111 protein-coding genes, 3 tRNA genes and 1 pseudogene (1 of these 115 running past the window's edge) are annotated in these 112496 nt (G+C 55.3%); 48 read left to right on the top strand and 67 right to left on the bottom strand.

Annotated elements, in window-relative coordinates:
* The 3 genes from ggt to ABJL60_RS09665 form a co-directional block, all read left to right on the top strand.
* Positions 1-1168, top strand: the 3' portion of a protein-coding gene (gene ggt, locus ABJL60_RS09675; RefSeq protein WP_348376146.1) for a gamma-glutamyltransferase. It extends 611 nt beyond the left edge of the window; only the last 1168 of its 1779 coding nucleotides appear in the window; the start codon falls outside the window, past its left edge; its stop codon occupies positions 1166-1168.
* A gap of 12 nt (positions 1169-1180) precedes the next feature.
* Entirely contained in the window at positions 1181-2587 is a 1407-nt protein-coding gene (locus ABJL60_RS09670; RefSeq protein WP_348376145.1) for an FAD-linked oxidase C-terminal domain-containing protein, read from the top strand.
* 115 nt (positions 2588-2702) lie between these two features.
* Entirely contained in the window at positions 2703-5204 is a 2502-nt protein-coding gene (locus tag ABJL60_RS09665) for an FAD-dependent oxidoreductase (protein WP_348376144.1), read from the top strand.
* Here the strand turns inward: ABJL60_RS09665 and ABJL60_RS09660 are convergent, their stop codons facing one another.
* Genes ABJL60_RS09660 through ABJL60_RS09645 form a run of 4 tightly spaced genes read right to left on the bottom strand, consistent with a single transcriptional unit; the run spans position 5205 to position 8587 of the window.
* Complete coding sequence (locus ABJL60_RS09660; protein ID WP_348376143.1) at positions 5205-5972, bottom strand: GH25 family lysozyme; 768 nt, start codon at positions 5970-5972, stop codon at positions 5205-5207.
* 16 nt (positions 5973-5988) lie between these two features.
* Positions 5989-7053, bottom strand: a complete 1065-nt coding sequence (locus ABJL60_RS09655) for an FAD-dependent oxidoreductase (protein WP_348376142.1) — start codon at positions 7051-7053, stop codon at positions 5989-5991.
* A complete protein-coding gene (locus ABJL60_RS09650; protein ID WP_348376141.1) occupies positions 7050-7982 on the bottom strand; it encodes an aldo/keto reductase in 933 nt (310 codons plus the stop codon). The genes ABJL60_RS09655 and ABJL60_RS09650 overlap by 4 nt, the downstream gene beginning before the upstream one ends.
* On the bottom strand, positions 7979-8587 hold the full coding sequence (locus tag ABJL60_RS09645; RefSeq protein ID WP_348376140.1) for a glutathione S-transferase: 609 nt from the start codon (positions 8585-8587) through the stop codon (positions 7979-7981). The genes ABJL60_RS09650 and ABJL60_RS09645 overlap by 4 nt, the downstream gene beginning before the upstream one ends.
* Positions 8588-8772: 185 nt before the next feature.
* On the opposite strand from ABJL60_RS09645, the gene ABJL60_RS09640 reads away from it, so the two are divergent.
* The gene (locus tag ABJL60_RS09640) at positions 8773-9222 is read left to right on the top strand and encodes a hypothetical protein (protein ID WP_348376139.1); all 450 of its coding nucleotides are present in this window, start codon (positions 8773-8775) and stop codon (positions 9220-9222) included.
* A 58-nt stretch (positions 9223-9280) separates the two neighbouring features.
* On the opposite strand, the gene ABJL60_RS09635 is transcribed toward ABJL60_RS09640, so the two are convergent.
* The 12 genes from ABJL60_RS09635 to xdhA form a co-directional block, all read right to left on the bottom strand.
* Positions 9281-10126: a GNAT family N-acetyltransferase gene (locus tag ABJL60_RS09635; protein ID WP_348376138.1), complete on the bottom strand. Its 846-nt coding sequence runs from the start codon at positions 10124-10126 to the stop codon at positions 9281-9283.
* Between the two features lie 10 nt (positions 10127-10136).
* Positions 10137-10895 carry a polysaccharide deacetylase family protein gene (locus ABJL60_RS09630; RefSeq protein ID WP_348376137.1) on the bottom strand — a complete coding sequence of 253 codons (759 nt, stop codon included), beginning with the start codon at positions 10893-10895 and terminating at the stop codon, positions 10137-10139.
* Positions 10896-10971: 76 nt separating this feature from the next.
* Positions 10972-11532 (bottom strand): DUF4453 domain-containing protein, encoded by a 561-nt coding sequence (locus tag ABJL60_RS09625; protein ID WP_348376136.1) that lies wholly within the window; start codon positions 11530-11532, stop codon positions 10972-10974.
* A gap of 45 nt (positions 11533-11577) precedes the next feature.
* Positions 11578-13062 (bottom strand): inorganic phosphate transporter, encoded by a 1485-nt coding sequence (locus ABJL60_RS09620; RefSeq protein ID WP_348376135.1) that lies wholly within the window; start codon positions 13060-13062, stop codon positions 11578-11580.
* 81 nt (positions 13063-13143) lie between these two features.
* Entirely contained in the window at positions 13144-13557 is a 414-nt protein-coding gene (locus ABJL60_RS09615) for an NUDIX hydrolase (RefSeq protein WP_348288934.1), read from the bottom strand.
* 207 nt (positions 13558-13764) lie between these two features.
* A complete protein-coding gene (locus tag ABJL60_RS09610) occupies positions 13765-14838 on the bottom strand; it encodes a BMP family ABC transporter substrate-binding protein (protein ID WP_348288937.1) in 1074 nt (357 codons plus the stop codon).
* Between the two features lie 34 nt (positions 14839-14872).
* The gene (locus tag ABJL60_RS09605; RefSeq protein ID WP_348288940.1) at positions 14873-15793 is read right to left on the bottom strand and encodes an ABC transporter permease; all 921 of its coding nucleotides are present in this window, start codon (positions 15791-15793) and stop codon (positions 14873-14875) included.
* Complete coding sequence (locus ABJL60_RS09600) at positions 15793-16875, bottom strand: ABC transporter permease (RefSeq protein WP_348376134.1); 1083 nt, start codon at positions 16873-16875, stop codon at positions 15793-15795. The genes ABJL60_RS09605 and ABJL60_RS09600 overlap by 1 nt, the downstream gene beginning before the upstream one ends.
* A 57-nt stretch (positions 16876-16932) precedes the next feature.
* On the bottom strand, positions 16933-18450 hold the full coding sequence (locus ABJL60_RS09595) for an ABC transporter ATP-binding protein (RefSeq protein WP_348376133.1): 1518 nt from the start codon (positions 18448-18450) through the stop codon (positions 16933-16935).
* Positions 18447-19214 carry a xanthine dehydrogenase accessory protein XdhC gene (xdhC, locus tag ABJL60_RS09590; RefSeq protein ID WP_348288946.1) on the bottom strand — a complete coding sequence of 256 codons (768 nt, stop codon included), beginning with the start codon at positions 19212-19214 and terminating at the stop codon, positions 18447-18449. Before xdhC ends, ABJL60_RS09595 begins: the two co-directional genes overlap by 4 nt.
* The gene (xdhB, locus tag ABJL60_RS09585; RefSeq protein ID WP_348376132.1) at positions 19211-21502 is read right to left on the bottom strand and encodes a xanthine dehydrogenase molybdopterin binding subunit; all 2292 of its coding nucleotides are present in this window, start codon (positions 21500-21502) and stop codon (positions 19211-19213) included. The genes xdhC and xdhB overlap by 4 nt, the downstream gene beginning before the upstream one ends.
* Positions 21499-22884: a xanthine dehydrogenase small subunit gene (xdhA, locus tag ABJL60_RS09580; RefSeq protein ID WP_348376131.1), complete on the bottom strand. Its 1386-nt coding sequence runs from the start codon at positions 22882-22884 to the stop codon at positions 21499-21501. The genes xdhB and xdhA overlap by 4 nt, the downstream gene beginning before the upstream one ends.
* 175 nt (positions 22885-23059) lie before the next feature.
* On the opposite strand from xdhA, the gene dnaE reads away from it, so the two are divergent.
* On the top strand, positions 23060-26560 hold the full coding sequence (gene dnaE / locus ABJL60_RS09575; protein ID WP_348376130.1) for a DNA polymerase III subunit alpha: 3501 nt from the start codon (positions 23060-23062) through the stop codon (positions 26558-26560).
* Positions 26561-26652: 92 nt separating this feature from the next.
* Positions 26653-27897, top strand: a complete 1245-nt coding sequence (locus ABJL60_RS09570) for a hypothetical protein (protein WP_348376129.1) — start codon at positions 26653-26655, stop codon at positions 27895-27897.
* Positions 27898-27946: 49 nt separating this feature from the next.
* On the opposite strand, the gene ABJL60_RS09565 is transcribed toward ABJL60_RS09570, so the two are convergent.
* On the bottom strand, positions 27947-28141 hold the full coding sequence (locus ABJL60_RS09565) for a SlyX family protein (protein WP_108829273.1): 195 nt from the start codon (positions 28139-28141) through the stop codon (positions 27947-27949).
* A 140-nt stretch (positions 28142-28281) separates the two neighbouring features.
* Here ABJL60_RS09565 and hisS point away from each other — a divergent pair, with 140 nt between their 5' ends.
* Genes hisS through hisG form a run of 3 tightly spaced genes read left to right on the top strand, consistent with a single transcriptional unit; the run spans position 28282 to position 31554 of the window.
* Entirely contained in the window at positions 28282-29787 is a 1506-nt protein-coding gene (gene hisS / locus ABJL60_RS09560) for a histidine--tRNA ligase (RefSeq protein WP_348376264.1), read from the top strand.
* 7 nt (positions 29788-29794) lie between these two features.
* Positions 29795-30850, top strand: a complete 1056-nt coding sequence (locus ABJL60_RS09555) for an ATP phosphoribosyltransferase regulatory subunit (RefSeq protein ID WP_348376263.1) — start codon at positions 29795-29797, stop codon at positions 30848-30850.
* On the top strand, positions 30847-31554 hold the full coding sequence (gene hisG, locus ABJL60_RS09550; RefSeq protein WP_348376128.1) for an ATP phosphoribosyltransferase: 708 nt from the start codon (positions 30847-30849) through the stop codon (positions 31552-31554). The genes ABJL60_RS09555 and hisG overlap by 4 nt, the downstream gene beginning before the upstream one ends.
* 74 nt (positions 31555-31628) lie before the next feature.
* On the opposite strand, the gene ABJL60_RS09545 is transcribed toward hisG, so the two are convergent.
* The 5 genes from ABJL60_RS09545 to ABJL60_RS09525 form a co-directional block, all read right to left on the bottom strand.
* Positions 31629-34646: a hypothetical protein gene (locus ABJL60_RS09545; protein ID WP_348376127.1), complete on the bottom strand. Its 3018-nt coding sequence runs from the start codon at positions 34644-34646 to the stop codon at positions 31629-31631.
* Positions 34647-34719: 73 nt separating this feature from the next.
* On the bottom strand, positions 34720-36474 hold the full coding sequence (gene metG, locus ABJL60_RS09540) for a methionine--tRNA ligase (protein WP_348376262.1): 1755 nt from the start codon (positions 36472-36474) through the stop codon (positions 34720-34722).
* 54 nt (positions 36475-36528) lie between these two features.
* Positions 36529-37758: an MFS transporter gene (locus ABJL60_RS09535; RefSeq protein ID WP_348376126.1), complete on the bottom strand. Its 1230-nt coding sequence runs from the start codon at positions 37756-37758 to the stop codon at positions 36529-36531.
* 98 nt (positions 37759-37856) lie between these two features.
* Positions 37857-38459: a YceI family protein gene (locus ABJL60_RS09530; RefSeq protein ID WP_348376125.1), complete on the bottom strand. Its 603-nt coding sequence runs from the start codon at positions 38457-38459 to the stop codon at positions 37857-37859.
* A 102-nt stretch (positions 38460-38561) separates the two neighbouring features.
* The gene (locus ABJL60_RS09525; RefSeq protein WP_181364504.1) at positions 38562-39101 is read right to left on the bottom strand and encodes a hypothetical protein; all 540 of its coding nucleotides are present in this window, start codon (positions 39099-39101) and stop codon (positions 38562-38564) included.
* A gap of 193 nt (positions 39102-39294) precedes the next feature.
* On the opposite strand from ABJL60_RS09525, the gene ABJL60_RS09520 reads away from it, so the two are divergent.
* Positions 39295-40338, top strand: a complete 1044-nt coding sequence (locus ABJL60_RS09520; RefSeq protein WP_348376124.1) for an aldo/keto reductase — start codon at positions 39295-39297, stop codon at positions 40336-40338.
* A gap of 12 nt (positions 40339-40350) precedes the next feature.
* Here the strand turns inward: ABJL60_RS09520 and ABJL60_RS09515 are convergent, their stop codons facing one another.
* Positions 40351-41424: a GlxA family transcriptional regulator gene (locus ABJL60_RS09515; protein WP_348376123.1), complete on the bottom strand. Its 1074-nt coding sequence runs from the start codon at positions 41422-41424 to the stop codon at positions 40351-40353.
* Here ABJL60_RS09515 and ABJL60_RS09510 point away from each other — a divergent pair.
* From ABJL60_RS09510 to ABJL60_RS09495, 4 genes are read left to right on the top strand one after another with little or no spacing between them, the layout of a single operon-like run.
* The gene (locus ABJL60_RS09510) at positions 41393-42304 is read left to right on the top strand and encodes a 3-keto-5-aminohexanoate cleavage protein (RefSeq protein ID WP_348286684.1); all 912 of its coding nucleotides are present in this window, start codon (positions 41393-41395) and stop codon (positions 42302-42304) included. The two genes, ABJL60_RS09515 and ABJL60_RS09510, sit on opposite strands and share 32 nt — an antisense overlap.
* Positions 42301-42786, top strand: a complete 486-nt coding sequence (locus ABJL60_RS09505; RefSeq protein ID WP_348376122.1) for a lipocalin family protein — start codon at positions 42301-42303, stop codon at positions 42784-42786. Before ABJL60_RS09510 ends, ABJL60_RS09505 begins: the two co-directional genes overlap by 4 nt.
* The gene (locus tag ABJL60_RS09500; RefSeq protein ID WP_348376121.1) at positions 42783-44258 is read left to right on the top strand and encodes a carnitine 3-dehydrogenase; all 1476 of its coding nucleotides are present in this window, start codon (positions 42783-42785) and stop codon (positions 44256-44258) included. The genes ABJL60_RS09505 and ABJL60_RS09500 overlap by 4 nt, the downstream gene beginning before the upstream one ends.
* Entirely contained in the window at positions 44255-45004 is a 750-nt protein-coding gene (locus ABJL60_RS09495; RefSeq protein ID WP_348376120.1) for an SDR family oxidoreductase, read from the top strand. The genes ABJL60_RS09500 and ABJL60_RS09495 overlap by 4 nt, the downstream gene beginning before the upstream one ends.
* On the opposite strand, the gene ABJL60_RS09490 is transcribed toward ABJL60_RS09495, so the two are convergent.
* Positions 45001-45861, bottom strand: a complete 861-nt coding sequence (locus tag ABJL60_RS09490) for a transcriptional regulator (protein WP_348376261.1) — start codon at positions 45859-45861, stop codon at positions 45001-45003. The two genes, ABJL60_RS09495 and ABJL60_RS09490, sit on opposite strands and share 4 nt — an antisense overlap.
* 163 nt (positions 45862-46024) lie before the next feature.
* Here ABJL60_RS09490 and ABJL60_RS09485 point away from each other — a divergent pair, with 163 nt between their 5' ends.
* The 3 genes from ABJL60_RS09485 to ABJL60_RS09475 are packed head-to-tail and all read left to right on the top strand — an operon-like array spanning position 46025 to position 47818.
* A complete protein-coding gene (locus ABJL60_RS09485) occupies positions 46025-46204 on the top strand; it encodes a hypothetical protein (protein WP_348376268.1) in 180 nt (59 codons plus the stop codon).
* Positions 46134-46895, top strand: coding sequence for a fatty acid desaturase (locus tag ABJL60_RS09480; RefSeq protein WP_348376260.1), 762 nt, complete (start codon positions 46134-46136; stop codon positions 46893-46895). Before ABJL60_RS09485 ends, ABJL60_RS09480 begins: the two co-directional genes overlap by 71 nt.
* A gap of 20 nt (positions 46896-46915) precedes the next feature.
* Positions 46916-47818 (top strand): DMT family transporter, encoded by a 903-nt coding sequence (locus ABJL60_RS09475; protein ID WP_348376119.1) that lies wholly within the window; start codon positions 46916-46918, stop codon positions 47816-47818.
* A 5-nt stretch (positions 47819-47823) separates the two neighbouring features.
* On the opposite strand, the gene ABJL60_RS09470 is transcribed toward ABJL60_RS09475, so the two are convergent.
* Positions 47824-48519 (bottom strand): NUDIX hydrolase, encoded by a 696-nt coding sequence (locus tag ABJL60_RS09470; protein ID WP_348376118.1) that lies wholly within the window; start codon positions 48517-48519, stop codon positions 47824-47826.
* A gap of 48 nt (positions 48520-48567) precedes the next feature.
* Positions 48568-48981, bottom strand: a complete 414-nt coding sequence (locus ABJL60_RS09465) for a DUF983 domain-containing protein (protein WP_348286672.1) — start codon at positions 48979-48981, stop codon at positions 48568-48570.
* Positions 48982-49176: 195 nt separating this feature from the next.
* Between ABJL60_RS09465 and ABJL60_RS09460 the strand changes: the two genes are divergently transcribed.
* From ABJL60_RS09460 to ABJL60_RS09445, 4 genes are all read left to right on the top strand, one after another.
* Positions 49177-49620, top strand: coding sequence for a calcium-binding protein (locus ABJL60_RS09460; RefSeq protein WP_348376117.1), 444 nt, complete (start codon positions 49177-49179; stop codon positions 49618-49620).
* Positions 49621-49681: 61 nt separating this feature from the next.
* Entirely contained in the window at positions 49682-50272 is a 591-nt protein-coding gene (locus ABJL60_RS09455) for an RNA polymerase sigma factor (RefSeq protein ID WP_348376259.1), read from the top strand.
* Complete coding sequence (locus ABJL60_RS09450; protein ID WP_348376116.1) at positions 50259-50621, top strand: hypothetical protein; 363 nt, start codon at positions 50259-50261, stop codon at positions 50619-50621. Before ABJL60_RS09455 ends, ABJL60_RS09450 begins: the two co-directional genes overlap by 14 nt.
* 15 nt (positions 50622-50636) lie before the next feature.
* On the top strand, positions 50637-51125 hold the full coding sequence (locus ABJL60_RS09445; protein ID WP_348376115.1) for a periplasmic heavy metal sensor: 489 nt from the start codon (positions 50637-50639) through the stop codon (positions 51123-51125).
* An 11-nt stretch (positions 51126-51136) separates the two neighbouring features.
* Here ABJL60_RS09445 and ABJL60_RS09440 read toward each other — a convergent pair whose 3' ends face one another.
* Complete coding sequence (locus tag ABJL60_RS09440) at positions 51137-52543, bottom strand: diguanylate cyclase (protein ID WP_348376114.1); 1407 nt, start codon at positions 52541-52543, stop codon at positions 51137-51139.
* A 96-nt stretch (positions 52544-52639) separates the two neighbouring features.
* Here ABJL60_RS09440 and ABJL60_RS09435 point away from each other — a divergent pair, with 96 nt between their 5' ends.
* The 5 genes from ABJL60_RS09435 to ABJL60_RS09415 all read left to right on the top strand — a co-directional run bounded on the left by ABJL60_RS09435 (position 52640) and on the right by ABJL60_RS09415 (position 57018).
* Positions 52640-52924 (top strand): DUF3572 domain-containing protein, encoded by a 285-nt coding sequence (locus ABJL60_RS09435; RefSeq protein ID WP_348376113.1) that lies wholly within the window; start codon positions 52640-52642, stop codon positions 52922-52924.
* Positions 52925-52926: 2 nt separating this feature from the next.
* Positions 52927-53631, top strand: coding sequence for an HAD family hydrolase (locus ABJL60_RS09430; protein ID WP_348376112.1), 705 nt, complete (start codon positions 52927-52929; stop codon positions 53629-53631).
* A 98-nt stretch (positions 53632-53729) separates the two neighbouring features.
* Positions 53730-55289, top strand: a complete 1560-nt coding sequence (locus ABJL60_RS09425; protein ID WP_348376111.1) for a trimethylamine methyltransferase family protein — start codon at positions 53730-53732, stop codon at positions 55287-55289.
* Positions 55290-55378: 89 nt separating this feature from the next.
* A complete protein-coding gene (locus ABJL60_RS09420) occupies positions 55379-55966 on the top strand; it encodes a heme NO-binding domain-containing protein (RefSeq protein ID WP_348286656.1) in 588 nt (195 codons plus the stop codon).
* The gene (locus ABJL60_RS09415) at positions 55963-57018 is read left to right on the top strand and encodes a diguanylate cyclase (protein WP_348286654.1); all 1056 of its coding nucleotides are present in this window, start codon (positions 55963-55965) and stop codon (positions 57016-57018) included. Before ABJL60_RS09420 ends, ABJL60_RS09415 begins: the two co-directional genes overlap by 4 nt.
* 51 nt (positions 57019-57069) lie before the next feature.
* Here the strand turns inward: ABJL60_RS09415 and ABJL60_RS09410 are convergent.
* The 5 genes from ABJL60_RS09410 to ABJL60_RS09390 form a co-directional block, all read right to left on the bottom strand.
* Positions 57070-57144, bottom strand: a tRNA-Glu gene (locus ABJL60_RS09410).
* 76 nt (positions 57145-57220) lie between these two features.
* Positions 57221-58960: a single-stranded-DNA-specific exonuclease RecJ gene (gene recJ / locus ABJL60_RS09405; protein WP_348376110.1), complete on the bottom strand. Its 1740-nt coding sequence runs from the start codon at positions 58958-58960 to the stop codon at positions 57221-57223.
* Positions 58961-59024: 64 nt separating this feature from the next.
* The gene (gene glpX / locus ABJL60_RS09400) at positions 59025-59990 is read right to left on the bottom strand and encodes a class II fructose-bisphosphatase (protein ID WP_348376109.1); all 966 of its coding nucleotides are present in this window, start codon (positions 59988-59990) and stop codon (positions 59025-59027) included.
* A gap of 87 nt (positions 59991-60077) precedes the next feature.
* Positions 60078-61364, bottom strand: a complete 1287-nt coding sequence (locus tag ABJL60_RS09395) for a homoserine dehydrogenase (protein WP_348287302.1) — start codon at positions 61362-61364, stop codon at positions 60078-60080.
* Positions 61365-61439: 75 nt separating this feature from the next.
* The gene (locus ABJL60_RS09390; RefSeq protein WP_348287304.1) at positions 61440-61724 is read right to left on the bottom strand and encodes a hypothetical protein; all 285 of its coding nucleotides are present in this window, start codon (positions 61722-61724) and stop codon (positions 61440-61442) included.
* 94 nt (positions 61725-61818) lie between these two features.
* Here ABJL60_RS09390 and ABJL60_RS09385 point away from each other — a divergent pair, with 94 nt between their 5' ends.
* On the top strand, positions 61819-62403 hold the full coding sequence (locus tag ABJL60_RS09385; RefSeq protein WP_348287306.1) for a TetR/AcrR family transcriptional regulator: 585 nt from the start codon (positions 61819-61821) through the stop codon (positions 62401-62403).
* A gap of 71 nt (positions 62404-62474) precedes the next feature.
* On the opposite strand, the gene ABJL60_RS09380 is transcribed toward ABJL60_RS09385, so the two are convergent.
* The 3 genes from ABJL60_RS09380 to ABJL60_RS09370 form a co-directional block, all read right to left on the bottom strand.
* Positions 62475-63386, bottom strand: coding sequence for a pirin family protein (locus ABJL60_RS09380; RefSeq protein WP_348376108.1), 912 nt, complete (start codon positions 63384-63386; stop codon positions 62475-62477).
* Positions 63387-63731: 345 nt separating this feature from the next.
* On the bottom strand, positions 63732-64466 hold the full coding sequence (locus ABJL60_RS09375; protein WP_348376107.1) for a hypothetical protein: 735 nt from the start codon (positions 64464-64466) through the stop codon (positions 63732-63734).
* Positions 64463-65767 (bottom strand): hypothetical protein, encoded by a 1305-nt coding sequence (locus ABJL60_RS09370; protein WP_348376106.1) that lies wholly within the window; start codon positions 65765-65767, stop codon positions 64463-64465. The genes ABJL60_RS09375 and ABJL60_RS09370 overlap by 4 nt, the downstream gene beginning before the upstream one ends.
* A gap of 145 nt (positions 65768-65912) precedes the next feature.
* On the opposite strand from ABJL60_RS09370, the gene ABJL60_RS09365 reads away from it, so the two are divergent.
* Together ABJL60_RS09365 and ABJL60_RS09360 are read left to right on the top strand one after the other, a co-directional pair.
* The gene (locus ABJL60_RS09365; protein WP_348376105.1) at positions 65913-66344 is read left to right on the top strand and encodes an MmcB family DNA repair protein; all 432 of its coding nucleotides are present in this window, start codon (positions 65913-65915) and stop codon (positions 66342-66344) included.
* A gap of 117 nt (positions 66345-66461) precedes the next feature.
* Entirely contained in the window at positions 66462-67139 is a 678-nt protein-coding gene (locus ABJL60_RS09360) for an outer membrane beta-barrel protein (protein ID WP_348287315.1), read from the top strand.
* A gap of 132 nt (positions 67140-67271) precedes the next feature.
* On the opposite strand, the gene ABJL60_RS09355 is transcribed toward ABJL60_RS09360, so the two are convergent.
* On the bottom strand, positions 67272-67457 hold the full coding sequence (locus tag ABJL60_RS09355; protein WP_108830212.1) for a DUF6324 family protein: 186 nt from the start codon (positions 67455-67457) through the stop codon (positions 67272-67274).
* A 78-nt stretch (positions 67458-67535) separates the two neighbouring features.
* Between ABJL60_RS09355 and ABJL60_RS09350 the strand changes: the two genes are divergently transcribed.
* Positions 67536-68036 carry a GNAT family N-acetyltransferase gene (locus ABJL60_RS09350; protein ID WP_348376258.1) on the top strand — a complete coding sequence of 167 codons (501 nt, stop codon included), beginning with the start codon at positions 67536-67538 and terminating at the stop codon, positions 68034-68036.
* Between the two features lie 27 nt (positions 68037-68063).
* Positions 68064-68140, top strand: a tRNA-His gene (locus tag ABJL60_RS09345).
* 105 nt (positions 68141-68245) lie between these two features.
* Here ABJL60_RS09345 and ABJL60_RS09340 read toward each other — a convergent pair.
* The 10 genes from ABJL60_RS09340 to ABJL60_RS09295 form a co-directional block, all read right to left on the bottom strand.
* A complete protein-coding gene (locus ABJL60_RS09340; RefSeq protein WP_348287317.1) occupies positions 68246-69277 on the bottom strand; it encodes a fatty acid desaturase in 1032 nt (343 codons plus the stop codon).
* 199 nt (positions 69278-69476) lie between these two features.
* Positions 69477-71678: a 3-hydroxyacyl-CoA dehydrogenase NAD-binding domain-containing protein gene (locus tag ABJL60_RS09335; RefSeq protein WP_348376104.1), complete on the bottom strand. Its 2202-nt coding sequence runs from the start codon at positions 71676-71678 to the stop codon at positions 69477-69479.
* Positions 71675-72169 carry a hypothetical protein gene (locus tag ABJL60_RS09330; RefSeq protein ID WP_348287321.1) on the bottom strand — a complete coding sequence of 165 codons (495 nt, stop codon included), beginning with the start codon at positions 72167-72169 and terminating at the stop codon, positions 71675-71677. Before ABJL60_RS09330 ends, ABJL60_RS09335 begins: the two co-directional genes overlap by 4 nt.
* Before the next feature lie 20 nt (positions 72170-72189).
* A complete protein-coding gene (locus tag ABJL60_RS09325) occupies positions 72190-73401 on the bottom strand; it encodes an acetyl-CoA C-acetyltransferase (RefSeq protein WP_348287323.1) in 1212 nt (403 codons plus the stop codon).
* 90 nt (positions 73402-73491) lie between these two features.
* Positions 73492-74133 (bottom strand): glutathione S-transferase family protein, encoded by a 642-nt coding sequence (locus ABJL60_RS09320; RefSeq protein ID WP_348376103.1) that lies wholly within the window; start codon positions 74131-74133, stop codon positions 73492-73494.
* A gap of 307 nt (positions 74134-74440) precedes the next feature.
* A complete protein-coding gene (locus ABJL60_RS09315) occupies positions 74441-75589 on the bottom strand; it encodes an acyl-CoA dehydrogenase family protein (protein WP_348376257.1) in 1149 nt (382 codons plus the stop codon).
* A gap of 20 nt (positions 75590-75609) precedes the next feature.
* Positions 75610-75822: a hypothetical protein gene (locus tag ABJL60_RS09310; RefSeq protein WP_108829231.1), complete on the bottom strand. Its 213-nt coding sequence runs from the start codon at positions 75820-75822 to the stop codon at positions 75610-75612.
* A 48-nt stretch (positions 75823-75870) separates the two neighbouring features.
* Positions 75871-77652, bottom strand: coding sequence for an acyl-CoA dehydrogenase C-terminal domain-containing protein (locus ABJL60_RS09305; protein ID WP_348376102.1), 1782 nt, complete (start codon positions 77650-77652; stop codon positions 75871-75873).
* A gap of 39 nt (positions 77653-77691) precedes the next feature.
* Complete coding sequence (locus tag ABJL60_RS09300; protein ID WP_108830210.1) at positions 77692-78093, bottom strand: MerR family DNA-binding transcriptional regulator; 402 nt, start codon at positions 78091-78093, stop codon at positions 77692-77694.
* A 313-nt stretch (positions 78094-78406) separates the two neighbouring features.
* A complete protein-coding gene (locus ABJL60_RS09295) occupies positions 78407-79000 on the bottom strand; it encodes a TetR/AcrR family transcriptional regulator (protein WP_348376101.1) in 594 nt (197 codons plus the stop codon).
* A 66-nt stretch (positions 79001-79066) separates the two neighbouring features.
* Between ABJL60_RS09295 and ABJL60_RS09290 the strand changes: the two genes are divergently transcribed.
* Entirely contained in the window at positions 79067-79675 is a 609-nt protein-coding gene (locus ABJL60_RS09290) for an NAD(P)H-dependent oxidoreductase (protein WP_348376100.1), read from the top strand.
* Position 79676: 1 nt separating this feature from the next.
* Here ABJL60_RS09290 and ABJL60_RS09285 read toward each other — a convergent pair whose 3' ends face one another.
* A complete protein-coding gene (locus ABJL60_RS09285) occupies positions 79677-80054 on the bottom strand; it encodes a MerR family DNA-binding transcriptional regulator (protein ID WP_348287333.1) in 378 nt (125 codons plus the stop codon).
* A 109-nt stretch (positions 80055-80163) separates the two neighbouring features.
* Here ABJL60_RS09285 and ABJL60_RS09280 point away from each other — a divergent pair, with 109 nt between their 5' ends.
* Genes ABJL60_RS09280 through ABJL60_RS09270 form a run of 3 tightly spaced genes read left to right on the top strand, consistent with a single transcriptional unit; the run spans position 80164 to position 82422 of the window.
* The gene (locus ABJL60_RS09280; RefSeq protein WP_348287335.1) at positions 80164-80586 is read left to right on the top strand and encodes a PaaI family thioesterase; all 423 of its coding nucleotides are present in this window, start codon (positions 80164-80166) and stop codon (positions 80584-80586) included.
* 2 nt (positions 80587-80588) lie between these two features.
* Positions 80589-81098 (top strand): PaaI family thioesterase, encoded by a 510-nt coding sequence (locus ABJL60_RS09275; protein WP_348287336.1) that lies wholly within the window; start codon positions 80589-80591, stop codon positions 81096-81098.
* Entirely contained in the window at positions 81082-82422 is a 1341-nt protein-coding gene (locus tag ABJL60_RS09270) for an MATE family efflux transporter (RefSeq protein ID WP_348376099.1), read from the top strand. Before ABJL60_RS09275 ends, ABJL60_RS09270 begins: the two co-directional genes overlap by 17 nt.
* Before the next feature lie 54 nt (positions 82423-82476).
* Here ABJL60_RS09270 and ABJL60_RS09265 read toward each other — a convergent pair whose 3' ends face one another.
* From ABJL60_RS09265 to ABJL60_RS09255, 3 genes are read right to left on the bottom strand one after another with little or no spacing between them, the layout of a single operon-like run.
* On the bottom strand, positions 82477-83520 hold the full coding sequence (locus ABJL60_RS09265; protein WP_348376098.1) for a quinone-dependent dihydroorotate dehydrogenase: 1044 nt from the start codon (positions 83518-83520) through the stop codon (positions 82477-82479).
* On the bottom strand, positions 83517-83948 hold the full coding sequence (locus tag ABJL60_RS09260; RefSeq protein WP_348287341.1) for a DUF1330 domain-containing protein: 432 nt from the start codon (positions 83946-83948) through the stop codon (positions 83517-83519). The genes ABJL60_RS09265 and ABJL60_RS09260 overlap by 4 nt, the downstream gene beginning before the upstream one ends.
* 1 nt (position 83949) lies before the next feature.
* Positions 83950-84288: a DUF952 domain-containing protein gene (locus ABJL60_RS09255; RefSeq protein ID WP_348376097.1), complete on the bottom strand. Its 339-nt coding sequence runs from the start codon at positions 84286-84288 to the stop codon at positions 83950-83952.
* Between the two features lie 136 nt (positions 84289-84424).
* Here ABJL60_RS09255 and ABJL60_RS09250 point away from each other — a divergent pair, with 136 nt between their 5' ends.
* From ABJL60_RS09250 to ABJL60_RS09240, 3 genes are all read left to right on the top strand, one after another.
* Positions 84425-85984 carry a bifunctional metallophosphatase/5'-nucleotidase gene (locus ABJL60_RS09250; protein ID WP_348376096.1) on the top strand — a complete coding sequence of 520 codons (1560 nt, stop codon included), beginning with the start codon at positions 84425-84427 and terminating at the stop codon, positions 85982-85984.
* A 118-nt stretch (positions 85985-86102) separates the two neighbouring features.
* Entirely contained in the window at positions 86103-86630 is a 528-nt protein-coding gene (locus ABJL60_RS09245) for a GNAT family N-acetyltransferase (protein ID WP_348376095.1), read from the top strand.
* Between the two features lie 69 nt (positions 86631-86699).
* Complete coding sequence (locus tag ABJL60_RS09240) at positions 86700-87371, top strand: SOS response-associated peptidase (RefSeq protein ID WP_348376094.1); 672 nt, start codon at positions 86700-86702, stop codon at positions 87369-87371.
* A gap of 60 nt (positions 87372-87431) precedes the next feature.
* On the opposite strand, the gene ABJL60_RS09235 is transcribed toward ABJL60_RS09240, so the two are convergent.
* Together ABJL60_RS09235 and ABJL60_RS09230 are read right to left on the bottom strand one after the other, a co-directional pair.
* The gene (locus ABJL60_RS09235; RefSeq protein ID WP_348287351.1) at positions 87432-87779 is read right to left on the bottom strand and encodes a hypothetical protein; all 348 of its coding nucleotides are present in this window, start codon (positions 87777-87779) and stop codon (positions 87432-87434) included.
* 107 nt (positions 87780-87886) lie between these two features.
* Entirely contained in the window at positions 87887-88777 is an 891-nt protein-coding gene (locus ABJL60_RS09230) for a LysR substrate-binding domain-containing protein (RefSeq protein WP_348287353.1), read from the bottom strand.
* 101 nt (positions 88778-88878) lie between these two features.
* Here ABJL60_RS09230 and ABJL60_RS09225 point away from each other — a divergent pair, with 101 nt between their 5' ends.
* A complete protein-coding gene (locus ABJL60_RS09225) occupies positions 88879-90102 on the top strand; it encodes an acyl-CoA dehydrogenase (RefSeq protein WP_348287354.1) in 1224 nt (407 codons plus the stop codon).
* Between the two features lie 84 nt (positions 90103-90186).
* On the opposite strand, the gene ABJL60_RS09220 is transcribed toward ABJL60_RS09225, so the two are convergent.
* Both ABJL60_RS09220 and ABJL60_RS09215 read right to left on the bottom strand, forming a co-directional pair.
* A complete protein-coding gene (locus ABJL60_RS09220) occupies positions 90187-90780 on the bottom strand; it encodes a peptidase (RefSeq protein WP_348287395.1) in 594 nt (197 codons plus the stop codon).
* A complete protein-coding gene (locus ABJL60_RS09215) occupies positions 90780-91658 on the bottom strand; it encodes a phytanoyl-CoA dioxygenase family protein (RefSeq protein WP_348376093.1) in 879 nt (292 codons plus the stop codon). The genes ABJL60_RS09220 and ABJL60_RS09215 overlap by 1 nt, the downstream gene beginning before the upstream one ends.
* 169 nt (positions 91659-91827) lie before the next feature.
* Here ABJL60_RS09215 and ABJL60_RS09210 point away from each other — a divergent pair, with 169 nt between their 5' ends.
* The gene (locus ABJL60_RS09210; RefSeq protein WP_348376092.1) at positions 91828-94125 is read left to right on the top strand and encodes a xanthine dehydrogenase family protein molybdopterin-binding subunit; all 2298 of its coding nucleotides are present in this window, start codon (positions 91828-91830) and stop codon (positions 94123-94125) included.
* The gene (locus ABJL60_RS09205; RefSeq protein ID WP_348376091.1) at positions 94103-95173 is read left to right on the top strand and encodes a DUF2235 domain-containing protein; all 1071 of its coding nucleotides are present in this window, start codon (positions 94103-94105) and stop codon (positions 95171-95173) included. Before ABJL60_RS09210 ends, ABJL60_RS09205 begins: the two co-directional genes overlap by 23 nt.
* Here the strand turns inward: ABJL60_RS09205 and ABJL60_RS09200 are convergent.
* Entirely contained in the window at positions 95157-95648 is a 492-nt protein-coding gene (locus ABJL60_RS09200; protein WP_108829212.1) for a PaaI family thioesterase, read from the bottom strand. The two genes, ABJL60_RS09205 and ABJL60_RS09200, sit on opposite strands and share 17 nt — an antisense overlap.
* Before the next feature lie 61 nt (positions 95649-95709).
* A complete protein-coding gene (metF, locus tag ABJL60_RS09195; RefSeq protein WP_348376090.1) occupies positions 95710-96576 on the bottom strand; it encodes a methylenetetrahydrofolate reductase [NAD(P)H] in 867 nt (288 codons plus the stop codon).
* A 107-nt stretch (positions 96577-96683) separates the two neighbouring features.
* Here metF and ABJL60_RS09190 point away from each other — a divergent pair, with 107 nt between their 5' ends.
* Complete coding sequence (locus tag ABJL60_RS09190; RefSeq protein ID WP_348287364.1) at positions 96684-97589, top strand: LysR family transcriptional regulator; 906 nt, start codon at positions 96684-96686, stop codon at positions 97587-97589.
* Between the two features lie 58 nt (positions 97590-97647).
* Here ABJL60_RS09190 and ABJL60_RS09185 read toward each other — a convergent pair whose 3' ends face one another.
* The 3 genes from ABJL60_RS09185 to ABJL60_RS09175 form a co-directional block, all read right to left on the bottom strand.
* Positions 97648-98511, bottom strand: coding sequence for a sulfotransferase (locus ABJL60_RS09185; RefSeq protein WP_348376089.1), 864 nt, complete (start codon positions 98509-98511; stop codon positions 97648-97650).
* Positions 98512-98516: 5 nt separating this feature from the next.
* Entirely contained in the window at positions 98517-99476 is a 960-nt protein-coding gene (gene cysK, locus ABJL60_RS09180; RefSeq protein WP_348376088.1) for a cysteine synthase A, read from the bottom strand.
* Positions 99477-99567: 91 nt separating this feature from the next.
* The gene (locus tag ABJL60_RS09175) at positions 99568-100605 is read right to left on the bottom strand and encodes an NADP-dependent oxidoreductase (RefSeq protein ID WP_348376087.1); all 1038 of its coding nucleotides are present in this window, start codon (positions 100603-100605) and stop codon (positions 99568-99570) included.
* 157 nt (positions 100606-100762) lie between these two features.
* Between ABJL60_RS09175 and ABJL60_RS09170 the strand changes: the two genes are divergently transcribed.
* Positions 100763-101545 carry an inositol monophosphatase family protein gene (locus ABJL60_RS09170; protein WP_348287370.1) on the top strand — a complete coding sequence of 261 codons (783 nt, stop codon included), beginning with the start codon at positions 100763-100765 and terminating at the stop codon, positions 101543-101545.
* Here ABJL60_RS09170 and ABJL60_RS09165 read toward each other — a convergent pair.
* From ABJL60_RS09165 to putA, 4 genes are all read right to left on the bottom strand, one after another.
* Positions 101542-102066 carry a hypothetical protein gene (locus ABJL60_RS09165; RefSeq protein WP_348376086.1) on the bottom strand — a complete coding sequence of 175 codons (525 nt, stop codon included), beginning with the start codon at positions 102064-102066 and terminating at the stop codon, positions 101542-101544. The two genes, ABJL60_RS09170 and ABJL60_RS09165, sit on opposite strands and share 4 nt — an antisense overlap.
* 132 nt (positions 102067-102198) lie before the next feature.
* A complete protein-coding gene (locus ABJL60_RS09160) occupies positions 102199-102558 on the bottom strand; it encodes a GFA family protein (RefSeq protein WP_348376085.1) in 360 nt (119 codons plus the stop codon).
* Positions 102555-103286: a rhomboid family intramembrane serine protease gene (locus ABJL60_RS09155; protein ID WP_348376084.1), complete on the bottom strand. Its 732-nt coding sequence runs from the start codon at positions 103284-103286 to the stop codon at positions 102555-102557. The genes ABJL60_RS09160 and ABJL60_RS09155 overlap by 4 nt, the downstream gene beginning before the upstream one ends.
* A gap of 31 nt (positions 103287-103317) precedes the next feature.
* Positions 103318-106713 (bottom strand): bifunctional proline dehydrogenase/L-glutamate gamma-semialdehyde dehydrogenase PutA, encoded by a 3396-nt coding sequence (gene putA / locus ABJL60_RS09150; protein ID WP_348376083.1) that lies wholly within the window; start codon positions 106711-106713, stop codon positions 103318-103320.
* Positions 106714-106820: 107 nt separating this feature from the next.
* On the opposite strand from putA, the gene ABJL60_RS09145 reads away from it, so the two are divergent.
* From ABJL60_RS09145 to ABJL60_RS09125, 5 genes are all read left to right on the top strand, one after another.
* A complete protein-coding gene (locus ABJL60_RS09145; protein WP_348287378.1) occupies positions 106821-107297 on the top strand; it encodes an Lrp/AsnC ligand binding domain-containing protein in 477 nt (158 codons plus the stop codon).
* A gap of 30 nt (positions 107298-107327) precedes the next feature.
* Positions 107328-107882 carry a tetratricopeptide repeat protein gene (locus ABJL60_RS09140; protein ID WP_348287379.1) on the top strand — a complete coding sequence of 185 codons (555 nt, stop codon included), beginning with the start codon at positions 107328-107330 and terminating at the stop codon, positions 107880-107882.
* 48 nt (positions 107883-107930) lie between these two features.
* Positions 107931-108016 (top strand) — tRNA-Leu (locus ABJL60_RS09135).
* 207 nt (positions 108017-108223) lie between these two features.
* Positions 108224-108403 (top strand): AlpA family phage regulatory protein, encoded by a 180-nt coding sequence (locus ABJL60_RS09130; protein ID WP_348376082.1) that lies wholly within the window; start codon positions 108224-108226, stop codon positions 108401-108403.
* A 90-nt stretch (positions 108404-108493) separates the two neighbouring features.
* Positions 108494-109051, top strand: a complete 558-nt coding sequence (locus ABJL60_RS09125) for an A24 family peptidase (RefSeq protein WP_348376081.1) — start codon at positions 108494-108496, stop codon at positions 109049-109051.
* Here ABJL60_RS09125 and gspG read toward each other — a convergent pair whose 3' ends face one another.
* The 4 genes and pseudogenes from gspG to ABJL60_RS09105 form a co-directional block, all read right to left on the bottom strand.
* Entirely contained in the window at positions 109052-109501 is a 450-nt protein-coding gene (gene gspG / locus ABJL60_RS09120) for a type II secretion system major pseudopilin GspG (protein ID WP_348502155.1), read from the bottom strand.
* Complete coding sequence (locus tag ABJL60_RS09115) at positions 109485-109829, bottom strand: hypothetical protein (protein WP_348287387.1); 345 nt, start codon at positions 109827-109829, stop codon at positions 109485-109487. Before ABJL60_RS09115 ends, gspG begins: the two co-directional genes overlap by 17 nt.
* A complete protein-coding gene (locus tag ABJL60_RS09110) occupies positions 109820-112231 on the bottom strand; it encodes an RHS repeat-associated core domain-containing protein (protein WP_348422636.1) in 2412 nt (803 codons plus the stop codon). The genes ABJL60_RS09115 and ABJL60_RS09110 overlap by 10 nt, the downstream gene beginning before the upstream one ends.
* Positions 112232-112355: 124 nt before the next feature.
* Positions 112356-112496: pseudogene (locus ABJL60_RS09105) on the bottom strand (transposase); the annotation flags it as partial.

The following is a 112496-nucleotide window of genomic DNA, read 5'->3' as shown; positions in this document are numbered from 1 at the left end:
GGTTGAAAGCGATGCGGAACGGCTTTCCGTGCATCCCGAAACCAAAGCGTATTTCTTGCCGGGTGGTGTGGCGCTGCAATCTGGGGATACGTTGAAGAATGCCCCCTACGCGGCGACGTTGCAGGCGATGGCACAGAACGGCGCCAATGCGATTTATGGCGGTGAAATTGCCGCGGGTATTGTGGATGCCGTTCAGGGCGCAGCATCTCCGGGTGTTCTAAGTACGATCGATTTGGCCATCTACCAGACCAAAGCACGTCCAGCCGTTTGCGCGACATACCGTGGACTGGATGTGTGCGGGATGGGTCCGCCGTCTTCTGGTGCGCTGACCGTGGGGCAAATTCTGGGGATGCTGGACAGCTATGATCTAAGCGCGGGGCCTGGTGATCCGGATGTGCGCCGCCTGATGGGCGACGCGTCGCGATTGGCATTTGCGGACCGCGGACGCTACATGGCGGACAGCGATTATGTGCCGGTCCCGACAAAGGGGCTGGTCGATCCCGCCTATCTGGCAGAGCGGGCCGAATTGTTGACCGGTGATACGGCGCTAAAGGACGTGTCGGCCGGAACGCCTGCATTTGACCATGCGCTCAACTGGGCAGATGATGAGGCGATAGAGCTGCCCTCGACGTCGCATATTTCGATTGTGGACAGCTACGGCAGCGTGGCCTCTATGACCACGACCATCGAAAATGCCTTTGGCAGCCGTGTGATGACCAACGGGTTTTTGCTGAACAACGAATTGACGGACTTTTCCTTCCGCAGTCATCGCGATGGGGTGCCAATTGCCAACCGGATTGAGCCCGGAAAGCGGCCAAGATCCTCCATGGCCCCAACGATTGTGATGCAAAATGACAAGCCGGTACTGGCGATTGGCAGCCCGGGCGGCAGCCGGATCATCGGGTATGTGGCCGAAAGCATCATTGCTTATGTCGATTGGGGGATGGATGTGCAGCAAGCTGTATCAGTGCCCCATGCGGTCAATCGTTTTGGCAAATACGACGTTGAAGACGGCACAGATGCGACAGCACTGGAAGGGCCGCTGACGGCCATGGGCTTTGATGTGGGGGCGCGTGGCCTGAATTCGGGCTTGCATGCCATTGCGATTGGCGAGACGCTGCAAGGCGGCGCAGACCCCCGACGGGAAGGTATCGCGCTGGGAGAATAAAGGGAGGCCACAATGGCGAAAGTCACCGAACTGAAACGCAACGAAGACGGGATTGCCACGGTTTTGGGGGTTCTCAAGCAGCAGTTCGGCGACCGGTTTCAAACCGGTGACGCTATTTGTGAACAACACGGGCACACCACCACGTGGCTGAAAAACCAATCCCCTGACGGTGTGGTCTTCGCGTCCTCAAGGGAAGAAGTGCAATCCATTGTGGATATTTGCGCCACGCACAAAGTGCCGGTGATCCCGTACGGCACGGGCACATCGCTTGAAGGGCATGTGAACGCCCCGGCGGGCGGTATTTCGGTGGATGTCACACAGATGGACCAGATTTTGGCAGTACATTCTGACGATCTGTCATGTGTCGTGCAGCCGGGTGTCACGCGTGAACAGCTTAATACCCACCTGCGCGACCAGGGCTTGTTCTTTCCCATTGATCCGGGCGCCAACGCGTCATTGGGCGGCATGAGCGCGACCAACGCTAGCGGCACCAACGCGGTGCGGTATGGCACGATGAAAGACAATGTTCTGGCGATCGAAGCGGTGATGGCCAATGGCGAAGTGATCCGCACAGCGCAGCGCGCCAAAAAATCATCAGCAGGGTACGATCTGACGCGGCTTATGGTCGGGTCCGAAGGCACCTTGGGTCTTATCACCGAAATCACATTGAAATTGCAGGGTATCCCCGAGGCGATCAGTTCCGCCCGGTGTACCTTTCCCACGGTGGATGCAGCGTGCCAGACTGTGATGCAGGTTATTCAATTCGGGATTCCGGTGGCCCGCATCGAGTTGCTGGATGCTATTCAGGTGAAGGCGTGCAATGCGTATTCCAAATTGGATTTGCCCGAAGAACCTTTGTTGTTGCTTGAGTTCCATGGCTCCGAGGCCAGCGTGCTGGAACAGGCCGAGATGTTTGGCGAAATTGCGCAAGAACATGGGGGCGGGGGCTATACGTCCACGACATCCACGGAAGAACGAAACAAGCTTTGGCAGGCACGCCATGATGCCTATTGGGCGACATTGCAATTGCGCCCCGGTGCGGCGGGCATTTCTACCGATGTCTGTGTCCCGATTTCGCGTTTAGCGGACTGTGTGAACGCCGCGCGGGTGCGTCTGGACGAAGAAGGTTTTGTATCCCCGATTGTCGGCCACGTGGGGGACGGCAATTTTCACTGTCTGCTTTTGATAGATGAACAAAACGCCGATGAAATGGCCCGTGCGGGCGCATTTGTCAGTTGGTTGAACGAATTGGCAATTTCGATGGATGGCACCTGCACAGGCGAACACGGGATAGGGCAAGGCAAAATACCATATCTGGCAAAAGAGCTTGGGCAATCCACCGTTGATGTCATGGGGGCCATCAAAACGGCGTTGGACCCGCATGGCATCATGAATCCCGGCAAAGTGATTGCTGTTTGATCGCAGATGCATTGCAGGCAAAGGTCGGTTTTTTGACATGACTTGTCGGCTGTTTGGCACGGTTTTTCTGCGTGCGCCGTAAAAGGGTGCCAAGTTTACGCGGAGGGAATCGCAGATGAAAACGCAAGTGAAAGCATTGGTTGTAGGCGGTGGTGCGGTTGGCACCTCAATTGCGTACCATCTGGCCAAGGCGGGCTGGGATGATGTGATGTTACTGGAGCGTGACGAATTGACGTCAGGTTCAACATGGCACGCGGCAGGCCTGTTGCCTTTGTTCAATATGTCATTTGCGACAACCCACATCCACAAATATTCCGTCGATTTCTACAAGGCGTTGGAAGCCGAGACAGGTTTGAATGCGGGTTTTGCTGTTGTTGGCAACCTGCGCATGGCACAAACCGATGAACGCATGGACGAATACATGCTATATGCGTCCACGGCAGAAACCTGCGATGTGCCGTATGAATTCATGACGCCAGAGCAGATCAAGGCGAAGTGGCCGCTGATCCGTACCGAGGATTTAAAAGGCGCGATTTACCACGAAACCGACGGCTACATTAACCCGGCCGACGTGACCCAAGCCATGGCAAAAGGGGCACGCCAGCGTGGTGTGATGATTGAACGCAAATGGCAGGCCGATGCCTTCCATTGGAACGGCACCCATTGGGAAGTCACCGCAACGAAAATGGTTGAACAGGGCGGCAATCTTGTGCCGTCAGACGAGCAGATCGTGATCACCGCGGAACATGTTGTAACCGCATCAGGCAACCATGCGCAGCGCACTGCCAAGATGTTGGGCATCAAGATGCCTGCGATCCCGGTTGAGCACCAATTTATCGTTATGGATCAAGACCCTGCCTTGGTCGATTACCGTGCCCAAGGCAATCCGGAACACCCTGTTATCCGTGACGCCGACGCGCAATCCTATGTCCGCGAAGAACGCGGCGGATGGATTTTGGGCGTTTACGAAAAGAACGCGCCGGCCGTGTTCGAATATGGTGTTCCAGACAGCTTCCGCGCGGACCTGTTCCCACTTGATCTGGAGCGGATCGAAGAACAATACATGGCGATGATCCACCGGATGCCGTCTTGTGAAGAAAGCGGTCTGAAAGACGATTTCAACGGTCCGATTTGTTATACGCCTGACGGTAACCCGCTTGTGGGTCCGGCGCCGGGCATGCGCAACATGTGGTTGGCTGAAGGCTTTAGCTTTGGCATCACCGCGGCGGGTGGCACAGGCTATTACCTTGCGCAAATGATGGTCGATGGAGAGGCTGAAATCGACATGGCGTCACTGGACCCCAAGCGCTACGGCGACTGGATGACGACGGAATTTGCCGCGCGCAAAAACGAAGAATGCTACGATCACGTCTACATTGTGCATCACCCCGATGAAGAGCGTCCGGCGTGTCGCCCGTTGCGCACAGCCCCTGTATTTGATCGCCAAAAAGCGCTGGGCGCGCAGTTCGGGTTTGTGAACGGATGGGAACGCCCCAACTACTACGGTCCTTTGGATGCGCCCGATAACTTTGATCACGACGGTCGTTCGTTCCGCCGCGGTGCATGGTGGAACCATGCCGTGGAAGAGGCCAAAGCGATCCGCGAAGGCGTTGGCTTGATTGATGCGACTGCCTTTACCAAACACGTCGTAAAAGGCCCCGGTGCGACAGCATTTTTGGATTGGTTTACCTGCAACAAACTGCCATCCGTCGGGCGCATCAACTTGACCTATGCGCTGACATCTCATGGCACAACCCGCACGGAATACACCATCGTACGTATTGCGCAGGATGAATATTATCTTGTGTCTGCAGGCGCTTGGACCGCCTACGACAGCGACTATTTGCGCAAAGCCATCGAAGATAAAGCGCCCGAGTTTGGGTATATCGAATGCCACGATGTCACAACGCAGTGGGGTGTTTTTGCCATTGCAGGGCCAAAGTCGCGTGACGTTTTGAATGCGCTTGTGAAAGACGGTGACCCGTCCACAGTGCTGTCCAACAAGCGCTTCCCATGGCTGACGATGCGCAACATCGAATTGGGTATGTGCCCGGTCCGCGCCATCCGCGTGGCCTACACAGGCGAGCTTGGTTGGGAATTGCACCATCCAATTGAAATGCAAAACTACCTTTGGGATCAGATACTTGCCGCTGGCGAACCTCATGGCCTTAAGCTGGTGGGCGCACGGGCGCAAAACTGGTTGCGTCAGGAAAAATCCTATCGTGCCTTTGGCAACGAATTGGGCCGCGACGCGACACCAATGGAAGCCGATTTGCCGCGTTTTATTGATCTGAACAAAGAGTTCTACGGCAAGGATGCGCTTGTGAAAACAGGCGTGCGCAGCAAATGCGTCACCGTTCTGATCGATGGTCCAAGCGACGCTGATCCATGGGGGCGCGAAGCGTTGTATCATGGCGATACTCGCGTGGGGCGTCTGACCTCTGGTGGCTATTCTGTGGCATTCAACAAGCAGATTGGCATGGGATACGTGCCCGCGGACATCGCAGTGCCGGGCACCAAGCTTCAGATCAAAATGCAAGACCAGCTGTGGGATTGCGAGATCACGGAAGACAGCCCCTATGACCCCAAGAACGCGGTTATTCGCATCGACGGCTGATTATTGAACTGAGCGGCGTGCGCGCCACGCCGCCCAGTCCTCTGCACTGCCGTTAAAGGCGTTGATATCAACAGCGCCGGGCGTGCCTGGCAACGTGCCTGTGGCTGTGTATTGCCAAAAACGCCAAGGCTGGCCTGGAAAGGCTTCGCGTGGGGTTTTGGCCGTCGTCCGCAGCCAGAATTCTTCGCGTTTGATCGCACTTAGCCCGTTTTCTTTGTAAAATCGCGGTGTCGTGTAGATGATGGGGCGCTGTCCGTAATGGGCTTCGACGATGTCCATCCAAACCTTCATTTCGGCACGTACAGTTGCCCCGTCGGGGCGCCGTTTGCAGGTTGGTGAGAACGGGTTCCATTCCATGTCCAAGACAGGCGGCAGGCTGCCCTTGGTGCGCGGCACGTTTTGGATGAAAAAGCGGGCCTGCGTCGCGGGATCGGTGCAGAAATAGTAAAAATGATAGGCACCACGCGCCACGCCTGCACGGCCTGCGCCGCGCCAGTGGTCACGGAACTTTATGTCTTTCAAATCACCGCCTTCGGTGGCTTTCAGGAACACAAATTCGATCCCAACCGCCTTTGCCCGTGCCCAATCAACAGATTTTTGGAACCGTGCTGCATCCATCCCCCGCACAGCAAAAGTGGTTGGTTGTTTGCCTGAAAACCGCACCGGATCACTGTCACCGATAATCATCGGACCAACGCTTGTGCCACTTGGTGCACCGCAAGCCGCAACAAGAGCAAGAACAGCGGTGATTGCAAACTTTTTGAACATGAGAATTTTTAACCTTTTAAAACCGATGAGGAGAAAGTGCCGCGACCAATTCGGCGTCGACGTTAGACACACGACCCAGCATGACATCAGCTAGAAATTGGCTGGCGCCAGGAACCGTTTGAAACCCGTAGCCGCCTTGTCCGGCACACCAAACAAAACTGGGGTTCCCCGCGTCGCGCCCCAACACCAATGTTCGGTCAGGTGCGAATGTGCGTAGCCCGGCCCATGTGGTTTCGACGCGTGTGACTTCTTCTGTGACATGTTGCTGATAGCGGTCAATTCCCATCGCGATCACCATGTCATCGGCAAAGGCATCATGGGCCGAAGCCGCGTCTTCATCTGCGGGTGAAATCAATAGCTTACCTGCATCTGGTTTGGCGTACCATGTTTCACCAACACCAAAAAAAATGGGCCATTTCGAAACATCGTGTTCCCCCGGTGCAGGGACACGGGCGAAGGATCTACGATAAGGTGTCAACCCGATTGGGGAGATGCCCGACAGTTTTGCAATGTCGTCCGCCCATGCGCCGGCGGCGTTCACCAGCGTCGGCGCCTGCAAAACGCGGTCACTTGTGTGTACGGTCCAAAGCCCATCCGCAAACTCGGATCGCGTTACCGCAGCGCCGGTAATGACTTCACCACCGTTGCTGCGTGTTTGCTTGGCAAAATCCTGAATAAGGCGATCTGTATCAATGTCATAGGCGCCGGAATGATAAGCAGCACGGGTGATGGACGGCTTCAGGATTGGCACGATCTGACGCGCGTCTTCGACAGATATTTCGTTCGTGTTCAAATCATTCAGGTCTTTTTCAAAAGCGCGATCTTCCCCGTTTTGTGCAACCAACAAAAACCCGCGATCGCTTAAATACCCACCATCCTGAAAATAGCGTTCGCCCATGCGGCTGAGTGCGTTGACGGATGGGGCCCCGTAGTTTGGTTCATACAGGGCGGCGGATCGGCCAGATGCGTGATACCCAAGCGCGTTTTCCGTTTCCAGAACTGTGACATGTGCATGGTCTGACAGGCGGGCCGCAAGGGAAATGCCTGCAATGCCGCCGCCAATGATAATAATGTCTGTCATGCTTCCTCAAGCCGGTCTGTGGCGGGGGCAGGTGTGGGTGTCAGGGCGGAAATCTCTGCGTAAAGATCGGGGCTGAGCCGTGTCGTCATTGCATCAAGCGAAGGGGTCAACTGATCCACTGAACGTGCCGACACAATCGGTTTCGGTTGGCTTGCATGCGCAGCTGCCCATGCCACGGCCAGGGTCGCCGGTGCCATGCTTTCGCGTGCAGCGAGCCGGGCAAAGGCGGCAGCTGCATCGTGCATCCAAGGCTGGCCGTATCTTGCAGCGTACCTGTCATCTTCGGTCAACCGACCTGTCCCGCCTTGTGCATATTTTCCCGTCAGTAGGCCACCGCCCAATGGGGAATAGGGCACAATTTCAATGGCTTGGTCGATGCACATTGGCATGATCTCTACCTCGGCCTGCCGTTTGACGAGGGAATACATCGGCTGAATGACATCAATACCCATATCAAGCTTTGCGCAAACAGCCTGAGCCTTCATCACTTGCCATGCCGCAAAATTGGACACGCCGATGTATCTTATGGCTTTGGCCTGCTTCAGTTCGGCCAAGGTTTCAAAGGTTTCGGCCAGATCGGTGCCATCATCAAAGCGGTGCAAATACAAAAGATCGACCATATCAAGTTGCAAACGCTGACGTGAAATGTCGAAGTGTTTAAGGATATTTGCCTTTGTCGATCCGCCAACATAGGCGGCTTTCGTTGCGATGACCAAACGGTCCCGATGCGGTTTGATCATGTCACCTAAAAAGGTTTCTGATGCCCCGTCGGTGTAAACATAGGCCGTGTCAAAATGCGTGATTCCAGCCGCCAAAGCCGCTTCAAACATTGCATGTGATGCGGCTTTGTCGGCTTTCCCACCGAATTGCATGGTCCCGAAGGTCAGCTTTGACGCTGTTGTTCCGTCAGAGGCGATCAAAGCAGTCACTTGGCACCGCGCTCTAGTGCCTTTTGATAGGCAGGGCGGGCGTGGATGCGTTCAACAAAGGCTTTCAGCCTTGGGAAGTCATCACCGCGCCCCTGCATGAGTGCGATTTCGGCAGGGAAGCTCAGCATGATGTCGACCGCAGACAAATCATCAAGGACATAATGCCCGCCATTGCGCAGCATATCGTTCATGTACCCGTAATGCGCGTCCAGCTGTTCCTGAATGCGTGGATGCAATGGCGCACCAGCATCACCCAGACGGCCGACATACAAGTTCAGCAAAATCGGGGTCATCGCCGAGCCTTCCGCAAAATGCATCAACTCCAAGTGTTGGACATAGGCATCGGTGCCCGCCTTCGGGATCATATGCGGCGCATGCGTGGCGCATAGCATCTCAACGATGGCCCCGCTTTCGGTGATAAGGCGTCCGTCCATTTCGATCATTGGCGACTTGCCCAAGGGATGCAGCGCCGTCAATTCCGGTGGCGCCAGATTTGTGGTGGCATCGCGTGCGTAGTGTTTGATGTCATAGGTGACGCCAAGTTCCTCCAACAACCAAAGGATACGGTGAGAGCGGGACTTGTTCAGGTGATGCAATGTTATCATGCCGGAACACTGCCACGTCTTTGCGCCCTTGAACAGCGCCGACGTTGCGACTTTGGATAGGGTTTTTTGAGAACCGTAATGATCAAAGCGCAGAATTTTGCCCAGAGATGCAAGGTGCTAGAAAACGCTTCATTTGTAACAGATTTGTTATAAAGTGATGGCGTGTAACTTGTTTTTGAGGTCAGATGATACACTACGGACCAAATGCGAAAGTCATTGCGGAAGGACTTTTGGATCGCAGTGGCAGTGCCCTTGTTTCGGGTGATTTCGATGCGTTTCTGCGTTGCTTTGCCCTTCCTCATGAACTTGCGACGTTTGAAGGCAGCCGCAAGCTGGAAACGCCTGCTGATGTGGAAGCTACGTTCATCGGGGTCCGCGACCATTATGAAAAAACGGGTGTTTCAGAAATGATCCGCACCTGTGTTGCCGCAGAGTTTGTGACCCCCGAGCATATTCAATCTACGCATGTCACCCATCTTTTGCACAAAGACCACATGGTTCAGCCCCCCTTTCCAGTCTTTTCGGATTTGGTTGTCATCGATGGTAAATGGCGGATTTTGCGCAGCAATTATGCGGTTACAGACGCGCCTGCCCATATCGCGGCACTCACTGGAAACATATTAGAACAGTCGTAGGTCAAACGATCTGCGCGTGGCCGATTGCAATTTGCATGTGTTCCGGACGCCGGAAAATTCAGTATAGTTTCATGTCCAAAATCACGATCTCCGAATACAGGTGATCGACCAATGCGGGATCAACGCGCCCGGGCGTGCAAAATCTGGCAACGGGAATATCTTCAACGAAATCGGGCTGTGCATCGGAAGTTGAAAACCGCGTATCAAGTGACAAAATAGTGGTGTCGTCAGGTAAAATACTGGCCGCGATAGCAGAACCATGTCGCGACAGCAGGTCTTTGCGGTCTGCAAACATCACCTCGTGTGTGATACGGTCATCCGTTTTTTGTTTGATCGACAGCACCAGCGTGCACAGCCCGTCCGGCGTTTCGATGGTCAGGCTTGTCAGGTTCAAATCGGCATGGTCCGTCACGATTTTGCGTGTGTCCGGCGAAATCGGCGCTTGGCTTGGGTCAGTGAAGACCGTCCATTTGTGGGGCGCGTTCGGACGCGCCCTCCAAACCATACGGGTGTCATCCAACACATCCATGCCAGAGCTGAGGGCCACGGGAATAGCCGCGCGTGCACTGGACAGGTTTGTCACGGCATTGTCTGTGTCTTCAATGGCTTTGGCCATCATGCCACGTCCCAATCCTTGCCCGCGATATTCCTTATCAAGGTACCACGACGTGAGGTTGTGAATTGTTGGTCCACCGGGTCTTGGTCCGACAATCTGCCCGATGGCACCGACAATGCGTCCCTTGTCTTTGGCGACAATCGCGTACGGGGCTGCGGCATCGGCCCAACGGTTTGCCAACAGCGCGTCCCATCCCGCGCGTCCCCATCGCACTTTGTGAAACACACGGGCCATATACGCCGCCACATCGCCGCGTTCTTGCGGGGTGGCCCAAACCAAATCTACCATCGTGGCGCCCTCATGTCAGAAAGGACGCCAAATTGCGCCATTTTGTGCGGTTGTTGTGGGTCAAACGCTCCATGAAGGCTTCCATGAAGTCCCAAGTGGCGGCATCCGTCTGCAGGTGGTGTGTTAAAAATCCCGTCACTTCGTCTTTGTCGGTGGTGCCTGTGCGCCGTGCCGCGAGGTGTTCAACCACATGGTTCAGCGTTTTCTCGGTGCCGCGAAACACAGCCCCCGTTTTCCAGCGTATCGGGTCAACATGACAGTTGAACTGCAGCAAACCCGCAGCAGGGTGTCTTGTGATGCGCTGTTCGCCAGCGGATAGGATCTGGAAGCCAAGGTCAGGCAGTGCTGCCACAGTGTCGGGACCAATACGGTTCCACGGCGGCGTGAACACAGGAAGCAAATTGGGCAAAGTCGCATCTTGCAGCATCGCCCAGCCCCGGCGCAGATCTTCGATTTGCAATGCCACATCCCGACTTACCCCGACTTCGGAGGCACGCAACCCTTTGGGTTCATGGTTCACATGTGCAAACCCGTGCTGCAACACATAGGTTTGCGCCGCGCGTTCCAACCGAGGCGCAAGATCGGGGTTCAGGCTGTCGGGGATCACCGCCAAATGCATAGGCGCACCAAAGGTCTCGGCCATGCCAAGCAGTCGGTCCAATGTGTCTGTGTGGGCGACAGTGTCATCGTCACGCCACCAAAAATCGGGCATTTCACCGCCCGCATGCCACAACGCCAGTTCTGTTTCGAGATCGGACCAAGTGGCCATTGTGCACTCCGCTTTTGATGCTGCAGTCACTTAAGCTTTTGAAAGCGTCGCAACAAGGTGGCGCACCGAAATACCATTAGCCCGCGTAGTTGGCACAACGCCCTTCTGTGCCGGGTGCCTTCAACCAGCCGCCGCCTTTCACAACCCAATCAGGACCGGAAATGGTCACGTAGTCCCATGTCCCATTCGGCAGGTGCCCGAAACTGACGTTGTCGCCGGGCAGGATGGTCGCGATAATAGGCGCGTCGTCATATGCTGCGGACCGCAAAGGTTCAGGCGTATGAAGCCAGCCCAGACAGGCGCTTTCAAAATCGTCAACGATGGGCAAAGTGGCCAGTTGCCTGCGCACCCACGCATCGCCAAGTTCAAGATAAGGGGATTTGGTGTCGACGCTGCATTGGTTTTGTTTTTCCAAGGCCCGCATGCGCGAGACAAAAACCTGATCGTCCGCAGAAAGGGAAACGTTTTTGCCGGTGCAGCCCGTGTTGTCGAACAGCTCTTGGCCCAAAACGGAGCCGAAACAATAGCCGGCACGGTCCATCACTAGATTGCGGGAAAACCATGCATCGTTGCAGATGTCACCTGCAAAGGCGGGCAGGGGGGCGGTAAGGGCGAGGGAAAATAGGATGTAACGCATGGCCCGACATTGCGAAGTCAGGCCATGCGCGTCAAGGCTTAGGTATCAGCCCAACACGCTGTTGAGCACAAAGAAGATCACAGCCGACAACAGGGCGGCCGCAGGTACCGTGATTAGCCATGCGGCGATGATGGTCATGAAATGTGACCGGCGGACCAGCTTGCGACGACGCCGTTCCTCGGGGCCATAGTTTGCGCGATCCGGTATTTGCTGACGCGTTTTGCGGATGCGGCGTTCCGCGTCCCATTCGCGGTAGAAGCCCACGCCAAAGACGCCGCCAACTGCAATGTGGGTCGAGCTGACAGGCAGGCCCAACCAGCTGGCCACGATCACGGTGATGGCGGCGGACAATGCCACACAATAGGCGCGCATCGGGTTCAGCTTGGTGATTTGCCCACCCACCATGCGGATCAGTTTGGGGCCAAACAGGAACAGGCCGAATGAAATACCAAACGCCCCGATCACCATAACCCAAAACGGTATGGATACGGCTTGTGTGAAATCACCTGACTGCGATGCCTGCACGATTGCGGCCAGAGGCCCCACGGCGTTCGCCACATCATTGGCACCATGCGCAAAGCTCAGCAAAGCCGCGGACACAACCAAAGGAATTCCAAACAGAACTTTCAGGGACTTGTTGCGGTTCTCAAGACCTTCGGATTGCTTTTTGATCAGCGGGATCATGACCAACCAAACCCCGACACCGATGGCGGCCCCAATCATCAATGAGGTCTGCAAGTCGATCTTCATGATCTTCTTAAGGCCTTTGAGGGCCAGATACGACGCAAACGCGCCCGCCATGATGCCCACCAAAACAGGCACCCATTTGCGTGCGGCTGCGATTTTGTCATCTTGGTAGATGATGCGTGATTTGATCACGAACAAGAAGAACGCTGCCACTGCACCGCCCAAAACAGGCGAGATGACCCAGCTGGCTGCGATTTTGCTCATGGTGGGCCAGCTTACTGCAGCAAAGCCAGCCGCCGCGATACCCGCCCCCATAACACCGCCCACAACGGAATGCGTTGTGGACACCGGTGCGCCCACAAACGTGGCAAGGTTGACCCAAAGGGCAGCCGACAACAAAGCCGCCAGCATGGCCCAGATAAAGGTGCTTGCTGTGCCCATGCTTTCGGGGGCGATGATGCCCTTGGCGATGGTGGACACGACGTCTCCACCAGCAATCAGCGCACCTGCGCTTTCAAAGACGATGGCAATGGCAATGGCGCCGCCCATGGTTAACGCGTTTGCGCCCACCGCAGGCCCCATGTTGTTGGCCACGTCATTGGCCCCGATGTTCAGCGCCATATAGGCCCCGAAACAGGCCGCAACGATCACAATCATCGAATTGCTGGTTTGGCCAAAAAACAAAGCGGCACCCAAGCCTGCCAAAACGATGAATACCAACGCAATGCCAGGACCCACCAAGGGACGGGACACATAGGCTGTTGCCAGTTCCAGATTGGAATAACGCGCCAGATCACGGTCCAGCGTTTCAAGGTGGCGTTGATCGCCAGTATCATTGGTCATTGGATTCCCCCCAAGTTTTCCGTCTGTAGCCACGGGGGGACAACGAAAGCAACACTTGTGCTTACTTTGTTAAAAAATTGCTTAGAACTGACGCAAAATAGCTTTTAAAGCGGTCTCGTTCACCATCTCGGCGGCCTGCGCGGCAGGAACCCATTTGCGTGTGCGCTCAAGCGCTTCGGGAAAGTCATCGGATAGCGTTTTTACAGGCAGGTCGTACACAAGCGTGCGCACCGGCACAGACAGGCCGCTGGCTTTGCGTTTGGCATAAGTATAGCTGCCGATAGGCTGTGGATTGACGATGCTTTGCGTGACGCCGGCCTCTTCCCATGCTTCTTGCAACGCGGATTCTGCACCGTTCTTGCCGCGCATCGGCCACCCCTTGGGGATAATCCAACGTCCTGTGTCGCGGCTGGTCACCAACAGGACTTCGCGCACACCAGCCCGTTCGCGATGGCACAGCGCCGCGACTTGCAGCCTTTTGGGCCGCTGAAACATAGGACTTAGGATGCTCTCCCAGAGAGCATTGAATAGACGGGACAAAGGGAACCTGCTCAGGTAATTATTTTTATCTAGCTGATTAGATAGGGGATTTTGCAAGGATTTGCAAATTCAGGCCATTTCCGGCGACCGCAGATGCACAAAAAAGGCCCCAAGCAAAATGCCAGGGCCTTTCAAGAAAACACAATAAACTAAAGATATAGCTTACTGCGGGATGTCGCCTGTTATGCCTTCAACGTAGAAGTTCATTCCAGCCAATGTACCGTCATCCGCTGTCTCGCCTTCGGCCAAGAAATCAGAGCCGTCCTGCTTTTTCAAAGGACCGGTGAACGCGTGGTAGGACCCGTCCGCCAAGGCCGCTTTCATCGCCAAAGCTTCGGCTTTCACGTCCGCTGGAACCGCGTCGGAAATCTCGCCGATGCCAACCATGCCAGCACCGATGCCGTCCCATGTGTCTGTGGACGTCCATGTGCCGTCCATAACGGCTTTGGTGCGGGCGATGTAGTAGGGCGCCCAGTCATCAATGATCGAAGACACGCGTGGCATCGGGCCGTATTGGCTCATGTCAGAGGCTTGGCCAAAGGTGATCACGTTGCCTGCTTCTTGAGCTGCGGCTTGGGGGGCTGTGGAGTCTGTGTGTTGCAGCACAACGTCCGCGCCTTGCTCGATCAGCACCTTGGCGGCGTCTGCTTCTTTGGCTGGATCAAACCAAGTGTAGGCCCAGATGATCTTGAATTCGACGTCCGGGTTTACCTTTTTGGCGTGGATGAAGGCAGAGTTGATGCCACGGATAACTTCCGGGATCGGGAAAGAGCCGATGTAGCCCACGATGTTGGATTTGGTCATTTTGCCCGCGATGTGGCCTTGGATCGCGCGGCCTTCATAGAAGCGTGCGGAATATGTGGATACGTTGTCGGCGCGTTTGTAGCCAGTGGCGTGCTCAAACTTCACATTTGGGAATTTGGCAGCGACGTTGATTGTTGGGTCCATGTAGCCAAAAGACGTGGTAAAGATCAGGTCCGCACCGTTCAACGCCATCTGTGTCATGACACGCTCTGAATCGGGGCCTTCTGCCACGCTTTCCACAAACACGGTTTCGACTTTGTCGCCGAATTCCGCTTCAACAGCTTCGCGCCCTTTGTTGTGCTCATATGTCCAGCCGCCGTCGCCGATTGGGCCAACATATACGAAGCCCACTTTTGTTTTGTCTTCGGCAAAAGCCGATGTCGCCAGACCCAGCGCGACTGCGGCGCCTGTCAGGATTTTGGTGAAAGTCATAGTAGGAGAACCCCCCGGTTTTTTGATTGGCCTGCTATTGCGAGGCATGGAAAATGCGCCCAAGTGATCCGGGCGCACGTGATTTGTCCTTGGCCAGAATCACCAGAACGACGATCGTGACAATGTAGGGAGACATTGCCAAATACTCGACCGGAATAGCAACGCCTGCGCCTTGCAGATTAAGCTGCAATTGGGTGATTCCGCCAAAAAGATAGGCACCCAACAACACACGCCACGGTTTCCAACTGGCAAATACAACCAGTGCAAGAGCGATCCAGCCGACACCGGCTGTCATCCCTTCGGTCCATTGCGGCACGCGGATGAGGGAAATGTAGGCTCCACCCAGCCCCGCGCAGGCCCCACCGAACATGATCGCCAGCGTTCTAATCCGTTTGACTTTGTACCCAAGCGCATGTGCCGCATCATGGTTTTCACCAACAGCCCGCAGAACCAGCCCCATACGTGTGAATTTCAAAACGGCCCAAACACTCGCTACGACCAGAAGGCCCAGATAAACGATGGGGTCATGGGAAAACAAAATCGGGCCAAGCACTGGAATATCAGCCAATGGCCCGAAATCCACATCGCCCATACGTGGCGGTTTGATGCCCACATAGCTTTGGCCCATCAGGGCTGACAGGCCTAACCCAAACAAGGTTAACGCAAGACCGGAAGCCACCTGATTTGCCAGTGCCACCTGCGTCAGAAAAGCAAACAGCAATGACAAAGTGGCACCGCCCAAAGCGGCCATGACAAAGCCCAAAGCAGGGGATCCGGTGTTCACGGTGATGATGAACCCGCATATTGCGCCGGTGATCATCATGCCTTCGACACCAAGGTTCAAAACGCCAGCACGTTCGGCGACGAGTTCGCCCGTGGCCGCCAGCAAGATCGGGGTGGCAGCACTTATGAGCGCGGCGATCAGGATAATCGGATTGATTGCACTTAGATCCATTATGCGGCCTCCGCTTGTCCCACCCGAAGGCGGTAGTTGGTCAACAAATCAAAGGCCAACAGGAAGAACAAAAGCATCCCCTGAAACACCTGAATGGCGGCGACGGGCAAACCCATCTGGCTTTGTGCGATGTCGCCACCGATGTAGGTCAGCGCCATCAGTCCACCCGCAAAAAGAATGCCGATGGGGTGAAGACGACCCAGAAAGGCCACGATGATGGCGGTAAACCCATAACCCACGTTAAAGTCGATCGTGACTTGGCCTGCAGGGCCCGCGACTTCGAATATGCCTGCTAAACCGGCTAAAACACCGGAAAGGCCAAGGCAAAACAGGATCAGTCGGGACGGGTTCACGCCGCCAAACTTGGCAGCCCTTGGGGCTTCTCCAGTGACGCGAATTGCGAAACCTAGGCGGTGGCGGGCCAGAAGAACATAGGCAAAGATCACGGCAATAAAGGCCGCAACAACGCCCCAGTGCATCCCGGAATTCGCAAACAGCTCTGCATTGTGGGCGCTAGGATATTGTTGCAGATTGCGTGATCCCGGAAACCCGAACCCTTCTGGATTCTTCATTAACCCCAAAGACATAGAGGCCAAAAACTGTTCGGCCACATAGACCAGCATTAGGCTGACTAGGATCTCATTGGTCCCAAACTTCACCTTCAAGATGGCAGGGATCATGGCCCAAACCCAGCCTCCAAAAGCACCAGCCAAAACCATCAAGGGAAAGACGATAAAACTGTCCATTGGATAAAACGCCAACCCGACACCTGCACCAAACAAGGCACCCATGATGTACTGGCCTTCAGCGCCAATGTTCCAGATGCCCGCCTTGAAGCCCAAGGCCAACCCGATGGCAATCAACACCAAAGGCGCACCTTTGATCAACAATTGCGGGCGGTAAAAGAACGAAAACTCGCCAAACAGCGGTTCCCAGAAAATGGTCAGGATTGCCTGCACCGGATCTTTGCCCAGCGCAGCAAACAAAGCCCCGCCAAAAATCACAGTGGCCAAAACCGCCAACAAAGGCGACGCCAGCGCAAATCCCTGACTGGGCTGTGGGCGTTTCTCAAGCCTGATCATACCCAATTCCCCTGCTTCATCTCGCCAAATAAACCTCCGCCGGAGGCTCCCGCATTCTCAACCATGAGCAACCTCCATCCCATGGGCACCACCCATCATCAAACCGATCTCGTCCACAGTCAGCCCCGCAGCCGGGCGCGGTTGGCTCAGGCGGCCTTCGTTCAATGCAGCAAATCTGTCCGAGATTTCCATCAGCTCGTCCAAATCCTGTGAAATGACAATCACTGCGGCACCACCTTCTGCCAAATCCAACAGGGCCTGACGAATTGCGGCGGCGGCAGAGGCGTCCACGCCCCAAGTCGGCTGGTTCACCACCAAAACATCAGGGCGCTGCAAGACCTCGCGCCCGATGACGAATTTTTGCAAATTCCCGCCCGACAAAGACCGTGCTGCATTGCCTGAGCTGGGGGTGCGCACATCGAAGGCCTCGATGATGCGTTCGGCAAACCCACGGGCTGCGGACCAATTCAACAGACCATTTCGGTCAAGGTTTTCACGCGTAGCACCCGTCAGCATCGCATTTTCAATCAGCGACATATCGGGGGCCGCGGCGTGGCCCAATCGTTCTTCGGGTGCCGCCAGCAAACCAATTTTGCGCCGGGCATTGGGGCCAAGTGCTGCGATGTCGCGCCCTTTGTATTCAATCATGCCTGCCGGTGCGCGGGTTTCACCTGACAATGCGCCCAGCAGTTCATCCTGCCCGTTGCCCGCCACACCGCCGATCCCCATAATTTCGCCTTTATGAAGGGTCAGGGAAATGTCCCGCAATGGCATCCCGAACGCAGCGGCGGGGGGCAAATTCAGGCCCGAAAGCTGCAAAACGGCCTCTCCGGCTTTCGTTGATGCCCTTTGCGGCGTCTTTAGCGTTTCACCGACCATCATTTCAGCCATGTCCCGCGCGGATGTTTCGGCTGGAACGCAACTTCCGACGACTTTTCCCAAGCGCAAAATAGTGGCGGCGTCACACAGCGTTCTGATTTCTTCCAGCTTGTGCGAAATATACAATATGGACGTTCCCTCAGCACGCAGTGTGTTGAGCGTCTCGAACAGAATAGACACCTCTTGTGGGGTCAAAACAGACGTAGGCTCGTCCATAATCAGTAGTTTGGGTTCTTGCAAAAGGCAGCGGATAATCTCGACCCGCTGCTGTTCGCCTGCAGACAAATCGCCGACCACCCGGTCCGGTGACAAGGGCAGCCCATAAGCCTGTGACACCTGAGTGATGCGATCCGCCAATTGCCCCATTGCCGGCGCGTCTTCCATGCCAAGGGCAATGTTTTCTGCAACTGTCAGCGCATCGAACAGTGAAAAATGCTGAAACACCATGCCTACGCCGGCCATGCGGGCTGTGCGGGGATCAGGTGGCGTGAAAACGGCACCATTCAGGTGCATGGTGCCGTGATCCGGCTTCACAAGACCGTAGATCATTTTGACCAGTGTCGATTTGCCGGCGCCATTTTCACCCAAAAGGGCGTGGATTTCACCACGTCCGATGTCAAAACCGACGTCCGAATTGGCAACGACCCCGGGGTAGGCCTTGGTCAGGCCGTTCAAGCGCAGCAAAGTCTCGGTCATGCGGTCGCCTCCAAGCGCAGTTGGGTCAAAAGGGCTTTGACGGTGCCATATGCAATCAGGTCAGGATGTTTGCCAAGTTTTTTGTCACCAATCGGGCAAGTGATGCCGTCTGGGTCAACCAGCGCTGCCAGCAACTTTTTGCGAAAACGGGCCCATTTGGTCTTTGATCCGATCAATCCGCAATACGCAAAGCCGCGCGTCGACAAGGCCGCGCACAGCGCCAGATCAATGTCATGGGAGTAGGTCAAAATCAAATGCATGGCATCTTGTGGTGCATGTGCTGCCAAACGGGGCATATCGTGTGCCGGGACCTGTTGTGCGGCCTTGAAACCCGATGCGGGAAAGCGTGCGATGTCCTTGTCTACCCAAGTGATATCAAAGGCTTGTGTTGCTGATGCGGTGCGCACCACGGACCGCCCAACATGACCCGCACCCCAAACCCACAACGGGGACTTGATTGGGGTGCGCATCACGTCAACGGGCGGAGTGTCCTGCGTCACGTCGATAGGCGTTGGCGTGCGGGTATAGTGCAATGTGACAGCGCCGCCGCAACATTGCCCAAGGCGGGAACCAAGAGGAATGGTTTCGCGGGCTTCAAAGGACCCATCGTGTAGCATCCGGCGGGCCGAAGCGATGGATGCAAATTCCAATGCGCCGCCGCCGATTGTCCCAACTGTGTCTGTTGCGGTCACGCCCATCACCGTGCCTGCATCGCGCGGTGCCGAGCCTTTTGTGGCTTCTATTCTCACATAAATCGTCGTCATCCCCGCGCTCTTTTGATAGCGGAAAATACCTGTTCTGCTGTGGCGGGGGCCTGCAGATCTGGGTACTGTGTCCCGCAAGCGGCCACGGCGTCGCTTAGGGCAAAAAAGGCCGACATGCCCAACATGAACGGGGGCTCACCCACTGCTTTGGATTTGTAGATTGTGTCGGCAGGGTTTTCCCCGTCCCAAAGCGCAACATTGAAAATGTCGGGACGATCGGAACAGGCAGGAATTTTATAGGTGGATGGTGCGTGGGTGCGCAAACGCCCTGCATCATCCCAAACCAGTTCTTCGGTGGTCAACCAACCTGCCCCTTGCACATAGCCCCCTTCGATCTGGCCGATGTCGAGGGCGGGGTTCAATGATGCCCCGGCATCATGCAAAATATCTGTCCGCAAAATGCGGTTTTCACCAGTCAACGTGTCAACCGCAACCTCGGTCACAGCAGCGCCATAGGCAAAATAGAAAAATGGCCGGCCTTGGCCCTTGATGCGGTCCCACTGGATGTCGGGGGTTTTGTAAAACCCGGTCGCGGATAGGCTGATGCGAGCCTGATAAGCCATTTGTGCCGCCTGCGCGAAACTGTAGCTCTGCTGTGGCAGACAAACCTGTCCGTTTTCAAACCGCACAGCAGAGACATCGCAACCGTGAAGGTCCGAGACATGCTTCGCGATGCGGGCGCACAGTGTGTCACAGGCGATTTTGACGGCCATTCCGTTCAAATCACTGCCAGAAGAAGCTGCGGTGGCAGACGTATTGGGGACCTTTGCAGTGTCTGTGGCGGTGATTTTTATGGCATCCAAGGGCAGGCCAAAGCGGGATGCCGCAACTTGGGCGACTTTTTGAAACAGGCCCTGACCCATTTCTGTGCCGCCGTGATTGAGATGAACAGAGCCGTCTTGATACACATGCACCAATGCACCGGCTTGGTTCAAATGGGTCAATGTGAATGAAATGCCAAATTTGACAGGGGTCAGGGCCAGCCCGCGTTTGATGATGGCGTTTTTTTCATTCCATTCGGTCACGGCGGCGCGGCGGGTTTGATATGCGCAGGTTGCGGTTAATTCATTGACCAATTCCTGCGCGATGCAATCCTCGACAAGCTGGCCGTATGGCGTGGTTTTCTTTTCGCCGGAAATATCCCCCCCGGAGGGATAAAAGTTTTTCTGGCGCACGATGAGCGGATCAAGACCAAGACTATGGGACACATGATCCACAATGCGTTCCATACCCAACATCCCTTGCGGGCCGCCAAAGCCGCGAAACGCCGTGGCGCTTTGCATGTTGGTTTTCAGACGGTGGCTTTCGATGCGCACATTGGGCAGGAAATAGGCATTGTCTGCGTGCAGCATGGCGCGATCTGCAACGGGCAAAGACAAATCCTGCGCCCACCCACAGCGTGTGTAATGGACAACATCCAAGGCGTGAATGGTTCCGTCGGCGTCAAAGCCGCAGGTGTAATCTATGCGAAAATCATGACGTTTGCCGGTGATGGTCATATCATCATCGCGGTCATAGCGCATTTTGCATGGGCGTCCGGTGTACAGTGCCGCAATGGCACAGGCGATGGCCAAGGCATTGCCTTGGCTTTCCTTACCACCAAACCCGCCGCCCATACGCCGGGTTTCAACCCGGACAGAGTGCATGGGCTGCCCCGTGGCATGCGCGACTTTGTGCTGGATTTCTGTTGGGTGCTGGGTCGAGCTGTGTATCAGCAGATCACCGTCTTCACCGGGCAAGGCAAGGACTGCCTGACCTTCCAGATAAAAGTGTTCCTGCCCGCCCAGATTGATGGAACCTTGCACAGTTTTGTGGGCACTATTTAGTGCCCCGGCCACGTCCCCTCGGCCGTAGACCCGTGGGCCGTCTTCAAACCTACTGTTGGCTGTCAGGGCCTGTTCGATTGTCAAAATCGGGTCCCGTGCGGTGATGTCGATTTGCGCACGGCGCACTGCGTTGCGTGCGATATGATGGGACGTCGCCACAACCAAAAACATCGGTTGCCCAACGTAATGTACCATGTCGGTGGCCAAAAGCGGTTCATCATGATTGGACGGTGAACAATCCGCGTCATGCTGCAAATCCGACGCCGTCAAGACAGCGATAACACCGGGTGTTTCGCGCACGGCACCCAAATCCATGGAATTTAATGTGCCAGCGGCGACCGGACTGATCCCAAAAGCCAAGTGAAGTGTCCCATAAGGCGTTGGAATATCATCGACATATCGTGCGGCCCCAGACACATGCAGGGCAGCGGCGTCATGAGGTAAGGGTTTGGAAACACTCATGCGCGGACCTCCGACAAGGCGCATTGCACACCCTGTGTTTCGTTCCAGTATCTCAGGATCATGTTTTGCGCGGTTTGTATTCGGTATCCCGCCGATGCGCGTGCGTCGGACAGCGGTGAGAAGTCTTGTTCCATCGCCGTCATCGCTGCGTGCACCGTATCCAGCGTCCAAGGTTTGCCGCAAAGTGCTGATTCCGCTTGTGTGGCGCGTTTGGGAACACCTGCCATCCCGCCATAAGCCATGCGCGCATCTGACACCTTGCCGTTTGTCACATCGACCCAAAGGCAGCCACATACAGAGGATATGTCTTGATCAAACCGTTTTGACAATTTGTAGCACTTCAGCCGGTCGGGTTGTTTGGGAATTGTAATGCCGGTCACAAATTCTCCGGCCGCTCTATCTTGCTTGCCATAGTCCAGAAAGAAGGTTTCCAGCGGTATGCTGCGTGTTTTGTCTGCGCGCCGCAAATGCAATGTGGCGTCCAGTGCGATCAATGCAGGCGGGCCGTCCCCAATAGGCGAGCCGTTTGCGATGTTGCCGCCGATGGTTGCCGCATTGCGCACTTGGCGTGAGCCATAGCGTTGGATCATCTTTGAGAAACTCGGAAAGTCTTGTGCAATAATCGCGTCCAATTGGCTCAGTGTTGCCATGGCCCCGATATGAAAGTCGGTGTCGGTTTCTTTGCAAAGGGCAAGATCAGGCACGCGGTTCAGGAAGGCCACATGCCCCAGATCGCGCATTTGCTTTGTGACCCAAAGCCCCACGTCCGTGGCCCCCGCGATCAGCGTTGTTTCAGGGTTTTGTGCGTACCACCGTGCAAATTCGGCGAGTTCAGTAGGGGGCTCTGCCCCCGCGCTGTCGCGCCCCCCCGAAGTATTTTCAGCGAAAGGAAGGAGGGTGTCGTGCATGTGTGCGGGCACTGCACTGGATTGTGCAGCCGTCGCGGCCTTGATGATGGGCGCATACCCTGTGCACCGGCACAGGTTTCCAGCCAAAGCGGTGTCATGATCCGTGTCACCATTCAGGTGCGCCGTTGCCATCGACGTGATAAACCCCGGTGTGCAGAACCCGCACTGGCTGCCGTGATGATCGATCATTGCTTGCTGCACGGGGTGCGGTGTGCCGTCCGGGTGGGCCATCCCTTCCACGGTGCGCACTGCTTTGCCGTGGAGCTGGGGCAAGAACAAAATGCAGGCGTTTAGCGCCTTTGCGCCGGCTTCATCCGTCACCATGACAGTGCAGGCCCCGCAATCCCCTTCGTTGCACCCTTCTTTTGTGCCTGTCAGTCGTTGATCTTCGCGCAACCAATCCAACAGCGTCGTTGTGGCACCGACGTCATCAAGGTGCACCGTCTTTCCGTTAAGCCGAAAAGAGATATTCATATGAGATAACCTGCCACCCTACCTTAAAACCCAATTATATGCGGCGTCGATGTGGCGTAGACGGCACGGGCGTGTTGCTGACACTCTTGCAAGCAGCAAACGTTTTGGCAAGTCTTTGTGTGGAAGTGTCCAAGATGGTGTGGCGGGGCAGTGTGGATTGATTTAGGGTTCGGACATGACTTCTGATCCCCGATTCATTCATCTTCGCACCCATTCCGAATACTCTTTGCTGGAAGGGGCATTGCGGCTGAAAAAGCTGCCTGATTTATGTGCGAAACACGGTATGCCAGCCATGGCGCTGACCGATACCAACAATATGTTTGCCGCATTGGAATATTCCATTGCGATGTCAGGCAAAGGCGTGCAGCCCATCATCGGCTGTCAGGTCGACGTGACGTATATGGCCACCCGCCCCGGTGAAAAACCGCGCGCCCCTGCGCCTGTTGTGCTGCTGGCCCAGAATGAGACCGGCTACGAAAATCTGATGAAGCTGAATTCGTGTTTATACATTGGCAATTCGGAGCAACTGCCGCAAGTGACTGTGGATGAATTGGCGCAATATGGTGCTGGTCTGATCTGTTTGACAGGCGGACCGGAAGGACCGGTGGGGCATTTGTTGCAGGGCGGACAGCTGCCCGCAGCACAAGAGTTGATGGACCGTTTGCATGGCATCTACGGCGACCGCCTGTATGTTGAGTTGCAACGTCACCCCGGCGATGGCCAACCTGAGGCAGAGCGTTTGACGGAACGTGGTTTTGTCGAAATGGCCTATGCGATGAATGTGCCGCTGGTTGCGACAAATGATGTCTATTTTCCAGATGCCAAAATGTATGAGGCACATGATGCGCTGATTTGCATCTCTGAGGGGGCTTATGTTGATCAACAAGATGGCCGCAGGCGCCTTACCGCACAGCATTATTTCAAATCTCCTTCCGAAATGGCGACGTTGTTTGCCGACTTGCCGGAGGCCTTGGAAAACACAGTCGAGATCGCAAAACGCTGTGCGTTCCAGGCCTATCGTCGCGATCCGATTTTGCCAAAATTTGCCGACGACGAGGTGTCTGAATTGCGCCGCCAGTCCGAAGAGGGACTTCGTAAACGTCTGGCAGTCATTCCTCATGCTGTGGATGTGGCCGATTATGAGGCCCGTCTTGATTTCGAACTGAAGATTATCGAGGGCATGGGGTTCCCCGGCTACTTTCTGATTGTTGCCGATTTTATCAAATGGGCCAAAGACAATGGCATCCCGGTTGGTCCTGGCCGTGGGTCGGGCGCGGGGTCCTTGGTGGCGTATGCACTGTTGATCACGGACCTTGATCCTTTGCGCTATCAGCTTCTTTTTGAACGGTTTTTGAACCCTGAACGTGTATCCATGCCGGATTTCGACATCGATTTTTGTATGGACCGCCGCGAAGAAGTCATTCGCTACGTTCAGGAAAAATATGGCCGCGATAAAGTGGGCCAGATTATTACCTTTGGTGCTTTGCTCTCGAAGGCCGCTGTGCGCGATATTGGCCGCGTTTTGCAAATGCCTTACGGACAGGTTGACCGTTTATCAAAGTTAATTCCGGTCGAAGGCGTTAAGCCTGTTTCGATCGAAAAAGCACTGGTTGACGAGCCGCGCCTGCGCGAGGAAGCCCGCAACGAAGAGGTGGTCGCGCGGCTTTTGGAGTACGGCCAACAAGTTGAAGGCTTGTTGCGAAATGCATCGACACACGCGGCGGGCGTTGTGATTGGTGATCGTCCTTTGGATGCGCTTGTTCCGCTGTACCAAGATCCGCGATCCGACATGCCAGCCACGCAGTTCAACATGAAATGGGTTGAGCAGGCAGGTCTGGTCAAGTTCGACTTTCTGGGCCTCAAAACCTTGACCGTCATTCAGAATGCCGTGGACCAGATCCGTGCAGGTGGAAGGCACTTGCATATCGCGGCAGACGGCACTGAACTTTATGAACCACCGGAAGGTTTGGTGGACGACATTGCCACGATTCCGTTGGATGACGAGGCATCTTACAAACTGTATGCCAGCGCAAAAACTGTTGCTGTGTTTCAGGTTGAATCTAGCGGCATGATGGACGCGCTGAAACGCATGAAGCCGACATGTATCGAAGATATTGTGGCTTTGGTGGCCCTTTATCGTCCCGGCCCGATGGAAAATATTCCGACCTATTGTGAGGTGAAAAACGGGCTAAAGGCGCGCGAATCTGTCCATCCATTGATTGACCATATCCTTGAAGAAACCCAAGGAATTATCGTTTACCAAGAACAGGTTATGCAAATTGCGCAGGTCATGGCAGGGTATTCGCTTGGCGGGGCTGACCTGCTGCGACGCGCTATGGGTAAAAAGATCGCCGAGGAAATGGCGAAAGAGCGCCCCAAGTTTGAAAAGGGGGCGATGGAAAATGGAGTGGACCAGAAAAAGGCTACAGAGGTTTTCGACCTTCTTGAGAAATTCGCCAACTACGGTTTCAACAAATCCCACGCGGCGGCTTATGCGGTGGTCAGCTATCAAACGGCTTGGCTGAAGGCGAACCATCCGGTGGAATTTATGGCTGGCGTGATGAACTGCGATATTCATCTGACGGACAAGTTGGCGGTGTATTTTGAAGAAGTGCGCAAGCGTTTGGAATTGCCTTGGGTGCCGCCTTGCGTGAACCGTTCTGACGCGACATTTAAGGTCGTTGATGGCGCGTTGGTCTATGCGCTGGGGGCGTTGAAAAACGTTGGCGTCGAGGCCATGAAATTGATCGTGGAAGGGCGTGACGGCAAACCATTTGCGACCTTGTTTGATTTGGCCCGACGCGTTGACTTAAAGCGTGTTGGCAAAAGACCATTGGAAATGCTGGCCCGGTCCGGTGCATTTGATGCGCTTGATAAAAACCGGCGCCGCGTGTTTGACGCCCTTGACCCACTTGTTAACTATTCCGCTGCAATTCATGAACAAAAGAACTCCAATCAGGTGTCGTTGTTCGGTGAAGCGGGCGACGATCTGCCGGAACCTCGCATGATGCCGGTCGATGATTGGATGCCCGCAGAACGGTTGGGCGAAGAATTCAAGGCCGTGGGCTTTTACTTGTCGGGTCATCCTTTGGACGACTACATGGGCGCGTTAAAGCGCAAGAATGTGGAAACTCTGGATCAGGTGCATGCTGCGGTCGAACGAAAAGGTGCAAAAAACGCCAAGATCGCAGGCGTCGTTGCAGGTGTTCAAATCCGCAAGTCTGCGCGCGGAAATCGTTTTGCCTTTGCGCAATTGTCCGACACGACAGGCGGTTATGAAATCACGATTTTCTCGGACACTTTGGAAAAAGCGCAGGACCATCTGGTGACGGGCGCCAAAGTCATCGTTGGCGTAGAAGCAACTATGGAGAGTGATCAACTAAAGCTTTTGGCACGGTCCGTTTCGCCGATTGACACTGTCGTGGCAGACGTCGGAGGCATCGGGTTGAAGATATTTGTTGAAGAACCCGGTGCGATCGCGTCAGTGGCGTCTGTTTTGGAGGGCGCGAAAACAGGCGCCAAGAACGCAGGGCGTGGCCCGATCCAGTTTTGCCTTATGGACGCGGGCCTGCCCGGTGAAGTCGAAATTGATTTGGGGCAAGACTATCCGATGAATCCCCAAATCAAAGGCGCCATAAAATCGCTGATGGGTGTGCTTGAAGTCGAAGATTTGTAAGCGGACATTTACCACGATACTGTTGATGTGGTGGACAGACGGACAATGCCTAGGTTAAGACTTTCGTAACCATAGAACCGGGGTGGGATATTTTGCGTTTTTCCTATGCATTTGCTTTGCTGTTCGTTCTATCCGCCTGTGGTGATCCGCTTGCACAGGTCGAACGCATTTCCGATGTCGAATTGGTCGAAGAAACGTCTGCCCAAGCCTTGCCCAGCCAAGAAGAACTGGACCGCGAAGGCGGTTTCTTTTCGCGTATTTTGCGCCGTGACACTGATCAAGCTGAAGTCGAAGCCACAGTATCAAGTGCCGAACAAGCGGTAGATTCGGGTGCGGATGACGCTTCTGAAGGTGCTGAAACAGAGGTTCTTATTGAAGCACAGCCTGCGTCTGAGCCGGCTGAGATAGCAGGGTTGGGAACTGAAGCAGAGGCTGCGCCGCAAGCAAATTTGGAAACACAAGCAGAACAGCAAACGCCGCCGAAGAAGGGCATTTTGGGTTGGCTGCAACCAAAAGCCGCTGACGAAGATACCGGATCTATCGTAGCAACCGAAGCCGTATCCGAAATTGACCCGGCACAGAATGCTGAACCGGCGACCACTTTCGATGCTGCCGTGACGACGTTAAATGATGCGGATGGTGCAACCGCAGATTTGGTAGAACCTAAAAAGCGCCGCGGCTTGTTCGGCTTGGGCCGGACCAATGATACGGAAAATCCCGAGACAGTGCGCACAGCGTCGCTGTCGCCCGAGCCTGTGGGCGACGCACCTGTTGAACGTGCAGAGCCATCAAAGCGGCGTGGTCTTTTCGCAGGAAGTTCTGGAACCGCATCGCGCGGTGGCGTGGATTCTGTGGACGTTCCCTACGGAACTGTGCTGCCATACGGCCAAGTCGCGCGTGTTTGTGATGCGCAGCGCAAGCCTATGGGGCGTAAACTTGATAAAGCACCGGCAAGGGGCAAAGGGTACGCATTGTTCGACAGTAACCCGGATGCGGGTGGACAGCGCACATTCTACATCACCGGATTTTCTGACGGATGCCCCCGCCAGTTTACAGCATCACTTGCTGTTTTCGGGGCACCCTCAATGCACGAACAATTGCGCTATGGACGTCCCAGTTCCGAATATCCGTACAGCACCACCGACAAAGCATACGAAAAGGTTAAATCGTCCGTTTGTGGTGTGGCGAAACGCAAACCCTGTGGCAGCAAAATCAGTCAAGTGGAACGCAATACGGTGTTTATCAGTACCTATGAGCGTTTTGAAGGCAACGCGCGCTGGGCAGATATTTTGATCCATGACGGTGTTGTGCTGGCCAAATCGATCAAATCGCCATGAATTGAGAACCTCCGCCGGAGGCTCCCGCCTGCATGTCTTGATGCTGTTCTCAGTAGTGTGGCGGACGTTCATCCCCAACGACAACGCCGCCACTTTGTGAAGCGTCCCGTTCCCCTTCACGCTGCATCAGCATGTGCACCCGACGGTTAAGTGTCACGATTTCTTCAGCTTGTTGGGCCACGATATCCGAAAGGTCTTCGACCATCCGCGTCAGGTGGGCCATGTCTTCTTCGAGTTTGTTCATGGATTGGTCTTTCAGCGCTACACGGTTGTGTCGCTTATCGCATAGTCTCGTAGAACAGCAACCTGAACCGGCGCTTCACAGTTGCCCCTGAACACGGCCTGCGGTAGAGGCTGACCCGTGTCAACGGACAGGAACCAATGATGGCAAAGCCCAAGAAAACCCCGCGCCCCAAGGCAGAAACGCCAAAGGGCTTTCGCGACTATTTCGGCACTGAGGTCACTCAGCGCACAGAAATGCTGCAAGCGATTGCCGGAGTGTATCATCGGTATGGCTTTGACGCACTGGAAAGCAGCGCAGTTGAAACTGTGGAAGCTTTGGGCAAATTCTTGCCTGATGTGGATCGTCCCAACGCGGGTGTGTTTGCCTGGCAAGAGGATGGCGAAGGTGAAAAGCCGGGCGATTGGTTGGCGCTGCGGTACGACATGACGGCCCCTTTGGCGCGTGTTTACGCACAGCACCGCAATGACCTGCCCAACCCTTACCGCCGATACACGATGGGCCCCGTTTGGCGCAATGAAAAGCCGGGGCCCGGCCGGTTCCGTCAATTTTATCAATGTGATGCAGACACTGTGGGCACAGCGTCCATGGCTGCAGATGCAGAGATTTGCGCGATGTTGTCGGATACGTTGGAAGAAGTCGGCATTGCGCGGGGCGACTACATTGTACGCATCAACAACCGTAAAGTACTGAACGGCGTCATGGAAGTGGCCGGCGTTCTGGATCCGTCTGATCCGGATAAATTCGCCTATGAGCGCGGCATTGTTTTGCGGGCCATCGATAAGCTTGACCGTTTGGGCATGGAAGGGGTGCGCGCACTTCTTGGCGAAGGTCGTAAAGATGATAGCGGCGACTTTACTGATGGTGCGGGTCTCACGGACGCGCAGGCGGACACTGTCATGGGGTTCATGCAAGCAAAACGCGACACCGGGGCTGCCACAGTGGCCCGTCTCTATGAGCTGGTTGAAGGGTCCGAGATCGGCAAAGCGGGTGTGGGTGAATTGGAAACGATGGCAAGCTTGTTGGATGCGGGCGGATACCATGCGGACCGGATAGAAATTGATCCGTCGGTTGTGCGCGGCTTGGGGTATTACACAGGTCCAGTGTACGAGGCCGAATTGACCTTTGAAATTCTTGACGAAAAGGGCCGCAAGCGCAACTTCGGGTCCGTTGCTGGCGGCGGGCGGTACGACGATTTGGTCAAGCGTTTCACCGGTCAAGAGGTTCCTGCAACGGGTATATCCATTGGAGTGGATCGTTTACTGGCAGCGTTGCAGGCCAAGGGGCGCATGCAATCGACCAACCCCGGCCCTGTTGTTGTGACGGTTATGGACCGTGACAGGATGGCGGACTATCAGGCGATGGTTGCGGAGCTGCGTCAGGCGGGCATCCGCGCCGAGGTCTATCTGGGTAATCCAAAGAACTTTGGTAACCAATTGAAATACGCAGACAAACGCGCGTCACCCGTGGCCATTATTGAAGGGGGCGACGAAAAGGAACGCGGCGTTGTGCAAATCAAGGATTTGATCCTTGGCTCCAAGATCGCAGAAACGGCGACCCATGAAGAATGGAAAGACCGCCCCAGCCAATTCGAAGTACCACGGGCCCAGATGTTGGCCAAAGTCCAAGAGATTCTGAACAATGCGTAACATCCGTATGCGCGCGATGGAACTGCGTGCAACTTTTGAGATGCAGGGGGCGACCGTGGTCGAACCCCCTGTGTTGCAACCTGCTGAAACGCTTTTGGACCTGTACGGCGAAGACATTCGTGCGCGGGCCTATGTCACGTCGGATGCATTAAAAGGCGAACAGATGTTGCGCCCTGATTTCACGGTGCCTGTCGTGCAGATGCATATGTCTGACGGTGCAGAGCCCGCGCGTTACACCTATGCGGGTGAAGTGTTTCGCCGTCAGGAACATGATCCGGACCGCAGCAGTGAATACATGCAAGTGGGCTACGAGGTCTTCGACCGAACGGACCCCGCTGCGGCCGACGCAGAGGTTTTTTCGTTGATATCTCAAAGTGTTGCGCATTTAAAAACACATGTGGCGACGGGTGACATCGGAATTTTGATGGCAGCTGTACAAGGTTTGAACACCACCCGCGCCCGCAAAGATGCTTTGATGCGGCATATCTGGCGCCCGCGTCGGTTTCGCGCCCTGCTTGACCGCTTTTCCGGGCGTGTTCCAGCGCCTGCAACGCGCGTTGCTTTGTTGCGCGGTGAGGGTACGGTGGATGCACCAAACATTGGTCTGCGCAGTGCCGCCGAGATTGAAACACGCATTGCCGCTTTGCATCAAGACGCCGCCGCCGCACCGATTTCTCAGGCAGAGATGGAAGTTATTGATGCGTTGTTGAAGGTCCGTGAAACGGTACCTTACGCCTTGCAACAATTGCGCGATTTGGCCGTTGATATGCCTGCGATTTCATCAGCTGTGACCGGACTGGATGCGCGGTCCACTGCGATGGCGTCACGTGGAGTGGACGTGGATAACCTGCCGTTTGAGGCCAGCTACGGGCGCACGTCGATGGAATACTACGACGGATTTGTGTTTGGGATTTATGCCGATGGGCACCCTGAACTGCCAACTTTGGCCAGTGGTGGGCGCTATGATGCGTTGACCCGGCGGCTGGGGCAAGGGGCTGAAATTCCGGCGGTCGGCGCCGTGTTGCGCCCCGGATTGATCGCGAAACTGGAGGATGCGGCATGATTAAGTTGGGCGTGCCATCCAAAGGCCGGTTGATGGAAAAAACCTTTGACTGGTTTTCCGAACGCGGCATCGCCTTAAGCCGTAGCGGATCGGACCGCGAATATGCCGGCCGTGTCGAAGGCATTGATGGTGTGGCTTTGGTTTTGTTGTCGGCGGGCGAAGTGCCACGGGAACTTGCATCGGGAAATATCCATTTTGGCGTCACAGGCACGGATCTTGTGCAGGAAAAACTGCCGCTCTGGGAACAGCAAGTGGTCCCCGTTGAAGAGATGGGGTTTGGCCATGCAGATTTGATCATGGCAGTGCCACAATGCTGGGTCGACGTGGACACTCTGGACGATCTGGATGCCGCCGTCTCTGCGTTTCGTGCGACCCATGGCATGCGCCTGCGGATCGCCACCAAGTACCATCGACTTGTGCGCGATTTTCTGCGTAATGCAGGCGTCGCAGATTACGCGTTGGTCGACAGCCAAGGGGCCACTGAAGGCACGGTTGCCAATGAGACGGCTGAAATGATCGCGGATATTACCAGTTCTGGCGAGACGCTGCGCGCAAACCATTTGAAGATACTGCCAGATGGACTGGTGTTGGCGTCTCAGGCGACACTGTGGAAATCGCGTGTGGCAAACGTGGACTTGGCCGACCGTGCCGTTTTGGCCGCGTTTCTGGAAAAGGTCAGCGCTGGATTCGACGGACATGCTTAGGATTGGTGGGTACTGATCCTAACTGGCATACTGAGTGATGGTGGGCCGACGGTGTCGGCGGCCCACCTTTCCATTTATTGGGATTTCGCTGATCCGCTGGCGGATTGCACCTTCAGCTTCCAACCTTCGATGATCGTGCCTTCCGTTTTCAAACGGCTCGCCAGATAGTAAAGCCGCTGCGTTGCGGGCTGGTTTGGCGCGGTCTCAAAGCGTTGCTTTAGATAGTAAGGCGGGATCGCTTGAGAGTAGAGGGTCGCCGTCACCGTAACCTCCTTTGCGTTCACGCCTTTTGGCACCTTGATCTGGTAGGTCGTGCGGTCAGAACCGTCCCCAAAATCGGCATCCATTTTAGCTTTCCCTTCGGGAAGGGTCGCTTTCATAAAGGCCGCTGTGACTTCGCTGTCACCAAATTTCGCAATGAATTCAGGTGTTCCCGGCTTCAACGCGCCCTTTGGCGGCAGGCGATTGTCTTTGGGGTGGTAGACACGGTGCACAAAACTTGTGGTGAATTCGAGCTTAGCGTTCTGGGTCAGTTCCTCGTAAATTTGCACTTGGTCCTGATCGTCGATCACGGTGTAATGCGGCTGGAACAATGCTTCTTTTGCACCATCAGGGACGTGATCCAGAAACTCTGTTTTCAAGGGCTTGTTATCCGCGCCCAATATCACACCTGCGTCATTCGAGCAGCCCGAACACCAGATCACTTTGCCATCCTTTGAGGTTGCTTTTACCTCAAGGAAAGCACGACGGAAACCGACGCCTGACGGCAAACGGTGCCCTGTTTTGTTTGTCACGCTGACATGGGCCACAACGCCACCATCGCCCATTTCGACCTCGATCCCGACGTCGGCCGTTTCATCGCGTGCTTGCAGCGCCATTGTGTCCAACGACAACTGTGCGCCGTTTGTGGCCGATGTCATGGGATCAGTATAGCCCATGCCCAATTCTTCACTGAACTGACTTAACATCGACACCATGTAGGCGTTCAAGCCGACAAAGTTGTGGCGTTTGTAGTCTTCGCGGAAAGGAACCGTGATGTCTTTTGTCGGCAACAGATTGTCGACGTCGGGCAGGTTGCTATCCTGAATTGAGGCGATTTGGGTGGTGATGCTGTCGATCTTGATTTCGCCGTCAACGGTTTCGAAATTCCCTTTCATATGGCAATCCTGACAGGACTGTCCGGTGCCTTCTTCATTAAAGACGGAATTCACCCATTCGATGTATGTCGCCTGTTCGACAGAGTGTTGGAAATTCAGCAACCCTTCTGCAAACGTGGTGCCGTATTCATCTTTCAAGAAGGCTGCACCGTTCTTTGCAGCATCGTTGAACACCTTTTGATCGGCTTCCGAATACCCTTCCAATGGTTTGGTTTTGTCCGCATCAACATTGGGTAAATTGATCGTATGGCATGCCCCACACATCTGGCTGTCTTTAACATATTCGTTAAAGACCGGGGTGATCCCCATCGCATTTTGCATTGGTTTGACTGCGACATCCTTGAACGGTCCGCCCAATTCGTCAGCGTCGGTCAAGCGGAAGACGCCTGTCGTGCCATTCATCAGGTAGGTGTCGAGGGTGTTGTAGTCGGGCTGCCCTGCGGCTTGTTCGGGCGGCGCGATATGGTGGCAGACGGCACATGAAATACCCTCACGGCCCAGGTTGCCGTATTGGTGGTAATCGAAGACGCCTGCATCCTTCTGCTTTTGTTCTTCGGAGGCTGTTAGTGGATCATGTAGCAACGTATAGGCCACTTTGAAATCGTTGGCATTCAAACCCTTATCGGGGTTTTCATGGGCGTCGATGCTAAGCTGTCGTTGCCCCATTGCTGCGTGGCACGACAGACAAGTCGTGCCAAGATTGGATGATAGTTCACCCACGCCGGCCTCTTCCAGAAGGGCGAATTCGCTTTCAAGCTGGGCGTAGAAAATTGGATCACGCCCGGCCAAACCCATCGGGGACCAACGCCATTCTCCATATTCGGAAATGTTGTAACCCGTCCCATAGTCGGGGCCGGTTTGAATAAACATGGTGTTGCCGTAAGGCGCACCGCCAAGGCCGCCGTGACAGCCGACGCAGTTGTCCGACGTTAAGAAGTGTTGCGTGTCGTTGGGCCTTGCAGGCACATGGTCCAACCATTGGCTGGGCAAGCGCTGCACGTTGTCAGGGTTGATATTCACCCCGCCTGTCGGTTTGAACATAGCCAAAAATGTCGGATTCTGTTCGGTGGGCGAAACCGGTGCTGTCTTGGCCGTTTTCTGGGCGGACTTTTCACTGTGGAAATAGTCCTCGATTAGGGCTGTTTCGCCTGCGCCACCGGCTGGGCGCTGCCATTTGGGCAAGTTGAACGGCCCTTCGGGGAAGTTTTTCAGTTTGCGCCAGCTTTCATCGACGCGGAAGATGAAGGGCTGACCGGGATAACCTTCGACATTGTCCAAAGCGGAAAATATCAGTTCTTCCGCAGCTGAGGCATGGCACCGCATGCACGTGCCGTCGCCGGCAGACCCCGTTGGTGGGGTGTAGGGATACTTGCTGAAGTCGTCGATGGTGGCGTCTTGGTCGACGGAGGCAAAAAACCAGCCACCGTGGGACACAGCGCTGTCTTTTACCATCACCGTCCAGTTCAACCCGCCGTCTTTGCGGATATATTTCAACATTTCCGCTTCAACCGTGTCTGGATCGTCGGGATGCAAGTATGTCAGCATGTCGCGGTATTCGTTGTAGATCGCCGAGGGGGGCGTCGCCATTTCCTTGATCACGATCGCGCCGTCTTTGACCGTGCCTTTGCGTCCGCCCTCAAGCCAATCGATGATCTCTGGCGAATAGTACATGCGCACAGCGGGATGGACGCCGTAATTGGTATCAAGAACAAAGGGGCCTGTATCGCGCCATGATTTGTCGCGCACCCACTTTAGCTCTGCAAAGTCGCGATTTGCAATGAACGGATAAAGCTGCGCTTCGTAGTCCAGCAACGGCAAAGCAGATGGCAAGGGCAAACCAGAAGCTGACGTATCAGCTTGGGCGCGCGGCGGGGCAAAGGCAAAAACGACCGAACACAAAAAAACTGTGGCTGTGACAGCTATAAAACGCTTCATGGCAAAATTCCTCAATCTATGAGGGTACCCTGCGACGTTTTGTCAGTTCGATCAAGAATTTTTGATCAGTTTTTTACGTTCGAACCCCAGAGAAACGCGCCTGCCAGGTTTCGCGGTCTTCATCGCTGATTTTGGCAAAGCTGACATCCGGGACGGTAAACGCATGGCCCACGTCCAATGCGTTCAGCGCTTCAGCGACATCTGTCGGCCATGCCGCGTCTGTCGCGTTCATCGTCGCCAACAGATCTGCACCGGCATCGGGGATAAAGGGCTGTGACAAAACGGCGTAAAAGCGGATCAGGTTCAAAGCCAGCCGGATTTGTGCTGCGGCTTGGTCGGGGTCTTCTTTGAATGTGGACCACGGGGCAACCGTTTGCAGGTATTCGTTGCCTGCAGCCCACATCGCGCGCAATTCAGCGGCCGCTTTGCGCACTTCGATGGCGTCCATGTGGGATTGATACTGTGCCAGTCGCTTTTGCAGATCCGCAATCAGCGCGGCCTCAACATCGCCATAGGTTCCGCCCGCAGGAACAGTTTCGTCAAATTTGGAACGGCAGAATTTCGTGACACGGGACACGAAGTTACCCAAAACGTCGGCCAGGTCTTTGTTCGCGGTCTGTTGGAATGTTTCCCAAGTGAATTCGCTGTCAGAGCTTTCGGGCGCATTGCTAAGCAAATACCAACGCCAATAATCGGCAGGCAGCAGTTCAAGCGCTTGATCCATGAAAATCCCGCGCCCTTGGCTGGTGGAAAATTGCCCGCCGTCATAGTTCAGAAAGTTAAACGATTTCAGGTGGTCAACCATCTTCCACGGCTCACCCGACCCAAGGATTGTGGCCGGGAAACTTAGCGTGTGGAAGGGCACGTTATCCTTGCCCATAAATTGGGTGTAGCGCACGTCATCCGCGCCTTTGTCGGTCCGCCACCAGCGTTCCCAATCGGCTTGCGCCAATCCTTGGGCGTCGGCCCATTCACCGGCACAAGCGATATATTCGATGGGGGCGTCGAACCAGACATAAAAGACTTTGCCCTCCATGCCGGGCCAATCCTGATCACCGTTTTTCACCGGAATGCCCCAGTGTAAATCGCGTGTGATGCCACGGTCTCGCAGGCCGTCACCGTCATGCAGCCATTTCTTGGCAATGGACGTTGTCAGAACAGGCCAGTCGGTTTTACTGTCGATCCAAGCGTCTAGATCGTCCTTTAACGCGGATTGACGCAAAAACAGGTGTTTGGTTTCGCGCACCTCAAGGTCGGTGGATCCTGAAATGGCAGAACGCGGTTCGATCAAATCGGTCGGGTCCAGCTGCTTGGTGCAGTTTTCACATTGGTCGCCCCGCGCCTTGTCATAGCCACAGTTCGGGCATGTGCCTTCGATGTAGCGATCCGGCAAGAACCGCCCGTCTGCGTTGGAATAGACCTGCTTTTCGCTGACTTCTTTGATGAGCCCATTGGCTTGCAGCGCACCTGCAAAATGCTGGGTCAATGTGTGGTTCTGTGGGGACGACGACCGCCCGAAGTGATCAAAAGACAGGCGGAAACCCTTGGCGATTGCAGCCTGCACGTCGTGCATTTCAGCACAATAGTCTTCGACGGGTTTGCCCGCTTTGGCTGCTGCCAATTCCGCTGGCGTGCCATGTTCATCGGTGGCGCATAAAAACAGCACTTCGGCCCCGCGTGCACGTTGGTAGCGTGCAAACAGGTCTGCGGGCAGTTGGCTGCCAATCAGGTTGCCCAGATGTTTGATCCCGTTGATGTAGGGGATTGCCGAGGTGATGAGATGCCGTGTCATAGCCGTTGCCTTTTGTGCGCGTTGGCGATGCTTTATCAGGGCATTGCGGTCAGAGTACAGTGCCTAGGGTCAGAAGAAGCTATCCTTCACCTAGTCATCATGTGGCTTGCGGATCAGTTTTGTTAATCGTCCAACCAGAAATGAGGTGCGCGGCGCATAGATATAGCGCGTGCGTGTGTCCGGCGTTGGCCGTGCCCGCATCCGTGTCAGCCCGTAAAGCACCAAAATGGCGTGACCCGCGGCAATCATAATGAACAAGGCAGGCGGCCCAAAACTGTTGATCAATACAGAAGCCGCATAGGGCGCCGCAATCGCTCCCAGTGCAAAATAGAACATCAAAGCTGCTGACAATTCGACCCGTTCAGAATCGCTTGCAAAATCGTGGGCATGGGCTGCGGCCACAGAATAGATCGGGAAAGATGTAAGCCCGAAGAAAAACGCCGTCATCATAATCCCGGACGTTCCAAGCCCGGTGGCAAACGCAGTCACGGCGCAGCTGGCAATTGCGGAAACCGACAACCAAATCAACACCCAGCGACGATCGTATTTGTCTGCAAGCCATCCCACAGGATATTGGGCCACTGCGCCCCCTAGAACGAAAGCGGCGAGAAAGTAACCGATTTGCCCGGCGCTAAGCCCGACTTCCTGACCATAAAGCGGACCCACCATACGAAACGATGCGCTGGACAGGGCGGCCACAACGACACCTGCCGCCGCCAATGGGGATCGCTGAAAGGCCAGCTTGGGGCGCAATCGCGGGGCTGAGGGCGTGTCGGGTTGGGGCACTTTGGTCAGCGTCAGCGGCAACAGGGCGGCGCAACAGAAAATGGCGAGGATATTGTAGGACACGTAGCTGGCGGGACTTAGGACGCCGATCATCAACTGCGCGACCAACGATCCGCTCATGTCGATCACACGGTATGTGCCCATGGCACGGCCCCTTGTTTCATTGGTGACTTTGGCCTGCAGCCATGCTTCGATGACGGTGTAGCACCCCGCCACACAAAGGCCTGATGCGATGCGCATGACGGCCCAGGCATAGGGGTTCACGACCAGCATATGCGCCAATAGCCCGATGGCGCCTGTGGCGGTAAAGGCTGCAAACGCGCGGCTGTGCCCCACGCTGCCCATCAACCGGGGTGCCCACCAGCACCCGATGAAAAATCCCAGAAAATGCGCCGACCCCAACATGCCGATTTCTTGGGTCGAATACCCCAACACACTGCCTGACAAAGCGTCCAACGGGCCAACACCACCGGAACTCAGTTGCAGCAGAACCGCGGAAAAAAACAGGGCAGCAAAGGAAATGATCAAACGCATGATATCCCCATCATGGGCCTTGCGGCGTCATTCGCCTATTGGGAATTCGACGTTGTGGCGTCGTTTTTGCAACAACAGCAAAGACGGGGGTGGTTTTTTCAGGATGCCACGCGGATTTCCGCGTCGATGTCCATGCGTACGGTGTCCGCAACAAGGTCTTGGTAGCCGTTGATGCCGAACGTTTTGCGGCTTAGCGATCCGCGCATGCGAATGGTCAATGCGCTTAGATCATGCGCGGCACTGCCTTCGGGGCGAAAGACAGATGTGTCAAAGCGGATGCTGTGTGTCACGCCACGCAGGGTCAAGTCGCCGGTGATGACTGCGCCTTTTGATATGCTGCCTTGTGGCCCCAACCGCACAGAAGTTGTGACAAAGCGGGCATTTGGATGGGCCTTTGCATGCAGCATTGATGCGCTTTTAAGTGCCTCTGTTGCAAAGATAAGCCCGGTTTTTGCACGACGCACATCCGCAGAAACTTCAACGCGCGACGCCGCTAGATTGTTAGGGTCGATGCTAATTCGACTGGCGTTGACGGGAACGGTGCCACGGTGTTCGGTACCGGACAGTAAAAAGCTGTAGGTGATTTTTGCGCCCTTGGGGCCGATCACATATGCCTTCGGGGCCGCCAAAACCCGGGTTGCGATAAACGGCACGGGGATAAGACCTGCCAGAGCTGTTTTCAGAAATGTGCGGCGCTGCATGTGTCATCCCTTCGGGTTTCATACAAAGCCTAGCATGGGACAACGCGTATCGGGACAATCTTCACAAACTGTTGTTTTGGCGTCAACGCACCGAATGGCGCGTTATGCAGCTTGGATACTGGTGGGGGTGGCCTGTTTCGGACCTTGGGTGATTGTCCAGCTTTTCTGGGGGGCACGACGGGCACGCAAACGGTCCAAGCGCCAGGATTGCAAAGGGGCTGCATGTTGCGCTGTCAACGCCCAGCGCGTTTCAACACCCTGTGCGCCCCCCTCTCCGGGGGTCAGAAGCAACCCAAGCGGGGCGTGTGTTCTGTTTTGCCCGCCGGTCTCGGCAGCAAGATGGATGCGCCGCACTTGTGTGAGACCGGGCAGCCCCGGCACATCGGCAATCGCCAAATCAACGGCACCGGACCGCATGGCCTCTTCCATGCTCCATAAGATGTCTTCGGGGCGGCGGGGCGTCACAAAGATAAGACGCGCGGGGTTCACGATGTCCGCAACACCGCAGGCATGCAGGCGATCTGTGTTCCATTCAGGTGTAATCCAAAGGACAGGACCCTTGGTTCGGGCTGCAAGCCACAAACCGAATCTTTGCCGTGCTGTGCCGCAGGCTTCGTGCAGGCGACCATAGGGCAACGACATATCCGTGGCCGCCGCCAACAATTGCAGCCCGCAAGGCGCGGGCGTCGTAGCGTTTGAATGTAAAGAAGACGCAGATACCATGATGCGATTATATAAATATTCACGCTTTGTTCTCAAGTTTATTCTTTGGGAACTTGCTTGCGCTAAAGCTGTTGAACGCTAGGGTTCGGAAAACCGACAAAAGGACACCGCCATGAAAATGAAGCAGCTGGGACGCTCTGATATCGAAGTTTCCGAACTGTGCTTGGGCTCTATGACGTGGGGCACCCAAAACACGGCCGAGGAAGCGCATGATCAGATAGATTTGGCTTTGGAACATGGCGTAAATTTCATTGATACGGCTGAAATGTATCCGGTAAACCCGGTCGCGGAACGCACAGTTGGACGTACGGAACGTATCATCGGGTTATGGTTAGAAAAGACGTCCCGACGGTCCGATGTGGTGTTGGCAACCAAGCATTCAGGGCAAGGGTTGGGGATCGTGCGCGATGGTGCACCTATTTCCGCCAAAACGATTCCCGAAGCCGTGGAAGGGTCGCTGCGCCGCCTGAAAACAGAATATATCGATTTGTACCAATTTCATTGGCCCAATCGTGGCAGCTACATGTTTCGTAAAAATTGGACATATGATCCGTCCGGCCAAAACCGCCAAGACACCATCGCGCACATCGAAGAAACTTTGGACGCTTTGGAAAAAGAAGTGAAACGCGGCACCATTCGCGGCTTTGGTCTTAGCAATGAAAGTGCATGGGGTACGGCGCAATGGTTGGCCGCGGCAGGCCGGTCGGGCGGACCCAGAGTTTTGAGCGTCCAAAACGAATATTCTTTGATGTGCCGGATGTTTGACACCGATATGGCAGAGCTTTGTGTGAACGAAGATGTTAGTTTGCTTGCCTTCTCGCCTTTGGCGACGGGTCTTTTGACCGGCAAATATCAAAACAATTCCATCCCTGGAAAATCACGGATGTCCCTGAACGAGGATCTCGGAGGGCGCAAAACGCAACGCGCTTTTGAAGCTGTGGATTTGTATCTGAAGATAGCAAAGAAACATGGGCTGGACCCCACACAAATGGCTTTGGCTTGGTGTTTGACGCGACCGTTCATGGGCAGTGTGATTTTTGGGGCGCGTGCAAAAGGACAATTGAAGATCGCTTTGGGGGCTGCGGATGTGACGCTTGGCGATGAGGTGCTAAAGGAGCTGGACGTGGCAAACCAGCTTTGCCCGATGCCGTTTTAGGGGTTTGATGGCTCAAATCTGGTCACGCGACAGGCCGGTTTTGCGTTGCACCCGAGCACTTGCACCATGCGCACGGCGATAAGCCCGTGCAAAAGACGATTGTGATGCGAACCCCGTGGCCAGCCCAATTTCATGCAACGACATATGGGATTGGGTCACCAAACGCTGGGCTTCTGTCAGTCGTAAGATCAAATAATGCGCTTGCGCGGTTGTGCGCAGATGGGTGCGAAAATGTGATTGCAGAACCCTTGTGCTGACGCCCGATGATTTCGCAATCTGGGTCAAAGACAAAGGCTGATCCAGATTGTTTTCCATCATTTCATGCGCACGCGTTGTGACCCGTGACCCAAGCCTGCCCAACGGCCTGCGCCACTGCGGGCGGAGCGGATCAGGTTGGTGATCAAGAACAAAGCTGGCTGCGACTTTGCCCGCCAAAGCGGCCCCATGTTCTGTTTCGATGAAAGCCAGCATCATGTCGATTGTCGGCGCAGCCCCCGCACTCGTCATTCGGGCATCAGCGATCTGGTACCGTGCATTCACAGTATGAACATCGGGAAAGTGCCGGGAAAATTTTTCCAAGTCTTCCCAATGCGTTGTGGCAGAGAGACCATCCAAAAGGCCGCTTTGCGCCATAACCCAAGGGCCCCCGTCAATGCCGATCACACTGCGTGCTGTCGTTCCGAGACGGGCCAGACTGGCGCAGAGCGTTGGGGTGGTTTGTGCCTCGACCTCAAAGCCTGCCACGACAATAAGCACATCGCATCTTTGCACACGGGCCACCGGAGCCGCTTGGACACTAAGACCCGATGTCAAAGTAATCGCGGCATCTGTCGGCGTTGCAAAGGTCCATTCAAACAGGGTGCGCCCGGCTTGACGGTTGGCTGCACGCATTGGGTCAACCGCGGCTGCAAAGCTCAGCGTGTTGCACTGATCCAGAACAAGAACCGTCGCTTGTGTGATATTCGCGCTTAAGGGCAAAATAATTTCGCTTTTTGACAAGTTATTGATCGAAACCCACACCAAACTTGGCGGAAATGCAAGAAAGGGATGCACGATGCCACTGACCATGAACAAAGAGGTTTTCATTACATGCGCCGTGACCGGGTCCGGTGGCACTCAGGATCGCAGCCCTCATGTTCCCAGATCGCCCAAGCAGATCGCGGACAGCGCGATTGCAGCGGGCAAGGCGGGCGCGGCTGTTGTGCACTGCCATGTCCGTGACCCTGAAACTGGCGCACCCAGCCGTGATTTGCACTACTACCGCGAAGTCACGGACCGCATCCGCGATGCCGACGTCGATGTGGTTTTGAACCTGACCGCAGGTATGGGCGGGGACATGGTGTTTGGCACGGCTGATGCGCCGTTCCCTTTGAATGAGGCAGGCACCGATATGATTGGTGCCGCGGAACGCGTCGCCCATGTGGCGGAATGCCTGCCCGAAATTTGCACGCTGGATTGCGGCACAATGAACTTTGCCGAAGCCGATTACGTCATGACGAACACCCCAGGAATGCTGACGGCCATGGGCACGATGATGACGCAGATGGGTGTGAAACCCGAGATCGAAGCCTTTGACACCGGCCATTTATGGTATGCAAAACAACTGGTTGCAGATGGTGTGTTGGATAGCCCCGCTTTGGTCCAGCTGTGCATGGGCGTGCCATGGGGCGCACCTGATGATTTGAACACCTTCATGGCGATGGTGAACAATGTGCCAGACGACTGGACTTTTTCTGCCTTTGCGCTGGGCCGCAATCAAATGGCTTATGTTGCCGCTGCGGTCTTGGCAGGGGGCAATGTACGTGTCGGCCTGGAAGATAATCTATGGCTGGACAAAGGGGTCCTGGCGGAGAACTACCAACTGGTGGAGCGTGCCGGCACAATCATTGAAAACATGGGCGCACGTGTGATCACGGCTCAGGACGTGCGTGACAAACTGGGTTTGGTGAAAAGAGCGCCAAAATGACCTTGGTACGTGCAATCAGCGCTGTATTTGTTTTGGCGCTGATCGCAGCCTGTGATGTCATGCCTGCCGATAGCTTCCGTGATCCCGGCGCGCCGATAAGTGCCACAACGCGCTTTGATCCGACCGCATTCAGCGGACGGTGGAGCATTGAGGCGGCATTTGCAAACGACGCCCTTGCGGCCCCGAAGGGCACGCTGGACTTCGCCTATGATCCGGCGCGTGAACGTATCACGCATGGTGGCAAAACTTTTACGATCCCGCGCCCAGGCGTTCTGGCGCCAAACGATCCGAACGCTGCGAAACTGGTCGTGATGTGGGTGGATGCCGATTTTCGCACAGCTGCGATTGGCACCAGCGACGGGACGTTTGGTGCGATCATCAACCGTGGCGCCGCCCTTTCGGATGATCGTTTGAAGGCAGCGACAGAAATTCTAGAATTTTACGGCTGGGACACCAGCAAATTGATTGAGGTAAAGACATGACAAAAACAGCAGCGATCGTTGGTGGTGGCGTGATCGGCGGCGGATGGGCCGCGCGTTTTTTGCTGAACGGCTGGGACGTACGCGTCTTTGATCCCGACCCCGAAGCGCAACGCAAAATGGATGAAGCTTTGACCAACGCCCGTCGCGCGATGCCGGGTCTTGTGGATGTGGCAATGCCCGCTGAAGGGGTGATGTCGTTTCACGCGACCATTGAAGAAGCGGTGACAGGGGCAGAGTGGATACAAGAAAGCGTTCCGGAGCGCCTTGATATCAAACACAAAACACTGGCGGAAATACAAGCAGCTTGCCTTGCCAGTGCCGTGATCGGATCGTCTACATCAGGGTTCAAACCCTCGGAACTGCAAGACGGCGCTGCGAACCCCGGTCAGATTATGGTCTGCCACCCCTTCAACCCTGTGTACCTGATGCCTTTGATCGAAGTTGTGCCATCGCCATCCACAAATGCGGCGCATGTGACAAAAGCCAAAGAAACATTGACGTCTTTGGGCATGTATCCCTTGCAGGTCCGCAAAGAAATTGACGCACATATCGCCGATCGTTTCCTAGAGGCCGTTTGGAGAGAAGCCCTTTGGCTGGTTAAGGACGGCGTTGCGACCACGGAAGAAATCGACAACGCGATCCGTTATGGCTTTGGCATCCGCTGGGCGCAGATGGGGCTGTTTGACACCTATCGTACCGCAGGTGGTGAAGCGGGCATGCGGCACTTCATGGCCCAATTCGGCCCTGCGCTGAAATGGCCATGGACCAAGCTGATGGATGTCCCAGAATTCACCGACGAACTGGTAGATTTGATCGCGGGACAATCCGACGCGCAGTCAGGCCACATGAGCATCGCCGACATGCTGCGCATCCGCGACAATAATTTGGTGGCCATGATGCGCGCCCTCAAAGCGCAGGATTTTGGCGCGGGCGCATTGATGAACGCCCACGAACAGCACTTGCGGGCGCAAATCGGGTTGGATGCACGTGTGTCCGATATCGCCGACGTGTCACAACCCTTGGTGACGGTGCGCCGTACGGTTCCATTGGATTGGACAGATTACAACGGCCACATGAACGAAGCCAAGTACTTGCAGGCCTTCGGCGATGCCACTGACCGATTTATGGAAATGATAGGATGTGATGCCGCCTACATTGCGACAGGCGGCAGCTATTTCACAGCTGAAACCCATATCCGCCATGTGGATGAAGCCCATGCAGGCGCCGTGATCGAAGTGCGTACGCAAGTTCTTATGGGGCAGGGCAAAAAGATGCATCTGTGGCACGAGATGTACGAGGCAGACAGATTGCTGGCCACAGGCGAACACTTTCTTTTGCATGTCAGTCTCGCAAGCCGGAAACCATGTGATCCCAGCGCTGAAATCGTGTCGGCGCTTGAACGTGTGGCGGTGGCGCATGCAGCACTGCCCAATCCCGAAGGCGCGGGCCGCGCGGTTGGGCAACGTCCATGAAACGGGTGTTGGTCACAGCAGGCGGGTCAGGCATCGGGCTTGCGATGGGGCACGCTTTTGATGCGGCAGGCTACGACGTTATTGTCACTGATGTGGATTCCGACGCATTGGACCAAGCCCCCGCCAGCTGGGCGAAACATGTCGCAGACGCATCCAACGAGGCGCAGATGGCCGCTGTCTTCGCAAAGATTGACGGCGATCTTAGCGCGGTCTGCGCAAATGCGGGCATCGCCGGGCCGACAGCCGTTATCGAAGACATCGATCTTGCGGATTGGCAGCGCTGCGTCAGTGTGAATTTGGAAGGCGCATTTCTGACATTGAAATACGCGGCCCCGCGTATGAAAGCGGCCGGCGCGGGCTCTGTTATTTTGACGTCCTCCACAGCTGGAATTTACGGGTACCCAAACCGCGCACCATATGCGTCGGCCAAATGGGCAATTATCGGATTGATGAAGACCTTTGCGATGGAAGCCGGACCATTCGGGGTGCGTGCCAATGCGATTTGTCCGGGGGCGGTGGAAGGCCCACGCATGGAAGGTGTTCTGGAACGTGAAGCTGCAGCGAAATCCATGACCCGCGATCAGGTGTATGATGGCTATGCAAAAGGCACATCCATGCGGTCTTTTGTCAAAGCTGCCGATATTGCAGATATGGCAGTATTTTTGGCGTCGGACGCGGCCCGTATGGTGTCAGGGCAGGTGATTTCCGTGGATGGTCATACGGAAAACCCTGACCCAAAAATCTAGCGTATTTGGGTGCGTAACATGTGTAGGTGTTCTGGAATGTCGCGGGCTGTAAAGGACGCCTCGCGGACCAGATCATCGAAATGTGTTGTTAAAGTTTCAATGCGTTCGCGGTCACGAAACGCCATATAGTGTCCACCAGCATAGACCACTGCCAGAAGTGGACCAAAGACGGTGATGGGGGCAGAATATAGTTTACGGGCATCAAACAAATACAATCGGAGGCGTGGGTACAGCTGTTCTGTCAGGGTTAACAGGTGGTCCATTTGTTCAATGCGAACAGCCGCTGGTAGGCCGCGATAATAGCCGGTGCCAGCGGCGAAGCTTTGCAGTTCGAACATGGGTAGGGTAATTTCGTAGTCCGAAAGTGATCCGCGCATCCAGTCAAGCCGGTCCTGCGACGCGTTGATGGCTTGCGTCGTGGTGCGCCCCAAATGAGGGCTGTATTCCCACTCTAACATTGCATGGGTTTTCAGCATGTCAGGCAAGGCGGCGGGAACATGGCGGATTTTGTAGCCGACCGCTTCTTGGTGCCATGCGAAAATTTGTTCGTCGATCAACGCGCGCGGTGCTTTTGTGAACGTCATGGCAGAGGATGCCAAAAAGGCGGCACTTTCTGGCCGGTCCGACAGGCCCAGCAACCAATCAGTCGATACGCCTAAATGCGCAGCACACGCCCCCACCAAATGCGCGTTTGGCAACCTTGCGCCTGTGTCTGACAGGGCTTGTGAGATGGTGGACCGATCTGCGCCAGTGGCCCGGGCCAGGGCACTTTGATTGCTGCCAGCCAAAGCAATTGCAGCGGCCAAACGTGTGCGGAAGAGATCGGAGCGTTCAGTTTTGTTTAGATTTATCACGATGTGCGGTATTAAATCACAATTTGGTGGTTTTGGTAATAAGATACATAATTTTCAGCTTTGCATGAGGGGCTTAGGGTCATCAAAAAAGGCGCTCTATGCAAACTGTCGATTGTACGTCCTACGTTGCCCACCCCACATCTGCACAAAAACGTATTCATAGCGAATGGCCGACTATCTTTTTGTTTTTGGGATGTTTTTCTTTGTGGGGCGTCGCCGTTTTTATCTTGCCTCTGCTACATCCCGCCATTGGATTTCTGGCTCTGGTTCCGGCGTTGGTTTTGCATTCTTCATTGTCCCACGAGGTTCTGCATGGGCACCCGTTTGCATCCAAAAAGTTGAATGAGGCATGCGTTATCGTGCAGCCAGGGCTTTTTATTCCGTATTTGCGGTTTCGGGACACCCATCTTGCCCACCATAGGGATGCGCGGTTGACGGACCCCTATGATGATCCAGAAAGCAACTATCTGGATCCCGTTGTTTGGAGCCAGTTAAGCAAAGGTGCGCAGGTGGCTTTGCGGTTCAACAACACTTTGCTGGGGCGCATTTTGATCGGCCCACTGGTGTCACAATGGGCGTTTATGCGTGGGGATTTGAAGGCAATTTTGCAGGTTGACCGACCGGTTCTGGCCGCTTGGATCTGGCATGTGCCGGGGGTCGTATTGGTTATGGGCGTTGTGCTGACATCTCAGATGCCACTTCGGATTTATATTCTGGGGGCGTATTGCGCGTTGTCCGTTTTGAAGATCAGGACGTTTTTGGAACATCAAGCACACCTACGCGCTTCCGGGCGCAGCGTTATTATCGAAGACAAAGGAATTCTTGCTTTTCTATTCTTGAACAACAACTTACACGCCGTGCATCACATGCATCCGTCTGTGCCGTGGTATCATTTGCGCGGTCTGTATTGGGGCAATAAGTCCCGTTATGTGACGTGCAACGGCGGCTATGTCTACGGGTCATATATGCAAGTTTTCAGGCGCTATTTCTGGACGCGTAAAGATCCTGTGGCCCATCCGCTCTGGCCAATGCGCTAAGATTGGCGCATCAGGGCGGCATGGACCTTTGGATTTATGTCACATTGGCTGCGGCCACCTTTCAAACTGTTCGCTTTATGCTGCAAAAGCAGATGGCGACGTCCACTCTCAGTGCGTCAGGGGCGACATTTGCGCGCTTTTTTTATTCCGCACCCTTAGTGGCTGTGTTGATGGCGTTGTATCTGACGGCACGGGGCCAGAGTTTTCCGGACTTATCGACAGCGTTCTGGATGTATGGCGCCGTCGGTGGTCTAGCACAAATCCTGGCGACAGTGTGTGTTGTGATGTTGTTCAAGCAACGTAATTTCGCTGTCGGGATCACCTTCAAGAAAAGCGAAGTTGTCTTGATCGTCGTCATGAGCGTTCTGGTCTTGGGCGAAAAAGTCACATGGTTGGGTTTCGGTGCGATCTTGTTGGGCGTCGTCGGGTTGCTTTTGCTGTCCTCTGCGCCAAAGGATCAAGCGTTTCGGCTTCGTGACATGGCCAACAAGGCCGCTGGTTTAGGCTTGTTGTCTGGTGCGCTGTTTGCCGTCTCGGGTGTGACCTACCGCGGCGCATCTTTGGAACTGCCTTTGGATGACCCTTTGGCGCGGGCGGTCATTACCTTATCCGCGGTGACGGCCATGCAGCTGGCCGCGATGACCGTTTGGTTGCGTTTTCGTGAAGTCGGACAAATCACAGCCGTTTGGAAGGCCCGGCGCGTGGCTGGATGGATCGGGATGTTCTCGATGGCCGGATCGTTCTGCTGGTTTTTGGCGTTTACTTTGCAAAACGCGGCATACGTCAAAGCATTAGGACAGGTCGAATTGATCCTGAGCCTTATAGTCACAGCATTGTTTTTCAAAGAGAAAATCACACCAAGAGAGATAACAGGCGTATGTATCTTGGGTGCTTCGGTGGTCTTGTTGGTCAGTGTTATCTAAGTTGGTTATCTGTCTTGCGGTTTGCCATGCAGCCGTGCGAACAGGCTTTCTTCGTCGTTGTTGTTGAAAAAAGGCACGCTTGCGGGCGGTGATGTGTCACCGACACGGGCTTGTATCTCGCTTAGGACAACTTCTGTGATGAAAGGCATGTCAAAACTACGTGCCTGAGCCAACGAAACCCACTGAAGATGTGATAGCTCGTCTGAAGCCGCACTGAAATCATCAGGGTCACTTACCAGATCGTCAGCGTCGATCAGGAAAAAGCGGGCATCGAAGCGACGGGGGCGACCCGGTGGCGTGATCGCACGAAACACAAACTGCAAAGGGGCCGCATGTGGCACGTGGCCGGTGGCTGCGAAATCCACCCAATCGGCAGGAACTTCGCCATCCCAAGTGCCGGGCTGGCCCAACACCTGACCGGTTTCTTCGAACAACTCGCGGATTGCAGCGACGCCCAGTGCATGCGTCATATCCTCGGCGCTTTCGTCCAGCAGCCGCTCTGCACAAGGGGATCCCATAGGCGTTGCCAGCGAAATTTCGGCGTCACCTGCGTCAACTGCACCGCCCGGGAACACAAATTTGTTCGGCATGAATACAGCTTTGGCACCGCGTTGACCCATCAAAATATGTGGGTCGGTTAGACGGTTGCGCAACACGATCACAGTGGCTGCGTGTCTAATCTGTGTCTTGTCGATGCTCATTAGCGGTCCCTGTCCAATTCCGGCCCCATCTTACGAAGGGGCCTTGCGTCAGGACGAGGTTCCGAAACCACCCATTTGACGCGCCCATTGATAACCGACAATGGCGCCCTTCAGTCTGGGCAGAAGGTAGAGCGATAGTGCCACACAGCCAACCGCAAAAATGGTAAACAAAACCAATGGTTCGGGGCGCCATGTCACAAAGGCAATGTGCAGCAACGGTGCCATAAGGTGGCCAACCACCAAAATCGTCAAATATGCAGGACCATCATCCGCTTTGTGGTGGTGCAATTCCTGACGACACACTGCGCAGGTGTCTTCGACCTTCAGATAGCTTTTCAAAAGTGCGCCGCGTCCGCATCTGGGGCATTTACGACGCCACCCTTTGCGGATTGCAGCCCAAGTGGACCGTGTGTTTTCACCATCTTGTAGTGCGCCATGGTCCGCTAAGTTTGAATCGCTCATAAAACTAATCCTTTTATAGACCCGATAGATGCGCCCATTCGAAACGTTTTGAAAGGCGACAGGATGCCCTTGCGTCCCAATGTCGCAAAGCGCTGAGAGAAAATTAAAACAGATGCGACGGAAAAGATATGGCGCCCCGTTCTAAGATGTGACCGGCCCAAAAGGGGACGGAAAGGCAATAATGGAGACGATCCTATGACACAGACAATCAAATTCGTTCTGGCAGCATGCGCCGGACTTGCGTTGGTCAGCCCTGCTTTTGCAAATACGAAGGGTGCTGGCAAAGGTCCGCCAAGCTTCGAAACACTGGATGTAGATGGCAACGGCCAAATCACCGAAGCCGAAATGCGCACCCATGGTGTTGCACGTTTCGAAGGGATGGACACCGATAAAGACGGCTTTTTGTCCAAGGCTGAACTGGAAGCGGCAGGCACAAAACGGGCCCAGAAACGCAGTGCCCGTATGATGTCGCATCTGGATTCCAACGAAGACGGGCAACTGTCGCTCGAAGAGGTGCAAAAACGCGACCGTGCGGGCAAGATGTTGTCGCGCATGGATAAAGATGAAGACGGCAGCGTGTCGCGGGAAGAATACGACACGGCACGCGCTCATATGAAAAAGCGTCATAAAAAGAACTAAATCAGAAGTTTCGGGGCCGCGCTTGTCACAGGTGTGGCCCCGGGTTAACGCTTGGATGACTATGAATATGCCATTGGACGCAGAACCGGACACAGATGATGCGGCATTGCTGGCCCGCTATGCACGCGGCGACGCTGCGGCGGCGCGGTTGTTGACGGCGCGTTTGACACCACGCGTTTATGCACAGGCATTTCGGGTTTTGGGCGACGGGGCGGAAGCAGAAGATGTGGCCCAAGAGGCCATGTTGCGTCTGTGGAAGACGGCACCGCAGTGGCGTGAAGGCGAAGCAAAAGTGTCGACGTGGTTGTACCGGGTGACAGCAAACCTGTGCATAGACCGCTTGCGCCGAACACGCGGTGCCGCATTGGACGACGTGGCAGAACCACAAGACCCGACGCCAGGTGTCGAAGCTAAAATGCAGGACCGTGCCCGCATGGATGCGTTGCAAATGGCACTGAACGCGTTGCCAGACCGGCAACGTCAAGCTGTGGTCTTGCGTCATATCGAGGGTTTGGCAAATCCGGAGATCGCGCAAATCTTGGACATCAGCACAGAAGCTGTTGAAAGCTTAACAGCGCGGGGCAAGCGGGCTTTGGCCACTTCATTGGCAGGGGCACGCGCAGAATTGGGGTACACAGATGACACAGAATAAGTCTGAAATGATGGACTTGGACGCTTTGTTGGCAGGTGCCAAAAACCCGCCTGCACCGGAGGCTCTAATTGCCCGCGTCCTTGAGGACGCATTGAAAGAACAGCCATTGCCGACCCTGCGTGAGACGCCCACGATGATGCAACAGATTTTGGCCGTTCTGGGTGGATGGCAAGGCATGGGCGGTTTGGTGGCAGCGACATGTGCGGGGCTGTGGATCGGTATCAGCCCGCCCACAAATTTGCCTGATGGGTTGATAAGCCTTTTAGGGTCAGACACAGGCACGGCCGCGGTGTTCACACAACAAGAACCAGAGCTGGGAAGCTTTGGATGGGATCTGGAAGAGAGCTAACCCATGGAAAATGATATGAATAAAACTGATCACATCACGCGGATTCCGCGCCTGTTCAAAGTTGTGTTGGGTCTGTCTTTGGCCCTCAACCTGCTGGTCATCGGCGTCATTGTAGGGGCGGGCGCACGCGGTGGCGGGCCTATGCGAGGTGCCGGCCTTACCAACTATGCGATGCCCTATGTCAAAGCTTTGCCGGGCGAAGATCGCCGCGCCATTTTCAAGCGTATGCGGCGTGACAGCGTACCCCAAATGCCCGATAGAAAACAGCGTCGGGCGCTGTATTTTCAGATGGTCTCCGTGTTGGAAGCCGACAGCTTTGATAAAGTCGCGGCGGAAGCGATCCTGAAACAGCAAGGCACCACGTCTGTTGCAGCCATGACTGCAGCACAGACCGCTTGGATCGAACATGTAAGCGAAATGGATGATGCGGCACGTCAAGCTTATGCCGTGGACGTTCAACAGGTATTGGAAAGCCGCCACAAACACAAAAAACCAAAACAGTAGCGCCGTCGTGTTTATGCGGCAGGACGACTTAACCTGACCTGGTTTCGCCCCAGTTCTTTTGCGTGATACAGGGCCTTGTCGGCTTGATCCAAAAGCCCTGCCGCGACATTGCCCGCGCCGTACCTTTCGAAAGTTGACGCGTCTCCGATGGCCAAGCCAATGCTGATGGTCGCTGTCAAAGGACCCGAGCCATCGGGCTGTTGGAACGGTGCGCACCCTATCAATTCGCACAAACGGGTTGCCGCAAGGCGTGCATTGCGCAATCCAACCCCCGGCATCACCACCAGAAATTCTTCTCCGCCAATGCGTGCCACCAAATCAACGGCCCGCAGATTTTCTCGGAGCCGTTGCGCAGTTTCTACCAGAACAACGTCACCCGTTGCGTGGCCGTAAACGTCATTGATGTTTTTGAAGTAATCCATATCCGCAACCATCACGGCAAAAGGTTTGCCTGACCTTTGGGCGTTTTCTGCAATCCGGGCCAGATGGGGCATGGCATAGCGTCGGTTGTGCAGTCCGGTTAGCGGATCACAGACGGCCGCTTCCAGACCGGTACGTACGGTTGCGCGAAGCCTGTCGGCGATGTGCTTGCGTTTGACCAGGGTCTGGATACGCAACGCCATTTCTTGGGCGGCGAATCCTTCCGTCATGATGTCACTGGCGCCCAGATCCAAAGCTTGTGAGGCTAAATCGGCGTCCTTGTTTGATTGGACAACCAGAACACCGCTGTGGCGCGTGCGCGAATGGGACCTGATTTCAGCCAGCATCCGTAACATTTCAGGTGCATTTTCACGACCCATGTCCAGAATGAAGACATCGGGTTCTTTGCCGTTGGCAGTATCGCAGGTTGGTCCCAGTCCGTTTTGGGGTTTGGCCATGTCCAAGGTGATGCCGACCAAAGATGACAATTGGTGTGTCCAGACCTTTGGGATTGTGGAGTTGTTGGACATGATTGTGGCGCGCGCGGCATGTTCGAAAGCTGTTGGAGCTTCGGCCAAACCAAGGGCGCGGGATGTGTCGTCACGCAGTTTCCATTCGGCTGCAGAATTGCAAACGCGGACCAAACTGCGCACACGGGCCAAAAGCAAAATATCATCAAAAGGTTTGGCTATGACATCGTCAAAACCTGCAGCAAGCAAATCCAGACGGGCAGCGTCACTGCCTTCATTCTGGAACGCAATCATGGGGACGTCGCGCATCTGACGTGATTTCCGAACACGCTCAATCAAGGATGTGGCGTCACCATCAGGCAATTCCTGCGCTGTTAGTATGACATCGGGTACAGTTCTTTTGATTGCTGTCAACGCATCCGAAATGGATCCGGCCTGCACAACATTATAGTGTGCGGTGGACAGTTTCACCTTCAGAACGATCCGGTTCGTTGAAATCGGATCTATGACTAGGATCTTCCCGTGCATATCTTCCTACCAAAGCAGTTGCGTTTTTGTCTGCACTAAGATTTGTCGTTTTAAGTTAATAAAGCGTTTCGATTTCCAGCAGGACAGGAAACTAAAGTGTTACACTCGCAAGAATCCGCCGAGACATTGGCTTTGCAGGCGTTGGCCTGGCTGGCCGGGCAAGAAGAATTACTGCCTGTTTTCCTTGGCGCAACAGGGGCCAGCGAAGCGGATGTGCGCACCGGCGCCTCTGACCCTGCGTTTTTGGCCGCCCTGCTGGATTTCTTGATGATGGAAGATGCTTGGGTCATACAGTTTTGTGATTCTGTGGGTGTGCCCTACGATCGCATAATGCAGGCCCGCTATGCTTTGCCCGGCGGCGCAGATACACATTGGACATGACCATGAAGAACACTCCGATTAAGGCGCTTATTTTCGACAAAGATGGTACATTGTTTGAATTCGCAGCCACATGGGAAGCTTGGGCGCAAGCGATGTTGCTGAGATTGACGTCCGGTGACCGCGTGCGTGCAGCACAGATCGGGGCCCAAATCGGCTTCGATTTGGACAGCCGCAGCTTTCAAAACGACAGTATTGTAATTGCAGGCACAGCGGGGGAAATCGCTGATGTGATTGCACCACTGTGCCCCGAACTGTCGCGCGATGCAGTGTTTGAGCTGATCAATGACGAAGCAGGCGCAGCCCCCCAAATCGAAGCTGTGCCTTTGGGTCCTTTCTTGAGGGACTTGCGCAGCCGTGGCTTGAAAACCGGAGTTGCCACCAATGACGCAGAAGCGCCTGCGCGAAAACACCTTATGGCTGCCGGTGTTGTTGATCATCTTGATTTTATTGTAGGTTTCGACAGCGGCCACGGTGGAAAACCCGCGCCAGGTCAGCTTTTGGCCTTTTGTGCGGCCACGGGATGTGACCCTGCACATGTGGTTATGGTCGGCGACAGCACACATGATTTACGGGCAGGTCGTGCGGCCGGCATGCGTACGATCGGGGTGCTGACAGGGATGGCGGACCGCGAAATTCTGGCGCCGCTTGCGGATGTAATCTTTCCGGATATCGGTCACATTCCGGGTTGGCTGGACGGGCCAGTCTGAAAGCTTCGCAATAAATGCGACAGTTTATGTCGTAAACGGAAAGGCCGGTGCGGTGATGTGCCGCTTGGATACCTGCAACACAAGCAAGGGGTCCAGACATGTCCGAACGCAACAAACGCAGAACCCGCGGTGGAGGTCGTGCTGGCGCAGCCGAGCGTCGGGGATCAGCTGTCATTGAGCAAATGCCCTGGAACCCGCCGAAAATGATTGACCCGCCGGTCGAGCCGCTCAGCCCCGAGGGGGTTGAGGCCATTCACGACGGAGCGATGCGCATTCTTGAAGAAATTGGGATCGCGTTTCTAAATCCGGAAGCTCTTGAAATTTTGCGTGAAGCAGGATGTACGATTGATGGTGAAAACGTCCGTATGGGCCGCGAATTCGTCATGGAAATGGTCGCGAAAGCACCAAGCGAGTTCACGATCACGCCGCGCAACCCGGACCGCACCATCACCATCGGCGGTAACAACCTGAATTTCGGCAACGTGTCATCGCCACCCAATTATTGGGACATGTCGATCGGCACAAAAGTCGCCGGCACGCGCGAGATGTGCCAGAATTTGTTGAAATTGACCCAATACTTCAATTGTATCCACTTCGCCGGGGGCTATCCGGTAGAACCTGTAGATATTCATGCGTCGGTGCGCCATCTGGACGTTTTGTTCGACAAATTGACCCTGACCGACAAAGCCATGCATGCCTATTCGCTGGGCAAAGAACGGGTTGAAGATGTGATGGAGATGGTGCGCATCGCAGGCGGTCACAGTCACGAAGATTTCGATGCCAGCCCGAAAATGTACACCAACATCAACTCGACCTCGCCTTTGAAACATGACTATCCGATGATGGACGGCTGGATGCGCATGGCGCGTCGGGGGCAGGGGTTGGTTGTGACACCCTTTACATTGGCGGGGGCAATGGCGCCTGTGACGATGGCGGGGGCTGTGGCCCAGTCGCTTGCCGAAGGGCTATGCGCAATTGTACTGGCGCAATACATCAATCCGGGTGTGGCCTGCGCGATTGGCACTTTTACATCAAATGTTGATATGAAATCCGGTGCGCCTGCGTTTGGGACACCGGAATATATGCGCGCAACACAAATGACGGGGCAGATGGCGCGGTTTTACGGGTTGCCTCTGCGCTCATCTGGGGTGTGTGCAGCGAATGTGCCTGACGGGCAAGCGATGTGGGAGACATCAAACAGCCTGTGGGCGGCTGTGCAATCGGGAACCAATATGGTGTATCACGCGGCGGGCTGGCTGGAAGGCGGGCTGATTGCAAGCCCCGAGAAATTCATTATGGATTGCGAAATCCTGCAGCAGATTCAAAGGTATATGGACCCCGCGATCACGGCAACGGGCGTTGATGAAATAGCACTTGATGCGATCAAGTCAGTTGGCAACGACGGGCATTTCTTTGGGATCCAACATACGCAGGATCGATATACGACAGCCTTCTACCAACCTTTCCTAAGTGATTGGAAAAACTACGAAGGATGGGAAGTGGCCGGTGGAATTTGGACACCCGAGCGTGCGCATCTGATGTTCAAAGAGATCATTGCGAACTTTGAGGCACCGCCAATGGACGTCTCAATTCGGGAAGAATTGGAAGCATTTGTTGCAAAACGTAAAGAAGAAGGCGGGGCCCCCACCGATTTTTGATGGTGTTTCATAGCGCCGTAAAACGCCTGTTTGGGGAATGTTAACAGGTTTTGATGCATGGTGACCTTGGGATAGGGTATGAGGCAACCATGCACGGTTTAACCAATCGCGCGATACAGCGTTTCGTGACGGACAGTTATGGCATTGAAAAGTGGAATGACGCTGTGCGTTGGGCCGCTTTGGATGTGTCGGATTTCGAAGCAATGCTGACCTACGAAGACGGGTTGACGGAAAAGGCGATCGTCGGTGTGTGTTTCGTTTTGGACAAACCGCGTTCTGATGTGATGGAAGACATCGGAACGTATCTGGTGTCACATCCCAATACAGAAGCGTTGCGCCGGTTGTTACGGTTCGGGGGCGTAACTTTCGTTGAGTTTCTCAATTCTCTGGACGATTTGCCGGATCGTGCGCGGTTGGCTGTGTCTGATCTGGAATTGCCTTCTTTGGAAGTGCGCGATCATTCATCTACGCAATTCAGTTTGGTGTGTGCGTGCCCCATCGTGGGCTTTGGGCATGTCATGATGGGTATTTTACGTACGATGGCAGACGATTACGGTGTTCTGGCAGTGTTTGAACATATGGGATCAGGCCAAGGCGTTGAAACAATATCAATTTCTTTAGTGGTCACTGAATTTACAGAAGGGCGCAAGTTTGAACTTGGCGCACGCGTAGAATGAATACTTCAGACAACTTCCTAAGCATGTTGGACACGTTGTGTCCGATGCATGTGGTGCTTAACAGTACTGGTCATATTGTTCATGCAGGCCCCACAACGCAAAAGTTGCATCCAAATGGCCCATCGTTAATCGGGCAAAGGTTTTTGGAAGTCTTTGTTCTGAAACGTCCACGGGCCGTGGCAAGTGTGACAGATCTGTTGAATGTCTCCGGTATGAAGTTGCATTTGCAAATGCGCGACCCGCCCATGACAGAATTGAAGGGTGTGCTTGTGCCCAGCCTTTACGAGGGACAGATTGTTGTGAACCTGTCTTTCGGGATTTCGATCGTTGATGCCGTTGGTGAGTTCGGCTTGAACTGTGGTGATTTCGCGCACACGGATTTGACCATCGAAATGCTTTACTTGGTAGAAGCAAAATCCGCAGCGATGGAAGCCTCACGCAAGATGAACTTGCGCTTGCAAGGCGCGAAAATCGCAGCAGAGGAACAAGCGTTTACCGACACGCTGACAGGTCTGAAAAATCGTCGCGCAATGGACCATTTCCTAGAACGATACATCGAAGAAGATCGAACATTCGCTTTGATGCAAATCGATCTGGATTTTTTCAAAGCCGTGAACGACACGAAAGGGCACGCCGCAGGGGATCATGTTCTACAAGTGGTCTCTCGCGTAATGGTCGATGAAACGCGTGAAACTGACACTGTTGCCCGTATTGGCGGCGATGAATTTATCATCCTTCTGCCTTCAGCCCAGTCCGAAGCGTCGCTGCGCAGTATTGGGGGACGGATCATAAGCAAGCTTGAGGTTCCCATACTGTTCCAGGGTGAACATTGTCAGATTTCTGCGAGTATCGGGACTGCGTTTTTCGAACCCGGTTGCGAACTGACAGCCGATCAATTGGTTAGCAATGCTGACGTCGCGCTTTATGCGTCAAAAGATGCAGGGCGGGCGCGGCAGACGTTTTTCAATCCTAAATTACGTCAGTCGGTCACTCAATTGGTGCCGCAAAATAGACAAGAAGACTTCGCGCCAGATGTGCGCGATGCATCCTAACGGCAGATGCCGTCTTTTCGATACAAACCACATAGATGTAAGGAAAAGACTTGGCATCCCGTAGGGGAATCGAACCCCTCTTTTCAGGTTGAAAACCTGACGTCCTAACCGATAGACGAACGGGACACTAAGTCTGGGCGCGTTCTAGGCAATCTGCGCAGAGCGTGCAAGCAGAAAAAACACTCAATTGTTGGATTTTTTTCTAAGCTCTTGCCGCGTCTTCCAATCGCAGCTGAACGCTTTGTTTTCCACGAAAACTGTTGATATCAAGGCGCCCAGCCAAGTGAAACCGGGCCCCGCCATGGTTTTCCAACGCAGGCCCTAACGCACCATCGAAGGCCCCGAACGAAATCGCATCCATACGGGGGCCACCGATCTCGCCAAATGTCACTTTAAGATGCGATTCTCCAACGCGACGGGCGTGAAAAATCTGCATATCCGAAAAAGCGAACCGTGGTCCGGCGGCGCCCGCTCCGAATGGGCCTGCTTGTTCAAGCATCTCGACCAGCTCAATGGTTGCAGCCCCCGGCATCATCAGGCCGTCCAGTCGCAAGTCAGCCGGTCCGATGTCACCTGCGCCTTGACGGCCAAGCAAGTCAGACAGCCTTGCCATGGCCTCTTCCAGCTTGTCTTCTGATACAGTCAGGCCTGCCGCCATCTTGTGCCCGCCACCTTTTACCAAAAGCCCTTCTGCCGCGAGGCGCTGGATAGGCGCACCAAGATCAATGCCCGACACGGATCGCCCGGACCCTTTGCCAACTCCGTTTTCAAATCCGATAACCACCGACGGACGGTTAGAAGCCTCTTTCAAACGTGACGCCACAATGCCCACGACGCCCGGGTGCCAACCGTCCCCGCTGGCCCAAACCAGAGGGGCATCAAAGCCCCGCTCTTCGGCCTGTGCCAGCGCCGATGCGCGCACGGATGCTTCAATGTCGCGCCGTTCAGTGTTCAGCACATCCAATCGTTCTGCAAGCGCTGCGGCCTCGTGTTCGGTGTCACATGACAGCAATCGCGCCCCGAGATCCGCCTGACCGATACGACCGCCTGCATTAACACGCGGTCCCAGAAGAAACCCCAAATGATACGAACTGGGGGCGGTGTCCATGCGGGACACATCCGCCAAGGCCGCAAGGCCGGGGCGTTCGCGCCGGGCCATGACGCGCAAACCCTGGCGTACAAACGCGCGGTTCACACCAATTAGGGGTGCCACATCCGCGACGGTGGCCAACGCAACCAAATCGAGAAGAGACATCAAATCAGGGCTTTGCGCTTTGTCATCGCGCATTTGTCGGCCTGCTTCCACCAACATCAAAAAGACGACACCGGCAGCGCACAAATGGGCCAAAGCACCATCTTCGTCCTGACGGTTCGGGTTCACGACAGCCATCGCGTCGGGCAGTGTTTCAGCACCTAGGTGGTGGTCCAGAATGATAACATCTGCGCCTTTGGCAGCGGCCACTGGCCCATGGGACAGCGTCCCGCAGTCCACGCAAATAATCAAATCGTGATCGTGCGCCAACGCCGCCATGGCTTCATCGTTGGGGCCGTATCCTTCGTCGATTCTGTCGGGAATATACAATGTGGCTGTCAGTCCAAGGTCGCGCAACCACACGATCAACAGCGCAGCAGAACTTCCGCCGTCAACGTCATAATCTGCAAATATCGCAATGCGTTGGCGTTGCTTTACAGCGCCCAGAAAACGGTGGGCGGCTTTTTCCATGTCTTTCAAAGAACGCGGGTCCGGCAGCAGTTCGCGCAAAGAAGGCGCAAGAAATGCAGGGGCATCGACAGGTTCGACACCGCGGCGGGCCAACACTTGTGCGACGGGACGGGGCAGGTCCGTTTGCTGTGTCAAAGCCTCTGCGGCGCGGTCCACCTGCACGGATGGGCCAACCCAGTTGCGCCCTGTCAAAGACGCTTCGATCCCTAAAAATGACATACCGACCCCTTTTTGCGATCAAAAATACCCGCAATCGACCAAAGCAACAGGCGCCGACGCCAGATCAGTCTTCTGCAGGTGTCCGGTAAGACATGCGGCGAACAGAGCCGGTTTTGGAGCGCATCAACAGCGTCTCGCATGTCAGCCAGCCCACTTCGCGTTGTACTGCGGGCAGCAAGGAACCGCCTGTGACGCCAGTCGCTGCAAAGATCACGTCTTCGGTCACCAATTCATCACGCGTGTAAATGCGGTCAAGGTCGGTGATGCCCGCTTTGGCTGCGCGTCCGCGTTCGTCGTCATTTCGGAAGGTCAAGCGGCCATAGAACTGTCCGCCCATGCACTTCAAAGCGGCCGCAGCCAAAACACCTTCGGGTGCACCGCCCAGACCCATGTACATGTCGATACCCGTGCCGGGTTCCGCGCAGTGCATGACGCCAGCCACATCGCCATCTGTGATCAGACGAATGGCGGCACCTGTGGCACGCACTTCAGTGATCATCGCCTCATGACGCGGGCGTTCAAGAATACACACAGTGATGTCGGATGTGGCACAGTCTTTTGCCTTGGCCAGCGCTTCGACACGCTGGGTCGCTGTCATATCCATCGTCACGACATCCGCGTCATACCCGGGTCCAATGGCCAACTTGTCCATATAGACATCAGGGGCATGCAGCATCGATCCACGCGGGCCCATCGCAATGACCGTCAAGGCGTTTGGCATGTCTTTCGCCGTCAGCGTTGTGCCTTCGAGCGGGTCCAGTGCAATGTCCACGCCGGGGCCGTTGCCGGTTCCGACTTCTTCACCGATGTAAAGCATTGGTGCCTCGTCGCGTTCGCCTTCACCGATCACAACAACACCTGCAATATCCAAAAGGTTCAGCTGTTCGCGCATTGCGTTCACGGCGGCCTGATCTGCGGCTTTTTCGTCGCCGTGACCCACAAGCTTGGCAGAGGCTAAGGCAGCAGCCTCAGACACACGGGCAAGACCCAATGAAAGCATACGGTCGTGAAATTGGGCAGAGGCGGTCATGGCTGGTTCCTTGAAAACGGTGGTTCAGAGCGGTGTAGCGATCAATCGCGCCACAAACAATAATTTAAAAAGGGCGATTGGGCCGCCCTAGACTTCTTCGATGCGCAAAGCGACGGGGGCCGATGTCAACACACCCGTGCCTTCCATAGCGGCAATTGCTGCATCAATGTCGGCACGTGTCGCTTTATGTGTGACGATCAGAACGGGGGCCGATGTTTGTGCGTGTCCGTATTGGCGCATACGGTCGATGCTAACGCCTGCTTCGCCCAGAACCGTGGTGATCTTTGCCAAGGCACCCGGTTTGTCGACCAGACCCATGCGCAGGTAGTAGGGCGCCGGCAACACGGATGTCGCATGTTTCGCGTCTTTCAAGGTATGTGCCGGTTGGCCAAACACAGGCAGCGCAAAGCCGCGTGCGATGTCCATGACGTCTGCCATCACAGCACTGGCGGTTGGTCCTTCACCGGCGCCGGGGCCGCGCAACACGACTTGTTCTACGGCATGACCTTCCAGCACGACCATATTGGTGCCGCCTTGCAATTGACCCAAAGGCGAAGACGCAGGCACCAAGCAGGGTTGCATACGTTGTTCCAGACCACGGCCCGTCATTTGCGCGACCCCCAACAGCTTGATCTTGTAGCCCATGTCGGCGGCTGCCGTGATGTCTTCGATGCTGACCCGTTCGATGCCTTCCAGATCAATCGCGTCAAAGTTAACGCGTGTTCCGAAAGCGATGGATGCAAGGATCGCCAGTTTATGTGCGGCGTCAATGCCGCCCACGTCCAATTGCGGATCCGCTTCAAGATACCCCAACCCGTCGGCTTCAGCGAAAATGTCCTGATAGCTAAACCCGGAGTCTTCCATGCGGGTCAGGATGTAGTTGCACGACCCGTTCATGACGCCCATCACGCGGGTGATTTCGTTTGCTGCCAATCCTTCTGTCAGTGCTTTCACGACAGGGATACCGCCTGCGACTGCGGCCTCGTAACGAAGGGATAGGTTTGCGGCTTCGGCTTGTTCGGCAAGGGCTTGGCCGTGCAACGCCAACAGCGCTTTGTTGGCGGTGATCACATGCTTGCCTGCGGCCAGTGCAGCTTCTGTGGCGGCCTTCGCCGGACCATCAGATCCGCCCATAAGCTCAACAAAAACATCGACATCGTCGCGTGTGGCCAAAGCCACCGGATCGTCTTCCCATGCGTAGGCATCCAAAGGAATGCCACGATCTTTGTTTTTTGAACGCGCGGAAACAGCTGATATCGAAATGTCACGCCCCGAACGGGCCGTCAGCAATTCCGCATGTTGGCGAATGATGCGGACCACACCAACACCAACGGTGCCAAGACCTGCAATACCAAGGCGAAGTGGCTGTGACATTTTTAGGCTCCTAAAGATGGGATTATTGCATTTGTCGCGCGTTTATCGGGTTCGCGTGCAACACGCAACGCGGCATTATCCGCGCGGCACGCCTGTGCGCATTCGATCACGCGATGATGTGTCCACAACCCGACCACGCAAACGACTGGCGCGTGCCTTTAAGGCTGCTACTCTGGAACTCAGCTGATCTGTGGTTTGATCTGTGCTGGGCCCGCTCGCCGCTTGCGCCAGAATAGGCTCGATTGGAACAAGGTCTGGGTAGTTTGCATCGCTGCCATGTGCAGTAACGGCACCGTCCAGTTCAGGGAACTGGGTGCAAGCCGAAAGGCCAAAGACCAAAATTAGGGCAAAACTGCGCATCAAAAGCATCCTTCGTTGTCGGTTTGATGCACCAGCGCGAGGATTTGCGCAAGAGAGGCTTGGTTCTGAACGCGCGTTCAGTTAAGCCAGACCTATGGCGCGTACGGCAGGTTCACATTCTGATATTACAGGTCCTCGTGTGCGCACGGCTGCCTTGCAGTTGTTTGCCGAACACGGCTTTGCGGCCGTTTCTATGCGCCAGATTGCTTCTGCGGTGGGTGTGCAGGCGGGCGCATTGTATAACTACACTGCTGACAAACAGAGCCTTTTGTTTGATTTGATGAAAACCCACATGCAAGATGTGTTGGCCGCAGTACCTGATACGCCGCACCTGACGCCGACCCAACAACTGGAGGGCTTCGTCCGGTTTCACATTGCGTTTCACCATCGCCGTCCGGAAGAGGTGTTTATCGCCTATATGGAACTGCGCAATTTGACCGCGGATAATTTCGAAATCATTGAAGAATTGCGCCGCTCTTATGAGGCGCGTTTGCAAGGAATTCTTGCACGGGGCATCGCCTCGGATGATTTTGCCGTAGAAGATGCCAAAATTGCCACTTTTGCTGTGATTGCAATGCTCACAGGGGTGAATACCTGGTTCAAGGAAGGTGGGCGATTGTCGTTGGCAGATGTGCAGGATCAGTATTGGCACATGGTACGTAAATCCGTTGGCGCCTAAGGGGGTGCACCAAGGTGCACCTTACACGCGGGGCGCTGCCCCGCACCCCGGGATATTTTTGGCGAAAAGAATTAATGTGCTGGCTGGATGAACGTCCCATTTCGCAAGTCGCGCATGGCTTGTTGCAGCTCTGCTTGAGTGTTCATTACGATCGGACCATGCCACGCGACTGGTTCGTCAATTGGTGCGCCAGAGATCAGCAAAAACCGCACACCTTGTTCCCCCGCCTGCACCGTCACCTCGTCCCCGGTGCCGAACCGGATCAACGTGCGGTCCCCTGACATATCTCGGATGTGCATTTCTTGTCCGCCGATTTCTTTTTCCAGCAAAACGCCTGTTGGCACCGAGGCATCTGCAAAAGCTGCGCTGCCTTGAAACACATAGGCAAACGCCCGTCGGTAGGTGTCAATTTTGAATGTTTTCCGCACGCCTGCTGGCACCGAGATGTCCAGATACTGCGGGTCTGCCGCTATGCCGTCGACGGGTCCTGTTTTGCCCCAGAACGTCCCCGTAATGATCCGCACATGGGTGCCGTCGTCATCTGTGACTTCGGGGATCGCGTCAGACGTCATATCCTGATAGCGTGGTGCCGTCATTTTCTGGGATGCGGGCAGATTGCCCCACAACTGGAACCCGTGCATTTGTCCTTTGGCGTTTCCGTGCGGCATTTCCTGATGCAAAATGCCTGATCCAGCTGTCATCCATTGCACATCGCCAGCCCCGAGGCTGCCAGTGTTTCCAAGGCTGTCGGCGTGGTCCACTGTACCTTCCAGAACATAGGTGATTGTTTCGATGCCGCGGTGCGGATGCCATGGAAACCCCTTGATGTAGTCTTCGGGGCGTTCGTTGCGAAAGTCGTCAAACAGCAAAAATGGATCAAGTTCAGACGGATCCTGAAACCCGAAGGCGCGGTGCAGCTTGACGCCTGCGCCTTCCATTGTTGGTTGGGCGGGTCGTGTTTCCAATGTGGGTCTTAGTGACATGTTTTGCCTTCTCGTATCTGCATGGAGCCAAACATAACCGCGCTTTGACGCACATCAACTTGCAAGAGCGCATGTATCTTGTGCAATTTTGTGAGGGTGACGGGAACCACCACAGCCGTGAGGTTCTCTCATTCCCGAGGACCTGTATGTACAGGTGGGCGCCAGGTAAAAAGGCCAGGGCCAGAACAGAGCCAGCTCCCTCGGAATTGCTTAAGGCCACCGGAATGCAACCCGACACAAGAAGGGCAGAACCCGTCGCTCCATCAGATAGGGCAGGTTTGTACGCAGGACAAGGGCTGGTGCACTTTGTCCATATTGCAAAAAGGATACGGTCGCGGCGCAGCGCTATTGCGGCGTTACAAAATTGTAGGTTTTCAACTGTTCGGGAAGCAGTACATATATTTCATCTGGCGGCGTACTGAGCGAGTGTTGCATAACCAATGGGTCAATGCCCATCGCGTCCAGATACACCATGACTTCGCCCTGACCCCTTTGAATGTCTTCAACAGCGAACCGAGCCGGCAAAATAGTGCTTTCGCCAAAATAATGCTGATGCACGCCCACTGACGCCGCGTCGTCTATGGTGCGCGTGGTGCCTGCCGCCAGCACGTAAGGGCAGGCAGAATAGCATATTTCGCCGTTGCGCATTTCTGTGTCGATGGCTTGGGCGCGAATAAACCGTCCCAGATCAAGGGCTTCGCCCACTGTTCCACCGGGAGACTGCAAAACCAGCAGCTTGACCTTCGGGGTCGCTTCCAAAATCTGCTTGCTGATGCGGTCTGCGTCACCTGGCGTGATGCCGCCCTCTAATCGGTATGTTTCACCGTCCAGTTGGGTCAGTGTGAGGCGGTCTGGCAGGGGACCGGATGGGGCAGGGCCGGTCTGGCGCGGGGTGCGGTTCGGATCAAATTGGCGCCGCTGGTCGCCGGGCCGCACCGGTTGGTCAAGATCAGGCGCGTCGGGCCCAAAGTGGGGCAAGGAAAAAGAACCCTGCATGTCGCCAACGATCAACAACGCCCCGATGCCCAATTGGAAAATCAAAACACCCGATAGAATACGCGCAACGCTGCGTCCGTTCATTTTTGGTCACTTTCAGGCGTGTCTAGCACGGGCACATGGGGCGCACGAGAGGGGGCGTTCATGGCGTCCGGCATCTCGTTCATCGCCAGTTCGACATCGCGGATGGCGCTTAGGGCGGCGCGCAGTTCGGCAAGGGTCATGGTGTCTTCTACGCCGGCACCTTCGCGCCCGCGCCGGATTGCAGATTGGGTTATGGCAAGAATAAACACCAAAACAGCAGGCAGCAGGTCGATCGCAATGGCCCCCGCCCAGCTGGGCACAAAATTTCGCGCGTATAAAATCACCGCGTCGGCGCTGGAAATCGGGGTATATGTGACGTCTTTTGGCGGCGCCAGCTGCTGCACCGTTTGTGCGGCAGTCTCAAGCGTTTTTGCGCGTCGGCCCAGCACATCCAGAACGGACGTGATGGTTGCCGCCTGATCCGAACGGGTTTCTTCTGTGCGCCCGTCCAATTCGGGCAACACAACAGAAGCCGCCAAATCCTGTGCCGCGCGTTCCACCAAGGGGGCGACATTCAGTTGCTGCATCTGGGCAATCAAACCGGCCAGTCGCACGGCTTGTTCTGAAAACTCGACGGATCGCGCTTCGACGGGGCCGGGTTCTACGGTCAGTGCGCGCATGCGGCTTAGGATCTGGTTGCCTTCATCAAATGCATTGTCGACCAAAGGTGTCTGGCTTGCGATTTGGGCTTCCAACCCTTGCAGTTCGGATGCTTTCTGGCGCAAGACTCGAAACACGGCCCCACGCCCAGCCAAACCGGACAGATTGCCTGTGGCTTCTTGTTCCGAGAGGTCCTCGAATGATTGACGCACACGCGCCACGTCGCGTTCCAGACCTTGGGCTGACAGTGCAATTTCATGGGTGCTTTCCAGCGCGTCTTGATAGTCTTGCACGGTTTTTGCCAAATGTTGTTCGACGGCGGCAGACCCCGCCAATGCAGCTGCATTCAACCAAGACGACATGGCGACAATGGCCAAGGAACCCAAGGCCATAGCCAACATCAGACCGATACGGGCCTGTGCTGTGCGTACCGCTGGAAACAGGCGCAACATATAAGACCAGAATACGAAAATACCGACGGAAACCGCCACCGAATACGCAATGGCTGCAAAGACCGACATGGCGCCGTTGCTGTCCAGCAAAGAGGAAACCCCAAGGTAGGTGTAGATGCCTGATGCGACCGCCAGAACCCCAAGTGCTGTGCCGGAAAACGTGTCCAGCCAAGTCAGATGATCTTCCAATTCGCGTGCGGCGCGAACGCCGCGTGCCTCTGCTTGGGTCAATGGTTTCTTGTCTGACATATTGGTTCCTTGCCGTGATTCCGCCGCGTGGCTTTGCAATATGTAGGAGGCCATGGTGGCAAGGCCAAGGCGGCTTGCATTTGTTCACCTTTTGTTCGTATAAGTGTGTATGCAAATTTCATCTCTTGTTCCGAACGATACACCCATGGCACCCGGCCAAATTCTGGCCCGTGGCGTGTCGCGCCATCTGAGGCATTTGGGCATGGCCAGTCTGGAAGAATTTGTACCCACACGCGGGTTGCGCGTAGACGTGATCGCGCTGGGTCCAAAAGGCGAAATTTGGGTCATTGAATGCAAATCCAGTCGGATGGACTTTCAATCTGACAACAAATGGCAAGGGTATCTGGATTGGTGTGACAGGTTCTTTTGGGCGGTTGATGGCGATTTCCCGACTGAACTTTTGCCAGACGATACGGGGTTGATCATTGCAGATGGGTATGATGCCGAGGTGCAGCGCATGCCGGAAGAGGTCAAATTGGCCGCAGCGAGACGCAAGAAAATCATCCAGAAGTTTGCCACAGATGCCGCGCGCCGGTTGCATCTTTTAAGAGACCCCAGAGCAGGGCAGGGGTTCTGACCGCAGATCTAGAAATAGATCTCACAATCACACACAGAAGCGTCAACTGCTGTGATCAAATAAAATCAGGCCGTCAGGGTTTTTCATTGCGTAACACACATGCAAAGGAAAGCTTCAGTGAAACAGATCGCGATATTGGGGGCACTGGCGACGGTTGCTCTGACGACACCTGCATTTTCCCAGGATTTATACGGCTTTGCCTACGGAGGCAGCGCGGCTTCAGCCGATTTGAACTACGGTGGCACGATTGGCGGGGCGCCAAATTCTGTGAATAACGATCTGGAAGGGGGGTATGGCCTTGGCGTCGGCGTGGGCAAGACTTTTCAGGCGTGGTCCACAGATAAAATCGGCCTGCGTGGGGAACTGGAGCTGTCGTTTAGCGACCGTGATGCAGACCAAATCCAGTTTTCAGGCAATGGCCCTGCCGCAGAGGTGAACGTCGCGGGGGGGATTCGAACGACAGCCCTTTTTGCGAATGTCATTGCTGATTTCAAAACCCAAGGTGCACTGACGCCATTTGCGGGTGGCGGTCTGGGCATCGCCCATATCAATCAGGATCTGGTCTATGGACCTGGCGTCCGCATTCAGGACAGCGACACACGCTTGGCCGCACAAGCGATTGTCGGGGTGTCTTATGCTGCAAGTGATCGCATCACTTTGACAGCAGATGCGCGGTACCGGCGTGTGTTTGGCGTATCTTCCACGCGGCTTTCGCCAGCAGGCACCTCTACAGGGACCGTACGTGGCGATCTGGAGTCTACATCACTGAATATAGGTGTGCGCTTTAGCTTCTGACGTAGACCCAGACCACAACAGGGATAAGACGGTCAGTCACGCGTGCCCCCACCCAGTAAATGCATGGCTGGCTGTTTTATAACGTGGGTCATTCCATTTTGGGATGACCCGCCGAAACCATCTAACAGGTCTCTATTTGATGATGCGCGCGGCTGCGACCGCCGCCAAGATCTCTTCAGCGATTTCCTCGGCTTCCTCGGGGTCGAAATCCATTGGCAAATCGATGCCTTTTCCCTCGACATAAATGCGCACCATCCCTTGATCGGTTGGTCCGATTTGCAGGTTTGCTTGGATGTCGCTTTCGCTGTTGATCCCCATGGGTGCGCCTTTCATTTGTTGTGTCTTGCTAGCTATCCGCGTCTTGAAAGGCAAGGTCGGCCGTTGCATGTTGATGTCATGGAAGACTTGCAGATCAGGCGCTTCAATGCCAGCGACACAGACTGGGTTGTGACCCAGCACGGCACGCACTACGCAAAAGCGGAAGGGTTTGACGACACATTCGGCCCGTTGGTCGCGTCAATTTTGGCCGACTTCAACGCACATCATGATTCGCAAATTGAACGTGGTTGGGTGGCCGAAGAAGACGGGCAGCGTCTTGGCACGATTTTTTGTGTGCGATTGAATGACACCACTGCGAAACTGCGCCTGTTTTTTCTAAAGCCCGGGGCCCGCGGCAAAGGGCTTGGGCAGAAATTATTGTCTGAATGTATGGGGTTTGCACAAAGCGTAGGCTATCAAAACATGCAGCTTTGGACACATGAAAGCCACACAGCGGCTTGTGCTTTATATGCTCGGACAGGATGGGATTTGGTGGGCAGCAGACCAGTTCATTCGTTTGGGTGCGATCTTGTCGAACAAACATGGGTTTTTCGGTTCGGATCACACTTGCAATCGTAAGACTTGGGCGTTAAATCACCCCAACGTGCCGCCTTAGCTCAGTAGGTTAGAGCGCTTGATTGTGGATCAAGAGGTCCCTGGTTCGAGACCAGGAGGTGGTACCACCCTTCCCCCAAGCAGTATCGTCGTGCAGGCTTTTGCCGAAACGCGACCAAACCAACCGCGCACTTCCATGCGCGGCGTTGAATGTCAGACGTGGACCGATGTGGTTACGCGACTTTGCGTGCCTCTGAAAACGACAGCAGACGTTTGCTGTTTTCATCCCAAAGATGCAGCCGCGCATTTGCAATGCTTTCACGGATGGTCATCTGATTGCCTGTCGCAAGATCGGCGTGATCGCTTAGCACTTCGGGAAGGCGGTAGAATGGGATGCGGCTGTATAGGTGGTGCACGTGGTGGATGCCGATATTGGCACTGAGCCATTGCAGAACCCGTGGCATGACGTAATGCGAGCTACCATGCAGGGCGGCATGATGCACATCCCAGTTGTCGTTCTCTTCCCAATGTGTGGTCTCGAACTGGTGCTGGACATAGAACAGCCATACCCCGGCCGTCGCTGCCAGCAAGGTGGACGGCACAAAAATCAGCAAGATCGGGGTCAGCCCGCCAAAGTAAAGGATTACCAACAACGCCACCAGAATGGCTGCATTGGTCCCCATAGCGCTGATCCAGTATTTGCCCTTTTCCATCAATCCGACGGGCAGGCGGTTTTCCAAAAAGAACACATAACCCGGCCCCAGACCGAACAAAACGATCGGATGGCGATACATGCGGTACATCAGGCGTTTCATCGGAGAGCGGGCGCGGTATTCGGCGACCGTCAAAGTGTTGATATCGCCCAGCCCCCGCCGACCCAGATTACCGGCAGAACTATGGTGGATGGAATGTGCCCGACGCCAAACATCATAGGGCGTCAGGGTCAGGACACCGATGGCGCGTCCCGTCCAGTCGCTGAGTGCGCGGTTCTTGAAAAAAGCGCTGTGCCCACAATCGTGTTGAATGGCAAACAAACGAAGCAAAAACGCGGCGTTGCACAGCGATATGGCCAAGGTCAGCCAAGCGCTGATTGACAGCGACCACCATGCCAATGCCCAAAGCCCAATGAAGGGACCTAATGTTACCGCCAATTCGAAACTGCTGCGTTTTGCACTTGGTTCACGGTAATTTGCCAAAACTTTCACCCAGTCACGGGCATTTTTCGGTTCGACTGTCTGCGCTGAAACGCTTGATTTTTGGGTCATATGTCTGCTTCTTGCCACTGTTGGCGATCTTGTTAACGCAATACAGCGCATCCGCAACGTATAAAACAAAGGGTCTTAAAAAGCTGTTCAAATCAAAGTGTTTGCCGGTACCGCGTCCTTGCATCGCACAAAAGGTCGGTAAAAACGACAAAAGGCCCTGCAAAAACAGGGCCTTCCGTCAAATTACAAAGGAAGAAATTCAGGCCGCAGCCGCGTCTTCTTTGCCAAACCGTCCGTAGAAAGTTTGGTTCTTTGCGGCCATTTCACGCAGCAAGGCCGGGCATTCGAAGCGATCGCCGAATTTTTCCTGCAACTGGTCACAGCGTTCAGCGGCGTATGGTGTGCCGATAATGTCCAGATAGCTGAAGGGGCCACCCGTGGCAGGTGCAAAGCCCCATCCAAGGATCGCACCAACGTCACCTTCGCGGATGTCTTCCAAAACGCCTTCTTCCAGTGCCCGCACGGCTTCCAGTACTTGGGCAAACATCAAACGATCCTGTACTTCACGCAATGCAGGCTGTTCATCGGCCAATGGATACTTGTCGTGAACGCCTTTCCAATAGCCTGTGCGCTTGCCTTTTTCATCGTAGTTGAAGTAACCCGCGTTCGCCTTGCGACCAAGGCGGCCTTCTTCTTCCATCCACACGATCAGGTCGTCGGCCTCAGACGCTGGATAGGCGTTGCCCATTGCGGCTTTGGTCGCTTTCATGATGCGCACACCAAGATCGATAGATGTCTCGTCGCCCAATTGGATTGGCCCGACAGGGAAGCCCAACTGCTGCGCGGCACTGTCTATCAACTGCGGTGCGACGCCTTCTGTCACCATGCGCGTGGCTTCGTTCCCGTATGGGATGATGCAACGGTTGGCATAGAAGAAACGTGCATCGTTGACCACGATGGGCGTTTTGCGGATTTGGCGGACGTAGTCCAAAGATTTCGCAACTGCGCGGTCGCCGGTTTCCGCGCCCTTGATGATTTCAACCAGCAACATTTTCTCAACGGGTGAGAAGAAGTGGATGCCGATGAACTGCTCGGGACGGGAAGACGCCTTGGCCAGTTCAGAAATGGGCAAGGTCGAGGTGTTGGAGGCGAAAATGCAATCCTCAGGAATGACCGCTTCGACGCGTTTGGTGATTTCTGCCTTCACGGCAGGATCTTCAAACACGGCCTCGATGATCAGGTCGCAGCCTGCCAGCTTTTCAACATCAGGCGTCGCGGTGATCAGCGACAACATCGCCTCTTTCTTCTCGGGCGTGCCTTTTTTGCGGGCGATGCCCTTGTCGAGATACGCTTCGGTGTAGGCTTTGCCTTTGTCCGCCGCATCTTGGTCACGGTCGATCAGCACGACCTCAATACCAGCCTGCGCCGACACCAACGCGATACCCGCACCCATCATGCCTGCGCCCAAGACGCCCAGTTTTTTGACGCGTTGGTCCGCGATGCCTTTGGGACGCACAGCGCCTTTTTCCAAGGCTTCTTTGTTCAGGAACAAGGACCGGATCATCGCGGAAGACGACGGGTTCATCAGGATGTTGGTGAACCAGCGCGCCTCGATTTTCAGGGCCGTGTCGAAGGGCACCAAAGCCGCTTCATAAAGCACGCTTAGCACGGCCTTGGCCGCAGGAAACGCACCTTTAGTCTTGCCTGCAACCATCGCGTTGGCACCGACATAGTTCATGAAACCAGCAGGGTGATAGGGCGCACCGCCGGGCATTTTGAAGCCTTTGGCGTCCCATGGTTTGACGATATCGGCGTCTTTGGCCTCCAGAACCCAAGCGCGGGCCGCCGCGACCGGATCGTCGGACACTTCATCTACGATGCCAAGTGATTTGGCCTTTTCAGGCGCGTTCATACGGCCTTCAAGGATTTGCGACGAAGCGTTGACCAAACCCATTTTGAACAGCAAGCGAACTGTGCCGCCGCCGCCGGGGAAGATGCCAACCAGAATTTCGGGCAGGCCGACTTTGGCCTTAGGGTTGGATGTGCAAAAGATGCGGTGCGTGGCCAGTGGCAGTTCCAAACCAATGCCAGCAGCCGTGCCGGGCAGGGCGGAAGCAATCGGTTTGCCGCCTTTGTTGGTCTTTGGGTCCATGCCCGCGCGTTCAATCTTGCGCAGCAAGGCGTGCATTTTCATGGTGCCTTCAAACAGGCCCTTTGCAGGGTCATCGCCTGCGTCGGCTTTCATTTTTGCCAGCAGGTTCAAGTCCATGCCGCCCGCAAAGCTGTCCTTGCCGGATGTGATGACGATGCCTTTGACGGCGTCATCGGCCAGGGCGTCGTCAATATGCGCGTCAAGTTGGCCCAAGCCATCAATTGACATCACATTCATGGTTTTGTCGGCTACATCCCATGTGATGGTGGCGATGCCTTCGGCATCTTTTTGCATCGTAAAATCGGTCATTTCAGTTTCCTTTCCGGAAGTTCTTTCAGTTCGGGCGGCAAGGCATCTGTCGATATCGTATCGACGATTGCGAAGTTGCCCGCTTTGTTCACTACGGCATTGGTGCAATCGGTCTCGCGCCAGCCATGTTCAGGGTGCCGGACCAGCCGGATACGGTTGTAATAGGGGTCTCGCAGTCGCGTTCCGTTGTGCATCATATGGGATATGTGGGTCCCTTCGATGACATCAGGTGTCACGAACCACGCCGTCTTCACCAAGCGGTGCAGACCTGTGACATTGTCAGTCTTCAAAACATCGACGAATTGGCGAAAGTTCCTACGATGCTCTTCATCGTCTTCAATGCACAGATCCAAGTTGACGGTGCGAACCCGCCAAGGGAAAGAAATGCAAGCGCTAAAGGCTGCATAGTCAGCGGCAAGTGTCGCTGCCGAAGCCCGATCAACATGGTCCTGATAGATGGCCATGGCGTCTCGGTCTTCGGTTTCTTTCATATTTCCTGGCATTGCCGTGTTCAGACCCGTTCGATGATGGTAGCCGCCCCCATGCCGGACGCGATGCAAAGCGTGGCAAGCCCTACTTCTTTGTCTTGGCGTTCAAGCTCGTCCAGAAGCGTTCCGATGATCATAGCACCAGTTGCGCCCAAAGGGTGCCCCATGGCGATGGACCCACCGTTGACGTTCACTTTTTCATGTTCGACGTTGAATTTGTCCATGAATAGCATGACGACTGAGGCAAAGGCTTCGTTGACCTCAAAGAGGTCGATGTCGCCGATATTCATGCCATTGTCTTCGAGGATTTTCTTGGTGGCGGGGACAGGGCCCGTCAGCATGATCGTGGGGTCCGTGCCGATCTTTGTTGTGGCTTTGATGCGGGCGCGCGGTTTCAGGCCATACTTTTCGCCAAACTCTTTGTTGCCGATCAACACAGCGGCAGAGCCATCCACGATGCCGGACGAGTTGCCCGCGTGGTGGATGTGGTTGATTTTCTCCAGATGCGGGTACTTCATCAACGCGACCTTATCAAAGCCGGGCATCATTTCACCCATGGCTTGGAAGGCTGGGTTCAGGGACCCAAGGCTTTGCATGTCGGTTTGCGGGCGCATGTATTCGTCGTGGTCCAGGATCGTCAGACCGTTCTGATCTTTGACCTGAATGACGGACTTGGCAAAACGGTTGTCGTCCCAAGCGGCCTTGGCACGGCGCTGGGATTCCATCGCCAGCATATCCGCGTCGTCACGGGTGTAGCCGTACTCAGTCGCAATAATGTCCGCCGAGATGCCCTGCGGCACAAAATAGCTGTCCATGGCGATGCTTGGGTCCGCAGCAATCGCTGCCCCATCGCTGCCCATTGCGACGCGCCCCATCATTTCGACGCCACCCGCGATATAAGCCATGCCCGCGCCACCTTTGACCTGATTGGCGGCAAGGTTTACGGCTTCCATGCCAGAAGCGCAGAAACGGTTGATGGCAAGACCGGGAATACGCTCATCAAGGTCAGAGGCCAAAACAGCAGAGCGTGCCAAACATCCGCCCTGTTCCATGACTTGGGTGACATTGCCCCAAATCACGTCTTCCACGGCATGGCCTTCCAGATTGTTGCGCTCTTTCAACGCGTTCATGGTGACGGCAGACAGGCGCAGCGCTGTCACTTCGTGCAGGCTCCCGTCTTTGCGACCCTTGCCGCGCGGTGTGCGCAGGGCGTCGTAGATGTAGGCTTCGGTCATATCGGGTGATCCTTTCAAGCAGTGTTCTTTTATCAGGTGATGCTTTGGCATGGGACAATTCAAGGTCTGCCGCAGCGTCGTGAAGAAGGGTTACGCCCGGTCAGAGGGGTTGCCGGGCATTAGATCGTAAGGGTGTTTCCACCCCGGAGTTTCAGACAAACGTGTCAACCACGCGTCGATGTTTGGGAAGGCGGCACGATCGAACCCAAATGGCTCTGGATAGTAGAGATAGCCACAGCAACTTAGATCGGCGTTGGTGATGTCGTTGCCCACAATCCATTGCCGCCCTTCGAGATGAGCATTCAACACAGCATAAGCGCCTTGAAGGCGGCCTTGATTGAAGGCAATGACCTCTTGGGGGCGTTTGTCTTCAGGCAAAAAGTTCATCAAAAACCGTGTGACGCCAGCCATTGAGCTCAATTTGTGATTGTCAAACAAAACCCACCGCAACACTTCGCGGCGCTCTTCGGGTGAATTGCCGGCGAACTTACCGCTTAAATGACTGATGTAGTCCTGAATGGCACCCGATTGAGTGATAGAATAATCGTGATCTGTGTCGATCAACACAGGTGCTTCGCCCATAGTGTTGAGGGCTTTGAACTCTGGCGTACGCGCGGCCCCTTGGAAAAAATCAACAAAGACCGGTTCCCACGCGAGGCCCGATAGCTCCAACGCCAATGCCGCTTTGTAAGAATTTCCGCTTTCGCCAAAACATTGCAGTTGTAAGGTCATGTGCCTGTGTCCTCCCATGGACGCTTTTTGTTAAACAAGACTGGGGGTTTCACACCCCCAGACCCCCGTGAGGTTTACTTTGCGAGATGAACAGGGGGATGTTCACCAAGGATTAAGGTTAATGCGCCTACCATGGACCGGTATGGTAGGCTGAGGAGCTGAGCCATATGCGAGGTGAAGCTCTGCCGTCCCGTACTATCTGGTTCCGGATGGCGGAGTGGATCGCGCAAAAGATCCTCCTTCATCTCGCCAGATAAACCTCCGCCGGAGGCTCCCCAACGTACAAATTGCACCGTAGGAAAGGACATCAAAGTGCCCTCGCGATCAGCTCTTTCATAATCTCGTTGGTGCCGCCGTAAATGCGCTGAACGCGGGCATCAGTCCACATCTCGCCTATAGCGTACTCTTGCATAAACCCATAACCGCCATGAAGTTGCAGGCATTCGTCCAGAACCCAGGCTTGGGTGTCTGTTGTCCAATACTTGCACATTGCTGCTTTGTCCGCCGTGAGCGCACCGCGCAAATGCTCGGCCATACATTCATCAAAGAATGATCGGCTGACCATTGCCTTTGTTTTACACTCGGCCAGTTTGAAGCGCGTGTTCTGGAATTGCATGATCGGTCCACCAAACGCTTCGCGCTCGCGCGCATAGGCCACTGTTCGCTCAACAGCACCTTCCATAGCTCCAACCGCAGCGCATGCAATAATCAAACGTTCTTGTGGCAGCTGGTTCATCAGTTGGTAAAACCCTTGCCCCTCGTCGCCCCCCAAAATATTTTCGGGCGGTATTTCTACGTTGTCAAAGAACAGCTCGGATGTATCGGCCGCATGCATCCCGATTTTCTCCAGGTTGCGACCACGCGCAAAGCCTGTGACCTCATCCGTTTCGACCACAACCAAAGACACACCTTTCGCGCGTTCATTGGGATCGGTTTTGGCAGCTACGATGATCAGATTGGCGTGCTGACCGTTGGTTATAAATGTTTTTTGACCCGACAATCGGTAGGCGTTTCCATCGCGAATTGCTTTTGTTTTGATGGATTGGACATCGGATCCGGTCGACGGCTCTGTCATCGCCAGGGCCCCGACCAACTCGCCAGTCACCATTTTTGGCAACCATCGGGCTTTTTGCTCTTCCGTTCCGCAATTCAGAATGTAGTGCGCGACGATGCCTGAATGGATGCCATGGCCCCATGATGCAAGATTGGCACGCGATGCTTCGATCAGAATAGCGGCTTCATGTCCGAAGTCACCGCCAGCTCCGCCGTATTCTTCCGGGATGGAAGGGCAAAGCAGACCCAATTCGCCGGATTCAACCCAAGTCTCGCGATCCATTTGCCCCTGTTTGCGCCAACGCTCGAATTTGGGGCCCCATTCTTTGGTTATGAATGCCCGCGTCATTTCGGCGATCATCTGGTGCTCATCTGTCATCCAGCTTGAGGCGGTGCCAGCCATATCTTTCATGCGGGTTCTCCCTAGCGCTTACGCGCGTCGATCTCTGCGTTAAACAACCGCAAGCGGGCTGTCAGATTTTCTTCGTTGATAACACTGCGGAAATTTTCAAATAAAAACGACAGTGCTTCTCCCTCGTCCAATCCTGCATCGGTCGCAAACCGTTTAAGGTTTCTATAACCGTCTTCGGTCATGGCGATGGGAAGGCGACGGGTCAGGCGAAAGCGTTTTGGCATCAAGGCTCCGAAGTTAGGGTAAGGTGCGCCTTGGCGCACCCCACCAGTTTAGAAGTTTGCCGCGTCCAACGCCATAACTGTGTCTGCACCTGTGTTGATGCGGGCCAGATGCAGCGCTGTTGCTGGCAATTGGCGGGCCATATAAAAGCGCCCCGTGGCCAGCTTGGTCTCGTAGAACGCAGTGTCCGACGCGCCGTTTGCCAAGGCTTCGGTTGCCGCTTTGCCCATTTGCGCCCACATCAGGCCAAGGCAGACGTGACCGAACATGTGCATAAAGTCGTTGGAACCAGACAATGCGTTGTTGGGGTTCTTCATACCGTTTTGCATGAAATACATGCCTGCTGCTTGCAAGTCTTTGGACGCTGCCTTGAGTGGCTCCAAAAACGCCGCATCATAGGCGTCGTCTTCGCCGGCATTATCCTTGATGAAGGTCTTGACCAGATCAAAGAACGCCATCACATGCTTGCCACTATCTTGCGCCAGCTTGCGACCAACCAAGTCCAAGGCCTGCACGCCATTGGCACCTTCATAGATCATCGCAATACGTGCATCGCGGGTGAACTGGGACATGCCCCATTCTTCGATGTAGCCGTGCCCGCCGTACACCTGCTGTGCTTTTACGGTCATGTCGTAGCCTACGTCCGTCAGGAAGCCTTTGATGACAGGGGTTAGCAAAGACACGAGGCCGTCAGCGTCTTTGTCTTCGGAACGATGCGCCGCATCGATCATGGTGGCACCCCACAGAATGAACGCACGCGCGCCTTCTGCGAAAGACTTTTGTTCCATCAATGAACGGCGAATGTCGGGGTGCACGATCAGCGGATCGGCGGGGCCTTCGGGGTTCTTGGCCCCCGTTACGTCACGGCCTTGCAAACGGTCCTTGGCGTAGTCCAAAGCGTTCTGATAGGCGGCGTCTGCTTGGGCCAGCCCCTGCATGCCGACACCCAGACGGGCCTCGTTCATCATGGTGAACATGGCGCGCATGCCTTTGTGCTCGTCGCCCAGCAAGTATCCCGTCGCTTCGTCGTAGTTCATCACGCATGTCGAATTGCCGTGAATGCCCATTTTCTCTTCGATCTTGCCCACGGATACGCCGTTGCGCGCACCCATGTCGCCGTTGTCATCGACCATTACCTTAGGAACGATGAACAAAGACACGCCTTTGATGCCTTCAGGGCCGCCCACGATCTTGGCCAGAACCAAGTGGACGATGTTGTCGGCCATGTCGTGATCACCGGACGAGATGAAAATCTTCTGGCCAGTGATCTTGTAAGACCCATCGTCTTGGGGTTCCGCTTTGGTGCGCATCATGCCCAAATCCGTGCCGCAATGGGGTTCGGTCAGGTTCATGGTGCCGGTCCATTCGCAGGACACCATCTTGGGCAACCATTTGTCCTTTTGGGCGTCGGTGCCGTGGGCCAAAATGGCCGATGCGGCACCGTGGGTCAGACCCTGATACATGGTAAAGGCTTGGTTTGATGCGGAAAACATCTCGCCCACGGCTGAGCCGATCACGGCTGGCATGTTCTGGCCGCCGTATTGCTCTGGCATGTCCAATCCGGTCCAGCCGCCTTCTTTGACCTGCTCGAACGCGGCCTTGAAGCCCGTCGGTGTGTAGACGATGCCATTTTCCAAACGGCAGCCTTCGGTGTCACCCACCGGGTTCAATGGGGCCAATACATCTGTGGCCAGTTTGCCGGCTTCTTCCAGAACGGCAGATGTGAAATCGGCCTCAAGTTCGTCGTAGCCGGGGATCGTGGATTCAGAGATTTTCAACACATCATGCAGGATGAATTGCGTGTCTTTGGTTGGGGCTGTGTAGCGTGGCATGGTAAGTTCCCTTTTTGAGGTAAGGTTAAGGCTGGCGGCTTATTCGGCCGCTTTTTTCGGGGATGACATAGAGGCCAGAATTTTCTCGCCCCACTTCATCTGGCTTTTCAAATCATCAATGGCTTCAGTCAGTTCGTCGCGCTGTGCTTCCATGTCGGACAAACGGTCTTTGGCAACATCATAGGCGCGGGCGAATTGGGTCTGTTGCTGATCACCAACGTGATACAAATCCAGAAGCTGGCGAATTTCTTCCAAAGAAAAGCCAAATCTCTTGCCGCGCAGGATCAACTTAAGGCGGGCGCGGTCTGAACGGGTGAATAGGCGTTTTTGACCAATACGTTCTGGAAACAGAAGTTCCTTGGCCTCGTAGAACCGCAAAGTGCGCGGTGTAACGCCAAAGGCCTCACACATCTCGCGGATCGTTAGGGTTTTGTCTTGTATCGTTTCAGGCATCAAATCAGACATCGTTTCGGTTCTCTTTTCAGCATCATGTGACCATGACGTGGGCAGGTATGGGTAAAGTTACAATACGGGCTTACGTTGACGTAAGTTGTACGTTACGTCACTTTGAGGGTTTACGCACGATAACTCAACGTCAACTTGTTGTGAGGCCATAAATGCAAACGCGATATGATGTTTGGTGCATAATTTCGCCCAAAACCTTCAGCATGGTGCTGCGCGGCTGACAGGTTTGGCGCTGTCGAATGCCGATTCTCTGGGTGGGACGTCCATTGGACTGAAGGTTTCCCCACCGCTACGCGGGTTTGAGAAGCGACAATCGCGCCGCGCGAGAAATGTGATACACATATTCTTCCTGAGACCACCCACAGCTTTTTCTAGCGTCTTCCCAGTGCCGCACTGACAGCAAAACCCATAGCAAATCGGCGGCTTTCTCCACGCTTAAATCATCTGCCAATGCGCCGTCGTCAGACAGGGCCTGGGCGGCTGCGACACAGCCTTCGTGGACCGCGCCCATGCGATCTGCCCAAGCGGTGGCAGCGGCATCATCGTGGTCTTTCATCACCATCAAAGCTTTGGCCACGCCATATATTTCGGGGATGTAACCGGTCCAAAAGGTGATGAAGGCGTTCAAGCGATCAAGGCCGTTTGTGGCTGTGCGGCTTGGGATCAGACGGGTATCCACATCCAGAACGACATCCAGATACCGTGATGTGGCGGTCAGCAAATCACCGCGTGTGGGAAAGTGCAAATACAGCGCTTGCCTGCTGACGCCGGCACGTTTGGCAATATCACTCATGCGGACACTTTTGTCTGGCGTCTCTTCAAGGGCCTTCCATGCGGATTTCAGAATGACATCGCGGGTGGATCGATTTTTATTGCTTGACATGGTGTAAAGTTATCTCCTACTTGACATCGTGTAAATTGACACCATGTCAAGTAAAGGAGAAATGACATGTCATCTGCAAAAACTGCCAATGCCCAGGGGCGCAATGTCTTCATTTGGGTCGCGCATCCGAACGCGGATTCACTGTGCGTGAGCCTTGCGGATCGCTACGCCAGCGGGGCAAAGGCCAAAGGCGCCAACGTGCGGCACATGGCGCTGTCCGAAATGGATTTTGATACGGACGGACCATCGCTGAAAGGCACCGAAGGCCTTGAACCTGATCTGGTTGCGTGGCAGCAAAACGTGGCGTGGGCAGATCACATTCTGATTGTGCACCCTTACTGGTGGGCGTCGATGCCTGCCCGCGCCAAAGCGGTGCTGGACCGCGGTTTGTCGTCGGGTTTCGCATACCAATACACAGGGCGCGGTATGGGGTGGAACAAATTGCTGAAGGGCAGGTCCGGCGACGCCATCATCACCAGCGACACCCCCCCGCTTTTGGACACGCTGCTATATCGCAAGCCGGGGCGACGGGTGTTGCGCAATCAAGTGTTTGATTTTGTTGGAATCAAAGCTAGAAAAATCCTGCAGCTGGGGTCCGTGAAACTGGCCAAGCCGGAGAAAATCGAAAGCTGGCTCAAGCAGGCAGAGCAGTTGGGAATGAAAGCCGCCCGCTGATTTAGGCGTTTGCTTTCAACTCTTTGGCAACCTTTTGACGCAAATCGGTCAGCTCAGCGAAAGCCTCGTTGAGCTGCTCGCGTTGTTCCGCCAGTTCTTTTAATTGGCGGTCGGCCATGTCCACCCACGCCTGCATTTGTGCTTCGGTGCCTTCATCTTCATAGATCAGCAACCATTGGCGTATTTCTTCCAGCTGAAAGCCGAATTTACGGCCCCGCATGATCAGTTTCATGCGGGCACGCTCACGGGCTCCGTAAAAACGGGACCGACCTTCGCGGTCGGGCTGCAGTAGTTCAATATACTCGTAATAGCGCAGCGTTCTCGGGGTTACCTCGAACGCGGCGCACATCTCTTTAAACGACAGACGGTCTTCGGTCATGCGCGCTCTCCCTGTGGGCAAGGTAGGCTTGCAATTCGGCAAGCGCAACAGGGGCACTTGCCCTTTTTGAACTGGACTGTTCAATTGCACGCAACGGCAGGAGACCTAAATGTCCGATAAAGTGAATATGGCGCGGCAATTCATGACCGCCATCCCCCATGCCCGTGATTTGGGAATGGAACTGATGCAATTGGACGGAGGTGTCGCAACGATCCGCATGCCTTACGATGAACGGTTGATCGGGGACCCGGACACAGGCGTGATGCATGGCGGTGCGATTTCGGCCCTCATGGACAGCTGTTGCGGGGCGGCTGTGATGAGCCACCCGTCCAACCCCGGCGGCACGGCCACCATTGATTTGCGCATCGATTACATGCGGGCCGCAACACCCGGGCAAGCCGTCAGCACCACAGCAACCTGTTATCATGTGACCCGAAGTGTCGCATTCGTGCGTGCAACGGCGGTAGACGAGGACACGGAAAACCCTGTGGCGATGGCGACAGGCACTTTCACAGTGCAGGGGGCGAAATAGACATGCGCAAAAAACCCGAACCCGTCCAAGTGGTCAAACAGCGCCGCGATGCCGCGCTGAAAGCGCTGATAGAACGCAGCCCGTATGTGCAGTATCTGGGCGTCGAATTTGAACGCAGAGGCGATGAATTGACTGGTATTCTGCCGTTTCAGGAAAAGCTGATCGGCAACCCGCTGTTGCCTGCGATCCATGGTGGCGTCACTGCGGCGTTTTTGGAAATAACATCTGTTGTCGCCCTGACATGGGCGTCAATCTGGGATGATCTGGAAGCGGGAGCGTTGGAACTGGACAGCACAACTCCGCTGCCGAAATTCCCTAAAACAATCGATTTCACAGTAGATTACTTGCGATCGGGTCTGCCGCGCGACGCCTACGCCCGTGCGCGGATCACGCGCGCCGGACGGCGCTATTCATCGGTGCATGTGGAAGGGTGGCAAGACAACCGAAGCAAGCTGTTTGCCCAAGCGACGGGGCATTTTCTGATGCCAAAGTTACGTGTCAAAACCGATTGAACATGACCTGACTGCCGCGCCGCAGCCACTGACCCACAAGCGTGTTCTAAAGATCGCGCTGCCCATTGTGTTGTCCAATGCCACAGTGCCCATTTTGGGGGCGGTGGATGTAGGCGTTGTCGGGCAAATGGGACAAGCAGCCCCTATTGGAGCTGTGGCAATGGGCGCGATTATTCTGACCACGCTGTATTGGTTCTTCGGGTTCTTGCGCATGGGGACGGTGGGCCTTGTTGGCCAAGCCGAAGGGGCAGGGGACAGTGCGGAGGTGTCCGCTTTGCTGACCCGCGCCCTGATGATCGCCGCCGGTGCGGGTGTGACGCTGATCGCCTTGCAGGGTTTGCTGTTTTACGGGGCGTTCTGGATATCACCTGCAACGGCTGAGGTTGAAGGCCTTGCACGGGACTATTTGGCGATCCGCATTTGGTCCGCGCCTTTTGCGATTGCGGTTTTTGCTCTGACAGGCTGGCTGGTGGCGATGGAGCGCACCGCAGGTGTGTTTGTCGTCCAGTTCGTGATGAATGGTGTCAACATCGGCCTTGATCTATGGTTTGTGCTTGGTCTTGAATGGGGCGTCGAAGGGGTGGCATTTGCCACGGTTATTGCGGAGATTTTAGGGGCGTGTGTCGGGCTGTGGCTGTGCCGTTCTGCTTTTGCCAATCCCGCGTGGAAAGACTGGCCTCGCGTGTTTGATCATGCGCGTCTTGTCCATATGGCATCCGTGAACATCGATATTTTCTTGCGTTCTGCCATGTTAATGGCAATTTTCACATCCTTCGTATTTTACGGCGCGGCTTTCGGCGATGTGACACTGGCCGCCAACGAAGTGTTGATACAGTTTATGTATATCACGGCCTATGCGATGGACGGTTTTGCCTTTGCGGCCGAAACCTTGATCGCGCGGGCCATCGGGCGCCGGGATGTTGCCCGTGTGCGTCGGTCTGCGGTTCTGACAGCAAGCTGGGGATTGGTCACATGCATTGCCATGTCTGCGGCCTTTGCTGTGATCGGGCCTTGGCTGATTGAGGTGATGGCAAAAGACGTGTCTGTGCAAGTCGAGGCAAGACAATATCTGCCTTGGATGATTGCGGCCCCCTTGGTGGGGTGTGCCGCTTGGATGCTGGATGGCATTTTCATAGGTGCCACACGCGGCGCTGATATGCGCAACATGATGTTTATCAGCTTTGTGATCTATTTCGGGTTTGTCGAATTGGCGATGCCTGTGTGGGGCAACCATGGGCTTTGGGCTGCCATGCTTTTGAGCTTTGTGGCGCGTGGCGTCACGCTGGGATCGCGGTATCCGGCGTTGGAGCGTTCTGTGCAGTAGGCCGGGGCGCTGCCCCGGACCCCGAAGTATTTTCAGCGAAAGGAAGCCATAAGGTTAGAGCCATCTTTGGGTGTCGGTTCCCGTTGCTTCCGCCACGCTTGCGAAGCCGTCCCGTTTCAAAAGTTGGTCCAGATCGCGTGCGATGTTTGCGGCAAGCGACAAGCCCCCATAAACCAGTGCGGTGTAAAGTTGCACTGCCGATGCGCCCGCTTTGATTTTTGTGTACGCGTCTTCTGCCGTGCTGATCCCCCCCACGCCGATCAGCGGGATATCCGTCAAACGGCTTAGTTTTGCCAACACCCGCGTCGATTTTTCAAACAGAGGTTTGCCGGACAGCCCGCCCGCTTGTGCCGCGTGCGGGCTTTGCAGACCGTCACGGTCCAGAGTTGTGTTTGAGGTGATGATCGCGGACACGCGTGCGTCTTGTGCCACTTTGGCAATGTCCGCCAGATCCTGATCTGTCAGGTCCGGTGCGATTTTCAAGAATACCGGGCAGGTGCCGCGCACTTGCATGACCCCGTCCAACAGCATCGCCAGCGCCATGGGGCCTTGTAGGTCACGCAGTTTTTCCGTGTTTGGTGATGATACATTGACAGTTGCAAAGTCCACATGCGGGCCACAGAGCTTGAGCACTTCGGCAAAGTCGACGGCTTTGTTCGCGCTGGTTTTGTTGGCACCAAGGTTGATGCCCACCGGAATGCCTTTTGGCCGCACTGCCAGCCGTGCGGCGATGGCCTCTGCCCCTTCGTTGTTGAACCCGAAACGGTTGATGGCCGCTTTGTCTTCTGTCAGGCGAAACAGGCGCGGTTTGGGGTTGCCGGGTTGAGCAATGGGTGTTGCTGCCCCGACTTCAATGAACCCGAACCCCGCCTGAGACAATGGTGCAACTGTTTCGGCGTTTTTGTCGAACCCTGCCGCCAATCCAATCGGGTTTGGCATGTTCAATCCGGCAACTGACGTCTTTAGCCGATCCGAGGTCACCGGACCCGGCATCGGCGCAAGCCCTGCTTTCAAGGCTTTGATCGCCAAGCCGTGCGCCGTTTCGGGGTCAATTTTGCGCAGCGCTTTCAGGCCAAGTTGTTCTGCAAGCAGCTTCATCCGAATGCGTCGCCTTCTGTGGTTGTGCCGTGCCGGATTAAGCGCGATGTCAGAACGGCTGCTTGGCGGTGCACAACGGCTTTTTGGTAGTCCGGATCCGTGACCATTGCCAGAAAAGCGCCGGAATTCGGGTAGCGCGCAATGAAACATGCGTCCCACGTTTCGTCATCGGGACCAATCAGAACGCTTTCAAAGCGACCACGCCACAGAATTGTGCCGCCAACTTTCTGCAAAATTGGCCCTGTTTGTGAACCGTAGTTTTTGTACGCGTCCGCGCCGCTCAGGTTTTGCCCATGCATCGGATGGTCTGCGGGGTATTCGGCGTGGGTCTTGAACTTTACCAAGTTCAACATTTCTATAGGTTGGTCGCGTGGCAGATCTTTGAATGCGTCGAATTGTGCGCGGTTCGGGTCGATGTGATGATCCATTTCAGACAACCCCTGCTGGAAATTGGTGCATACCATTTACCAGTGGCAATGGCTGCGCCCAAGCCACATCAGACAGCTTCAAGTTACGGTAAAGATGGGGGAAAAGCGCGTCGCCGCGCGACACTTCCCATTTCAGATCATCGCCCAATGTCTCGGTTTCGACCCCCAAAAGGAAAAGATCTTCAACACCTGCAAAGTGTTTGGCGGCGGTTTCGGCGGCTTGTTCGGCGGTTGAAAAGTGAACGTAGCCATCTGCTACATCGATGGGCGCACCTTGGGTTTCGCCGTTGGCGCGCAAGTCGGCCCATTCGTCGGCCCGGAAAATTTTCAAAATCAGCATAGGTCCCGTGATGCCTTTCTGTGCGCTTGGGGTCAAGCAGTCGGATGCTGACCCAAGGTTAACAAAACCGTCTTTGACTCTGTGGGGGGCGGGGGTCAAAGTACGGGCATACATGAACCAACAGGGGGCGCACGTGATGTTTATGCGTTTGACACAATCAGTTGCTGCATTGGCTTTGATGGCCGGTACAGCGGCTGCGGATTATACTTTGACCATTTTGCACACCAATGATTTTCATGCACGCTTCGAGCCGATCAGCAAATACGATTCCGGTTGCGGATCCGAGGACAATGCCGAAGGGAAGTGCTTTGGCGGTTCGGCGCGGCTTGTCACAGCCATTGCGGATGCGCGGGCACGGTCCAACAATTCGATCCTTGTGGACGGGGGTGACCAGTTTCAGGGCACATTGTTCTACACCTATTACAAAGGCGCGTTGACCGCCGAATTGATGAACACGCTGGGCTATGATGCGATGACCGTGGGAAACCATGAATTCGATGACGGTCCTGAAGTTTTGGCAGGCTTTATGTCTGCAGTGAACTTCCCCGTTTTGATGTCTAACGCAGACGTGTCGGCAGAACCGCTGCTGGCGGACAAACTTGCAAAATCAACGATCATTGAGCGCGGCGGCCAAAAGATCGGTTTGATCGGTCTGACGCCAGAAGACACCGATGAGCTTGCAAGCCCGGGACCGAACATCACATTTTCCAGTCCGGAAAAGGCCGTGGCCGCTGAAGTTGCAAAACTGCAAGAGGCTGGCGTGAACAAAATCATCGTGCTGAGCCACTCAGGCTACAGTGTTGACCAAAAGGTGGCCGCTGCGGTGCAGGGCATCGATGTGATCGTGGGCGGGCATTCCAACACGCTGTTGTCCAACACGAATGAGCGCGCACAAGGCCCGTACCCGACGATGGTCGGCAACACCGCTATCGTTCAGGCCTATGCATACGGTAAGTTTTTGGGTGAACTGAATGTCACCTTCAACGATGCCGGCGATATTGTTGAAGCCGCCGGAGAGCCTTTGATCATGGACGGCTCGGTTGCTGAAGACGCAGCCACAGTGGCCCGTATCGCGGAAGCCGCGGCACCCTTGGACGAAATTCGCAACAAGGTTGTAGCGGAAGCTGCCACGGAAATTGGCGGTGATCGCGCAGTATGCCGTGCCATGGAATGTTCAATGGGGTCGCTTATTGCAGATGCGATGTTGGACCGCGTCAAAGATCAAGGCGTTGAAATTGCTATCCAGAACGGTGGTGGTATCCGCGCCAGCATCGATGCGGGTCCGATCACCATGGGTGAAGTCCTGACCGTGCTGCCGTTCCAGAACACGCTGTCGACTTTTCAGGTGACGGGCGCGGTGATGGTTGAAGCGCTGGAAAGCGGCGTCAGCCAGATGGACGAAGGCAAAGGGCGCTTCCCTCAGGTGGCGGGCATTTCTTTTGCCGTTGATCCTGCAGCCGAAGTTGGCGCACGTATCAGCGACGTCATGGTTGGTGGTGCCCCCATCGACATGGGCAAGCTGTACGGCGTGGTGTCCAACAACTATGTTCGCAATGGTGGGGATGGCTATGCCATGTTCAAAACGGCTGAAAACGCATATGATTTCGGCCCTGATCTGGCGGATGTTACAGCTGAGTTTTTGGCAGCCAAGGGACCCTTCACACCTTACACGGACGGCCGCATCAGCGTGAAGTAACCAATCGGAGGTGCGCCAAGGTGCACCTTACGCGCCGACAATAGATGCCCCGCTTCAAGTAGATGTGGGGCATTTTTCTTTGGCGACCCAAGCTGCACTTTTGGAAAGGGTACACGCGATGACACTATGCGAAGACCATCAGGTCAGGTTGCGCCGTCTTGCCCCGCGGGACTTGGCTACGTTCCAAGCGTATCGGCAAGATCCGGTTGTGGCAGAGTTTCAAGGTTGGACGGATATGACGGACGCACAAAGTTTGAGGTTTCTAACGGATATGCAAACTGGCCCCCTGCCCAATCTCGGGGGCTGGTGCCAGATTGGCATCGCTCAGACACATGATGATCAGTTGATTGGCGATTGCGGAGTGCGTGTGAACGCGCAAGGCACTGAAGCTGAATTGGGCATCACCCTATCGCGGACACGTCAGGGGCGCGGGCTTGGGTTTGCCGCAGTTCAATTGATCGTCAACTGGATTTTTGCACAAACGGATGTCGCAAAAGTCGTGGCAATTACCGATGCACGCAACCTGCGCGCCCAAGCGCTGTTACAGCATTTGGGATGGCCGCGCGTCGGTACTTTGGGGCCTGACGTGGAAATAGTTGGCCGAACAGAATACGTATTTGAGATGTCCCGTCCGTCGCAGCCGTAAGGTGTGCCTTGGCACACCACATGGCGCTGTTGCGTTGAGGTTGCATCGCTTTCGCAGTAGACACATCCCATGTGTGGACGCTTTGCCATAACTTTACCAAATGATGCGATGGCACAATTGTTTGCGGCGGCGCCGTCTAACGATTTGCCGGATGTGCCTAACTTCAATGTGTGTCCGACAACGCAGGTCCATGTGATTACGTCCCAAATGGAACAGCGTCGATTGGAAGCTATGCGGTGGGGGCTTATTCCAAACTGGTATAAAAACCCAAACGATGGTCCGCTATTGATCAACGCACGTGGGGAAACAATCGCGGAGAAACCTGCCTTTCGCACGGCCTGTCGCGAAAGGCGCTGCATCATGGTGGCGACGGGGTTCTATGAATGGACAAAAGGCGCGGACGGTGCGCGCGATCCTTGGTATATCACCCGCCGTGATGGAGCGCCCTTGATGTTTGCGGCCGTTTGGCAGGACTGGGCGGGCGCTGACACGGCCACACCGATCCGCACCTGTGCAGCGGTCACTGTGGCTGCAAATACTGCGATGTCAGCTATTCATCACCGGATGCCGGTTGTTCTGGAAAAAAATCAGGTTGGCAAGTGGCTGGGTGAACAGGGCAAAGGGGCCGCCACGCTGATGCGAGCCGCCCCAAAAGATACTTTGCGCTGGCACCGTGTGGACCGTGCTGTGAATTCCAACAGGGCAAATGGTGCGCAGCTGATTGAACCGCTATCTGCGTGAAACCAACATGCCGTGTCCTGCATTTGGCACACGGCGCATTCGAGACGAAACGCAAAAGCGTTATTTCAAAGGTGCAGAGCCGAATTCAATGATACCGGTGACGGCAGGGTCGCCGTTTTCGTCCGTGACACCTTCATGGATGAAGTCACGGCTCATGCCGGCGGTCACGACGATCGTGGCACTTTGTTCCGGACCAAGCGGACCAGTTGTCCATTCGCCGTCGACAGATGTGACGGTGATCGTTTCCAAAGAGCTGTTGGCAAATTCCAGGGTATCGCCTGCAGACACATAAGATGTCTGTGGAAAATAGGCCGTTGGCAGCACCAGAATGTTGTGTTCAGCAGCATACGTCGGCGTAGAGATGAAGGCACCCGCCATAGCAGCAAGACATGCGATTTTTCGCAGCATAGTATTTCCTTTGCGTTCCGGCCCCACCCGTAAAAACATACAATTGTCGCTACTTGGGGAATAAGGCTTGAATGAGGCACGTCTTGGCCGCACATGCGGCATTTCCCTTATTCTGGCGAGGTTTGTGCCGCCAGCCATGTGCGGAACGCATCCAATGGGGCGAAGTCGTTGCGTTCAGGCGGCCAGACCAGAAAATATGCGCCTATGCTTTGCGATGTGCCTGATGCGGCCAGCTTCAACTGACCGCTTTTCAAATGTGGTTCAGCGACAAAATCGGGCAACAGTGCGATCCCGGCCCCGTGAATGGCCGCCTGTGCCATTGTGGAAAACTGGTCAAAAACCATGCCCGTTGGAAGCGTGTCGTTCACGCCCCGCGCCTGAAACCAACGCATCCAGCCTTTGGACCGTGTGTCCAGATGCAACAAAGGATGTCGCAACAATTCTGTGGGTGAAAGGAGGTCGCTATCGACCACATCCGGCGCACAGACAGGCACCACTGTTTCGGCCATCAACGCCATATGTTGTGCGCTTGCCCAATCTTCACGCCCGAAGTGAATTGCGGCATCGAACCGCGCAGCGCGAAAGTCGAAGGGGGCAAAGCGGGTCGCAAGGTTCAGGGTGATTTCGGGATGTTTTGCTGCAAAGTCAGACAGTCGTGGCGCAAGCCAGTGCATGCCAAAGCCCGGCAAAATGGCCAGCTCAAGCGTGTGGGCCTGCGGGGTGTCCCGTGCCGTCAATGTGGCTTCGTTCAAATCGGACAAAATGCTGTGTACGGAATGCGCGTAACGTTGGCCGACCGCCGTTAACCGCAGCCCGCGCCCATCTTTTTCAACCAATGTTACGCGCAATTGCTGTTCCAGGGATTTCAGTTGCCGGCTGACAGCGCTTTGCGTCAGGGCCAGTACCTGAGCGGCGGCTGTGGCGCTGCCGTGTTGTGCCACGGCATCCAAACACATCAACGCAGCCGTCGATGGAATATTGCGGCGGGATATTTTCATTGATGCGTTTTCCTCATGCTATTCAGGATCACTTGGCATTGGTGTTTATGCGTTACCTCGCATAACATGCCGCAAAGTGGCATTTATTTAGGAAGCACACCATGAACATAGAAGCAAAAGTTCTGAAAGCGAAAGATCAACCGGACTTGGGCAGCTTTGATTGGGAAGACCCTTTCCGCTTGAGCACGCAGCTTAACGAAGATGAGCGTATGATTCAGGCTTCGGCAAAGGCTTATGCGACGGAAAAACTGGCTCCGCGTGTGATCAATGCGTTCGCCAATGAGGAAACGGATGCTTCCATCTTCCGCGAAATGGGTGAAATGGGTTTGTTGGGTGTCACGTTGCCAGAGCAATATGGCGGCCTTGGCGGATCGTATGTATCTTACGGCTTGGTCGCTCGCGAAGTCGAACGTATCGACAGCGGTTACCGATCGATGATGTCTGTGCAATCGTCTTTGGTGATGTATCCAATCTATGCCTACGGCTCTGAAGAACAACGCATGAAGTACCTGCCAAAGCTGGCTTCTGGTGAATTCATCGGCTGCTTTGGTCTGACTGAACCTGATGCGGGATCCGATCCTGCGGGTATGAAGACCGTGGCGAAAAAGACAGACGGCGGATACGTGATTTCGGGGTCCAAGATGTGGATTTCAAACGCGCCTATCGCGGATGTTTTTGTGGTCTGGGCCAAATCTGAAGCCCATGACGGTCGCATCCGCGGTTTTGTTCTGGAAAAAGGCATGAAGGGTCTGTCTGCCCCCAAGATCGGCAACAAATTGTCGTTGCGGGCCTCGATTACGGGCGAAATCGTCATGGAGGGGGTTGAGGTTGGCGAAGATGCTTTGTTGCCCAATGTTTCCGGTTTGAAAGGTCCGTTCGGTTGTTTGAACCGTGCGCGGTACGGCATTGCGTGGGGCGCCATGGGGGCGGCTGAGTTTTGCTGGCATGCGGCGCGTCAGTACGGACTTGATCGCAAGCAGTTCAACAAGCCCTTGGCAGGCACACAGTTGTTCCAGAAAAAACTGGCGGACATGCAAACGGAAATCGCGCTGGGCTTACAAGGTGCTTTGCAAGTTGGACGCTTGATGGACGCGGCCCAAGCGGCCCCCGAGATGATTTCTATCGTGAAACGCAACAACTGCGGCAAGGCTTTGGACATTGCCCGTATGTCGCGTGACATGCATGGCGGTAACGGTATTTCGGGCGAGTTTCAGGTCATGCGTCATATGATGAACTTGGAAACCGTGAACACCTATGAGGGCACACATGATGTGCATGCGTTGATTTTGGGCCGCGCCCAGACCGGTATTCAGGCGTTCTTTTGATAGGTTAACTCAGGACCGGGGCGCTGCCCCGGACCCCGAAGTATTTTGAGCGAAAGGAAAGGACGTATCGGTTCTGGTGCGCCCTTAGCGTGTTAGCGGTTCGCGGATGCCGGGTTTGATGACGTCGGGATCATAGGGCGTGCGCGCGAAGACCTCGTGCACCATTGGTGCGAAGAATTCGATTGGCAACGTGTCGTAGTCGGGGTCAAAGCTTGACTGATCCCAGCGTTCACAGAAGGTTACGCAGTCGTCGAAATAGATATGCCCCTTGTGCGCGTCCCGTTTGTCAGGGTTTCCCCCCACATGGTGCCCATAATAGATCATTTGAAAATCGCCATGCGTCTGCACGCACCAGCTGCATTGTTCACGCACAAAGGGGCGCAAAATCGTGGCGGCGTATTCGTCGTGATTGTAGGGCGCATAGATGTCGCCGATGTCATGCAACAGCGTGGACACCACCCAATCGATATCCGCGCCATCACGGTGTGCCCGTGTCGCTGATTGCAGCGAATGCCCAAGCCGCGTGATCTGGTAGCCTGATAGGCCTTCATCAAGATCGACCAACGCTTTCAGCAAACGATCCGCCGTGCCTTTGGTGTGCTCTGTTTCGTGTTTTGTCAGAAAGTCGTATTCTGCTTTGGTGCCGTCTTTCATTTGTGTGAAATTGACCTGATCCATCATGTGTACATCCCGGTTTCGCCTTTTGCGCCTTTCATCATTACTTTGGCCTGAGCGGCGCGAATGTGTTGATAAAGATCGAGGCTTTCTTTGCTAAATAGAGTTGAAGGTGCTGGAACGGAAACGAAGTTCTTTTGCACATCTTCCCCCCGGACCAGTGTCGCATAGTCTTCGCCCCCTGTTTGTTGGGCAATTTCCGGCGTGCAATAGCGGATCACTGCCGCGATGCGTCTGTCGCCTGTCGTGTTCGGGCCGGACCCGTGGATTGTCAGGCCATGATGCAACGAGATTTGACCGGGATGAATTTCAATCGGATATTTGTCGCTTTCGCGCACTTCGACCGCCACTTCTTGGCCACGGCTGAGCAGATTGTTGTCGTCAAATGTATCGGTATGCGGCAAGATCGGGTTCTTGTGTGACCCTTTCACAAAATCCATACATCCGGATGCCGGTGTGGCCGGTGACAGGGACAGCCAAGCCGTCACAAGCCCGTCCACAGCACCAAGCCCCCAATACGTCAGGTCCTGATGCATGGATACGATTTGGGTTGTTTTGGGTTCCTTGATGAAAAACTCAACAGAGTAGACCATGATGTTTGGCCCGAGCACACCTTCAACCACATCAAGAATGCGCGGGTCTGAGCCGATGCCATGCGCCAAAGGCATCACGCAATGCGAATTGACGCGTTTGTATGTGTTCAACGGAAGGGGAAGGTCTGCCTCCAGCCAGTCACGTTCGATTTTTTCCAACTCAGACCGCAATGCCTGAGCTTCTGTCGCCGACATCACCTGCAACGGAAACAAAAAGCCATCGGCCCAATACTGTTCGCGCTGCGCCGCAGACAGCTTGCCGTCTTCAAGGGGAAGTGGTTGCGGCATGGTATCGTCCTGTACTTATCTAGCGGTCAGCTTTCAAGAATGCAGGGCCACTGTCTGTTCTGTTTTCGACGTGAAGTGACGCTAAGATGTCATGTTATCAGGCTGGACATGCGGCGGAATGAGGCTAGTGTCCGCACTAATTTATGCAGTGATACCAGAGGGCGTTGAAATGGAAAAATTCGGCAAAAGCCAATCGGCAAAACGTGTTGAAGATGTACGTTTTTTGACCGGTGCAGGACGGTATGTTGATGACATCGCCCCTGCAAACGCTCTGTTTGCGTATTACTTCCGCTCACCTATTGCACACGGTGTTATCACGGAACTGGACGTGTCGGATGCGCGCGACGCGGATGGTGTCGAGGCGGTTCTGACTTGTGCGGATCTGGAAGCTGCAGGCATGAACGTCGCTATGGCGGGTGCCCTGGTCGACAATCGCGACGGCACGAAAGGCGCCGCCACGATGCGCCCAATGTTGGCGCAAGACCGTTTGCGGTATGTGGGTGAGCCGATCGCCCTGATTGTGGCGGAGACTTTGGCACAAGCCCGGGACGCCGCCGAACTTATCGTGCTGGACTATGATGAGCTGCCGGCCAAAATGGATTTGGTCGCGGGCGGGGAAACTTTGCACGACAGCGCCGCTGACAACGTGGCCTTCGACTGGGGTATGGGCGACGAAGCCGCCACCAATGCGGCCTTTGACGCCGCTGCACATGTGGTCAGCCTTGACGTCGGGGACAACCGTGTCATCGTGAACTCTCTGGAACCGCGCGGGTGCTATGCCCATTGGGGTGATGGACGGTTGCATGTGGCCATCAACGGGCAAGGCGTTTGGGTGCCCAAAAATGCAATGGTTGCGGCCTTCGGGGTGGGTGCGGATGACGTGCATGTGACCAACCCCGACACAGGCGGCGGTTTTGGTATGAAAGCGATGGGCTATCCCGAACCGTTTTCCGTGGCACAAGCCGCACGCCAGTTGGGGCGTCCAGTGCGTTGGATGTCCGAGCGCACGGAGGCCATGTTGTCAGACAACGGCGGGCGCGATTTGACATCTACGGCCGAGCTGGCCTTTGACGAGAACCACAAGATCACCGCTTACCGCGTTCATAGCCACGTCAATTTGGGTGCCTACAATTCACAGTTCGGGCAACCCATTCAAACGACGCTGTTTTCGCGGGTTTTGATGGGGGTGTACGACGTGCAAACCACGTGGTTGCAGGTGAACGGCTATTTCACAAACACGGTGCAAGTGGATGCCTATCGTGGCGCAGGTCGCCCCGAAGCGATCTATGTGCTTGAGCGGGTCATGGACCGTGCCGCGCGCGAATTGGGGATAGACCCATGGGAATTGCGCCAGATCAACTTCATCAAGCCTGACCAATTTCCCTATCTGGCGGCCACTGGCGAAACATACGATGTTGGCGACTTTCCCATGCTTCTGAACCGTGCTGCAGAGATCGCAGACCGGGACGGATTTGAGGCGCGTAAAGCGGCAGATGCCAAGCAAGGTCTGCTGCGGGGGCAAGGCCTTTGCTATTATATCGAAAGCATTCTGGGCGACCCTTCGGAAAGTGCGCGCGTCGAGTTCAATGACGACGGCACCGTGCATATTTTTGTCGGCACGCAATCGAACGGGCAGGGCCACGAAACGGTCTATGCGAAGTTCTTGTCTGACCAAACCGGCATACCGGTGGACCAGATTTTTGTCATTCAAGGCGACAGTGATTTGATCAAACAGGGCGGTGGCACTGGTGGATCACGATCCGTCACGGTGCAGAACACGGCGACTTTGGCCACTGTATCGACGATGATCGACGCTTTCACGGCCTTCTTGGCGGACGAAATGGGCGTGCCTGCCGCCGAGATCAGCTTTGATGATGAACGCTTTCGCGCGGACGGGTCGAACCTGACCCCAACCATGCTGGAGGTCGCCGACATGGCCCGCCAAAAGGGGCGTGATGATCTTTTGGTGCACGAAGAACGCACCACGCTGCCTGCGCGCAGCTTTCCGAACGGCGCACATGTTACAGAGGTTGTGGTGGATCCGGACACAGGCGTTGTGACCACCGACCGCTATTTCGTGATTGACGATTTTGGTAATCTTATCAACCCGATGCTGGCTGAGGGCCAAGTGCATGGCGGTGTCGTTCAAGGTATTGGGCAAGCCGTGACAGAGCATGTTGTGTATGATGAAGATGGCCAATTGCTCACAGCAACGTTCATGGACTATGCCTTGCCGCGCGCCGAGGATGTACCCAATATTAACTTTACCTCTGTACCCGTTCCGTCAACGGCCAACATCATGGGGATGAAAGGGTGTGGCGAAGCAGGCACTGTGGGGGCATTGGCCGCTGTGGCAAATGCAGTGCAAGATGCGCTTTGGGAACGCGGTGTGCGGCAAGCCGATATGCCGTTCACCCCTCATAAGGTTTGGGAATTGTTGAAGGATGGCCGGATCGCCGCTGAATAACAGGATTGTCCACTGGCTGCAGGCGCGGTTTGGCCGTGCCATGCCAGAGGTCGCACCGCCCACACGTGGGGCGACCATTCACTTGGTGATCTTGGATGGCACAATGTCGTCTCTGGATGAAGGCCATGAGACGAACGCCGGACTTGCCTACAAATTGCTATCGGGCAAGGGCAGCGACGTGTCGGTTTATTATGAGCATGGGTTGCAGTGGTCGCATTGGCGCAAGGCTGGCGATGTGCTTATGGGGCGCGGCATCAATCGCCAAATCCGTCGTGCGTATGGCTACCTTGCATCGCGCTACAAGCCCGGCGACAAGATATTCTTGATGGGGTATTCGCGCGGGGCATACGCGGTGCGGTCTTTGGCGGGGGTGATCGACATGGTGGGGTTGTTGCGCCCCGAACATGCCACCGAACGCAACATTCGTGACATTTACAGGCGCTATGAATGTGGCCCTGGCACAGATGCGGCTAAAGCGTTTGCCAAAACCCACTGCCATCAACATGTCGAAATCGATATGATCGGAGTCTGGGACACGGTGAAATCCCTTGGGCTGAATGCACCTGTGTTGTGGCGGCTTTCAGCGCCACGTCATGCCTTTCACAACCACGCTTTGGGGGCATGCGTGAAGCGCGGCTACCACGCATTGGCCCGCCACGAGACGCGGGTGGCCTATGCGCCTGTGATGTGGGAAAGCGATCCTGCATGGATCGGTGATCTGGAACAGATGTGGTTTCGTGGATCACATGCTGACGTGGGCGGGCACATTGGTGAATTTATGCAGGCCCGGCCCCTGTCCAATATTCCATTGGTCTGGATGCTCGAGAAAGCCCAAGCCGCTGGTTTGCCTTTGCCCGAGGGATGGGCCGGGCGGTTTGAACAGGATGCGTCGGCCCCGTCATGTGGCACATGGCGCGGGTTTGGGCGATTGTTTGTGACACGAAAACAACGCGTTGTTGGGGTTGATCCGTCAGAGCGAGTGCATCCAAGCGTGGCAGCCCAAACGACGTCTGCGCCGGCTTCAATCGTGACTACGAAGTCGGCTTGATTTGCATGATGATGCAGGTTGTCGATCCGGTGGCATAGGTTTTACCATCTTCAACACCGACAATCTTTCCGCTGGCGACACCCGTTGATCGACCGGAATGATCAACAGTGCCGATGCAGTCAATTTGCATGCCCAAAGGAATAGCGCGGGTGATATTGATCTTGTATTCCAGCGTTGTGTAAACCGCGCCGCGGGGCACTTTGGTCATGACGGCGCACGCCATAGCACTGTCCAGAAGGGTACCGTACCAGCCCCCATGCACTGTGCCCATCGGGTTGGTCACGTTGAATTCGGGTGTCCCGCGAAACACCGCGTGCCCGTCAGAAATATCATGCAACGTGTATCCCATGGTCTGCCCGATCGGCGGGCCGGGGTTTGTACCGTCCAATATGCTTTGCATGAATTCCAGGCCTGACATGGCCAAGACATCTTCCTGGTTCAACAAATCTGCAGGCGATTTCGCGATACGGGGCATGGGCTCTCCGGCGTTAGGGTCTGCTGCCGACGCTAGGAAAAAGCCCGATGGCAAACAAGCTTTACGCCACGTTGCGGATGCTGCTTGCCGCTGTCACGCCCAAAGCATGGCAAACCTCGCGGGTCAGGTCCGGACGGTTCAACGTGTAAAAATGCAGCGCATCGACGCCTTCACACATCAGGTCATCGCATAATTCCGTGCACTGGGCGATGGACAGAAGGTCCATGCGGTCATCGCGTACAGCGTTTTCAAACGCTTGGGCGAGATCTACAGGGATCGACGCGCCGCACCTTTCGGCAAAGCTGACGGTGCTTTTCCAGTTCGAGATTGGCAAAATTCCGGGTGTGATTGGGGCCGTAATTCCAGCTTTGACGCAGGCGTCGCGGAACCGAAGGAAGTGCTCCGGATCAAAGAAAAATTGTGTGATTGCCTCAGCCGCGCCCGCGTCCAGTTTGGCTTTTAACCAGTCAATGTTTTGTTGGTCTGATACCGCATCGGGATGCGTTTCGGGATAGGCGCCAACACGGATGGTGAATTTCCCAGTAGATGCCAAAGCTTCGATCAATTCGACGCTGTTGGCAAAGCCTTGCGGGTGTGCGGTGAACGCGGCGTCACCTTGCACGGGGTCCCCGCGCAAGGCCACAATATCGGTGATCCCCGCCTTGGCGAATTTTTGGGCGGTGGCCATAACTTGGGATTTTGATGCCCCGACGCAGGTCAGATGGGCGGCAATGGGCATGCCCGATGTACGGCGCAACGTGGCGGCTGCATCATGCGTCAGGTCCTGTGTGGAACCGCCAGCGCCATAGGTTACGGAAAAGAACCGTGGATCAAGAGGCGCCAAAGCTTGCGCTGTGTCCCAAAGCCGGAAAGACGCATCGATAGACTTTGGGGGGAAGACCTCAAAGGAAATGGCGGGCGATGTCATGTGGTGTTCCTGACTTGGTTTGGCGGTTGCGGCGGGGCGTTGTGCTTTGTCCCATGATTGTGGTAATGAATCAAATTCATAACTCTCATCAACAATATGAGTTTCATATGCATATCGAATTTCGCCACTTGCGCACCATCAAGGCCATTCATGAAGCGGGTGGTTTGGCCAAGGCCGCCGATCAGCTGCACATCACCCAAAGCGCGTTAAGCCATCAGGTCAAAGGTCTTGAGGATCAAGCGGGGGTGGAATTGTTTGTGCGCCGGTCCAAACCGCTGCGATTGTCCGCGGCGGGTCTGCGTCTGTTGCGGCTTGCGGAACAGGTTTTGCCCCAGATCGAAGCCACTTTGGCAGAGTTCACAGGGCTGCGCGATGGCAAATCAGGGCGCATGCACATCGCCATTGAATGTCATGCCTGCTTTGAATGGCTGTTTCCTGTGCTGGAAGAATTCCGCCGCTCGTGGCCGGACGTTGATGTGGATATACGCCCCGGTCTTGCTTTTGATGCCTTGCCTGCGTTGATGAAAGAACAGGTCGATTTGGTGGTATCATCCGATCCAGAGGAAATACCGGGGATCGATTTTATCGAACTCTTTGATTACAAGGCGGTTTTTGTTGCCTCAAAGGATCACCCGCTGGCCCAAAAGGACTATATCGATGCAAAGGATTTCCGTGGCGAGACACTGATCACCTATCCTGTGGAACGCACGCGACTGGATGTGTTCAGTCAGCTTTTGATCCCGAACAAAGTTGAACCCGAAACTGTGCGGCAGGCTGAATTGACAGCTGTCATTTTGTTATTGGTGGCCTCTAATCGTGGGGTATCTGTTCTGCCCGATTGGGTGGTTCGGGAAGTGAAATATTCATCCGACTACATCACCCGTCCACTGACCAAAGATGGCATCACACGGCGTCTCTATGCCGCCATTCGCAGTGACGAACGTGATAAACCCTACATGAAACGGCTGATTGAACTGGCACGGGTTGAAGCGCGAAAATTGCAGGCTGCTTGATAGGGGACATTTCAAACTCTGTCGTTCGCGTATGTCATGCGGCAACCGCATGACGCGATCATAAGATCGCTTGCATGTCACGTTCCCACGGCTCCGGCAACCGTTTCATGTGTTGTTTTGCAAACGCGTAGGTCTGTCTGTAATGGCACGCAACGGTGTGGCGCAAGTCTTTGGGCATCGGGTCGTAAATGCCGCGATTTCCGTTATATGTGTGGCTTTGGACAGGTGCACCTTTTACGCCAAGAAAGTTGCATAAGGCGGTCAGGGTCGCGTCCGCGTTGTCCGAAAACAGATCTTCAGTGAACACGCAATGAATGCGATGCGGGTGAAAGACAGACACCAACTTAGAGTGAATATCTTGCAAAGGCGGCAGGCCAAATGCGCTTATTTCAGCTGTCAAACGTGAGCGCACGATCTGGTCTTGGGTCTGCTGCGCACCGCCATTTGAAATGGCATGAGCGGCCCGGGACCACATCGCATCGGTCGGATTGCGCATCAGAAATACAATTTTGGCTGCGGGGAAGACATCCAGCATCCGTCCAAACCCGTCGGGGGTCAGACGCCAATAACTTGGCGTGACGTCACCAAACGTATCGTCCGGTCCAAACCTGTCGGTAAAGAAGCGACGGTAATCTGCGTCACTTTTCATCAATGCCCGGTCGCGAACTTCCAATTGGACGTCCGAAAGCGGGCGTCCAGACTGCGCCGCCTTTTTTCGGATATTTGCCCAACGCACAGCCATTCTTGCCGATTTTCGGTCCGGTTTGACGCCTGTTGCGGTGTCGAACCAGTGAATTTCCTTCATGGTGGTCATTTTGGCCGTGCTGTGGTCACGCAAATAACGGTGTAACCATGTGGTGCCGGAACGGGCAGGACCCAGACAGGCAAAATAGTTTTGATGCCTGTCTGTTATACCGTCCAAAACACTCAGTCTCCGAGACCGTCAAACAAGGCCGTGGACAAATACCGTTCTGCAAAGCTGGCGAGGATCACGACGATGTTTTTACCTGCCATATCGTCTCGCGCACCAAGCTCTAGTGCCGCTTTCAGCGCAGCGCCAGACGAGATGCCCACTGGTACACCTTCCAACGCGGCCACTTCACGGGCCAGTGCAAAGGCGTCGTCGTTGGACACTGTCAGCACCTCGTCGTAGATTTCGGTGTTCAGGATTGCGGGGGCAAAACCTGCACCGATGCCTTGGATTTTATGCGGGCCGGGGGCACCTCCAGACAGAACAGGCGAATCCGTAGGCTCAACGGCTACGATATGAATGTTCGGATTTTGCTGTTTCAGGAACCCACCCGCGCCGGTGATCGTGCCGCCTGTGCCTATACCCGACACAAAGGCGTCGATGCTGCCGCCCGTGTCGTTCCAGATTTCGGGGCCCGTTGTCGCCACGTGAATGGCGGGATTGGCGGGGTTTTCGAATTGTTGCGGGATCACGGCATCGGGGATCGAGGCGGCGAGTTCCTCGGCCTTGGCAATCGCGCCTTTCATGCCTTTTGCGGGTTCCGTCAGCTCCATCGTGGCGCCAAGGATCGCAAACATTTTGCGCCGTTCAATCGACATGCTTTCGGGCATGGTCAGGATCAGCTTGTACCCTTTGGCGGCGGCGGCAAGCGCAAGGCCGATGCCTGTGTTGCCGGAGGTCGGTTCGATCAGGGTGGTTTTGCCGGGGGTGATGGTGCCTGCGGCTTCCATCGCTTCGACCATGGCCACGCCAATACGGTCTTTGACGGAAGACGTTGGGTTGAAAAATTCAAGCTTGGCCAGAATGTTGGCTTTAGACCCATGCGCCGCTGCCAATTTGTTCAATCGGACAAGAGGTGTGTTGCCAACTGTCTCGGTGATGCTGTCGTAAATTTTTCCGCGTCCGGGCTGTGCCATATCCGTGATCCTTTTTGTTGTTGGACCCAAGCTAGGCAGGAACGGGATGAAATTCCAGCGCGCAAGGCAATCACGCGCTGGAAAAGAACAATCAGATCACTTTTACGATCTGTTTGCCGACATTTTTCCCCTCAAGAAGCCCCATGAAGGCTTTTGGTGCGTTCTCAAGCCCTTCTGCGATGTCCTCAACGACCTTGATATCGCCTGAGGCCACTTTGGGGCCAATTTCACCAAGGAATTTTGGGAAGTCATTCCAATGATTGGAAATGATGAAGCCGTTCACAGACAGGAAGTTCACCAAAATCGTGCGCCACATGGCAGGTGCTGACAATTTCGAAGACGCGCCTGCGCCCAAACCGCCGTCATTGTACCAAGAGATCATACCGCAAATCGGGATGCGCCCGTGTGGTTTCATAAGCGGCATCACCGCTTCCAGCACTTTGCCCCCTACGTTTTCAAAGTAGATGTCGACGCCACCGCCCGCGGCCTCTTTGATCGCGGCCCGCATGGATTTTGCATCATCATAAGCGCGGTGATCCAAACATACGTCAAAGCCAAAGATTTCGACCGCCATTTTGCATTTGTCGGGCCCGCCCGCGATGCCGATGGTTTTCAGGCCCAGTGATTTCGCAACTTGGCCGACCATAGATCCAACAGGGCCGGTGGCTGCTGCCACGACAAGCGTTTCACCGGCTTTTGGGCGTCCGTATTCCATCAATCCGTACCAGCCTGTGAAGCCCGGCATGCCCAAAACGCCCAAAGACGCTGTGATTGGCCCGTGGTCGGGATTGATTTTACGGCACATCTGGGCGTCTGCCACGGCATGGGTGGCCCAGCCGAACATACCAAAGGCGATATCGCCTGGTTTGAAGGCCTCCGAATTGGACGCTATCACTTCGCCTACGCCGCCACCTTCCATGGTACCGCCGATCGGGACGGGGGCCGCATAGCTTTTGCCGTCGTCCATGCGTCCACGCATATACGGGTCAAGCGACATGTAGTGGTTGCGGACCAAAATTTGTCCCGGCCCCGGTGTGGGCACCTCTGCGGTCTCAAAACTGAAATGTTCCGGTTGTGGTGCACCCGACGGGCGGCCAGCCAGAGCGATGCGTTGCATTTGGTCTGTCATGATATTCTCCCTCTTTGGGCCAGCGTGGCGCGACCTGCCATTTGTGGCAAGTGCGACGTTCCGTTACGGTTGCGCAATGCGATGGTGCAGCCCCCCTTGGCAACTGCGCCCCTTGGGCGTATAGCGCGGGCTTGATCCCTATCCGGAGTGTGTCCCAATGGTTGGCAGTGCAAATCTCAACGTCATGATCAAAGCCGCGCGCAAAGCGGGTCGCGGGTTGATCAAAGACTTCCGCGAAGTCGAGAACTTGCAGGTTTCCATGAAGGGGGCAGGCGATTTTGTCAGCAAGGCGGATTTGAACGCGGAACGCACAATCAAATACGAATTGATGGAAGCACGCCCCACCTACGGATGGTTGGCCGAGGAATCAGCCGAAGAAGAAGGCAAAGATCCCACGCGCCGCTGGATTGTGGACCCGTTGGACGGCACAACGAACTATTTGCACGGTTTGCCCCATTGGGCGGTGTCCATCGCACTGGAACACAAAGGCCAGATCGTGGCCGGTGTTGTCTATGACGCGGCCAAAGATGAATGTTTCTTTGCTGAAAAAGGTGCTGGTGCCTGGATGAACGAAACGCGTCTTCGTGTGTCCGGTCGGTCCCGAATGATTGAAGCCATCTTTGCAACGGGCGTGCCGTTTGGGGGGCGCACCGATCTGCCCTTGACGCTGCAAGACATCGCCAAGCTGGCCCCTGTGTGTGCAGGCATCCGGCGTTGGGGGGCTGCATCGCTGGATTTGGCCTATGTTGCTGCAGGCCGTTACGATGGCTTTTTTGAACGCCGCCTGAAGCCATGGGACATGGCAGCTGGGCTGATCATCGCCAAAGAAGCCGGTGCATTGGTTGAGCCGATGAACCCCGAGGGCCATATTCTGGACGACGGCGAAGTGATCTGCGCCAACGAAGCACTGTTCAACGGATTGGCAAAAACACTGCGTTAAACCGGTGCGCCCGCCCGCAGCGTTGGCCACGTCACAATCCGCAAAGACCGGCCAGCAAAGCACCCTGCACAGGCCCCCAGGATGGTGGCGAACAGGCCGATGAACGGGGCGCTGTGCAAAACATCCGGCGCCACACTTTGCAACACGCCTTGCACGAAGTTGGCCCAGAACACCGTCATGACGGTTATCATGGTAACCCATTCGCCTTGAACCGTTATTCGCTGCGCGTCTTTTTGCACAATCCGTTTGCCTTGGTAGGCATAGGCCCAAACAACGCATACCGCGAAGCCAATCATAAACCCGGCCCAAGCCGTCATGGGCTGCGTCATGCGTGAAACGGCGCTGACGGGCATTAAGCTTAGAAATGGAATTGCATAATACGGCCACACGGCGCTTTGGCGTATGGTGCGGGCCCGCAATCCCAGCACAACAAGGCCAACCAACAATGGCCACACCCAAAACGGTGTCTGCGTTGTAACACCGCGCAGAATTTCCCAAATGATTTCAAATATCGCTGACATCGTTTTGTCCCGTTCCATACATTGCTTTGGCCGTGCCTAGCGCTGGCACATAAGGAATGCGCGGTGGTTTACGTGAACCACTGCAAAGGATACGCGATTGGGCCACTTGTACGTTTGACGCTTCGTGAATGGTTATCTGTCAGAGGGGTGGTTTATGCCGTCTGTCCAAGGGATTGGTTCGTGGTCTAATAGATGCACCCCGTCGATGCAGCCCAGATTGATGCCGCATTGGGTGGGATCGGACCGTCTGTGGTGATGCGTGTAGATGCCACAAATCTTGCAAAAGTGGTGCTGCGCCATGTGGGTGCCAAAGCTGTAGGTCGACAAAACGTCGGCGCCTTTGATGACCTTCACGCTGGATGCGATGGCCGTAACGGCTGCGGCTTGCCTGCGGACGCAAAACGAACAATCGCAGCGGGATGGGTCAAGACCATCAAGAAGCTCTGCGCTAAGTTCAACCGCGCCGCAATGACATCGCGCAGTGATTTTCATCGACGGACCTTGGGAATGCGGCTGAGATCATAACGCGCCTCGGGGTGGGGTGGATGCCCGTCCGTGCGCTTCCAGAACCCAAACGCACCACGCGCCAGCCAAACCGGCACGATCATCACAAGCCCCGCAATGAAGCCGCCTGCATGCGCCCAGTAGGCCACGCCGCCGCCATTGGGGTCGGCCGAAATGCCGCCTATAAACTGCATGCCGAACCAAAGCATCAACATGATCCAAGCAGGGATCGGGAAAATGCGGAAAAAGATGATGAAAAAGATGAAAATATCGACTTTGGCCTTTGGAAACAGCAACAAATACCCGCCCATAACCCCTGCAATCGCGCCCGAGGCCCCGACCATCGGGACGCGGCTGTCCACGCCCGTTGCATATTGCAACAGACCTGCCGCGATGCCCGACAGCAGATAAAAGCCAAGGTAGCGCATGTGCCCCAGCTCATCCTCGATGTTGTCGCCGAATATCCATAAAAACAGCATATTCCCCGCCAGATGCATCCATCCCCCATGCAAAAATTGCGAGGTGATGAATGTGTAATAGCCTTCGCCAAAGCTGATCCGGGCAGGGATCAACGCCCAGTCGACATAGACGGCGCGATAGATCGCTTCGGGATCATTGAACCCGTAGCTTAGAAAGATGCCGATGTTGGCGACCATAAGCAGCCAGGTGACATAGGGCGTGCGCCCCGACGGGTTGTGATCGCGTATGGGTAACATGGGCAGACGCTGCGGTTTTGGCCGCGAAAGGTCAAGTGATTTGCCCGACTTCTCCCAGCAATGCCGCGTTGCCGCCCGACGCCGTGGTGTCGATGCAGATGTGGGTTTCGGACTGCGCGTGGCCTGCGTCAGGGTGATGCGTAATCAACGGCACAATGGCGCCACTGCGCTGGGCCAGTGCCTTGTCGATGGCTTGGGCCGCGTCAGCGTCGCCCCACCATATCACACCGGCGTAGGCAGGGCCGTCTGTCAGTTGATGTGGCGCGATCTGACCTGTGGCTGCGACAGCGGTGCCGCCAAGGGCTGTGATGGCCTGCGCCTGGGCCGCCGCGGCATCGTCTCCGGGGCCCATGCACAGAACCGGCCCACGGTCATATGCGCTAAGACGGTTGGATTCGCCCGTTGGACCCGGCAGGCTGGCCTCATGGATCAGGGTTTCGACAACGGACGCGGTGGGCAATTCCGACTGCTTGTTTTGGAATGTGCTATCGGAATGGGCCGGGATCGGCGCGCGGAAGCGCAGCAAATAATCGGGCCCGCCCGCTTTCGGTCCGGTGCCAGACAGCCCGTTGCCGCCAAAAGGCTGACTGCCGACAATGGCCCCGATCTGGTTGCGGTTCACATAGATGTTGCCCGCTTTGATCCGGTCCGACACGTGCTGCACGCGGTCGTCGATGCGTGTGTGCAAGCCGAACGTCAGCCCGTAACCGGTGGCGTTTATGTCGTCGATGATGGCGTCCAGTTCGTGGGATTTGAATGTCGCAAGATGCAAAACAGGCCCGAAAATCTCTTCCTGCATGTCAGCAATGCCTGCCACGCGAAGCAGTGTCGGGGCGATGAAAGTGCCTGTGTTCGGGCTTGGCAATTGATGAATAACATCGCTGGCCGCGATATGAGCTGCGATTTTGTCCCGGGCTTGTGCGTCAATGACAGGCCCAAGATCGCTCTGTAAGTCCCAAGGGTTGCCTGTGCTTAAACTGTCCATGGCCCCCATCAGCATTTCGGTGAAATGGGGGGCAATGTCTTCTTGAACGTATAGGCAGCGCAGCGCAGAGCACCGTTGCCCGGCGCTTTGAAACGCGCTTTCGATGATGGAGGCCACGGCCTGTTCCGGCAGCGCAGTGCTGTCCACGATCATGGCGTTCAGGCCGCCGGTTTCAGCGATCAATGGTGTGGCAGGGGCATTGTCTGCAAGGCTTTGACGAATTTTCAAGGCTGTCGCGGTTGATCCTGTGAAGGCCACCACATTCAGGTCGGGGTGTGCTGTCAGCGCCGCGCCAATGTCCGCGCCGCCGGGTAAAACTTGCAAGGCGTGCAGCGGCACACCAGCGGCATGCAGCAACTCGGCAGCGCGATAGGCCATCAATGGGGTTTGGGCGGCTGGCTTGGACAAGACTGCATTGCCTTGCGCCAATGCGGCAGCCATTTGGCCGGTATAAATGGCCAAGGGAAAATTCCACGGTGAAATGCAAAGCGCTGTGCCAGCGGGTGCATCATCTGTGGCTTGGGCTGCATAGTAGCGCAAAAAGTCAATGGCTTCGCGCAATTCGGCCACGCAATCCAGTAGGGTCTTGCCAGCTTCGCGGGTCAAAAGGGCAAAAAGTTCACCATAGTTCTGTTCGTAAAGATCTGCAGCAGCGTTTAATACGTGACGGCGCGTTTCGAGGGGGGCATTCCAGGGGGCCACGTGTTGCACAGCCGTTTCCACATCGGCCAGCGACGCATTTTGGACATGGCCGACTGTGTCGCTTGGATCGGAAGGGGCAAGGCATGGGGTTTCAGGCGCAGGGTTTGCCTGCGCGGCCAGCTGCGGTTTTGCGTGCCATTGATGGGTTGCAAAGGGCGTGCGGTCGGCGTTGATGCGGTCCAATGTGGGGGCATGACCCAAATCAAAGCCCTTAGAGTTGGGACGTTCCGGCAGGTAAAGTTCCGTGCCCGTTGCGATGTCAGGCGCGGCAGTGTTCAGGGCCTCAAACGGGTCGGCGGCTACGGTTTCAGGGGCGACATCTTCATCCACGATCTGGTTCACAAAGCTGGAATTGGCACCGTTTTCCAACAGGCGCCGCACCAGATAGGCCAGCAAATCGCGGTGTGCGCCGACCGGGGCATAGATGCGGCACCGGGTCTTGTTGTCCTGCATCACCATAAGATGCATGGCTTCGCCCATGCCGTGCAGGCGTTGGAATTCGTAAGGGACATCGTCTGCCATATGCAAAATGGCGCTGACGGTATGGGCGTTGTGGGTCGCAAATTGCGGATAGATGCGATCGGTCATGCCCAGTAGGCGGCGGGCGTTGGCAATGTAGCTGACATCGGTTTGGGCTTTTTGCGTGAAAACCGGAAAGGCATCCATGCCGAGGGTCTGGGCCAATTTGACCTCGGTGTCCCAATAGGCCCCCTTGACCAAACGGACCATGATTTTGCGGTCCAGCTTTGTGGCCATATCATAGAGCGTGTCGATGACTGTGCCAGCACGTGGGCCGTAGGCTTGAACCACCACGCCAAAGCCGTCCCATCCCGCAAGGGCGGGCTCAGACAGTACATTTTCGATAACATCCAGCGACAATGCCAAACGGTTTGCTTCTTCGGCGTCCACATTCAGGCCCATTCCCGCAGACTTGGCAAGCAGTGCCAAAGACCGCAGGCGCGGTGTGAGATCACGCAGAACATCGGCATGCTTTGCCAGCTCGTACCGGGGGTACAACGCTGACAATTTGACAGAGATGCCAGGGTTCTCGCGTACGTCGTTGTGGGTGCAAGCAGTTGCGATGGCGGAAATCGCGCGGCTGTAGCTGAGGTGGTACCGGCGTGCATCGCCTTCGGTGCGCGCGGCTTCGCCCAGCATGTCGTAGGAATAGGTGAACCCTTTGGCTTCCATGCCAGCGGCGCGTTTCATCGCAGCATTGATGTCTTCGCCCAGCACAAACTGGCGTCCCATTTCCTTCATCGCCCGCGAAACGGCCGCGCGAATGACAGGTTCACCCACGCGCTTCAATGCTGCTTGCAAATGGCGGGCAGGGCCGGGGGCATCGTCGTCCAGCACGCGTCCGGTCAACATCAAGGCCCATGTGGACGCATTCACCAAGGACGAGGCTGATTGACCAAGGTGTTTGCCCCAATCGGATGGCGCGATTTTATCTTCGATAAGCGCGTCTATGGTGTCGGCATCCGGCACACGCAACAAGGCTTCGGCCAGGCACATCAAGGCGATCCCTTCATCGGTGGACAGGCCATATTCGGCGAGAAACACCTCCATCAAACCGGGTTCTGACCCTGTTCGAATACGTGTGACCAAAGCGGCTGCTTTGTCTGTGATTTGCGTGCGGTCCTCTGGGCTTAAGTTGGCCAATGCGACCAGTTCCGTGATGACTGCATCAGGATCAGCGTAGGTTTTTGCGTCAATGGCGTTCAGCAATGCAGTATTCATCACGAGGTCTCCTATTCGTTTGATCTACTGTATCGCAATAATAGTGGACATAACGACTTAGATTTTGCATATGATCAGGTCAAATTATCATTTTGAAGAGGTCAGGCATGATTTTTGAGCAATCCGGGTTGGATCGATTTGATGCAGCGATTCTTGAAGTTCTGGCAGAAGACGGGCGCATCAGCGTTACGGACTTGGCCGGACGCATTGGTTTGTCGAAATCACCCACCCAAGCACGATTGCGGCGTCTGGAAAGCTCTGGCATGATTTTAGGATATCGTGCGATGTTGGATCCGATAAAATTGGGGTTGGACCATGTGGCGTTTGTCGAAGTCAAATTGACCGACACCAAAGAGGCCGCATTGCGGGCCTTTAACGTGGCTGTCGCTAAGGTCCCCGAAATTGAACAAGCCCATATGATTGCAAGCAATTTTGACTATTTGTTGAAAATCCGCACGCGGGATATGGCAAGCTATCGCGCCTTTTTGGGCGACACGATTTCATCGTTGCCCCACGTGGCATCCACATCGACATTTGTGGCGATGGAAGCGGTCAAGGAAACTGTTCTCGCGGATGTGTCTTGATTTTTGTCTGCGCTGTGCCACCCTAGGGTCATGCGTATTTTATTTGCTTTAGCACTGATGGCAGGCCCAGCATGGGCGCAAGATTGCCCTGATCCTGCGGATCATTCGGCAGAATTGAACGGTTTGATCGCAAAGGCGCGTGCGGCCCCGGACGAAGCCACAGGGCGCGAAGTGTCATCTTCCATGTGGCAAGTGTGGTTGCGCGCACCAAATGAGCAAGCCCAAGAAGTGCTTGATCGCGGCATGCGCCAGCGCGATGTCTATGATTTTGTAGGCGCTTTCAAAGAATTTGACACATTGGCGACCTATTGCCCGACCTACGCCGAAGGGTTCAATCAACGGGCTTATGTCCAGTTTTTGCAAGGCGCATTTGCCGGTGCTCTCAAGGATTTGGACCTTGCTTTGGCGATCAACCCCAACCACGTCGCGGCCCAATCGGGGCGGGCGCTGACTTTGATGCAGCTTGGGCGTATTCCGGAAGCCCGCACGCAGATGCTGGCGGCGTTAAAGAACAATCCTTGGCTGTCAGAGCGTGCTTTGGTGGCCAAAGGTGCGCCTTTGGGGCCAAAAGGCGAAGACATCTGATATCGGGACTTGAGTGCGCGTTGCGCTTTGCCTAAACCTGCACATGTTGCGGGTGTGGTGGAATGGTAGACACACCAGACTTAAAATCTGTTGGGCGAATGCCCGTGGGGGTTCGAGTCCCCCCACCCGCACCACAATTTGCATCTAAGTAGATAAATTAAAAGGTAAACCTTGGATTTCCCTTTTAACGAACCACCTTTCGCGCCACCTTCTGTTTGGTATTGTAACCATGCAGTCCTAGAAAACACGCTCAACCTGTGATGGCGGTGAGATCCCTATGGCTATGGGCAACCTGAAACCGTGGGCATTGCAATGCTCCTTAATCGTAAGGAGTATTTGTGATGAGGATACTGTCAAAGAAAGCGTTGAAAGAACTGGTGCTCTATTCACCTCAACATGTTGCCAGACTGGAGAAGGCAGGCCTACTCCCCAAGCGGGTACAGCTGGGCCTGAACCGTGTGGGATGGGTTGAGAGTGAAGTGTTGGACTGGCTTGAACAGCGTCTTACTGATCGAGAGTAACCAAAAAAGCTTCCTTGTGGAGCGGGGCGGTCTGGGGGTGCACACCTCGGGTCGCCTTTTTTGCGAGCGTGGGGTAAAAGGCTCAAGACAATGCAGACGCGCCAATCCCCATTCCTTTGCCTTGTGCAACGCCCCAAAAATGCCGCGCTGTTGGGCTTAGGGTTCGCTGGCCTGTACGCGCTCACATTTGTTTTGGTTGGCACAAAGGCCGTGACTTTGCCCATGTTGCTGGTTGTCCCTGTGGCGCTTTTGATCTCAGCGGTGGATACAATGACGTATCGCATTCCGGATGTTTGCAATCTGGGGGTCGTGGTGCTTGGAGCTTGGCACATTGCGGGACAGGCGGAGCTGGGGCTGCATGTGAGTGCGGCGCTTTGCGTTGGGGCTGTGTTTTGGGGGCTGAGTGCTTGGTATTATCGCAGGTTTGGCCGCACGGGATTGGGGTTGGGGGATGTGAAGTTTATTGCGGCGGCGACGGTTTGGGTGGGGCCGTTGGGTTTGCCTTATGTGCTGCTGATCGCGTCTTGTGCGGGGATCGTGGTGGCACTCGTGGGGCGCGGGCGGCTTATGGGGGACGGAGGGCAGATTGCGGTGCCGTTTGGGCCGTTTCTGGCCTTTGGGTTCTTTGTGGTGTTGGTGGCGGGGTGATCAGCCCTCGATATCTTTGTCCTCTTGGGTGCCCCCGGGTTGGCCGTCGCGGCCAAGACTGAGCAGGCCGAAGCCGCCGTTTTCTGTGGGGAAGATGTAGCGGATGGGGCGGCCCCATGGATCTTGGATGTCGTCAGCGTCGTCGATATAGGGTCCGCTCCAGTCGTTGACAGTGGTGGGCTGGATGAGCAGTCCGCTGAGGCCGTCGGTTTCCGAGGGGTATTGGCCAACGTCGAGGTAATACAGCTGTAACGCGCCTTTGATGTTGGTAAGTTGGATTTCTGCGGCTTTGGATTTCGCGCGTCCAAAGCTGCCCATGACGCGGGGGGCGACGAGGGCTGCGACCATGGCGATGATGGCGAGGGCGACCATGACTTCGAGGAGGGAGATGCCGGAGTCTAAAGGCTTTGCTTTGGTCATTGTCTGGAATTTTTTAAGCTCTCCAGACAATGGCAAGCTCGCCTGTCAGTTCTGAAATCACTTTTTCGTACAGCGCCATTTCTATCCAATTTACTTCACCGCTTTCGAAGTGTGTTACGTATACATCGCCCACGTAATCCCCGTCTTCAAGCAGAAACATGTTTGGGCAACTCTTATCTTCGCGGGTATCGTCAAGAGGTGCTTCGGAAACAGCTACATCTGTAGCAAAGCCTCCTATGCTAACTTCCCTATCGACGACAAAATACCTTTTTGCGTCAAAAGCACTTGGATAATTCTCCTTAAAACACTCAAGTACAGCGTTCTCTATTAAATTCGGCTTAGTTGTGTTCACTTCCATAGCGGCCTCGACATATCCATACTTGCGGTCCCAAGCCGCGTTACGCCATCTATAACGCGACCTGATACTTGAACTTGTACCCCCCTAACCGAAACGACGGCTCCATAAAGACCATCTTTGGTCATCTTAGCGGTACTACTTGTTTTGACCGCCCTATTTGCAGCAGCCATCAGAGCCTTAGCTGCAGCCGTCTTGTCGCCTCTAAATGCATCTAATAAGCCTTGCATCTGATGTTTGTCCAAGTTTTTCCGACCGAAAATATGTTCTGCTTTGTTAGCTAAATCTCTCGCATTCTGTGCTCTCTGACTAGACGAAAATAATGTCTTTGTTCGTTCTATAACTCTATCGCTAGCTTTCCTCAGAGTTACTTTAAACAACCGATCAACGGGTTTCAGAACTCTATCGAGGTGTTTCGCACACTTCCCTTTGCATGCTCGCATGGCATTGTTGAGTACTTGAATAGCCTTTGCACCAAAATACATTGTACTTTGGTCACTTATTGCTAGCCCATTTTCAGTGCTCCCGTAGTAGCCATGAACACCTCGCGCATAGCCACTAAGGGTTGCATGCCCTGCATTATTTGCTTCAGAAATAGCAGCCATGTACCCGTTGTGACTGCCAAAACTATGAGAAACGGCGGTTCTATTTCCTTCACTATCTACGTCATGCTGAGTGACTGAACCATCACTACCGTAGGTGACATCATTCCCCCCCGGATCCATTAAATTCACCGGATCATTGAAGCTATAGGAATACCTATTCGTCCCAACCCTAGCCTGCGTCACTTCAAACCAATCGGGCTGGATAAACAGCCCCAGCTCCGGATCGTAGTACCGCGCGTTCAGGTATTGCAGCCCGGCACCTGCGTCGTGCCGTTCTCCGATCCAGCCGATGGTTTCCTGGGCTTTGCTGGCGGCCAGAACGCTTTCGTTCTCCTCGCCAAACGGCTTGTAGGTCGAGCGTTCTTCGATCTTTTGGTTTTCACCCGCAATCATGCGGACCGAGTTAAGGTGGTCGCGGAAGAGGTAGCTGACCTCGGGCGTGCTGTTGGCATTGGCGAACTTTAAGCGCACGTTTTCATGGGGATAGGCCAGCACGACCTCATTCACACCCGGGTCACGGATTTCCACGCCGCCGACATAGAGCGTCGTGCTTTGCGGTTGCGTGCCGATCTGTTCCAGCTTCGTCAGCCGCGTGCCATCTGCGCCGTAAACGTAGCCAGAGGTGTTCACCCCAAGCGTGACCGAGGGCGGGCGATTTTCGCCGTCATAGGTCATCGTTTTGCCGTTCAGCCCCAGTGTCATGTTGCCGTTGGCGTCATAGGTGAGCGCTTGGCCCTCGACGGACGCAGGCGCATGAGCCACGGGCGAGCCGGAGTAGATGTAGTCGCCCACGTGGCTATTGGAGGCCATGGACCCGTCGCGCCGATAGGTGAAGAACTGGTCGCGCAGTTCGGTGCCTTCCCATGTTCCGATGGTGTCGCAGGTCTTGTTGGCGCTGATCAGATCAGCTGCTACGGTTAAGCGCCCCGCGTAGTCGTAGCAGTAGTTGTATTGATCCTGCACCAGCCACGTGCGGTGTCGGTTGATCCGCCCCGCTTGACTGCGCCAGTATTTGGCGAGCTCGCGTGTGCCGCCTGTCGTTCCGAGCACGCGGATTTCGTCGATCCACCCTTGTTGTGCGTCGTACATCCGTTCTTCGGTCATACCGTTACCAAAAGTCTTTAGCGTTGGGTTGCTGCGGGTGTCGTATGTTGTGCCTGTCAGCCAAGTGCCAAATTCGGTCAGTCGGCCCGCGGCATCGTATTTGAAGTCCGGTGTGGTGAAGGTGTCGCCGTTTGAAGACGTCGGAAGCGTTTGTGCAATCAGCGCCCCGCTGGGATGCATGTCGCGGGTGAAGTTGTATTCGTAGGTCGTTCCGTTCAGGGGGACACTGTGTTCTTCCGCCACTGTGTTTCCGGCGTTGTCATACCCATAGCGGATCGTGTTGTGCGCCCCACTGAGCGTGGTGAGTTGACCGATGTTGTTGCCGCCCAACAGGTCTGGGTTCGCTTCATCGTATGCGTAGGTGATGACATCAGTTTGCGTGGCGTTAGCGCCGTCCGTCCAGGCGACAGTTTTGGACAGGACGCGATCCAGCGCGTCATGGGTGAATTCAATCGTCTGCCCCTTGGCGTCGTATTGTTTTGTCAGGTTGTCATTGGCGTCGTATTCCATCGTCCAGAACCCAAGGCCCGGATCATCCGCTGTGAGGCGGTTGCCTTTAAAGTCATGCGTATAGGTCCACTGTGCTCCGCCTGGGTCCGTTACGCCGACCAGCCGATCCATCAGGTCGAAGCTGTATTTTGTTTCACGTCCTTGGGCTGTGGTTCCAACGTCTGTTCGGTCGTAGTCCATCTTCATGACACGAATGGTGTTGCCACGGGAATCAGATGTTGCACGTGTTTCGCCACAGATCGTTTCTGCGTCGTTGTCATAGCAATGTGTGTCTTTCGTGATGACACGCGGATGCGGAACCGGAGCAACCTGACCATTTGTAGTAAATGCCTTGCGAAATCCCCTCACGGCGGCACAGCTCTGCAATGCTATCCTCGCCACGCAGGCCATCCAGCACGATCCTGATCTTCTCTTCGGATGAATAATGCTTGCGCGTCGCGCGCTTGATGTC

The sequence above is a fragment of the Ascidiaceihabitans sp. genome (assembly GCF_039986515.1).
Lineage (GTDB): Bacteria > Pseudomonadota > Alphaproteobacteria > Rhodobacterales > Rhodobacteraceae > Ascidiaceihabitans.
The sequence above is the reverse complement of the archived record's forward strand: the minus strand, read 5'-3'. Positions and strand labels throughout refer to the sequence as shown.

Bases quoted from the DNA above. Each gene is read 5' to 3' on its own strand.
- ABJL60_RS09465 (WP_348286672.1), bottom strand. From the start codon at position 48,981: ATGAGCGATTCAAACTTAGCGGACCATGGCGCACTACAAGATGGTGAA.
- ABJL60_RS09615 (WP_348288934.1), bottom strand. From the start codon at position 13,557: ATGTTTCAGCGGCCCAAAAGGCTGCAAGTCGCGGCGCTGTGCCATCGC.
- ABJL60_RS09545 (WP_348376127.1), bottom strand. From the start codon at position 34,646: ATGAAGCGTTTTATAGCTGTCACAGCCACAGTTTTTTTGTGTTCGGTC.
- ABJL60_RS09655 (WP_348376142.1), bottom strand. From the start codon at position 7,053: ATGACAGACATTATTATCATTGGCGGCGGCATTGCAGGCATTTCCCTT.
- dnaE (WP_348376130.1), top strand. From the start codon at position 23,060: ATGACTTCTGATCCCCGATTCATTCATCTTCGCACCCATTCCGAATAC.
- ABJL60_RS09365 (WP_348376105.1), top strand. From the start codon at position 65,913: ATGGCACCCGGCCAAATTCTGGCCCGTGGCGTGTCGCGCCATCTGAGG.
- ABJL60_RS09455 (WP_348376259.1), top strand. From the start codon at position 49,682: ATGAATATGCCATTGGACGCAGAACCGGACACAGATGATGCGGCATTG.
- ABJL60_RS09510 (WP_348286684.1), top strand. From the start codon at position 41,393: ATGCCACTGACCATGAACAAAGAGGTTTTCATTACATGCGCCGTGACC.
- recJ (WP_348376110.1), bottom strand. From the start codon at position 58,960: ATGTCATTTTTAGGGATCGAAGCGTCTTTGACAGGGCGCAACTGGGTT.
- ABJL60_RS09115 (WP_348287387.1), bottom strand. From the start codon at position 109,829: ATGGAAGTGAACACAACTAAGCCGAATTTAATAGAGAACGCTGTACTT.
- ABJL60_RS09170 (WP_348287370.1), top strand. From the start codon at position 100,763: ATGGTTGGCAGTGCAAATCTCAACGTCATGATCAAAGCCGCGCGCAAA.
- ABJL60_RS09250 (WP_348376096.1), top strand. From the start codon at position 84,425: ATGTTTATGCGTTTGACACAATCAGTTGCTGCATTGGCTTTGATGGCC.
- ABJL60_RS09235 (WP_348287351.1), bottom strand. From the start codon at position 87,779: ATGCTGCGAAAAATCGCATGTCTTGCTGCTATGGCGGGTGCCTTCATC.
- ABJL60_RS09515 (WP_348376123.1), bottom strand. From the start codon at position 41,424: ATGAAAACCTCTTTGTTCATGGTCAGTGGCATCGTGCATCCCTTTCTT.
- ABJL60_RS09445 (WP_348376115.1), top strand. From the start codon at position 50,637: ATGAATAAAACTGATCACATCACGCGGATTCCGCGCCTGTTCAAAGTT.
- ABJL60_RS09525 (WP_181364504.1), bottom strand. From the start codon at position 39,101: ATGTCGTTGCCCTATGGTCGCCTGCACGAAGCCTGCGGCACAGCACGG.
- ABJL60_RS09420 (WP_348286656.1), top strand. From the start codon at position 55,379: ATGCACGGTTTAACCAATCGCGCGATACAGCGTTTCGTGACGGACAGT.
- ABJL60_RS09295 (WP_348376101.1), bottom strand. From the start codon at position 79,000: ATGTCAAGCAATAAAAATCGATCCACCCGCGATGTCATTCTGAAATCC.
- ABJL60_RS09160 (WP_348376085.1), bottom strand. From the start codon at position 102,558: ATGAAAATCACTGCGCGATGTCATTGCGGCGCGGTTGAACTTAGCGCA.
- ABJL60_RS09625 (WP_348376136.1), bottom strand. From the start codon at position 11,532: ATGCGTTACATCCTATTTTCCCTCGCCCTTACCGCCCCCCTGCCCGCC.
- ABJL60_RS09635 (WP_348376138.1), bottom strand. From the start codon at position 10,126: ATGGTAGATTTGGTTTGGGCCACCCCGCAAGAACGCGGCGATGTGGCG.
- ABJL60_RS09470 (WP_348376118.1), bottom strand. From the start codon at position 48,519: ATGAGCATCGACAAGACACAGATTAGACACGCAGCCACTGTGATCGTG.
- ABJL60_RS09145 (WP_348287378.1), top strand. From the start codon at position 106,821: ATGATTTTTGAGCAATCCGGGTTGGATCGATTTGATGCAGCGATTCTT.
- xdhC (WP_348288946.1), bottom strand. From the start codon at position 19,214: ATGACGACGATTTATGTGAGAATAGAAGCCACAAAAGGCTCGGCACCG.
- ABJL60_RS09130 (WP_348376082.1), top strand. From the start codon at position 108,224: ATGAGGATACTGTCAAAGAAAGCGTTGAAAGAACTGGTGCTCTATTCA.
- ABJL60_RS09425 (WP_348376111.1), top strand. From the start codon at position 53,730: ATGTCCGAACGCAACAAACGCAGAACCCGCGGTGGAGGTCGTGCTGGC.
- ABJL60_RS09555 (WP_348376263.1), top strand. From the start codon at position 29,795: ATGCGCGCGATGGAACTGCGTGCAACTTTTGAGATGCAGGGGGCGACC.
- ABJL60_RS09275 (WP_348287336.1), top strand. From the start codon at position 80,589: ATGCGCAAAAAACCCGAACCCGTCCAAGTGGTCAAACAGCGCCGCGAT.
- ABJL60_RS09415 (WP_348286654.1), top strand. From the start codon at position 55,963: ATGAATACTTCAGACAACTTCCTAAGCATGTTGGACACGTTGTGTCCG.
- xdhA (WP_348376131.1), bottom strand. From the start codon at position 22,884: ATGAATATCTCTTTTCGGCTTAACGGAAAGACGGTGCACCTTGATGAC.
- ABJL60_RS09200 (WP_108829212.1), bottom strand. From the start codon at position 95,648: ATGCCCCGTATCGCGAAATCGCCTGCAGATTTGTTGAACCAGGAAGAT.
- metF (WP_348376090.1), bottom strand. From the start codon at position 96,576: ATGACATCGCCCGCCATTTCCTTTGAGGTCTTCCCCCCAAAGTCTATC.
- ABJL60_RS09565 (WP_108829273.1), bottom strand. From the start codon at position 28,141: ATGAACAAACTCGAAGAAGACATGGCCCACCTGACGCGGATGGTCGAA.
- ABJL60_RS09500 (WP_348376121.1), top strand. From the start codon at position 42,783: ATGACAAAAACAGCAGCGATCGTTGGTGGTGGCGTGATCGGCGGCGGA.
- putA (WP_348376083.1), bottom strand. From the start codon at position 106,713: ATGAATACTGCATTGCTGAACGCCATTGACGCAAAAACCTACGCTGAT.
- ABJL60_RS09370 (WP_348376106.1), bottom strand. From the start codon at position 65,767: ATGTCAGACAAGAAACCATTGACCCAAGCAGAGGCACGCGGCGTTCGC.
- ABJL60_RS09390 (WP_348287304.1), bottom strand. From the start codon at position 61,724: ATGCGCAGTTTTGCCCTAATTTTGGTCTTTGGCCTTTCGGCTTGCACC.
- ABJL60_RS09310 (WP_108829231.1), bottom strand. From the start codon at position 75,822: ATGCCAAAACGCTTTCGCCTGACCCGTCGCCTTCCCATCGCCATGACC.
- ABJL60_RS09630 (WP_348376137.1), bottom strand. From the start codon at position 10,895: ATGGCCACTTGGTCCGATCTCGAAACAGAACTGGCGTTGTGGCATGCG.
- ABJL60_RS09350 (WP_348376258.1), top strand. From the start codon at position 67,536: ATGGAAGACTTGCAGATCAGGCGCTTCAATGCCAGCGACACAGACTGG.
- ABJL60_RS09255 (WP_348376097.1), bottom strand. From the start codon at position 84,288: ATGCTGATTTTGAAAATTTTCCGGGCCGACGAATGGGCCGACTTGCGC.
- ABJL60_RS09335 (WP_348376104.1), bottom strand. From the start codon at position 71,678: ATGACCGATTTTACGATGCAAAAAGATGCCGAAGGCATCGCCACCATC.
- hisS (WP_348376264.1), top strand. From the start codon at position 28,282: ATGGCAAAGCCCAAGAAAACCCCGCGCCCCAAGGCAGAAACGCCAAAG.
- ABJL60_RS09320 (WP_348376103.1), bottom strand. From the start codon at position 74,133: ATGACCTTACAACTGCAATGTTTTGGCGAAAGCGGAAATTCTTACAAA.
- ABJL60_RS09140 (WP_348287379.1), top strand. From the start codon at position 107,328: ATGCGTATTTTATTTGCTTTAGCACTGATGGCAGGCCCAGCATGGGCG.
- hisG (WP_348376128.1), top strand. From the start codon at position 30,847: ATGATTAAGTTGGGCGTGCCATCCAAAGGCCGGTTGATGGAAAAAACC.
- ABJL60_RS09260 (WP_348287341.1), bottom strand. From the start codon at position 83,948: ATGGATCATCACATCGACCCGAACCGCGCACAATTCGACGCATTCAAA.
- ABJL60_RS09380 (WP_348376108.1), bottom strand. From the start codon at position 63,386: ATGTCACTAAGACCCACATTGGAAACACGACCCGCCCAACCAACAATG.
- glpX (WP_348376109.1), bottom strand. From the start codon at position 59,990: ATGACCGCCTCTGCCCAATTTCACGACCGTATGCTTTCATTGGGTCTT.
- ABJL60_RS09495 (WP_348376120.1), top strand. From the start codon at position 44,255: ATGAAACGGGTGTTGGTCACAGCAGGCGGGTCAGGCATCGGGCTTGCG.
- ABJL60_RS09125 (WP_348376081.1), top strand. From the start codon at position 108,494: ATGCAGACGCGCCAATCCCCATTCCTTTGCCTTGTGCAACGCCCCAAA.
- ABJL60_RS09670 (WP_348376145.1), top strand. From the start codon at position 1,181: ATGGCGAAAGTCACCGAACTGAAACGCAACGAAGACGGGATTGCCACG.
- ABJL60_RS09535 (WP_348376126.1), bottom strand. From the start codon at position 37,758: ATGCGTTTGATCATTTCCTTTGCTGCCCTGTTTTTTTCCGCGGTTCTG.
- ABJL60_RS09620 (WP_348376135.1), bottom strand. From the start codon at position 13,062: ATGACCAATGATACTGGCGATCAACGCCACCTTGAAACGCTGGACCGT.
- ABJL60_RS09485 (WP_348376268.1), top strand. From the start codon at position 46,025: ATGGCCGACTATCTTTTTGTTTTTGGGATGTTTTTCTTTGTGGGGCGT.
- ABJL60_RS09375 (WP_348376107.1), bottom strand. From the start codon at position 64,466: ATGAACGGACGCAGCGTTGCGCGTATTCTATCGGGTGTTTTGATTTTC.
- ABJL60_RS09665 (WP_348376144.1), top strand. From the start codon at position 2,703: ATGAAAACGCAAGTGAAAGCATTGGTTGTAGGCGGTGGTGCGGTTGGC.
- ABJL60_RS09240 (WP_348376094.1), top strand. From the start codon at position 86,700: ATGTGTGGACGCTTTGCCATAACTTTACCAAATGATGCGATGGCACAA.
- ABJL60_RS09230 (WP_348287353.1), bottom strand. From the start codon at position 88,777: ATGAAAATATCCCGCCGCAATATTCCATCGACGGCTGCGTTGATGTGT.
- ABJL60_RS09330 (WP_348287321.1), bottom strand. From the start codon at position 72,169: ATGAAAGAAACCGAAGACCGAGACGCCATGGCCATCTATCAGGACCAT.
- ABJL60_RS09290 (WP_348376100.1), top strand. From the start codon at position 79,067: ATGTCATCTGCAAAAACTGCCAATGCCCAGGGGCGCAATGTCTTCATT.
- ABJL60_RS09265 (WP_348376098.1), bottom strand. From the start codon at position 83,520: ATGAAGCTGCTTGCAGAACAACTTGGCCTGAAAGCGCTGCGCAAAATT.
- ABJL60_RS09280 (WP_348287335.1), top strand. From the start codon at position 80,164: ATGTCCGATAAAGTGAATATGGCGCGGCAATTCATGACCGCCATCCCC.
- ABJL60_RS09430 (WP_348376112.1), top strand. From the start codon at position 52,927: ATGAAGAACACTCCGATTAAGGCGCTTATTTTCGACAAAGATGGTACA.
- ABJL60_RS09220 (WP_348287395.1), bottom strand. From the start codon at position 90,780: ATGGATCAGGTCAATTTCACACAAATGAAAGACGGCACCAAAGCAGAA.
- ABJL60_RS09660 (WP_348376143.1), bottom strand. From the start codon at position 5,972: ATGTTCAAAAAGTTTGCAATCACCGCTGTTCTTGCTCTTGTTGCGGCT.
- ABJL60_RS09305 (WP_348376102.1), bottom strand. From the start codon at position 77,652: ATGCCACGCTACACAGCCCCAACCAAAGACACGCAATTCATCCTGCAT.
- ABJL60_RS09155 (WP_348376084.1), bottom strand. From the start codon at position 103,286: ATGTTACCCATACGCGATCACAACCCGTCGGGGCGCACGCCCTATGTC.
- ABJL60_RS09645 (WP_348376140.1), bottom strand. From the start codon at position 8,587: ATGATAACATTGCATCACCTGAACAAGTCCCGCTCTCACCGTATCCTT.
- ABJL60_RS09450 (WP_348376116.1), top strand. From the start codon at position 50,259: ATGACACAGAATAAGTCTGAAATGATGGACTTGGACGCTTTGTTGGCA.
- ABJL60_RS09520 (WP_348376124.1), top strand. From the start codon at position 39,295: ATGAAAATGAAGCAGCTGGGACGCTCTGATATCGAAGTTTCCGAACTG.
- ABJL60_RS09175 (WP_348376087.1), bottom strand. From the start codon at position 100,605: ATGACAGACCAAATGCAACGCATCGCTCTGGCTGGCCGCCCGTCGGGT.
- ABJL60_RS09165 (WP_348376086.1), bottom strand. From the start codon at position 102,066: ATGTCAGCGATATTTGAAATCATTTGGGAAATTCTGCGCGGTGTTACA.
- ABJL60_RS09190 (WP_348287364.1), top strand. From the start codon at position 96,684: ATGCATATCGAATTTCGCCACTTGCGCACCATCAAGGCCATTCATGAA.
- ABJL60_RS09285 (WP_348287333.1), bottom strand. From the start codon at position 80,054: ATGACCGAAGACCGTCTGTCGTTTAAAGAGATGTGCGCCGCGTTCGAG.
- ABJL60_RS09640 (WP_348376139.1), top strand. From the start codon at position 8,773: ATGATACACTACGGACCAAATGCGAAAGTCATTGCGGAAGGACTTTTG.
- ABJL60_RS09210 (WP_348376092.1), top strand. From the start codon at position 91,828: ATGGAAAAATTCGGCAAAAGCCAATCGGCAAAACGTGTTGAAGATGTA.
- ABJL60_RS09610 (WP_348288937.1), bottom strand. From the start codon at position 14,838: ATGACTTTCACCAAAATCCTGACAGGCGCCGCAGTCGCGCTGGGTCTG.
- xdhB (WP_348376132.1), bottom strand. From the start codon at position 21,502: ATGAGTGTTTCCAAACCCTTACCTCATGACGCCGCTGCCCTGCATGTG.
- ABJL60_RS09225 (WP_348287354.1), top strand. From the start codon at position 88,879: ATGAACATAGAAGCAAAAGTTCTGAAAGCGAAAGATCAACCGGACTTG.
- ABJL60_RS09325 (WP_348287323.1), bottom strand. From the start codon at position 73,401: ATGACCGAAGCCTACATCTACGACGCCCTGCGCACACCGCGCGGCAAG.
- ABJL60_RS09595 (WP_348376133.1), bottom strand. From the start codon at position 18,450: ATGACCGAGACTTTGCTGCGCTTGAACGGCCTGACCAAGGCCTACCCC.
- ABJL60_RS09600 (WP_348376134.1), bottom strand. From the start codon at position 16,875: ATGATCAGGCTTGAGAAACGCCCACAGCCCAGTCAGGGATTTGCGCTG.
- ABJL60_RS09340 (WP_348287317.1), bottom strand. From the start codon at position 69,277: ATGACCCAAAAATCAAGCGTTTCAGCGCAGACAGTCGAACCGAAAAAT.
- ABJL60_RS09355 (WP_108830212.1), bottom strand. From the start codon at position 67,457: ATGGGGATCAACAGCGAAAGCGACATCCAAGCAAACCTGCAAATCGGA.
- ABJL60_RS09315 (WP_348376257.1), bottom strand. From the start codon at position 75,589: ATGGCTGGCACCGCCTCAAGCTGGATGACAGATGAGCACCAGATGATC.
- ABJL60_RS09215 (WP_348376093.1), bottom strand. From the start codon at position 91,658: ATGCCGCAACCACTTCCCCTTGAAGACGGCAAGCTGTCTGCGGCGCAG.
- cysK (WP_348376088.1), bottom strand. From the start codon at position 99,476: ATGGCACAGCCCGGACGCGGAAAAATTTACGACAGCATCACCGAGACA.
- ABJL60_RS09110 (WP_348422636.1), bottom strand. From the start codon at position 112,231: ATGAAGATGGACTACGACCGAACAGACGTTGGAACCACAGCCCAAGGA.
- ABJL60_RS09440 (WP_348376114.1), bottom strand. From the start codon at position 52,543: ATGCACGGGAAGATCCTAGTCATAGATCCGATTTCAACGAACCGGATC.
- ABJL60_RS09205 (WP_348376091.1), top strand. From the start codon at position 94,103: ATGGCCGGATCGCCGCTGAATAACAGGATTGTCCACTGGCTGCAGGCG.
- ABJL60_RS09245 (WP_348376095.1), top strand. From the start codon at position 86,103: ATGACACTATGCGAAGACCATCAGGTCAGGTTGCGCCGTCTTGCCCCG.
- ABJL60_RS09395 (WP_348287302.1), bottom strand. From the start codon at position 61,364: ATGTCACAGCCACTTCGCCTTGGTATTGCAGGTCTTGGCACCGTTGGT.
- ABJL60_RS09385 (WP_348287306.1), top strand. From the start codon at position 61,819: ATGGCGCGTACGGCAGGTTCACATTCTGATATTACAGGTCCTCGTGTG.
- ABJL60_RS09475 (WP_348376119.1), top strand. From the start codon at position 46,916: ATGGACCTTTGGATTTATGTCACATTGGCTGCGGCCACCTTTCAAACT.
- ABJL60_RS09530 (WP_348376125.1), bottom strand. From the start codon at position 38,459: ATGCAGCGCCGCACATTTCTGAAAACAGCTCTGGCAGGTCTTATCCCC.
- ABJL60_RS09605 (WP_348288940.1), bottom strand. From the start codon at position 15,793: ATGGATCTAAGTGCAATCAATCCGATTATCCTGATCGCCGCGCTCATA.
- ABJL60_RS09460 (WP_348376117.1), top strand. From the start codon at position 49,177: ATGACACAGACAATCAAATTCGTTCTGGCAGCATGCGCCGGACTTGCG.
- ABJL60_RS09505 (WP_348376122.1), top strand. From the start codon at position 42,301: ATGACCTTGGTACGTGCAATCAGCGCTGTATTTGTTTTGGCGCTGATC.